This window comes from Klebsiella sp. V115_8 (assembly GCF_029967715.1).
GTDB lineage: Bacteria > Pseudomonadota > Gammaproteobacteria > Enterobacterales > Enterobacteriaceae > Klebsiella > Klebsiella quasipneumoniae.
This window is the reverse complement of the sequence record NZ_JASCAR010000026.1, coordinates 1-112,590: the sequence shown is the minus strand read 5'-3', so window position 1 is coordinate 112,590 and position 112,590 is coordinate 1. Positions and strand designations below refer to the sequence as shown.

105 protein-coding genes, 1 other RNA gene, 6 pseudogenes and 1 other annotated feature (1 of these 113 only partly in view) are annotated in these 112,590 nt (G+C 56.3%); of the genes and pseudogenes, 48 read left to right on the top strand and 64 right to left on the bottom strand.

The window, feature by feature from the left end; all coding sequences use genetic code 11:
- A protein-coding gene (locus tag QLG03_RS10900; protein ID WP_085551723.1) for a PLP-dependent aminotransferase family protein crosses the window boundary here: on the top strand, nt 1-128 show its final stretch. It extends 1,249 nt beyond the left edge of the window; only the last 128 of its 1,377 coding nucleotides appear in the window; its start codon lies beyond the left edge, outside the window; the stop codon is at nt 126-128.
- A 119-nt stretch (nt 129-247) separates the two neighbouring features.
- On the opposite strand, the gene QLG03_RS10895 is transcribed toward QLG03_RS10900, so the two are convergent.
- On the bottom strand, nt 248-595 hold the full coding sequence (locus QLG03_RS10895) for a DUF883 family protein (protein WP_032432206.1): 348 nt from the start codon (nt 593-595) through the stop codon (nt 248-250).
- 149 nt (nt 596-744) lie between these two features.
- On the opposite strand from QLG03_RS10895, the gene QLG03_RS10890 reads away from it, so the two are divergent.
- Nucleotides 745-1,107 (top strand): DUF2002 family protein, encoded by a 363-nt coding sequence (locus QLG03_RS10890; protein ID WP_134895588.1) that lies wholly within the window; start codon nt 745-747, stop codon nt 1,105-1,107.
- 78 nt (nt 1,108-1,185) lie between these two features.
- On the opposite strand, the gene alaE is transcribed toward QLG03_RS10890, so the two are convergent.
- The gene (alaE, locus tag QLG03_RS10885; RefSeq protein ID WP_004205719.1) at nt 1,186-1,635 is read right to left on the bottom strand and encodes an L-alanine exporter AlaE; all 450 of its coding nucleotides are present in this window, start codon (nt 1,633-1,635) and stop codon (nt 1,186-1,188) included.
- Nucleotides 1,636-2,363: 728 nt separating this feature from the next.
- On the opposite strand from alaE, the gene stpA reads away from it, so the two are divergent.
- Nucleotides 2,364-2,765, top strand: a complete 402-nt coding sequence (gene stpA / locus QLG03_RS10880; RefSeq protein WP_023290746.1) for a DNA-binding protein StpA — start codon at nt 2,364-2,366, stop codon at nt 2,763-2,765.
- Between the two features lie 75 nt (nt 2,766-2,840).
- Here the strand turns inward: stpA and QLG03_RS10875 are convergent, their stop codons facing one another.
- Complete coding sequence (locus tag QLG03_RS10875; protein WP_023290745.1) at nt 2,841-3,020, bottom strand: hypothetical protein; 180 nt, start codon at nt 3,018-3,020, stop codon at nt 2,841-2,843.
- 204 nt (nt 3,021-3,224) lie between these two features.
- Between QLG03_RS10875 and lpxO the strand changes: the two genes are divergently transcribed.
- Nucleotides 3,225-4,127 (top strand): lipid A hydroxylase LpxO, encoded by a 903-nt coding sequence (gene lpxO / locus QLG03_RS10870; RefSeq protein ID WP_065812313.1) that lies wholly within the window; start codon nt 3,225-3,227, stop codon nt 4,125-4,127.
- Here lpxO and QLG03_RS10865 read toward each other — a convergent pair.
- From QLG03_RS10865 to QLG03_RS10855, 3 genes and pseudogenes are all read right to left on the bottom strand, one after another.
- A pseudogene (locus QLG03_RS10865) lies at nt 4,108-4,654 on the bottom strand (rhodanese family protein). The gene lpxO and the pseudogene QLG03_RS10865 overlap by 20 nt on opposite strands.
- A 7-nt stretch (nt 4,655-4,661) precedes the next feature.
- Nucleotides 4,662-4,961: a metalloregulator ArsR/SmtB family transcription factor gene (locus QLG03_RS10860; protein ID WP_002914277.1), complete on the bottom strand. Its 300-nt coding sequence runs from the start codon at nt 4,959-4,961 to the stop codon at nt 4,662-4,664.
- Between the two features lie 76 nt (nt 4,962-5,037).
- On the bottom strand, nt 5,038-5,643 hold the full coding sequence (locus QLG03_RS10855; RefSeq protein ID WP_048298082.1) for an NAD(P)H-dependent oxidoreductase: 606 nt from the start codon (nt 5,641-5,643) through the stop codon (nt 5,038-5,040).
- A gap of 103 nt (nt 5,644-5,746) precedes the next feature.
- On the opposite strand from QLG03_RS10855, the gene QLG03_RS10850 reads away from it, so the two are divergent.
- The gene (locus tag QLG03_RS10850) at nt 5,747-6,643 is read left to right on the top strand and encodes a LysR family transcriptional regulator (protein WP_255988611.1); all 897 of its coding nucleotides are present in this window, start codon (nt 5,747-5,749) and stop codon (nt 6,641-6,643) included.
- 32 nt (nt 6,644-6,675) lie between these two features.
- On the opposite strand, the gene QLG03_RS10845 is transcribed toward QLG03_RS10850, so the two are convergent.
- Nucleotides 6,676-8,463, bottom strand: a complete 1,788-nt coding sequence (locus tag QLG03_RS10845; protein ID WP_023290740.1) for a sigma-54-dependent Fis family transcriptional regulator — start codon at nt 8,461-8,463, stop codon at nt 6,676-6,678.
- Between the two features lie 263 nt (nt 8,464-8,726).
- Between QLG03_RS10845 and QLG03_RS10840 the strand changes: the two genes are divergently transcribed.
- The 5 genes from QLG03_RS10840 (at nt 8,727) to QLG03_RS10820 (ending at nt 16,084) form a co-directional block, all read left to right on the top strand.
- Entirely contained in the window at nt 8,727-10,247 is a 1,521-nt protein-coding gene (locus QLG03_RS10840) for an aldehyde dehydrogenase family protein (protein WP_032453792.1), read from the top strand.
- Nucleotides 10,248-10,945: 698 nt separating this feature from the next.
- Nucleotides 10,946-11,527 (top strand): fimbrial protein, encoded by a 582-nt coding sequence (locus tag QLG03_RS10835; RefSeq protein WP_023290738.1) that lies wholly within the window; start codon nt 10,946-10,948, stop codon nt 11,525-11,527.
- 194 nt (nt 11,528-11,721) lie between these two features.
- Entirely contained in the window at nt 11,722-12,384 is a 663-nt protein-coding gene (locus QLG03_RS10830; RefSeq protein ID WP_023290737.1) for a molecular chaperone, read from the top strand.
- A gap of 36 nt (nt 12,385-12,420) precedes the next feature.
- A complete protein-coding gene (locus tag QLG03_RS10825; RefSeq protein WP_282473637.1) occupies nt 12,421-14,982 on the top strand; it encodes a fimbria/pilus outer membrane usher protein in 2,562 nt (853 codons plus the stop codon).
- A 7-nt stretch (nt 14,983-14,989) separates the two neighbouring features.
- A complete protein-coding gene (locus QLG03_RS10820; RefSeq protein WP_048298080.1) occupies nt 14,990-16,084 on the top strand; it encodes a fimbrial protein in 1,095 nt (364 codons plus the stop codon).
- Here QLG03_RS10820 and QLG03_RS10815 read toward each other — a convergent pair.
- Both QLG03_RS10815 and QLG03_RS10810 read right to left on the bottom strand, forming a co-directional pair.
- Entirely contained in the window at nt 16,081-16,770 is a 690-nt protein-coding gene (locus QLG03_RS10815) for a molecular chaperone (RefSeq protein WP_023290734.1), read from the bottom strand. The two genes, QLG03_RS10820 and QLG03_RS10815, sit on opposite strands and share 4 nt — an antisense overlap.
- A gap of 36 nt (nt 16,771-16,806) precedes the next feature.
- The gene (locus QLG03_RS10810) at nt 16,807-17,358 is read right to left on the bottom strand and encodes a fimbrial protein (RefSeq protein WP_048298079.1); all 552 of its coding nucleotides are present in this window, start codon (nt 17,356-17,358) and stop codon (nt 16,807-16,809) included.
- Nucleotides 17,359-17,822: 464 nt separating this feature from the next.
- Between QLG03_RS10810 and QLG03_RS10805 the strand changes: the two are divergent.
- A pseudogene (locus tag QLG03_RS10805) lies at nt 17,823-18,675 on the top strand (transporter substrate-binding domain-containing protein).
- Nucleotides 18,676-18,730: 55 nt separating this feature from the next.
- Here QLG03_RS10805 and QLG03_RS10800 read toward each other — a convergent pair.
- From QLG03_RS10800 to speB, 9 genes are all read right to left on the bottom strand, one after another.
- A complete protein-coding gene (locus tag QLG03_RS10800; protein ID WP_023290731.1) occupies nt 18,731-19,351 on the bottom strand; it encodes a hypothetical protein in 621 nt (206 codons plus the stop codon).
- A 156-nt stretch (nt 19,352-19,507) separates the two neighbouring features.
- Entirely contained in the window at nt 19,508-20,302 is a 795-nt protein-coding gene (locus QLG03_RS10795; RefSeq protein WP_048335058.1) for an SDR family NAD(P)-dependent oxidoreductase, read from the bottom strand.
- A gap of 60 nt (nt 20,303-20,362) precedes the next feature.
- Nucleotides 20,363-21,295, bottom strand: coding sequence for a glyoxylate/hydroxypyruvate reductase A (locus QLG03_RS10790; RefSeq protein ID WP_255988607.1), 933 nt, complete (start codon nt 21,293-21,295; stop codon nt 20,363-20,365).
- A gap of 5 nt (nt 21,296-21,300) precedes the next feature.
- Entirely contained in the window at nt 21,301-22,029 is a 729-nt protein-coding gene (locus QLG03_RS10785; RefSeq protein ID WP_032453783.1) for a class II aldolase/adducin family protein, read from the bottom strand.
- Nucleotides 22,030-23,550 carry an amino acid ABC transporter permease/ATP-binding protein gene (locus QLG03_RS10780; protein WP_255988605.1) on the bottom strand — a complete coding sequence of 507 codons (1,521 nt, stop codon included), beginning with the start codon at nt 23,548-23,550 and terminating at the stop codon, nt 22,030-22,032.
- A 30-nt stretch (nt 23,551-23,580) separates the two neighbouring features.
- Complete coding sequence (locus QLG03_RS10775; protein WP_023290726.1) at nt 23,581-24,384, bottom strand: ABC transporter substrate-binding protein; 804 nt, start codon at nt 24,382-24,384, stop codon at nt 23,581-23,583.
- A gap of 19 nt (nt 24,385-24,403) precedes the next feature.
- Complete coding sequence (locus QLG03_RS10770; protein ID WP_023290725.1) at nt 24,404-25,471, bottom strand: 2-oxoglutarate and iron-dependent oxygenase domain-containing protein; 1,068 nt, start codon at nt 25,469-25,471, stop codon at nt 24,404-24,406.
- Nucleotides 25,468-26,331, bottom strand: coding sequence for a TIM barrel protein (locus QLG03_RS10765; RefSeq protein ID WP_255988603.1), 864 nt, complete (start codon nt 26,329-26,331; stop codon nt 25,468-25,470). Before QLG03_RS10765 ends, QLG03_RS10770 begins: the two co-directional genes overlap by 4 nt.
- A gap of 10 nt (nt 26,332-26,341) precedes the next feature.
- Complete coding sequence (speB, locus tag QLG03_RS10760; RefSeq protein WP_004145693.1) at nt 26,342-27,292, bottom strand: agmatinase; 951 nt, start codon at nt 27,290-27,292, stop codon at nt 26,342-26,344.
- A 115-nt stretch (nt 27,293-27,407) separates the two neighbouring features.
- Here speB and QLG03_RS10755 point away from each other — a divergent pair, with 115 nt between their 5' ends.
- A complete protein-coding gene (locus QLG03_RS10755) occupies nt 27,408-28,319 on the top strand; it encodes a LysR family transcriptional regulator (protein WP_002914199.1) in 912 nt (303 codons plus the stop codon).
- Nucleotides 28,320-28,513: 194 nt separating this feature from the next.
- Here the strand turns inward: QLG03_RS10755 and QLG03_RS10750 are convergent, their stop codons facing one another.
- Entirely contained in the window at nt 28,514-29,137 is a 624-nt protein-coding gene (locus QLG03_RS10750) for a hypothetical protein (RefSeq protein ID WP_032453780.1), read from the bottom strand.
- A gap of 204 nt (nt 29,138-29,341) precedes the next feature.
- A complete protein-coding gene (locus tag QLG03_RS10745; protein WP_023290721.1) occupies nt 29,342-30,463 on the bottom strand; it encodes an FAD-dependent oxidoreductase in 1,122 nt (373 codons plus the stop codon).
- 185 nt (nt 30,464-30,648) lie between these two features.
- On the opposite strand from QLG03_RS10745, the gene QLG03_RS10740 reads away from it, so the two are divergent.
- From QLG03_RS10740 to QLG03_RS10705, 8 genes are all read left to right on the top strand, one after another.
- Nucleotides 30,649-31,548, top strand: a complete 900-nt coding sequence (locus QLG03_RS10740) for a LysR family transcriptional regulator (protein ID WP_023290720.1) — start codon at nt 30,649-30,651, stop codon at nt 31,546-31,548.
- Between the two features lie 120 nt (nt 31,549-31,668).
- Nucleotides 31,669-32,826: a prolyl oligopeptidase family serine peptidase gene (locus QLG03_RS10735; RefSeq protein ID WP_023290719.1), complete on the top strand. Its 1,158-nt coding sequence runs from the start codon at nt 31,669-31,671 to the stop codon at nt 32,824-32,826.
- Between the two features lie 22 nt (nt 32,827-32,848).
- Nucleotides 32,849-33,769, top strand: a complete 921-nt coding sequence (locus tag QLG03_RS10730) for a VOC family protein (RefSeq protein WP_023290718.1) — start codon at nt 32,849-32,851, stop codon at nt 33,767-33,769.
- Nucleotides 33,769-34,128 carry a Rieske 2Fe-2S domain-containing protein gene (locus tag QLG03_RS10725; protein WP_049013840.1) on the top strand — a complete coding sequence of 120 codons (360 nt, stop codon included), beginning with the start codon at nt 33,769-33,771 and terminating at the stop codon, nt 34,126-34,128. The genes QLG03_RS10730 and QLG03_RS10725 overlap by 1 nt, the downstream gene beginning before the upstream one ends.
- Nucleotides 34,106-35,089 carry a fumarylacetoacetate hydrolase family protein gene (locus QLG03_RS10720; RefSeq protein ID WP_032454935.1) on the top strand — a complete coding sequence of 328 codons (984 nt, stop codon included), beginning with the start codon at nt 34,106-34,108 and terminating at the stop codon, nt 35,087-35,089. Before QLG03_RS10725 ends, QLG03_RS10720 begins: the two co-directional genes overlap by 23 nt.
- 3 nt (nt 35,090-35,092) lie before the next feature.
- Nucleotides 35,093-35,884: a cyclase family protein gene (locus QLG03_RS10715; protein ID WP_023290715.1), complete on the top strand. Its 792-nt coding sequence runs from the start codon at nt 35,093-35,095 to the stop codon at nt 35,882-35,884.
- 229 nt (nt 35,885-36,113) lie between these two features.
- The gene (locus QLG03_RS10710; RefSeq protein WP_255988599.1) at nt 36,114-37,316 is read left to right on the top strand and encodes an MFS transporter; all 1,203 of its coding nucleotides are present in this window, start codon (nt 36,114-36,116) and stop codon (nt 37,314-37,316) included.
- Between the two features lie 197 nt (nt 37,317-37,513).
- A complete protein-coding gene (locus QLG03_RS10705; protein WP_043521376.1) occupies nt 37,514-38,824 on the top strand; it encodes a carbohydrate porin in 1,311 nt (436 codons plus the stop codon).
- A gap of 137 nt (nt 38,825-38,961) precedes the next feature.
- Here QLG03_RS10705 and QLG03_RS10700 read toward each other — a convergent pair whose 3' ends face one another.
- Genes QLG03_RS10700 through QLG03_RS10690 form a run of 3 tightly spaced genes read right to left on the bottom strand, consistent with a single transcriptional unit; the run spans nt 38,962 to nt 43,119 of the window.
- Nucleotides 38,962-41,406 carry a glycoside hydrolase family 3 protein gene (locus tag QLG03_RS10700; protein ID WP_282473636.1) on the bottom strand — a complete coding sequence of 815 codons (2,445 nt, stop codon included), beginning with the start codon at nt 41,404-41,406 and terminating at the stop codon, nt 38,962-38,964.
- Entirely contained in the window at nt 41,381-42,004 is a 624-nt protein-coding gene (locus tag QLG03_RS10695) for an NADPH-dependent FMN reductase (protein WP_102004645.1), read from the bottom strand. Before QLG03_RS10695 ends, QLG03_RS10700 begins: the two co-directional genes overlap by 26 nt.
- Nucleotides 42,005-42,024: 20 nt before the next feature.
- A complete protein-coding gene (locus QLG03_RS10690) occupies nt 42,025-43,119 on the bottom strand; it encodes an LLM class flavin-dependent oxidoreductase (protein WP_014907086.1) in 1,095 nt (364 codons plus the stop codon).
- A gap of 202 nt (nt 43,120-43,321) precedes the next feature.
- Between QLG03_RS10690 and QLG03_RS10685 the strand changes: the two genes are divergently transcribed.
- On the top strand, nt 43,322-43,966 hold the full coding sequence (locus QLG03_RS10685; RefSeq protein ID WP_012967405.1) for a TetR/AcrR family transcriptional regulator: 645 nt from the start codon (nt 43,322-43,324) through the stop codon (nt 43,964-43,966).
- An 11-nt stretch (nt 43,967-43,977) separates the two neighbouring features.
- Here the strand turns inward: QLG03_RS10685 and QLG03_RS10680 are convergent, their stop codons facing one another.
- From QLG03_RS10680 to QLG03_RS10670, 3 genes are all read right to left on the bottom strand, one after another.
- The gene (locus QLG03_RS10680; protein WP_032455008.1) at nt 43,978-45,225 is read right to left on the bottom strand and encodes an MFS transporter; all 1,248 of its coding nucleotides are present in this window, start codon (nt 45,223-45,225) and stop codon (nt 43,978-43,980) included.
- Between the two features lie 268 nt (nt 45,226-45,493).
- The gene (locus QLG03_RS10675; protein ID WP_048298062.1) at nt 45,494-46,993 is read right to left on the bottom strand and encodes a GMC oxidoreductase; all 1,500 of its coding nucleotides are present in this window, start codon (nt 46,991-46,993) and stop codon (nt 45,494-45,496) included.
- A 127-nt stretch (nt 46,994-47,120) separates the two neighbouring features.
- Nucleotides 47,121-48,578 (bottom strand): MFS transporter, encoded by a 1,458-nt coding sequence (locus QLG03_RS10670; RefSeq protein ID WP_255988591.1) that lies wholly within the window; start codon nt 48,576-48,578, stop codon nt 47,121-47,123.
- A gap of 220 nt (nt 48,579-48,798) precedes the next feature.
- Between QLG03_RS10670 and QLG03_RS10665 the strand changes: the two genes are divergently transcribed.
- The 4 genes from QLG03_RS10665 to QLG03_RS10650 all read left to right on the top strand — a co-directional run bounded on the left by QLG03_RS10665 (nt 48,799) and on the right by QLG03_RS10650 (nt 51,762).
- On the top strand, nt 48,799-49,572 hold the full coding sequence (locus tag QLG03_RS10665; protein ID WP_048298058.1) for a TIM barrel protein: 774 nt from the start codon (nt 48,799-48,801) through the stop codon (nt 49,570-49,572).
- A 20-nt stretch (nt 49,573-49,592) separates the two neighbouring features.
- Nucleotides 49,593-50,606 carry a TIM barrel protein gene (locus QLG03_RS10660; RefSeq protein ID WP_049013851.1) on the top strand — a complete coding sequence of 338 codons (1,014 nt, stop codon included), beginning with the start codon at nt 49,593-49,595 and terminating at the stop codon, nt 50,604-50,606.
- An 11-nt stretch (nt 50,607-50,617) separates the two neighbouring features.
- Complete coding sequence (locus QLG03_RS10655) at nt 50,618-51,010, top strand: DUF6379 domain-containing protein (protein WP_050533619.1); 393 nt, start codon at nt 50,618-50,620, stop codon at nt 51,008-51,010.
- 272 nt (nt 51,011-51,282) lie between these two features.
- On the top strand, nt 51,283-51,762 hold the full coding sequence (locus tag QLG03_RS10650) for an Rrf2 family transcriptional regulator (RefSeq protein ID WP_023290703.1): 480 nt from the start codon (nt 51,283-51,285) through the stop codon (nt 51,760-51,762).
- A 63-nt stretch (nt 51,763-51,825) separates the two neighbouring features.
- Here the strand turns inward: QLG03_RS10650 and oqxB are convergent, their stop codons facing one another.
- Together oqxB and oqxA are read right to left on the bottom strand one after the other, a co-directional pair.
- Complete coding sequence (oqxB, locus tag QLG03_RS10645; RefSeq protein ID WP_044524417.1) at nt 51,826-54,978, bottom strand: multidrug efflux RND transporter permease subunit OqxB; 3,153 nt, start codon at nt 54,976-54,978, stop codon at nt 51,826-51,828.
- Between the two features lie 23 nt (nt 54,979-55,001).
- Entirely contained in the window at nt 55,002-56,177 is a 1,176-nt protein-coding gene (oqxA, locus tag QLG03_RS10640) for a multidrug efflux RND transporter periplasmic adaptor subunit OqxA (protein WP_044524416.1), read from the bottom strand.
- Nucleotides 56,178-56,510: 333 nt separating this feature from the next.
- Between oqxA and QLG03_RS10635 the strand changes: the two genes are divergently transcribed.
- Nucleotides 56,511-56,864, top strand: coding sequence for a helix-turn-helix domain-containing protein (locus QLG03_RS10635; RefSeq protein ID WP_032429203.1), 354 nt, complete (start codon nt 56,511-56,513; stop codon nt 56,862-56,864).
- 19 nt (nt 56,865-56,883) lie between these two features.
- Here the strand turns inward: QLG03_RS10635 and QLG03_RS10630 are convergent, their stop codons facing one another.
- A complete protein-coding gene (locus QLG03_RS10630; RefSeq protein WP_048335044.1) occupies nt 56,884-57,456 on the bottom strand; it encodes a flavin reductase family protein in 573 nt (190 codons plus the stop codon).
- A 211-nt stretch (nt 57,457-57,667) separates the two neighbouring features.
- Between QLG03_RS10630 and QLG03_RS10625 the strand changes: the two genes are divergently transcribed.
- Together QLG03_RS10625 and QLG03_RS10620 are read left to right on the top strand one after the other, a co-directional pair.
- Complete coding sequence (locus QLG03_RS10625; RefSeq protein ID WP_023290699.1) at nt 57,668-58,552, top strand: LysR family transcriptional regulator; 885 nt, start codon at nt 57,668-57,670, stop codon at nt 58,550-58,552.
- A gap of 120 nt (nt 58,553-58,672) precedes the next feature.
- Nucleotides 58,673-59,473: a hypothetical protein gene (locus QLG03_RS10620; RefSeq protein ID WP_102004649.1), complete on the top strand. Its 801-nt coding sequence runs from the start codon at nt 58,673-58,675 to the stop codon at nt 59,471-59,473.
- A 143-nt stretch (nt 59,474-59,616) separates the two neighbouring features.
- Here QLG03_RS10620 and QLG03_RS10615 read toward each other — a convergent pair whose 3' ends face one another.
- The 20 genes and pseudogenes from QLG03_RS10615 to QLG03_RS10520 form a co-directional block, all read right to left on the bottom strand.
- Complete coding sequence (locus tag QLG03_RS10615; protein ID WP_023290697.1) at nt 59,617-59,979, bottom strand: cupin domain-containing protein; 363 nt, start codon at nt 59,977-59,979, stop codon at nt 59,617-59,619.
- 449 nt (nt 59,980-60,428) lie between these two features.
- A complete protein-coding gene (locus tag QLG03_RS10610) occupies nt 60,429-60,995 on the bottom strand; it encodes an XRE family transcriptional regulator (protein ID WP_048298702.1) in 567 nt (188 codons plus the stop codon).
- Between the two features lie 401 nt (nt 60,996-61,396).
- Nucleotides 61,397-62,137, bottom strand: coding sequence for an SDR family oxidoreductase (locus QLG03_RS10605; RefSeq protein WP_117129183.1), 741 nt, complete (start codon nt 62,135-62,137; stop codon nt 61,397-61,399).
- A 120-nt stretch (nt 62,138-62,257) separates the two neighbouring features.
- A pseudogene (locus QLG03_RS10600) lies at nt 62,258-62,419 on the bottom strand (integrase arm-type DNA-binding domain-containing protein); the annotation flags it as partial.
- Between the two features lie 657 nt (nt 62,420-63,076).
- A complete protein-coding gene (locus QLG03_RS10595) occupies nt 63,077-65,980 on the bottom strand; it encodes an AAA family ATPase (RefSeq protein ID WP_255988584.1) in 2,904 nt (967 codons plus the stop codon).
- Nucleotides 65,981-66,211: 231 nt separating this feature from the next.
- A pseudogene (locus QLG03_RS10590) lies at nt 66,212-67,293 on the bottom strand (IS3 family transposase).
- The gene (locus QLG03_RS10585; protein ID WP_255988582.1) at nt 67,278-67,574 is read right to left on the bottom strand and encodes an AlpA family transcriptional regulator; all 297 of its coding nucleotides are present in this window, start codon (nt 67,572-67,574) and stop codon (nt 67,278-67,280) included. The pseudogene QLG03_RS10590 and the gene QLG03_RS10585 overlap by 16 nt, the downstream one beginning before the upstream one ends.
- 362 nt (nt 67,575-67,936) lie before the next feature.
- Complete coding sequence (locus QLG03_RS10580) at nt 67,937-68,566, bottom strand: retron system putative HNH endonuclease (protein WP_023301568.1); 630 nt, start codon at nt 68,564-68,566, stop codon at nt 67,937-67,939.
- On the bottom strand, nt 68,563-70,155 hold the full coding sequence (locus QLG03_RS10575) for an AAA family ATPase (protein ID WP_023301569.1): 1,593 nt from the start codon (nt 70,153-70,155) through the stop codon (nt 68,563-68,565). The genes QLG03_RS10580 and QLG03_RS10575 overlap by 4 nt, the downstream gene beginning before the upstream one ends.
- A complete protein-coding gene (locus tag QLG03_RS10570) occupies nt 70,133-71,098 on the bottom strand; it encodes a retron St85 family RNA-directed DNA polymerase (RefSeq protein ID WP_023301570.1) in 966 nt (321 codons plus the stop codon). Before QLG03_RS10570 ends, QLG03_RS10575 begins: the two co-directional genes overlap by 23 nt.
- A 425-nt stretch (nt 71,099-71,523) precedes the next feature.
- Nucleotides 71,524-72,165 (bottom strand): hypothetical protein, encoded by a 642-nt coding sequence (locus tag QLG03_RS10565; protein WP_255988579.1) that lies wholly within the window; start codon nt 72,163-72,165, stop codon nt 71,524-71,526.
- A 1-nt stretch (nt 72,166) separates the two neighbouring features.
- Nucleotides 72,167-73,414 (bottom strand): annotated as a pseudogene (locus tag QLG03_RS10560) (integrase domain-containing protein).
- Nucleotides 73,415-74,679: 1,265 nt separating this feature from the next.
- Nucleotides 74,680-75,516 (bottom strand): hypothetical protein, encoded by an 837-nt coding sequence (locus QLG03_RS10555; protein WP_282473635.1) that lies wholly within the window; start codon nt 75,514-75,516, stop codon nt 74,680-74,682.
- Nucleotides 75,517-75,522: 6 nt separating this feature from the next.
- The gene (locus QLG03_RS10550; RefSeq protein ID WP_282473634.1) at nt 75,523-75,948 is read right to left on the bottom strand and encodes a hypothetical protein; all 426 of its coding nucleotides are present in this window, start codon (nt 75,946-75,948) and stop codon (nt 75,523-75,525) included.
- A gap of 499 nt (nt 75,949-76,447) precedes the next feature.
- Complete coding sequence (locus QLG03_RS10545; protein WP_282473633.1) at nt 76,448-78,784, bottom strand: primase-helicase zinc-binding domain-containing protein; 2,337 nt, start codon at nt 78,782-78,784, stop codon at nt 76,448-76,450.
- A gap of 10 nt (nt 78,785-78,794) precedes the next feature.
- Entirely contained in the window at nt 78,795-79,115 is a 321-nt protein-coding gene (locus QLG03_RS10540; RefSeq protein WP_282473632.1) for a DUF5375 domain-containing protein, read from the bottom strand.
- Nucleotides 79,112-79,339 (bottom strand): hypothetical protein, encoded by a 228-nt coding sequence (locus tag QLG03_RS10535; protein WP_282473631.1) that lies wholly within the window; start codon nt 79,337-79,339, stop codon nt 79,112-79,114. Before QLG03_RS10535 ends, QLG03_RS10540 begins: the two co-directional genes overlap by 4 nt.
- Nucleotides 79,336-79,527, bottom strand: a complete 192-nt coding sequence (locus QLG03_RS10530) for a host cell division inhibitor Icd-like protein (protein WP_282473638.1) — start codon at nt 79,525-79,527, stop codon at nt 79,336-79,338. The genes QLG03_RS10535 and QLG03_RS10530 overlap by 4 nt, the downstream gene beginning before the upstream one ends.
- A 24-nt stretch (nt 79,528-79,551) precedes the next feature.
- Nucleotides 79,552-79,875 (bottom strand): annotated as a pseudogene (locus tag QLG03_RS10525) (ash family protein); the annotation flags it as partial.
- A 2-nt stretch (nt 79,876-79,877) separates the two neighbouring features.
- On the bottom strand, nt 79,878-80,144 hold the full coding sequence (locus tag QLG03_RS10520; RefSeq protein WP_282473630.1) for an AlpA family transcriptional regulator: 267 nt from the start codon (nt 80,142-80,144) through the stop codon (nt 79,878-79,880).
- Between the two features lie 551 nt (nt 80,145-80,695).
- On the opposite strand from QLG03_RS10520, the gene QLG03_RS10515 reads away from it, so the two are divergent.
- The 4 genes from QLG03_RS10515 to QLG03_RS10500 all read left to right on the top strand — a co-directional run bounded on the left by QLG03_RS10515 (nt 80,696) and on the right by QLG03_RS10500 (nt 84,077).
- Nucleotides 80,696-81,433 (top strand): glycoprotein 3, encoded by a 738-nt coding sequence (locus tag QLG03_RS10515; protein ID WP_282473629.1) that lies wholly within the window; start codon nt 80,696-80,698, stop codon nt 81,431-81,433.
- Entirely contained in the window at nt 81,430-81,660 is a 231-nt protein-coding gene (locus QLG03_RS10510; RefSeq protein WP_282473628.1) for an ogr/Delta-like zinc finger family protein, read from the top strand. The genes QLG03_RS10515 and QLG03_RS10510 overlap by 4 nt, the downstream gene beginning before the upstream one ends.
- A gap of 14 nt (nt 81,661-81,674) precedes the next feature.
- Nucleotides 81,675-82,241 carry a phage polarity suppression protein gene (locus QLG03_RS10505; protein WP_282473627.1) on the top strand — a complete coding sequence of 189 codons (567 nt, stop codon included), beginning with the start codon at nt 81,675-81,677 and terminating at the stop codon, nt 82,239-82,241.
- Between the two features lie 264 nt (nt 82,242-82,505).
- Nucleotides 82,506-84,077: an LA2681 family HEPN domain-containing protein gene (locus tag QLG03_RS10500; protein ID WP_282473626.1), complete on the top strand. Its 1,572-nt coding sequence runs from the start codon at nt 82,506-82,508 to the stop codon at nt 84,075-84,077.
- 39 nt (nt 84,078-84,116) lie between these two features.
- On the opposite strand, the gene QLG03_RS10495 is transcribed toward QLG03_RS10500, so the two are convergent.
- From QLG03_RS10495 to smpB, 3 genes are all read right to left on the bottom strand, one after another.
- Nucleotides 84,117-85,304, bottom strand: coding sequence for an integrase domain-containing protein (locus QLG03_RS10495; protein WP_282473625.1), 1,188 nt, complete (start codon nt 85,302-85,304; stop codon nt 84,117-84,119).
- 184 nt (nt 85,305-85,488) lie between these two features.
- Nucleotides 85,489-85,851: a transfer-messenger RNA gene (gene ssrA, locus QLG03_RS10490) on the bottom strand.
- 144 nt (nt 85,852-85,995) lie between these two features.
- A complete protein-coding gene (gene smpB, locus QLG03_RS10485; RefSeq protein ID WP_002914164.1) occupies nt 85,996-86,478 on the bottom strand; it encodes an SsrA-binding protein SmpB in 483 nt (160 codons plus the stop codon).
- A 149-nt stretch (nt 86,479-86,627) separates the two neighbouring features.
- On the opposite strand from smpB, the gene QLG03_RS10480 reads away from it, so the two are divergent.
- Nucleotides 86,628-87,065 carry a type II toxin-antitoxin system RatA family toxin gene (locus tag QLG03_RS10480; RefSeq protein ID WP_008806099.1) on the top strand — a complete coding sequence of 146 codons (438 nt, stop codon included), beginning with the start codon at nt 86,628-86,630 and terminating at the stop codon, nt 87,063-87,065.
- The gene (locus tag QLG03_RS10475; protein WP_072413471.1) at nt 87,055-87,345 is read left to right on the top strand and encodes an RnfH family protein; all 291 of its coding nucleotides are present in this window, start codon (nt 87,055-87,057) and stop codon (nt 87,343-87,345) included. Before QLG03_RS10480 ends, QLG03_RS10475 begins: the two co-directional genes overlap by 11 nt.
- A gap of 70 nt (nt 87,346-87,415) precedes the next feature.
- Here the strand turns inward: QLG03_RS10475 and bamE are convergent, their stop codons facing one another.
- From bamE to nadK, 3 genes are all read right to left on the bottom strand, one after another.
- Nucleotides 87,416-87,757 (bottom strand): outer membrane protein assembly factor BamE, encoded by a 342-nt coding sequence (gene bamE / locus QLG03_RS10470; protein ID WP_004206850.1) that lies wholly within the window; start codon nt 87,755-87,757, stop codon nt 87,416-87,418.
- A 146-nt stretch (nt 87,758-87,903) separates the two neighbouring features.
- Complete coding sequence (recN, locus tag QLG03_RS10465; protein ID WP_255988558.1) at nt 87,904-89,565, bottom strand: DNA repair protein RecN; 1,662 nt, start codon at nt 89,563-89,565, stop codon at nt 87,904-87,906.
- Nucleotides 89,566-89,651: 86 nt separating this feature from the next.
- Nucleotides 89,652-90,530 (bottom strand): NAD(+) kinase, encoded by an 879-nt coding sequence (nadK, locus tag QLG03_RS10460; RefSeq protein ID WP_002914158.1) that lies wholly within the window; start codon nt 90,528-90,530, stop codon nt 89,652-89,654.
- 124 nt (nt 90,531-90,654) lie between these two features.
- Here nadK and grpE point away from each other — a divergent pair, with 124 nt between their 5' ends.
- Entirely contained in the window at nt 90,655-91,245 is a 591-nt protein-coding gene (gene grpE / locus QLG03_RS10455) for a nucleotide exchange factor GrpE (RefSeq protein ID WP_004174800.1), read from the top strand.
- Nucleotides 91,246-91,363: 118 nt separating this feature from the next.
- On the opposite strand, the gene QLG03_RS10450 is transcribed toward grpE, so the two are convergent.
- Nucleotides 91,364-92,650 (bottom strand): HlyC/CorC family transporter, encoded by a 1,287-nt coding sequence (locus QLG03_RS10450; protein WP_023290690.1) that lies wholly within the window; start codon nt 92,648-92,650, stop codon nt 91,364-91,366.
- 19 nt (nt 92,651-92,669) lie between these two features.
- On the bottom strand, nt 92,670-93,461 hold the full coding sequence (locus QLG03_RS10445) for an inner membrane protein YpjD (protein ID WP_002914153.1): 792 nt from the start codon (nt 93,459-93,461) through the stop codon (nt 92,670-92,672).
- A 163-nt stretch (nt 93,462-93,624) separates the two neighbouring features.
- On the opposite strand from QLG03_RS10445, the gene ffh reads away from it, so the two are divergent.
- The 7 genes from ffh to QLG03_RS10410 all read left to right on the top strand — a co-directional run bounded on the left by ffh (nt 93,625) and on the right by QLG03_RS10410 (nt 99,233).
- Nucleotides 93,625-94,989, top strand: a complete 1,365-nt coding sequence (ffh, locus tag QLG03_RS10440) for a signal recognition particle protein (RefSeq protein ID WP_002914152.1) — start codon at nt 93,625-93,627, stop codon at nt 94,987-94,989.
- A 248-nt stretch (nt 94,990-95,237) separates the two neighbouring features.
- Nucleotides 95,238-95,486, top strand: a complete 249-nt coding sequence (gene rpsP / locus QLG03_RS10435) for a 30S ribosomal protein S16 (protein ID WP_002914149.1) — start codon at nt 95,238-95,240, stop codon at nt 95,484-95,486.
- An 18-nt stretch (nt 95,487-95,504) separates the two neighbouring features.
- Complete coding sequence (rimM, locus tag QLG03_RS10430; protein ID WP_004150977.1) at nt 95,505-96,053, top strand: ribosome maturation factor RimM; 549 nt, start codon at nt 95,505-95,507, stop codon at nt 96,051-96,053.
- Nucleotides 96,054-96,084: 31 nt separating this feature from the next.
- Nucleotides 96,085-96,852, top strand: a complete 768-nt coding sequence (gene trmD, locus QLG03_RS10425; RefSeq protein ID WP_002914147.1) for a tRNA (guanosine(37)-N1)-methyltransferase TrmD — start codon at nt 96,085-96,087, stop codon at nt 96,850-96,852.
- Nucleotides 96,853-96,891: 39 nt separating this feature from the next.
- Nucleotides 96,892-97,239, top strand: coding sequence for a 50S ribosomal protein L19 (rplS, locus tag QLG03_RS10420; protein WP_002914145.1), 348 nt, complete (start codon nt 96,892-96,894; stop codon nt 97,237-97,239).
- 119 nt (nt 97,240-97,358) lie between these two features.
- On the top strand, nt 97,359-97,817 hold the full coding sequence (locus QLG03_RS10415; RefSeq protein ID WP_032453748.1) for a DUF2946 domain-containing protein: 459 nt from the start codon (nt 97,359-97,361) through the stop codon (nt 97,815-97,817).
- Nucleotides 97,818-97,874: 57 nt separating this feature from the next.
- Complete coding sequence (locus QLG03_RS10410; RefSeq protein ID WP_255988555.1) at nt 97,875-99,233, top strand: PepSY-associated TM helix domain-containing protein; 1,359 nt, start codon at nt 97,875-97,877, stop codon at nt 99,231-99,233.
- Between the two features lie 8 nt (nt 99,234-99,241).
- Here the strand turns inward: QLG03_RS10410 and QLG03_RS10405 are convergent, their stop codons facing one another.
- Genes QLG03_RS10405 through QLG03_RS10395 form a run of 3 tightly spaced genes read right to left on the bottom strand, consistent with a single transcriptional unit; the run spans nt 99,242 to nt 101,463 of the window.
- The gene (locus QLG03_RS10405) at nt 99,242-99,724 is read right to left on the bottom strand and encodes an OmpA family protein (RefSeq protein ID WP_023290687.1); all 483 of its coding nucleotides are present in this window, start codon (nt 99,722-99,724) and stop codon (nt 99,242-99,244) included.
- 13 nt (nt 99,725-99,737) lie between these two features.
- Nucleotides 99,738-100,961, bottom strand: coding sequence for a diguanylate cyclase DgcN (gene dgcN / locus QLG03_RS10400; protein WP_023290686.1), 1,224 nt, complete (start codon nt 100,959-100,961; stop codon nt 99,738-99,740).
- Nucleotides 100,954-101,463: a YfiR family protein gene (locus QLG03_RS10395; RefSeq protein ID WP_023290685.1), complete on the bottom strand. Its 510-nt coding sequence runs from the start codon at nt 101,461-101,463 to the stop codon at nt 100,954-100,956. The genes dgcN and QLG03_RS10395 overlap by 8 nt, the downstream gene beginning before the upstream one ends.
- 342 nt (nt 101,464-101,805) lie before the next feature.
- On the opposite strand from QLG03_RS10395, the gene aroF reads away from it, so the two are divergent.
- The 3 genes from aroF to QLG03_RS10380 all read left to right on the top strand — a co-directional run bounded on the left by aroF (nt 101,806) and on the right by QLG03_RS10380 (nt 104,942).
- Nucleotides 101,806-102,876: a 3-deoxy-7-phosphoheptulonate synthase AroF gene (gene aroF / locus QLG03_RS10390; protein ID WP_023290684.1), complete on the top strand. Its 1,071-nt coding sequence runs from the start codon at nt 101,806-101,808 to the stop codon at nt 102,874-102,876.
- A 9-nt stretch (nt 102,877-102,885) separates the two neighbouring features.
- A complete protein-coding gene (gene tyrA, locus QLG03_RS10385) occupies nt 102,886-104,007 on the top strand; it encodes a bifunctional chorismate mutase/prephenate dehydrogenase (RefSeq protein WP_004206843.1) in 1,122 nt (373 codons plus the stop codon).
- Between the two features lie 62 nt (nt 104,008-104,069).
- The gene (locus tag QLG03_RS10380; RefSeq protein WP_101976862.1) at nt 104,070-104,942 is read left to right on the top strand and encodes an SMP-30/gluconolactonase/LRE family protein; all 873 of its coding nucleotides are present in this window, start codon (nt 104,070-104,072) and stop codon (nt 104,940-104,942) included.
- Here the strand turns inward: QLG03_RS10380 and pheA are convergent.
- The 4 genes from pheA to bamD all read right to left on the bottom strand — a co-directional run bounded on the left by pheA (nt 104,939) and on the right by bamD (nt 107,698).
- Nucleotides 104,939-106,099, bottom strand: a complete 1,161-nt coding sequence (gene pheA, locus QLG03_RS10375) for a bifunctional chorismate mutase/prephenate dehydratase (RefSeq protein WP_049013860.1) — start codon at nt 106,097-106,099, stop codon at nt 104,939-104,941. The genes QLG03_RS10380 and pheA overlap by 4 nt on opposite strands.
- 24 nt (nt 106,100-106,123) lie before the next feature.
- Nucleotides 106,124-106,248: a sequence feature (Phe leader region), on the bottom strand.
- Entirely contained in the window at nt 106,200-106,247 is a 48-nt protein-coding gene (gene pheL, locus QLG03_RS10370; RefSeq protein WP_100250063.1) for a pheA operon leader peptide PheL, read from the bottom strand. (Overlaps the previous feature by 48 nt.)
- Before the next feature lie 105 nt (nt 106,249-106,353).
- Nucleotides 106,354-106,689, bottom strand: coding sequence for a ribosome-associated translation inhibitor RaiA (gene raiA / locus QLG03_RS10365; protein WP_002914111.1), 336 nt, complete (start codon nt 106,687-106,689; stop codon nt 106,354-106,356).
- A 271-nt stretch (nt 106,690-106,960) separates the two neighbouring features.
- The gene (gene bamD, locus QLG03_RS10360) at nt 106,961-107,698 is read right to left on the bottom strand and encodes an outer membrane protein assembly factor BamD (RefSeq protein ID WP_004145664.1); all 738 of its coding nucleotides are present in this window, start codon (nt 107,696-107,698) and stop codon (nt 106,961-106,963) included.
- 131 nt (nt 107,699-107,829) lie between these two features.
- On the opposite strand from bamD, the gene rluD reads away from it, so the two are divergent.
- The 3 genes from rluD (at nt 107,830) to clpB (ending at nt 112,240) form a co-directional block, all read left to right on the top strand.
- Nucleotides 107,830-108,810 carry a 23S rRNA pseudouridine(1911/1915/1917) synthase RluD gene (rluD, locus tag QLG03_RS10355; protein WP_023290681.1) on the top strand — a complete coding sequence of 327 codons (981 nt, stop codon included), beginning with the start codon at nt 107,830-107,832 and terminating at the stop codon, nt 108,808-108,810.
- The gene (yfiH, locus tag QLG03_RS10350) at nt 108,807-109,538 is read left to right on the top strand and encodes a purine nucleoside phosphorylase YfiH (protein WP_023290680.1); all 732 of its coding nucleotides are present in this window, start codon (nt 108,807-108,809) and stop codon (nt 109,536-109,538) included. Before rluD ends, yfiH begins: the two co-directional genes overlap by 4 nt.
- Before the next feature lie 128 nt (nt 109,539-109,666).
- Nucleotides 109,667-112,240: an ATP-dependent chaperone ClpB gene (gene clpB, locus QLG03_RS10345; RefSeq protein ID WP_004206837.1), complete on the top strand. Its 2,574-nt coding sequence runs from the start codon at nt 109,667-109,669 to the stop codon at nt 112,238-112,240.
- Nucleotides 112,241-112,590: the final 350 nt, after the last annotated feature.

Below are 112,590 nucleotides of genomic sequence, written 5' to 3'. Positions count from 1 at the left end.
GCCATACCGGCGAGGGGGGATTACTGATGAGTTTTACCAATATTCGCTCGCCGGCAATGGCTGGCGCGCTGGCCCGGCGGCTGAGGGAGGCGATCGGCGTCGGCGGCGTCACGCCCGCTGGCGTATAAAAAACCCCTGCGGCCAGAGGCGCGCAGGGGCTGACGCGTATTTGTTATCTTCATTGCTTTCCGTGAAGCAGGCGGGCTTCCGCGCGCTTATCGCGCGGCGGCAGCAAACGCTATAGCTATTATCGACGTAAATTGAGCAATACGCCAATAAATACCCCGACGGCGGCGGCGGCGCCCACGCTGTGCCACGGTTTATTGCGCACGTAGGTGTCGGCGCAGCCCAGCGCATCGCACGCTGCCTGGCGCGCATCCAGCGCCGCCTGCTGCACCCGGTTGTGGCCATTAAGGCGGGCGCGGGTCTCTTTTAACAGCGACTGCGCTTTGGCACGCGCCGCTTCCGCTTCCTCTTTCGCGTCACTGCCCCAAGATTTCAGCACCTCTTCCAGCGTGTCCGCTAATTGGCTGACATCGTTATGAATATCTTCGGCGTTCTCGTCAAAATTGTTGCGGTTCACATGGTTAGCCATCGTTATCTCCCTTAATTCCATCGAGTGAGTAAGTGTAGGACAAGATTTTGAATTATGCTTACTGCTGTGGTTTCTGGAATATTCCGAAAGCACTGCCCTTAATGAATAAGGTAAGGTCAATGTGCGGTAAAAGATAACGAGGAATCAGTATGTATTTAAGACCCGATGAGGTGGCGCGTGTTCTTGAAAAAGCCGGCTTCACCATGGATGTTGTGACGCAAAAAGCGTACGGCTATCGCCGCGGCGATAATTATGTTTATGTGAACCGCGAAGCGCGCATGGGGCGAACAGCGTTAGTTATTCATCCAGCGTTAAAAGAGCGCAGCAATATGCTGGCTGAACCGGCTTCAGATATCAAAACCTGCGACCATTATGAACAGTTTCCGCTGTATTTAGCCGGGGATGCGCAGCAGCATTATGGTATTCCGCACGGCTTTAGCTCACGCATGGCGCTTGAGCGTTTTCTTGATGGACTGTTTGGCGAAGCCCAGCCGGCCATGTCGACGAATTAATTCGCTGGATAAAGACCCGGGCGAAGCTGGCTGGAGGGAGGAAGCGACTGGCAGAGCCAGTCGCTGTTAACGTGTCGGTCAGGCTTTCGCCTGCTGGTAGGGCGCCACGCGGAACAGGCGGCGGCAATAGTCGAGGAAGTAGCCGTAAGCGGCGCCCATCATCATTGAAACCGCCAGGTTCGAGCTCACCGCAGCGACAATCTGGTGCCAGTCCGCACCCACGCTCCACAGAATGGCGACATAAACCGGCGACTGAAAGGTCACGTAGGCCAGCACGTCGGCCATATTTTTCATCCAGCCGGCCGGAGTGATGCGCCGGGCCTGACGCATCGCGAAGTCGCGATAAATCCCGTAAGGGACAGCAATAATAATGTTGACCGGGATCGCCACCAGGCGCGACGATAACGACTGCTCAAACGTCATACCAGAGAGAAAAATTTCGATCATCATGTTGACGACGGTGCAGTAAACCACCATCGCAAAGGTGTCTGCAACCGCATGCCGCAAGCGGGAGTGCGCAGAGAACATCGGAGTGCTCCTCGAAAATGAAGTCAATAACGCCGAAAAATGCGCGTTGGTATAGCGTTTTTGGGCTGCCTGTTTTGATGTGCGTAGAGTATATCTCTGCATTAAAAGTGGCAACTAGCTATAAATTTTTATTTATTGCCTTTTTGTCGATAAAATACTCTGCGAAGGTCGGTTTTTTGCCCGTTACGCTACTTTTATTGCTGGTTTTATTAAATTCTTTTAATTTCAAATGGTTGTGTTGTTTTGCGCCATGATATCTGACCAGGGGGTCGGCATCCGACCGCCCGCTGTGGCGCAAAATCGCGTTAGCCTGTAATGAGGGTCATGTTTAGATGTTTTTATGTCATTATGCCGGTTTTTGTGGTGAAAAATTCTAAAGCGATATGTGGTGTTTTATTCCGAATGACTGAGTAACTATTCATTTGGCCGCGCGGCGAGGACCTGCGCATTCACCGACGATAAGAGGATAACCCGCTGACCATAAAGGTAATATCGCCTTCTTGATATATTTTCCTATCTCACCATCCGCCGCTTTTATTTATTCAGGGTCTTATTGGCCTGCGCTGGCGAAAAAGAAGCGAGGATTTCCCGATATAAAGTAGGTGGAAAAGGTTTACTCTCTGCATAATATATTTATCTGGATAACCGAAGGCTGGAAATAAATAAACGTTTCTATTACACTTGCCGCGTTGTGTCTTTTAATTTGCTATTTGGAATTTTTTAATTTTATGTCTTCAATGTTACACAAACTGAATAATATCCGTTCACTGCGCGCGCTGTCCCGTGAATTCTCCATTGACGTGCTTGAAGAGATGCTGGAAAAGCTCAGGATCGTCACTGAAGAAATACGTACGCAACAGCAGCTGGCGGCGCAGCAGCAGGCGGAATATCAGGAAAAAGTGAATACCTGGCTTGAGCTGATGCGCGCCGACGGTATTTCTCCTGACGAGCTGGTGGCCGATATTCAGCCGCCGATGGCGGGTGGTAAAAAGCGGAAACCGCGCCCGGCGAAATATCGTTATACCGATCATACCGGCGCCGAGAAAACCTGGACCGGCCAGGGAAGAATGCCGAAGCCGATTGCCCAGGCGGTCGCCGAGGGGAAATCGCTGGACAGCTTTTTAATTTAAAACCGATGCGGCCAGCGCCGCGACGGCGGAAAGACCCACCGCCCGGCCTGGCCTTATGATCTGCAGCGAGGGGCTTCAGCAGACGCCGAAGTCCCCCTCTTCCTGATAGGACGTCACCTCGTCTGACTTCAGCGTATAGCGTTCTCCCTGCTCCTGCGCGGCCTGAACCACCACCAGATCCTCGCCCTGCACTTCGACCACTTTCAGTTTTGGCCCGCCCGCACGCGGTTGTACCAGATCGCCGACAGAAAACATCATTCACTCCTCACTGTTAATACCACGGATGAACCTAAACCATAGCTCAACGCCCGCGCACTGAACACCGGGTGTGCTCTTTTTTGTTAAAACAATTTGGAGGTATATGTATTAATGTTGTTAATGTTTTGCTGGCGCCATACCGCTGCTGACAAGGGGGACGGCGAGGGTAGGGTTACCATCAATCAGGTCAGGAAAGACACCATGAAGTATATCATTCTGTTGATCATTGTTATTGCTGTGCTGTATGTCCATTACCGCGGACGGGTGCGCTATCGTTTCTGGCGACAGCTCTCCGACCATTCCACATTTACCGCGCCGTTGAATGGATTTATGTATTTATTTTCCCGCGTGCCGAATACGCCTTATCTGCGCCCGGAGATGTTTCCCGAGCTGGCGATATTGCAACAAAACTGGCTGGTTATTCGCGAGGAAGGCATCCGCCTCCAGCAGCTGGAGCAGATTAAAGCGGCCGATAAATATAACGATGCCGGATTTAACTCATTTTTTAAAACCGGCTGGAAACGCTTTTATCTGAAATGGTATGAGGATGCCCATCCCTCCGCCAGCCAGCTTTGCCCACAAACTACCGCGCTGCTGCGGGATATTCCGTCGGTGAAAGCGGCCATGTTCGCCACCCTGCCGGACGGCAGCCGTCTGCCGCGCCATCGCGACCCCTACGCCGGTTCCCTGCGCTTTCATCTTGGCCTGGCGACGCCGAACGATGACCGCTGCTTTATCGAGGTGGATGGTCAGCGCTACAGCTGGCGCGACGGGGAAGGTGTGCTGTTTGACGAGACCTATATCCACTATGCGGAAAATACCAGCGGTGAGAATCGGCTGATTCTGTTCTGTGATATTGAACGGCCGATGCGCTACCGCTGGGCGCAGAAGGTCAACCACTGGCTGGGGCGCTATCTGATGAGCGCCGCCTCGGCGCCCAACGACGCCAGCGATCGCACTGGCGGAATTAACCGGGCGTTTCGCTATATCTACCAGATCCGCATTGTCGGCAAGCGGCTGAAAAAATGGAATAAGACGGTCTATTACGTCGTCAAATGGCTGCTTTTCGGCGGCATTGCCTGGCTTATCTGGAGTGCGTTTTAACTCCCCTGGCGCCGGTTCCACGGCATGATCGCCAGCAGGCGCGCCATGCCGCAAAAGCCGGTTATCCCGGCGAAAGTGAGCCCGGCGCCGACCGCGCCGCTGAGCAGGAAAAAGCCGCCGTTCACGGTATAGCCCAGCAGCACCCCCAGTAAGATCAGAGCGCCAGCGGCGATTTGCACCTGGCGCATCAGCGGCAGCGGTTGCGATTTATCTTCCTCAACCGGGAGCCCCGCGGCTTTCCATGCCTGAATCCCGCCCGCCAGCAGGCTGACCTGCGCCGGCGCGGCGGCGGCGGCCAGACGAATAGCGTTGTTCTGCGTCCGGGAGCCGGCCTGGCAGTGGAAGATCACGCGCTCGCCGGCCCGGGCGTTTAGGGTCGCGCCGCCGTTCAGGGTGGCGAGCGGCACCAGCTCGGCATCGGGAATATGTTCGCGCGCGTATTCATCCGCATCGCGGATATCTATCAGTCTGGCGCCCTGGGCAATCTGCACCCGGGCTTCGGCAGGGGTTAAGGTGGCGATGGTCATAGGATCCTCACGGGCAATAGAGCGTTTTCAGCGTGTTGATCACCTGCTGTACCGCAGGATGGGTGATGAAATAGTGGATGCGCTGAGCGTCGCGTTCGCTGTCGATCAGCCCCTCGTCACGCATCCGCGCGAGGTGCTGCGAGGTGGCGGAAGGGCTCAGGCCGGTAGCGCGGGCCAGTTCACCGGCGCTGGCCCGCGGCGCGTCGCATAGCATGCACAGGATCAGCAAGCGGTGAGGATTACTCATCGCTTTCATCAGCGCGGCGGCTTCGCCGGCGCGGGCCTGCAGGTCTTCGGGTGTGGTCATGTATTTTAGCTTTTTCTAAATTTAGATAACTCTAAAATAAAAAAGCCGCCAGCGCCAGCCCCTTTTTCCCCGCGACTCAGGCCGGAACGGCGAGATCGGCTATCTGCGCCCGGGCGCTGGCGATCCCGGCGTCGCGACCGTGCGGGCGGTTATCCAGCCCTTCGGCATAGATAAATTCCACCTCATGGATCCCCATCAGCCCCAGCACCGCGCGCAGATAGGGGGTGACGGCGTCGGTGGTTTCTCCCTGGTGAACACCGCCGCGGCTGCTGACGACCACCGCCCGGACGCCCTCGACCAGCCCCTGCGGCCAGCTGTCGGTGTAGCGAAAGGTTTCCCGCGCCCGCGCCACGAGGTCGAACCATTTCTTCAGATCGGTCGGGACGTTGAGGTTATACATCGGGGCGCCGATCACCAGCAGGTCGCTGGCTTTTAACTCGGCGATAAACTGGTCGGAGAGCGCTACCGCCGCGCGAATGGCCGGCCGCGGATCCGCCGCCCCGCGCAGGGCGGCAAACAGCGCGCCATCCAGCGTCGGCAGCGCCATAGCGCTGAGATCGTGTTCGCGGATCCGATCGTGGCGGCCCGCCGCCTGGCGCGCCGCGAGAAATTCGTTAATCAGCTGATTGGTCAGGGAAGTTTCGCCATTAATACTGGACTTTAATACCAGAACGTTAGCCATGATGAGTGCCTCAAGTGAAGGATAGAAGCAGAGACTAACACTGTCTTTTTTCTCTCTGGAGTGACATTATTTTCCTCTATTGTATCCCGTAAGGAACCAATCTGTGCGCGACGATCTGAACGCGATCCCAGTGTTTGTCACTGTGGTCGAGAGCGGTAACTTTGCCAGCGCGGCGACGATCCTCCACGTGACGCGATCGGCGGTGGGAAAAACCATTGCCCGGCTGGAAGCGCGTCTCGGCGTGGCGTTATTCCAGCGCACCACCCGCAGGCAACTGCTGACGGAAGAGGGAGAGCAATTTTATCACCAGTGTCGGGAGGCGCTGGGACGCATTCGCGAGGCCGAAGAAGCGCTGCAGCGCGGCAAAGGCGAGGTGCAGGGACGGCTGCGGATTTCGCTGCCGGTGCTGTTTGGCCAGCGCTGCGTGGCGCCGCTGCTGTTCCGCCTGAGCCAGCGCTATCCATTGCTGAAGCTCGAGCTCCACTACAGCGACCGGCAGGTCAATCTGCTGGAAGAGGGGTTTGATCTCGCGGTGCGTATCGGGAGCCTGGCCGACACCGGGTCGCTACGGGCGCGGGCGCTGGGGGAGCATGGCATGGTGCTGTGCGCGGCGGCGGAGTACCTGCGTCGCCAGCCGACGCCGGGGACCATCGCCGGGCTGAGCGAGCACCGCACCCTCGGCTATCTGCATAACGGTCAGCTGCAAAAATGGCAACTTTACGACCCGCAGCAGGGCGAAGTGCGCTTCACCCCGGAGGCGTGGCTGGCGCAGGATGACTTTGCCGCCATCGCCGCGGCGGCGCAGCAGGGAATGGGCATCGCCTGGCTGCCGGACTGGCTGGTGGCGCAGGCGCTCGCCGAAGGGACGATGCAGCAGGTTCTGGCGTCCAGCGACCGTGTGCGTTTCGCCATCCACGCGGTGTGGCCGGAAGGGCCGTGGCTGCCGCAAAAAACGCGGGTGACGATCGATGCCCTGCGGGCGGGGCTGGGTCTGGCGTAGCGTCCGCGGCCGGCGCGCTTTAGGCCATCGCCTCAGCGGCGTGGCCGTCCGGCACGGGCGGCGCGGCGGTATAGCGTGCTGCGGGCGATGCCCAGCATCTGCGCCGCCCGGCTGACGTTGCCGTTGACCCTGGCGAGGGTATCGACAATCAACTGCTCGTCATGGGCCTGCAATCCCCCGCGCGGCAGCGGCGCAGGCGCAGCGCGGTATGCGTCCGGCAGCGCATCGGGCGTCAGCGTGTCGCCCTCATCGGCCAGAGCCAGCATCACCTTCAGGACGCTCTGCAGCTGGCGCACGTTTCCTGGCCACGGCAGCTGGCTGAGGTGGGTCAGCAGCGCGGTGGACAGCGTCACCCGGCGCGAAGCGCCGCCCAGGTCGCGCCACAGGGTGGCGATAAAGGTTTCCAGCGCCGGCCACTCGCGTAGCGGAGGCAGCGCCAGGGCGTACTCCCGCAGGCGCCACAGCAGATCTTCGCGGAATTCGCCGGCGCTGACCCGCTGGGTCAGGTTGCGGTGCGTGGCGCAGATCAGGGCGAAGTTCACCGGCACGCTGCGGCTGGCGCCGAGCGGGGCGACCTCTTTCTCCTGCAGTACTCGCAGAAGGCGGGTCTGCAGCGCCAGCGGCATATCGCCGATCTCATCAAGAAACAGCACCCCGCCCTCGGCCTCGCGGATTTTGCCGATATAGCCGTTTTTGCTGGCGCCGGTAAACGCCCCTGGCTGGTAGCCGAAAAGTTCGGACTCGATCAGCGATTCCGGGATGGCGGCGCAGTTAATGGCGACGAATTTACCGCTGCGCCAGCGGCTGTGCTGGTGCAGTGTGCGGCTGACATACTCTTTGCCGCTGCCGGTTTCCCCCTCAATACAGAGCGCGATGCCGGCGTTAAGCAGCCGGAGCAGCTTTTCGCCTTCCCGCGGGCTGGTGAAGGGGAGCTGCATGGCCGGCGGGGCGCTCACCGCCACCCGGCGGCGGGTGGGCTCGCGCAGGCGATAGTGATAGCGGCCCTGCGGGGTGGTCAGGGGCAGGGGAACGCTGACCGCCGTTTGCGTCAGCGTCGGAAAAAGCGACGCAAAGGTGAGCTGGCCAAACTGCGCCGCGCTCAGGCCGAACTCGCGCATCGCCAGCCGGTTGCCGGCGGTAAGGACGTTGTCGGAAAAGACCAACAGCAGTTCCTCCACGCTGTCGAGTTTGTCCACCTGCCGGTGGAGGCTCATCAGCCACTGCTCAGGATGCAGGCTCTGCTTCACCCACAGATACTCAATCTGCTTTGCCGCCGCTTTCACCCAGCCAAAGGTGTGCTGGTGGGGAAAATCCGCCGGGCCGGAGATATCCAGCACGCCGGCGATGCTTCCGTCCGGCCGCTGGAGCGGCATCGCCGCGCAGTACAAATTCTGGTTGCGGGTGAGAAAGTGCTGACGCCCATCGATTTCGCAGCCGTCGTCAATCGCCAGCGCGGTGCCGATGGCGTTGGTCCCGCGTCCGCTTTCGCTCCACAGATTGCCCGGCGCCAGCGCGACGCGCTGAGCCTTCTGCATCGCCTGGGTATCGCCGACGGTATGGAGCACCAGACCGCCGGGGTCGGAGAGGATCACCACCGACTGCAGGTCCGCCACCTGGCGCGACAGGGCTTCCACCACCGGCTGCGCCAGCTGCTGCAGGCTGCGGTGGCTGGCGAGCCGGTCCGCCAGCTCGCCGGCGTCGAGGCGGGGAAAATCCTCGGTGGCGGGATCCAGGCCGTAGCGCTGGCAGCGAGACCATGAATCGCTCAGCAGGGGATTGGCGTTAACCTCTGGGGCGAGAAGAAAGGGATTGCCTGGCACAGGGCACCTCTGGGTCGATGTTGCTGTGTTGCAATATTGTAGCTATTTGGTTTATTTGGTGTTGCGATTTGCAACACATAAGTGGAAACCCGTGCGACAGTGGCTGACCATCTGCCCAGTTAGTAAATGCAACCTGTTAATAAATAAACCTATTTAGAGAAAATGAAAAACTGGCATAACCCCTGCAAAGTGAGAAGCGTTCGGCGGCAAGTTTAAAAAATCAATATGCCGCTGCGTCTCAACCCTACAGAAGGAGATTTGCGATGCGTTATGCACACCCTGGCCAGCCCGGCGCCCTGGTTTCATTGAAATCCGCTTACGGCAACTTTATTGACGGTAAATTTGTCGAGCCGCTGAGCGGTGAATTCTTTATGAATACCTCCCCGGTAGACGGCAGCAACATTGCGCAGTTTCCCCGGTCGGACGCCAGAGACATTGACTTCGCCCTCGACGCCGCCCACCGTGCGGCGCCGGCGTGGGGCAAAACCTCAGTGCAACAGCGCTCCAGGCTGCTGCTGCAGGTCGCCGACCGTATTGAACAGCATCTGGAATATCTGGCGGTGGCGGAGAGCTGGGACAACGGCAAACCGATCCGCGAAACGCTGAATGCCGACCTGCCGCTGGCGGTGGATCACTTTCGCTACTTCGCCGGCTGCCTGCGCGCCCAGGAGGGAAGCACTGCCGAAATTGACGAAACCACGGTGGCCTACCATTTCCATGAACCGCTGGGGGTGGTCGGTCAGATTATCCCATGGAACTTCCCGCTGCTGATGGCCGCGTGGAAGCTGGCCCCGGCCCTGGCGGCGGGGAACTGCGTGGTGCTCAAGCCGGCGGAACAGACGCCGCTGAGTATTACCCTGCTGCTGGAGCTGATCGGCGATCTGTTCCCGGCGGGGGTGCTGAACGTGGTGCAGGGCTTCGGCAAAGAGGCGGGCGAGGCGCTGGCCACCAGCAAGCGTATCGCCAAGCTGGCGTTTACCGGCTCCACGCCGGTCGGGCGACATATTCTCGCCTGCGCGGCGGAGAATATTATCCCCTGCACCGTCGAGCTGGGGGGCAAATCGCCCAATATTTACTTCGCCGACGTGATGGAGGGTGAAGAGGAGTTTATTGAGAAGGCGGTGGAGGGGCTGGTGCTCGGTTTCTTCAACCAGGGTGAGGTCTGTACTTGCCCGTCGCGGGCGCTGATCCATGAATCCATCTATGAGCCCTTTATGGCGCGGGTCATGGAGAAGGTGGCGCAGATCCGTCGCGGCGATCCGTTAGATACCGACACCATGATCGGCGCCCAGGCTTCCCGCCAGCAGTTCGACAAGATCCTCTCCTATATTCAGATTGCCCGGGAAGAGGGCGGACAAATCCTCACCGGCGGCGAGCGGGCGGCGATCGCGCCGGCGCTGGATAATGGTTTTTATATTCAGCCCACGCTGATTAAAGGTCGCAACGATATGCGCTCCTTCCAGGAGGAGATCTTTGGGCCGGTGATCGGGGTGACCACCTTTAAGGACGAAGCGGAAGCGCTGGCTATCGCCAATGAGACCCAGTTTGGCCTCGGCGCTGGGGTGTGGACGCGCGATACCAATCTCGCCTATCGCATGGGGCGCGGTATTCAGGCCGGTCGCGTATGGACCAACTGTTATCATGTCTACCCGGCACATGCGGCGTTCGGCGGCTATAAACAGTCCGGCGTCGGGCGGGAAACGCATAAGATGGCGCTGGATGCCTATCAGCAAACCAAAAACCTGCTGGTGAGCTACGGCACCGCGCCGCTGGGCCTGTTCTAAAGCCCATCTCATTACTGATTGATCCTCAGTCCGCAATCCGTTCGGGTTGCGGATTTTTTTTGCGTCAAAATAACCCTGTGAAAGGGAGTGGTTACGGTGGCGGATAACGGCAATACATTTGGGTTAATGAAGTAATGGCTTTCATTTGAAAATAAAAATTCTTCCAGAACAAGAAATTACAGCGCAGCTCAGGAGCGCTTTGCCTTAATTTGTGTAGAAATGATGAAGATTAATACCAGGAAAATTCCTAATTTTTTAGTGGCACCGGGTTTGAGCACAATAAAACAAGACGTTTTTTTGAGCAATTACCTTTAAATTTGTTAATAAAATGGACGTATTGTTGTTGAGAGGTATTTAATTTTCTTTTGTATAGATATGTAAATTAACATTGAAATGCCATTTCAAAAAATAACTTTATGCCGATTATAGTCATTAACCTGTATGTAACATTTCATTAGGTTGCCTTTTTTTACATCGGGTAATATATTTATTTCGCACATCAAAATAACTCTTTTCTTCTGCTTGTTATTCATGGCCACCTTTCGGCGAAATAAAGCGGAGTTAAAGGACGTGTGCCGATTATCCTGCGGAAGGAACGCAATGAACATTTACAGGGAGGAACGGACGAGCCGTTTCGCGATAGCCATGGGGCTATTGTCGATGACGGGAAAATATATTCGTTAACGATGAGATAAATAATGAAAACGCAACTTCGTATTATGGCAATTCTCATGGGAGCGCTGGTTTCTGGCGCTGCAATTTCTGTTACTACGCCAACCATTAACGTTAACCCAGGCTCCAACGCGGGTACCCAGGGTACCGGCGGACAGGTTATCTTCAATGGATCAATCACCGACAGCTCCTGCAATATCGACAGCGCATCCACCAGCCAGACGGTGGATCTGGGCAAATGGGCCAGCACCTATTTTACCAGCACAGGTTTTGAAACCACCAAAACTCCTTTCCATATCAAAGTAAAAGATTGCCCTGCCAGCGTGACAAATGTCGCGGTGCTGTTTGACGGCGCGCGCGATCAGTCCGATAACACGCTGTTGGCGACCACCGGCGGCGCCGCTGGCGTGGCGATCAAGCTGTATGAAGATGACAAGTCTACGGCGGTCAGCCTCGGCAAAGTGTCTAAAGCCAAAAATGTCGTTGCGGGCGCGACTGCCGGCACCGGCACTGCCGACCTCGAGTTTTTCGCCGACTATATCTCCACCGGTGCGGTGACGGCAGGCGATGCCAACGGTACGGCTAATTTCAATATGATTTATAACTAATCATATTGCGCGCTATTCAGAGTCAGTCCACTGCGTCCTGATTAATTGCAGATAGCTAAAGTGATAATTGTCATAAAGTCACGAAATATATTCGTGACGGTATAGTTGTTTTTGCTAATTATCCCGACGGGTACTGGCTCTGATATTCCCTGCTTTATTTTACTGTTTGTTCAACCTTTACCTGATGGTAAGTCATGATGAAGAAAATAATTGCCGTTGCGGCCTTTCTGCTGTGCTCCACGGCAGCGCAGGCCGGTATTGTCATGGGTGGAACCCGTGTGATTTATCAGGAAGGGAAGCGTGAAGCCGCTATTTCAGTCACTAATGCCGATACCCATACGCCCTATCTGGTGCAGTCGTGGGTGGAAAATTACGCGGAAAACGATAAGGCCAAGGTGCCCTTTATTGTTACGCCGCCCTTATTCCGTCTCGATCCGGAGCAAAATAACGTCCTGCGCATTAACTTTATTGGCGCCTCGCTGCCCAGCGACCGTGAATCGGTCTACTGGCTGAACGTCAAAAGTATCGCCCCGACGCCCAAGGGCGAGGTGAACAAGCTGCAGGTCAATATTAAGTCGAAATTCAAAATCTTTTATCGCCCCAACGGCCTGGCGGGCGACCCGGCTAAAGCCTGGCAGCAGCTGAAGTTTAGCCAGTCCGGCGGTCATCTGACGGTGGCAAACCCCACTCCCTATTTTGTCTCTTTTTACGCCGTCGAGGTGGGCGGGCAGGCAATCGACGAGCCTGGCATGGTGGCCCCCTTTGGCGAGAAAACGTGGCCGGTGAGCGGGCACGGCACCGTCAAATGGCGGGCGATTAACGACTACGGCGGCGTCAGCGATTACGCCCAGCAGTAATTCCCCTTTGTGATGAGCTTACCGGACGGCGCCAGCATGAAAAGAATAACAACAGCCAGGGTGCGGGAGTATGCCGCGTTGCCCGTCACCGCCGGACGGGCGCTGGCGCTGGCGCTGGCGACGCTGCCGACGATGATGTGCTGTCTCAGCCCGCTGAGCCGGGCGCTGGCCGACGACTATTTTGATCCGGCGGCGCTGGAGTTTGCCGACCCGCAGCAGCAAACCTCCGATCTGCACTACTTCGCCAAACCCGGCGGGCAGCAGCCGGGGACTTACCCTGTCACCGTGGTGGTTAACGACCAGGAGCTGGGCCAGGCCAATATCACCTTTATTGACGATGGCGGGCAGCTGCAGCCGGTGCTGACGCCCGGGCAGCTGGCGGATTATGGGGTCAACGTCAGCGCGTTTCCGGCTTTTCAAACGCTGCACGAAGGTGAGACCTTCACCCGGATCGAGAAGTTTATTCCCGACGCCAGCAGCCGCTTCACCTTCGCTAACCAGCGCCTGACGCTGAGCATTCCCCAGGCGGCGATGAACGTGCAAAGCCGCGGCTATGTCGATCCCTCGCGCTGGGACGATGGCGTGCCGGCCGCGTTTGTCGATTACTATTTTTCCGGCGCGCAGATAAAGAATGCCGATGAAGGGGAGAGCAGCCGCTCAAACTATCTCAATTTACGCAGCGGCGTGAACCTGGGCGCCTGGCGGCTGCGCAATATCTCCTCAATGCAGTACGACCAGCAGCGCCGGCACTGGGATTCACAGAGCACCTGGCTGCAGCGCGACGTCCGCTCGCTGAAGAGTCTGCTGCGGATCGGCGATACTTACACCACCGGCGATGTGTTTGACAGCATCCCGTTTCGCGGCGTCCAGCTGATGTCTGACGATGAGATGCTCCCGGACAGCCAGCGCGGCTTTGCCCCTACCATCCGCGGCGTGGCGCACAGCAATGCCAAAGTGACCGTCTCCCAGCACGGGTATGTGATCTACGAAACCTTCGTGTCGCCGGGGGCGTTCGCCATCAGCGATCTTTATCCCACCTCGCAGAGCGGCGATCTGGAGGTGAAGGTGACCGAGAGCAATGGTTCGGTGCGCACCTTTACCCAGCCCTATTCCGCCGTGCCGTATATGCTGCGCGAAGGGCGCGGCAAATTCAGCCTCAGCGCTGGTCGCTACCACTCCGGGGCGGATTCGGTGCGCTCGCCGGAATTCCTGCAGGGCACCCTGTTCTATGGTCTGTCGGCGGGATTTACCCTCTACGGCGGCACGCAGCTGGCCCAGGACTATCAGTCGTGGGCGCTGGGCCTGGGCCGCGGCTTTGGCGAGTTCGGTTCGCTGGGAGGCGACGTCACCCAGGCCGTCACCCGTACGCCGTCGGGCAAGCGCTATGCGGGCCATTCGCTGCGCGCTCAGTATCAGAAAGATTTCGTCAGCTCGGGCACCACGTTCAGCCTCGCCAGCTATCGCTACTCCTCCAGCGGCTATTACGATTTTGCCGAAGCCAGCGCCCTCGAAAGCGCGCAGGGGCAGGTGGATAACCGGCGCCGCCGGGAGGAAGTGTCGGTGTCACAAAGCCTCGGCGGTCTGGGCAGTCTGGCGGTTTCCGCCTGGTCGCAGGAATACTGGCACCGGCAGAGTCGGGATGAGACGGTGCATCTTGGATTCTACAGCGCCTGGAAAGGGATCTCCTGGGGCGTGGGCTATTACTACACCCGCGCCAGCGGCCAGCAAAAAAATGACCGCTCCTGGTCTTTCAATATCAATATTCCGCTGGGCGGTCCGCTGTCCGACAGCGCGGTGAGCTACAACACCACCTCGGACAGCAATGGCTATACCTCGCAGCAGGTGTCGCTGTATGGCGCGGTGCCGACGCGGCCGAATCTGTTCTACTCGGTTCAGCAGGGCTACGGCAACCAGGGGCGGGGCACCAACAGCAGCGTCGCCCTGGACTACCACGGCGGCTTCGGCAACGCGCAGCTCGGCTATCGCCATGACGCCGCCAGTAATCAGCTGACCTGGGGAGGCGCCGGCTCGGTGGTCGCGCATCCGCACGGCGTGACCTTCGGTCAGACGGTGGGCGAGAGCTTCGCCATCGTCCGCGCGCCGGGGGCTGCCGGCGTGGCGGTGCAAAACGGCAACAATGTGCACACCGACTGGCGCGGTTATGCCGTGGTGCCGTCTCTGACCACCTACCGGAAAAATGTCATTACCCTCGACACGGAGTCGATGGCGGATGATACCGACGTCGACCAGCAGGGTCAGACGGTGATCCCCGGCGGCGGCGCGGTGGTGATGGCCAACTACCGGACCCGCATAGGCAACCGGGTGCTATTTACCCTGCGCAACGCGCAGGGGCCGTTACCCTTTGGCGCCAGCGCACGGTTGGTCGGGACGGAGGAGAGCGGCAATGCGCCGGGCGGCATGGTAGCCGACGGCGGTCAGGTGTACCTCAGCGGCGTGCCGCAGGAGGGAACCCTGGCGGTGAGCTGGGTCGTCAATAACCAGTCGCAGAGTTGCACGATGCATTTTCATCTTGCGGATAACCCACAGCAGAGTCTGAATACGGTGAAAACCGTCTCCGGGCTGTGCCAGTCACGCTGAGGCGGCTATGAAATCTGTTTTTCGTCTACTTCCTTTTCTCTTTTTGCTGGCGCTGAGCGGCTATCTTCCCGGCGCGCGGGCTGAAAACTGCCGCGCGAATATCGGCCAGACCACCGTCAATATTCCCAATATCAAGTATTTGCCCACGCTGCCGGTCAATACTCAGATGACCAGCGCGATGGCGGATAACGGCAGCGGGATCCCCTTTTCCTGCGACCTGCAGCTGCCGACGGCGAGCGCCAAACGCATTGTCTACAAACAGCTGAAAACCGGCGGCTCGCCGGTGGTGATTAACGGACAGCACGTCTACCCCAGCGCCATCGACGGCATCGGCTACTCGCTTAGCTTCCAGTGCGCCGGCGGCCCGATGCGCGCTATCGACGGCAGCCACTCCGCTGGCGGCGAGTCGGTGGTGGTCTGCGACAGCACGATGCTCCCGGCGCTCATGACGCAGCAGCAGACGACGGTCAGGATCGCGGTAACCTTCTATAAGACCGGTACGGTACAGCTGGCGGACGGGACGCATACCAACTCGTCGCCGCTGCCGCAGGTAGGAGAGGTGACCATTGAACAGCAGGCCAACGGAAACGCCGGCTTTGTCGCCAGCGCGCCGGTCAGCATTGATATCGCCGCCCTGAACGTGGACATTGGCAGCAGCGGCAGCTGCCAGGTGGCGACCTCAACGATCCAGGTCAGTCTGGGCACGGTAAACCGGGCGGAGTTTCACGGTAAAGGGAGCACCGGCGGCCAGGCGAAGCGCTTTTCGATCCCGGTGTTCTGTCCGTCGCCGACCGATGTGCGCATCGGCTTTTTCGGCGTCAGCGTGGAGAGTGATACCCTGGCGCTTAGCAAGGCCAGCAACAGCGCCAGCGGCGTCGGCGTGAAGCTGACCTACGGCAATAACCCCGGCGCGGCAGTGTCCGATGGCGCCAGCGTTAAAATCAATGAGGCCAGCAACTTGCCGATCCTGAAAAGGGTAACCGGCAGTAACGCCGGCACGGCTGAGGCCATCAATTTTAACGCCCAGTATGTGCAAACTGACGCCACGGTGACGGCGGGCACAGCCGACAGCATGGTGACCTTCGCCCTCGAGTATAACTAGCGTGGGGCCGGAGCATAGGCCGCCTGAAGGGGGATCGCCACCACCGCGCCGTCATCGTCGATATAGTTCAGCTTGTACAGGCGAGCGCTGTCGGTCGTTGACACGGTATAGCTGCTGTACGGCCGGAGCATCACGTTTCTCATCGGCGAAATGTGGCCTTTATTATCGATCAGCGCCCCGTTGACCAGGGTGATATGCAGTGGGCCTGAGTTAGTTAAGCGCAGGTTATTGCCGCTCTGCTGCCACTGCAGCTTTCGCACCTCTCTGGCGAGGGTGGTGGCGATGGCGGGAGGACGATAAAAGAGCTTCAGGCGGGTGCGGACGATAAACTGCAGCGTATGGTTACCGTCTGACGGCGGCGGATTCTCCTGAATATTGACCCAGTACAGGCTTTCCCGATCGGCGGGGAGCCCGCCGCCGAGATAGATAAAGCGCAGCTGGGCGGTTTGCTGGGGGGATAAATAGACCAGCGGCGGGGTCGCCACCATCGGCAGGCCGACGCGCGATCTGTTGAGCCCGGCGTCCAGCCAGATCTGCACTTTATAGGGTGTGCGGCTGCGGTTATGAATGTTCAGGGTGGCGGCTTTGTCTTTTCCTGAGTAGACCACCCGCGTGGCATCGATGGTGATCCCGGCGCAGGCCTGAAAGGTCATGGCGCTCAACAGCACAGCCAGCTGTATTTTCATCTTCGCTCCCTTTACGTCTCATCCCTGACCGGGAAGCTATTCCTGCATAATGGTAAACCGGGCCGTTGCGTTGCCGTCGCCGGGGAGTACGTGGGCTTTATCCCAGGTGTAATAGAAGGCTTTCAGACTGAAGGTGCCGGAGCCGCCGTCCACCGGGATCTCGATGCGGGGATCGTGCTGCGGATCGAGGTGTGCATCGAGGCCGAGCGGCGTCCCCGTACGGTCGGTGAGCAGAATACCCACGCTGCCGGCCGGCTTACCGCTATCGTTGAGGGCCAACACATGATTTTCAGGCATGGCGGTGGGAGAGGGGCCATCCACCACAATGTAGTAGGTGCCTTTCTCGCAATCTTTGACGCGAATATCGACGCCGACCGCTGGCCCGGTACCCGACTGGCTGTTTTTCAGTCTCGACAGCGGAATATCGCCCATGCTGATGTCGATGACCCCGTTATTGCCCGCCCCTTCGAGTTTGCAGGCGCCGTTCACGACCCTGCCGATGAAATTTAGCGTGCCGTCTGCCGCGTAAACCGGGCCGGCGGCCAGTCCGACGAAGAGCATCGCCAGACCCAGGGTGGTTATTTTCATGTTCATTCCTCCTGTCGTGCCGGTAAACCTGGCGCCAGGGTCATTATTTTGCGGGTCAGATACGGCACAAAATGACTTTAATCGAGCATGTTTTTTATTAATTCATTTATTTGGCAAATATATTGTCGCCTGGAATTAATATATGCTTGTTATTTATTACCTGCGTTTTCCGGGATAGTACTGTGGAGGAATGCTGGAGTAAATAAGACGGTAGTTATCGGTGTCTGAACGCGAAATATCGTGCATTTAAATAAATTATTAATTTATTCAATTGGTTGCTTCTCTCTTGCTGCTGTTTTTTGTGCTTAATTCGGCACGGTTTCAGTCTGGAAAATACGATCGCTGGCGTAAAGCTACGCCCGGCGGATGAGAAATCATTCACCGGGCGATAGCCCTGTTTCGTTTTCAGATTTGCGATCGGCAACCCGATCGTCGGGTTGTATGTCCCGATGTTTAAAAATAGGATGAATTCCCTGTTACGCGCTGCGGATGGTGTTGACTGAGAAGCGGCCGGCCACCCCGGCGCGAAAACCCGATAACAAAAAGGATGGCGAGATGAAACTGACGGTGGGGCTGGCGCTGACGCTGGCGATAATGACCTGCGGCGCCCAGGCGCGCGATATGCAAACCATCGAGCGCAGCGGTGAACTGAAGGTCGGCGTGCCGGGCGACTACGCCCCGCTGGCGTTTCGCAATGCCGCCGGCGAGCTGCAGGGCTATGACGTGGACATGGCCCGCGATCTCGGGCGCACGCTGGGGCTGAAGGTGAGCTTCGTCTACACCAGCTGGCCGGCGCTCGCCGCCGATCTGCAGGCGGACAAGTTTGATATTGCGATGGGCGGCGTGACGCAGACCCCGGCGCGGGCGAAGGAGTTCGCCCTCAGCCACCCGGTGGTGGCGAACGGTAAAATCGCCTTAGCCAACTGTCAGGCCGCCCCCCGACTTGGATCGCTGGCGAAGATAGACCGTCCGGAGGTGAAGGTGGTCGTCAACCCTGGCGGCACCAACCAGAGCTTTGTCGATGAGCATATTAAGCAGGCGCAGATCATTCGCGTGAAGAACAACGTCGATAACCTGGAGGCGCTGCGGCAGAAAACGGCCGATATGATGGTGACCGATCTGATCGAAGGCGACTATTACCAGAGCAAAGAGCCCGGCGTGTTCTGCGTCGCCAACGAGACGCCGTTCGCCGGCACCGCCAGCGACAAGGTGTATATGATGAGTAAAGATAATCCGGAGCTGCTGGAGAAAGTGAACCAGTGGCTGGATAGCCAGGATAAAGAGGTTCTCAAACGGAAGTGGAAAATTCGCGGTTAAGCGCTGAGGCGCCCCACCGCCGACGGGCGCGTCCGGCGGTGGTTGTCGGCCGCGGTCAGCGCTGCGGCGACAGCGTCTGTCGCGCCAGGTCGCGGAAGTAGCAGGCGTAGCCGAGGGTGGCGGTCAGGCACAGCATATAGCCAAACGACTCGCTGCCTTCCTCCACCGTATTTTTCACCACCCGAGCGTAGTTCTCATCCAGCACGGCGTACCACAGGCCGTGCATACCGAACAGCCGCGAGAAGACCAGAATCGCCAGCAGGCCGCTGATCATCATCCCGTAATACGGGGTGCGGGTATAATCCGCCAGCTGCGACAGGGTCTGGCGCAAATGGCGCAGCGGCATCAGCAGGGACCCTGCGGTAGCCAGCAGGGCAAACCACACCCAGCTGCCATGGGAGAGTAAATCAAACAGGCCATCCAGTTCGCGGATCAGCATGGCGAGGAAGAAGCCGCCGATGAGGATATTGCTATAGCGCAGGTGGGCATATTTGCGCGCCAGCAGAAGATGAACCAGCACGATGACGGCCAGCACGCTCTCCTGAACCACTTCGGTGAGCGACACCTCCGGGATATCGTTGCCAAATACCCGAATATCCACCCACAGGCAGAGTACCGCGATGGCGGCCGCGACCGCCGCGCCGAGAAAGAAAAGCAAGCTTCGTAACAGAGACATTAACACCACAACTTATATTTAAAACAAATATCATAAGTTTTGGGAATACATGTTCCTGTTCACTTTGTGCGACTTTGCGGCGGTTTTTTAACGTTTTGCGCTTTTTAGCGCCGGGAAAGACGACAGGGGAGGGGGACTCCCCTGAATGAGAGGACGTCAGAGAATATCATCCACCACGCCGCCGTCAACGCGCAGCGCGGCGCCGGAGGTGGCCGACGCCTGCGGCGAGCAGACGTAAACCACCATATTGGCGACCTCTTCCACCGAGGCCGCCCGCTGGATCACCGAACTCGGACGATGGGTCATGACAAACGCTTTCGCCAGTTCCTCCAGCGACTGGCCGGTTTTCGCCACTTCGTCTTTCAGCATTTCGGCAAAGCCGTCGGAAATCGTCGGCCCCGGCAGAACGCTGTTAACGGTCACTCCGCTGCCGGCGACATATTTCGCCAGGCCGCGGGCCAGCGACAGCTGGGCGGTCTTGGTGACGCCATAGTGGATCATGTCCGCCGGGATATTGCGCGCCGATTCCGAGGAGATAAACACCACCCGCCCCCAGCCTTTACTGACCATCGCCGGCAGCAGCCCCCGCGACAGGCGCACGCCGGACATGACGTTGGTCTGCCAGTAGTTTTCCCAGGTCGCGTCATCGGTGGCGTAAAAATCCTGCGGGCCGTAGATCCCGGCGTTATTGACCAGAATATCGACGCCGGTCACGGCCTGCAGCAGCTGTGCCGCGCCGTCGGCGCCGCTGAGGTCGGCGACGGCGGGGCGCGCTTTCGCCCCCGGCACCTCATTTTGCAAGCGGGCGATCGCGGCGTTCACACTCTGCTCGCTGCGCCCGTTAAGGATGATCTCTGCGCCGCTCTCCGCCAGGCCTTTGGCGATAGCAAAGCCAATACCCGCCGTGGAGGCGGTGACCAGCGCGACTTTCCCCGATAAATCAATCTTCATGTTCCTGCCTTCTGGTTGTGGATCTCCCATTAAGCGTAGCAGCGGCGGTATCGGTGGGGATCAGTAACCGGCGTGCTTATTGACCAGGTTTTTGAGCGGCAGCCCGCGACGCTGGCGCTGAATGTTCTCCAGCAGCTGGCGGGCGATCACCTCGGCGGGGGCCGCAGAGGCCATATGCGGGGTGATCACCACCTGCGGATGGCGCCATAGCGGATCGTCCGCCGGCAATGGCTCCTGCGGGAAGACGTCGAGCACCGCTCCGGCGAGCTGGCCGCTCTCCAGCGCCGCCAGCACATCCTCATTGACCATATGCTCTCCACGCCCGCAGTTGATTAACACCGCCCCGGCGGGAAGCTGGCTGAAGAGCGGCGCGGCGAGAATACCCCGGGTCTGCGCGGTGAGCGGCAGGAGGTTAATCAGCCCGTCAAGCGACCCGAGGAAGCTGTCGAGCGCCTCCTCGCCGCGGTAGCAGGTGACGCCAGCCAGCTGCTTCTCACTGCGCGACCAGCCGGAGACCCGATAGCCAAGGCGGGCCAGCTGGTCGGCGATATAGCCGCCAATTTCGCCGAGTCCCATAATGCCGATATGGAAGTCGGCGGCGGCGCGCTGGGGATAGAGCTTCCAGGTTTGGGTCCGCTGGTGGGCCAGCGCCCGGTCAAAATAACGCTGGAACCACAGCACGCCCCACAGGGCATATTCGAACATGCCGTGACGAAAGTCCTCATCGATCACCCGGCACAGCGGGATATCGCTGGCGAACAGCGCGGGCGGCAGATGATCGACCCCGGCGGACGCGGCCTGGATCAGCTTCAGCCCTGGCGAGCGGGTCAACAGCTGCGGGCTAGGGAACCAGCAGCTGGCGTACTGCGCGTCGCGCGCCGCCTGGTGATGGGGCAGGAGCGCGGTGACGTCGGGAAACTGCTGCAGGGCGGCGCAGATATCGCGGGCGAAATCCGCGTCGTTACAATCCACCACGATAGTGATATCGGACATAGGCGTTAGTCTTTGTAAGAAGTATCGAGACGGTCAAGACGGCGCAACCACGCCTGCCAGACCTGTTGACGTTCATGCTCCACGCCCATCAGCTGCTCGCAGGCGTGCTGGCTGAGGTGCGGGGCGATGGTGTGGATCGGGCTGAGGGCCGCCAGCTGGGCGGCGGCCATCTGGATCTCGCAGGCACGATTGAGGTAGAACATGATGTAAAAGGCGTCAGCCACGGTACGGCCCACCGACAGCAGGCCGTGGCTCTGCAGGATCATGGCGATATTATTCCCCAGCGAGCGCTGAATGCGCGCCCGTTCGTCGAGGTCAAAGGCCACCCCTTCATAGGGGTGGTAGCCGACGCGCTGGTAAAACTCGGTGCTGATTTGGTTGAGCTGCAGCAGGCCGTCCTCGCAGGCGGCCACCGCCATCCCCGGCAGGGTGTGAGTGTGGATCACGCAGTGGGCGTCTTCCCGGGCCATATGCACCGCGCTATGGATGGTGAAGCCCGCCGAGTTAGCCGGCGCCTCGCCCTCTACGACCTTGCCCTGCATATCCACCACGATCAGATTGCTGGCGGTGACCTCATCAAACATCATGCCGAAGGGATTAATTAAAAAGCGCGGCTCGCCGTCGCCGGGCAGGCGCACGGAGAAGTGGGTGTAGAGGGTATCCTCCCAGCCGAACAGCGCCGCCAGACGGTAGGCGGCGGCCAGCTGCTGGCGCAGGTGTTGCTCAGTTGCCATTTAGTGCACTCCCATAAATTCACGGATTCGTTGCAGAGAAGGGGCCTCCAGCGGGCTGCGGATCACCTGCGGGGCGATGTCGGCCTGCACCACGCCGTTCTCCATCAGCACCACGCGGTCGGAAATCGACAGGGCGAAGTCCATCTCGTGGGTGACAATCAGCATGGTCATACCTTCGCGGGCCAGCGACTGAATAACCTTCAGCACCTCGCCCACCAGCTCGGGATCCAGCGCCGAGGTCGGTTCGTCAAACAGCATGATGTCCGGCTTCAGCGCCAGCGCCCGGGCGATCGCCACGCGCTGCTGCTGGCCGCCGGAGAGCTGTCCGGGGTACTTGTGGGCATGGGCCAGCAGTCCGACGCGGTCGAGCAGCGCCAGGGCCTGCTCGCGGGCGACCGGCTGATCCAGCAGCTGGTGGTAGCGCGGGGCCAGCATCACGTTGTCGAGCACCGTGCGGTGGGGGAACAGGTTGAAGCTCTGGAAGACCATGCCGATGCGCCGCACCCCGGCGCGCATCTTGCGCTTATCGACGATGGCTCCGCCTTTCAGATAGTCCTCGCCGTAGAGAATGATCTCCCCGCCATCAATGCTTTCGAGGGCGTTGATGGTGCGGATCAGGGTTGTTTTGCCGGAGCCGGACGGGCCGATGATGCTGATCACCTCCCCGTTATCTACCTGCAGGTCGATGCCTTTCAGCACCTCATGCTGGCCCCAGGATTTGCGGATGCCCCGCAGATCCAGCGCCGGCGGCGCGCCGTTGACGGCCGGGGTGTTGATCGCTTCCGTCATCGCCGGCAGGCTCTGGCGCAGCGCCTGGCATTCCGCCTCGCTGAGCGTTTGCGGACGCTTGCGCTGAATATCGAGGCTATTCTCCAGCGCCCGGAACAGCCAGGTGAAGACGGTAACCACCATGACGTAGTACACCGCCACCGCCAGCAGCGTCTCCATCACGAGGAAATTTTGCGCATACAAGCGCTGGCCGGTGAGCAGCAGCTCGGGTAAGGAGACCACCGATAAAATCGAGCTCAGCTTAATGATGGTGATGTATTCATTGATCAGCGTCGGCAACGAGATGCGAAACGCCTGAGGAATTACAATCAGCCGCTGGATGCCGATAAAGCTGAAGCTCAGCGCATGGCCCGCCTCGCTTTGCCCTTTGGCCACCGACAACAGCCCGCCGCGGTGGATCTCCGCCATATAGGCCGCTTCGGTGACGGTCATCGACACCAGCCCGGCGATAAAGGGCACCCCGAGCAGCGGCTGGGTCAGCGGAAACAGCTGCGGCAGGTTGTAGACAAACACCAGCAGCACCATCAGCGGCACGCTGCGGAAAAACCAGATATAGAGTTCGACGGGGATCTTGATCCAGCGCGGCGCCGAGAGCTTCGCGCAGGCTAGCAGAAAACCTACCACCAGGCCGATCCCCCAGGACAAGGTGCTGATTACGATAACCGTCACGCACGCCTGCCAGAATGCCCCAATGCTAAATAATGAAAAAAAGTATCCCCAATCGAACGCCATACTGACTCCTGTTGCGCAGTGCTTATTGTCTTAATCGATGCTTTCTAAGTTGTATTTTTTGATCAGCGCGGCATATTTGCCGTTGGCTTTGAGCGTGGCGAGGGTGGCCTTGATCGCCTCCGCCAGCTCGGTGTTGCCTTTGGCGACATAGATCCCCAACGGCAGCGGGTAGACGAGGCGCGTTGAGCTTATCCCCAGGCGACCGCGGCTCTTATCGACGATAATCTGCGCCGCCGGGGCTATCTCAAGCTGGGCGTCGATGTTCTTCGACAGCAGCGCCTGGGAGGCTTCCGGCGCCGTCGGGAACTCCTGAATAGTGATGGCCGGTTTGCCGTTTTTCAGGCACCACTCATCGGAGTGTTTTTTCAGGCTGGTCACCCAGGTGGTGCCTGCCTGCAGGCCGACCTTCACGCCGCACAGCTCATCTTCGGTTTTCGGCTGCGCCGCGCCGCCCTTGAGGGCGATGATCGACGCGCCGGAAAGGGCGTAAGGGATGGCGTCGGCCTGCTTCTGGCGCTCCGGCGTCACGTACATCCCGGAGATCACCGCATCATATTTCTTGCCGATGCCGAGGATCAGGCTGGTGAACTTGGTGTCGATCAGCTGCGGTTTGGCCTGCAGATGCTCGGCAATCAGCGTCGCGAACTCCGGGTCGAGACCGACGATATTGTTATTGCTGTCATAGGACTCAAACGGCGGGTAGGTGACCTCCATCCCCACCTTAAAGACGCCCTCGGTCAGCAGTTCCGCCGCCTGGGTGACAGAGGAGAAACAGGCGCTGACGGCGAGGGTAAGCGCGACGCGGCGCGAGATTTTTTTCAGGGTGCTAGTCATCATGGATCCTCACGGGTGGTTAGGGTTTTTTTTGCTGTGCCTGTTTTTTCAGATGGCCAAAGGTATGGGTGCCGCGCGCGCGCGCCGGCAGCTGGAGCTCGCCGCGATTGACCTTCTCGCGCAGATAGCGATAGGTTTGCAGCGCCTGGCTCCACATATGCTCGCCGATGCTCAGCTCCTGATATTCGCTGGCTTCGCCGGCGGCGAGAAAGGTCGGCAGCGGGCGGATCAGCGTGTGGTAATCGCAGGCGAAAAACAGCGGGAAGGAGTACCGCTCCTGCGGCACTTTGCGCACCCGGTGGGCTGTAGCAACAAATGTGCCAGCGCTGAGCACTTCCAGCATGTCGCCGATATTGATCACGAACGCCTCTTCTCCGGCGGCGTTCGTGACGGGAGGCGCGTCGATCCACACGCTTTCTTCATTGAGGACTTCAAGCCCGGGCTGGTCGGCGAGCAGCAGGGTGAAGCACTCATAGTCGGTGTGTGCACCAATTCCGGGAACATCTTCGACGCTGGCGTCGAACGGGTAATGGATGAGCCGCAGCTTGGCCGGCGGGCAGGTCACCATCGGTTTGAAATACCCTTCCGGCAGACCGAGCGCGAGGGCGAAAGCGTCGAACAGGCGGTGGCCGAGGGCGAAGACCGCGTCGTAGTAGGCCAGCACCCGCGCGCGGAAATCCGGCAGGTCGGGCCACTCGTTGGCGCCGATCAGCGGCGTACCGGCGAGCACCAGCGGATGGTCGTCCGCCGCCTGGAAGCCAATATCGAAGGCCTCTTTATGGTCCGGCTTGCCGGCGCCGTAGATCTCTTCTCCTTCCGGGACGTAGCCCTTATGGCTTTTGGAGCGGCCGATGTAATAGTTCATCTTCTCCGCCATCGGCAGGGCGAAGATCTGCTTCGCCGCCTCGCGGACGCCGGCGATCAGCGCCGGGTCGATGCCGTGGCCGGTGATGTAGAAAAAGCCCACCTCGCGCGCCGCGCGGCCGATGGCGTCGGCCACCGCCTGGCGCCTGGCGAGATCGTCGCCGGCCAGATCGCGGATATCGATGGTCGGGAGTTCAGTAAAAGCGTGCTTCACGGCGGTCATGGCTGCGGTTCCTGTTCAGTGAGCGTTAAAAACTGCTGAAAGTGGGCCTGCTGGCGCGCGGCCATCCAGGCGTTGAGCGACCAGAGGTCGGCCACCGGAACGTTGGTGAACGGCAGATGGTGCAGATAGCCGTCGGCGCCAAACTCCGGCGTCAGGGTGGTCTGCGGGTAGCCGTGCCGGCGCTGCGAATGCCAGATTTGCTCCCAGAAGCGCTCGGCAAAGGCCAGCGCCGGCTGATACTCCGGCGCCGCCGGGTGCGGCACCTGCGGCCCCTGGTCGTAGCCCACCCGGGCCTGCACGTGATGCACGCGGTCGATAAAGGCGCTGAAGTCATCGCAGGGGTCATCCAGCAGGCGCTCGCTGACCACCACCCAGTGGCTGATGTCGGCGGTAAAGCGCAGCTGGGGGAGCTGCTGAATGATCTCCAGGGTGAGCCACGGGCTGTACAGCGAGGTGGCGCGATGGGTTTCAAAGCTGCAGGTCAACCCAAACCCGGCGGCCAGCTCGTGCGCCTTGCCGAGAAAATCGACCTGCTGCGCCAGCGGCCAGCGATCATTGCCCGCCAGCAGATTGACAAAGCGCGGGTTAAGGCCGCTAGCCTCGGCGAAGCGGATCCGCAGGCGCGCCAGATGCTGCTCCGGCGTTTCATGCTGAGCGGGGAGCACCCCGCCGCCGCTGAAGAGAATGGCGATATACTCCAGCCCCGACGCCTGCAGGCGGTCGGCGAGCTGCCGCCGCTCCTCCGCCGTTAACGGGACGCGGGCTTCGATACCGCAGCAGCCGACGCGCTGCAGTTCATCCAGCGTTTGCGGCCAGGCGGTCGTCACTCCCCAGAGGGTGCGAAAGCATTTCAGCTCCATGGCGGCTTCCTCAGGCGTACTTCACGCCGGGCAGGACGCAGAGCATCTCGTACAGCAGGTTGGCCGCCAGCTGGGAGGTATTACCGCTCACGTCATAGGGGGGCGAGACTTCAACCAGATCGGCGCCAATCAGGTTCAGGCCGCGGCAGCCGCGGACGATCTCCAGCGCCTGAATGGAGGTCAGGCCGCCGACTTCCGGCGTCCCGGTTCCCGGGGCCCAGATAGGATCGAGGCTGTCGATATCAAAGCTGAGATACACCGGCCCGTCGCCCATCTGCTGGCGGACTTCGGCCATCAGCGGCGCCAGCGAGGTATGCCAGCACTGCTCCGCCTGCACCAGGCGAAAGCCCTGGTCGACGCCCCACTGGAAGTCCCCGGCGGCATAGCCCTGGGCGCGCTGGCCAATCTGCACCACCCGCTTGAGGTCGAGTAGTCCCTCCTCAACGGCGCGGCGGAAGGTGGTGCCGTGGGCGATTTTCTCACCGAACATCTCATCATTGGTGTCGGTATGGGCGTCGACGTGGATGAGCCCCACCGGCCCATGTTTTTTGGTCAGCGCCCGCAGGATGGGCAGGGTAATGGTGTGGTCCCCGCCGAGGGTGAGGGGGATCAGCGGATAACTATTCAAACCGGTGTAGTAATCTTCAATAATTTGCACCGATTTGAGCAAACTGTAGGTATTGATCGGCACATCGCCGATGTCGGCTACCGACAGCGAGTCGAACGGCGCGGCGCCGGTCGCCATATTGTACGGACGGATCATCACCGATTCGGCGCGAATATAGCGCGGTCCGTAGCGCGTGCCTGAGCGCTGCGAGGTGCCGATATCCAGCGGAATGCCGACAAATGCCGCATCAAGTCCCTGTAAATCTTCGATAAACGGCAGGCGCATCATCGTGGCGCGGCCGGCGAAGCGTGGCATCTCATTGCCACCCTGCGGTTGGTGAAAGAGGTTATCCATGTCTGCTCCTGAATCTGACGGATGAAACGTAACAGGAGAGATAGTGCGCAACCCGCGCTGGACTTTACATCGTCTGGCGTAAATACTCAGTTCATTTATTGGTGAACTAAATACGATGCATCACGACGCCAGCCTCAATATTCGTCAGCTGCAGGTTTTCGAGGCGGTGGCCCGCCTGGAGAGCTACAGCCGGGCCCAGCAGGAGCTGGGCATTTCGGTCTCCGCCATCAGCAATGCGATGTCGCAACTGGAGGGGCAGCTCGGCTTCACCCTCTGTCAGCGCGGGCGCGGCGGCTTTTCCTTAACGGAAAAAGGACAGCAGTTTTTACAGCAGGCGATCCGCGTGCTGAGCGAACTCAATGAGCTGGAGCGGCAGTCGGCCCTGCTCAAAGGGGAGCACAGCGGCACCCTGTGCATTTCGACGCTCGACTCCATCGAGACCGAAACGGCACTCTCGCTGCCGGTGGTCTTGCGCAGCTTCAGCGACAAATTTCCCCATGTGCATATCAAACTGATTATTCGCACCCCGGCGGAGCAACTGAACGGGGTGCTGAACAACCATATCGACCTGGCCATCGGCAGCTACAACTCGCAGGTGCATAACATCATCAGCGAGCCGCTGTACCGCGAGCAGCACTGGCTCTATTGCAGCGATCTGCACCCGATGTTCTTCAGCCGCCAGCTCGATAAAGAGCAGATCAGCCAGTGTCCGCTGGTGACCCGCAGCTACTGGAACACCAGCGATCTCCGCCGCCGGGGCTTCAGCAAAGGCAGCGCCACCGTTGAGACCGTCGACGCCCAGCTGCTGCTGATCCTCTCGGGGAAATATATTGGCTATCTGCCGGAGCATTACGCCTGGCCGTGGATCAAAGAGAACCGCCTGCGGGTGCTGTTGCCCAACGAGTTTGGCTTTCAGTCGCCGTTCTCGGCCATCTGTAAGCGCGGGCGCAGTAATGAACCCTATCTGAAAGCGTTCCGCGATCTGCTGAAGAAAAACACGGTGGCGCGGCCGAAGTGGAATTATTAAGCGGGGCGGACGCTTCCCTCCGCCGTGGTGGCGGGGTTCGCGCTCAGCGCGCGGTCCGGCGGGGGTGTTTTCCTGTTCAAAAAACGAACGGCGGCCGGTAGCCCGCTTGTGCTGGGGCTGCCGGGCAACTGCCTCCAGGTTATCCACAGGGTTAGGGGCCGCTGATGTGGACAGGTCGCCGGGCGGTGGGCGGGTTAGCGATTCGCTTTGATGGTTTTTTCCGCGATCGAGAGGGTGGAGAGTTTATGCAGGCAGATCAGCGCCAGACAAACCCCGCAGGCGAACAGATAACTTGCCATACAGAATTTTTGCAGACGGGATAAATGATTAATCCGCTCAATCACCGCCGGGCTGGCGAGGCCTTCATACAGGAAAGGCAAAGCCGTTAAGAAGCCGCCAATAAAATAGAGCGCCAGACTGATGACTTCGACGCATTTGCGATAGAGCCAGAAGCGATAGCCCGGCTTTTTCCATTTGAATATCCGCTTTTCATTATTGACGGAAATTAAATGCTGGCATTTGCTGTAATTATCAATATCGCTGACCGGATTTTTGCATTTCAACAGTATTTTTCTTTGCTCCATGGTCAGGTTTTTATCTTTGGTCAGCGCGGCGATACCATATTCGTACGCGATCCGTTGCAGATCGGGATCGTCGCTGTTTTTATGCAGCGCAGCGGCGAACTCACTGATGTTTTTGCGCGAGGTGAATATTTTATCTTTAGGGAATACCCAGCCAGAACGCACGGCAAAAATTTGAATAATCAGCGGGATAATAGCGATAGCATATTTTAAGATCTCAGTCGGAATAATATTCATCTCCGTATTTTCCTTTCCATGATAACGGGGCGGGCTGAAATATACCTTAGCCATCATGATGGAGGGGTGTCAAATATCACGAGGCACGCCGGTATATTTTCCATGGCGAAAGGTGAGCGTCTGGTGAAAGAGGGGAGAGGGCGGTCGTGTCGACTAATGAACAAGAGAATACTCCGCCGGCCTGGCCGGCGGAGGGGGCGGCGTTTATATCGGTCTCGCCGTCAGGGTCATCATATCGCCGATCGCCCGCTGGCGGTCAAAATGGCGATCGCGGTGGATCTCGCTCTCGCCCACCTGCAGCGAGGCGGCCCAGATCTGCTGACAGCGCGGCCGGCGGCGGGCGTCAAAATGCGCCAGCGCGGCTGCGACGCTGTCGGTCTGCTGCAGCGCTTCGCGCAGCACGATGGCATCCTCAATCGCCATGCCCGCCCCCTGACCGAGGTGCGGGGTGGTAGCGTGAACCGCGTCGCCCACCAGAACGACTCGTCCCTGATACCAGGGATCGTCGACGAACAGCTCCTCCAGCGGCTTATAGACGACCTCGTCGTTGTTAACGATATGCTCCCGCAGGCTCCCCGGTAACCCCGCGCCGGGCGGCAGACGGCGGCGCATCTCTGCCGCCAGCTGGTCGCGGGCGTAGCGGGGGTTATCCGCTTCGTGGGAGGTGATAAACAGATACATCAGATCTTCCCCCAGCGGCACCAGCCCGCAGTTGCAGCTCTCGCCCATAAAGCACATCAGATGGTCCACCTCCGGCGGACGCGGAAAGTTGTAGCGCCAAACGCCCTGACCGGTAAAGCGGGGACGATAGCGCTCGCCATACAGCATGCCGCGCACCCGGGAGTAGATCCCGTCGGCGCCTACCAGCAGATCGTAGCGCCCCTGGCCGCCGCGGCTGAAGCTCACCTCCACGGCATCGTCAACCTGACGAAAGGCGTCAATACTCTCGCCAGTGGTCAGTCGGACCCCCAGCTCCCGGGCGGTGGAACAGAGGACGTTGTGCAGGGCCAGGCGGGAGATGCCGACGTTAGCCGGGAACTGTTCACCCGCCAGCCGCTGGCCGGGAAAGCTGGCCAGCTGGTGGCCGCTCAGGGTGTGCACTGAGACGCTGTCAAACGGCCAGGCGGCGTCCAGATAGCGTTCCAGCACCCCAAGCCGCTGCATTTCCCGCACGACATTGTTCTGCTGAATGATACCGACGCCGTAGACCCGCCACTGCGGCTGGATCTCCACCACGTCGACGGCGACGCCGGCCTGGCGGAGGGCGATGGCGGTGCACAGACCGCCGATGCCGCCGCCAACGATTAATACGTTATTGATGTTCATCGTAGCTGTTTTCTCCAGGGTACAGAGTAGAGGACGTTAACCAGGCCAGCGGCGCGCTGACTAATCGCGATAAAGAATGATCGCTATCGCAAAAAACGATATCGCCGTGGAAATTGAAAACAAAAAGTTGCAGAAAAGTTAAATTAAGCCACAGGATAAGCACGCCATTTCTCGCCGGGGGACCCATGCGTTACCAACATCTTGATCTGAACTTACTGGTGGCACTGGATGTGTTACTCGATGAACAGAACATCACCCGCGCCGCGGGCCGGTTGCATATGACCCAGTCTGCCACCAGCGGGGTGCTCAACCGGCTACGCACCTACTTTGAGGACGATCTGCTCACCCAGGTGGGCAGAAAGATGCGGCCCACGCCGCTGGCGGAAGAGCTGCGGGAGCCGGTCCGCGACGTGCTGATGAAAATTCAGACCTCCATTGCCCGCCGGCCGGTGGATGAGCCGGCAACCAGTAAGCGCCATTTCCGCATTATGGCCTCGGATTACGTTATCAACGTGATGCTGAAGGATGCGCTGCAGGCGGTACACCTGCAGGCGCCGAATATGACCTTTGAGTTTTTCTCGCCGGACGCCCAGTCCACCGGCATGCTCAACCGCGGCGAGCTGGATATCATCGTGGCGCCGGAGCGTTTTATGGCCGCCGACCATCCCGCCGAAGCGCTGTTTGACGAAGAGTTTGTCTGCCTGGCCTGGGCGGACAATCCCCACACCGGCGAGGCGCTGACCCTTGAAGCCTGGCAACAGCTGGGGCACGTGTCGGTGGTCTTTGGCCGCGAGCGGCAGCCGGGGCTGGAGGGCAATCTGTTTGCCGAGTCGGGGCTGAGCCGCCGTATCGAGGTGGTGACCCACAGCTACCACTGCGTTCCGCAGCTGCTGATCGGCACCTCGCGGATCGCCACGCTGCACCGGCGGCTGGCGGAGCAGTACGCGGCGATGCTGCCGCTGCGTCTTTTCCCGGTCCCGGTGACGCTGCCGGTCATGCGCGAATTTATTGGCTGGCACCGCTCGCTGGATAACGATCCTATCTTCGGCTGGCTGAAAGCGAAAATCGTCGCCAGCGCACGCTAACCCACTGGTATTGCTCCCGTCGATACCTGACATCCTGAGACATGATTGGTCGCCCGCAGGTGCTTTATGTGACAGTGCCTGCGCTACAGCGATTGCGACTGAATGTTGAAGGATGACCCTATGTTTCGCTATTTCCCTAAAAACTATGTCTGGAACCTGTCGGTGGATCTCTCCATCGAGATGGGCGCCCGCATCGGTGAGATCGAAGAGATGTGCGCGCCGCTATTGGCCGCGTCCGAGCATCCCGACGCCGAAGGCACCCGCGCGTTCCGGGAAACCTGGTCCCGCATGGCCGATAAATTATGCGCGCTGGCCGGCGAAGATGAGGCGCGGGGGCGGCGGCTGTCGGCAGGAGAGAAATATCTTCGGGCGGCCAACTATTACCTGACCTGCGAGCGCCTGCAGGCGCATGGCGCGCCGGACCGCGATGCGCTGTACCGCCGCTTTCTCGATGTCTTTGCCGCCGGGCTGCACCATACCCATGCCAACTGTCAGCGGGTGACTATTCCCTACGAGGGCAAAACCCTGTCGGCGCTTTACGTCCGCGCCGAAGGGGCGACCGGCCGCGCGCCGCTGCTGGTGCAGGTCAACGGTCTCGACTCCACCAAAGAGATGAAATATCTGGTGGGGCTGCCGCAGTGGCTGGCGCGGCGCGGGGTCTCCTCGCTGGTGGTCGACCAGCCGGGAACCGGCGAAGCGCTGCGTCTTCACGGCATGCAGGCCCGCTATGACAGCGAGCACTGGGCCAGCCGGATCGTTGACTGGCTGGAACAGCACCCGGAGGTGGATGCCGGGCGCATCGGCATGGAAGGGGTCTCGCTGGGCGGCTATTACTGCCCGCGGGCGGTGGCGTTTGAGCCGCGCTTCGCCTGCGGCGTGGTGTGGGGCGCCAATCACGACTGGCGGGAGGTACAGCAGCGCCGCCGCGAACGCGAAGGCGATTTTCCGGTACCGCACTACTGGCAGCATGTGCGCTGGGTGTGGGGGGGCGAGGATATCGACGCTTTTATGCGCATCGCGGAGAACGTCCATCTCGACGGCATTCTCGACCGCATACGGGTGCCTTTCCTCGTCACCCATGGTGAAAAGGACTCGCAGATCCCGGTTAAATGGGCGCAGCGCACCTACGACCAGTTGGTGAACAGTCCGCGCCGCGAGCTGAAAATTTTTACTGACCGCGAGGGCGGTGTGCAGCACTCCAGCTTCGACAACTCGATTAACGCCGGGCACTACATCGCTGACTGGGTGGCGGAAGCCCTCGGCGGCCGGGTGGCCTGAACACGCATAAGGAACAACCGCGATGAATATTCTTGGTCCGGATTATCTGGTATTTGGCGTCGATGACCTGACGGGCTGCCGACAGTTTCTTCTCGACTACGGTTTACGCGAGCAGGAGAACGGTTTCTTTAGCGCGCTGGATGGCACCGGGGTGCTGCTGCGGGAGCGTGACGATCCGTCGCTGCCCGCGGCGCTGCCCAGCGGCAGCCAGCTGCGGGAAACCGTCTATGGCGTGGCGGATAGCGCCACCCTTGAGGCAATCGCCGAGACGCTGCGCCGCGATCGCGAGGTGAAGCTCGGCGCCGACGGCGTGCTGCGCTGCGTCGATGATGCCGGCTTTGCCCTCGGGTTTCGCGTCAGCCAGCGTCAGCCGCTGCAGCGGGAAGGGGAGAAAATCAACGCCCCGGGGGATCGCGCCGGGCGGCCGGTCAACCAGACCGGGGCCAGCGCTGACATGGCGGCAGAGCCGCGCTCGCTCTCCCATGTGGTCTATTTTGTGCCGGACGCCGCGCGCGCGGAAGCCTTCTATCAACGGCTGGGCTTTGTCTGTACCGATCGCTTCACCCACGTCGGCCCCTTCCTGCGGCCCGCCGGCACCCAGGATCACCATACCCTGTTTCTGATCCAGGCCCCGCCGTTTATGACCGGTATTGAACACTTTACCTTTCATCTCGGCGGCCCCACCGAGCTGATGATGGCCGGCAGCCGCTTTCAGCAGAAGGGGTATCAGACCTTCTGGGGGCCGGGGCGCCATCAGCTGGGATCGAACTGGTTCTGGTACTTCAACAGCCCGCTCGGGTGTCACATCGAATACGACGCCGATATGGATCAGCACGATGACCACTGGCAGCCGCGCGAAGCGCTGCCGGGAGCCGATAACTCGCAATATTTCCTGCTGGGGTATCGCGAGAAGTGGGCCCCCGGTCCGGATAACGCCCGCTGATGGTTCGCCTGTGCCGTGCCGACAGCCTGGCCGAGGGCCAGGCGCGGGGATTTGACCCTACGGGCAGCGGGCAGGCGACGGTGATTGCCTGCCGCTATCAGGGAATGCTCTATCTGTGGCGTAACCGCTGTCCGCATCTGGATACCCCGATGAACTGGCGGCAGGACGCTTTTTTCAACGCCCGGGGCGACCGGCTGGTCTGCTTCGCCCACGGGGCGATTTTTATGCCGGACAGCGGCCTCTGCGTGCAGGGCGCCTGCGTAGGCCAACGTCTGAGTCCGCTGGCTGGCGAGGTGGACGCCGACGGCTGGCTCTGTCTGCTGGAGGAGGCAGGTTATGAAACTGGCAACACGAGATAACGGTGAACGCGACGGCTGCCTGGTGGTGGTCTCGGGCGATTTGACGCTGATGGCCGATGCGGCGGATATCGCACCGACGCTTCAGCAGGCGCTGGAGCAGGCCGCGCGGGTCTGGCCTGCGCTGCAGGCGCGCTATCAGGCGCTCAATGCGCGCCGCTACCCGGCGGCGCAGCCCTATGATCCCCGGCGCCTGCTGGCGCCGCTGCCCCGCGCCTGGCAGTGGCTGGACGGCTCGGCCTTCCTCAGCCATGGCGAGCGCATGCAGCGGGCCTTTCATCTGCCGCCGATTGCCGGCGCCGACCAGACGCCGCTGATGTATCAGGGCAGCGGGGACGACTTTCTTGCCCCCCACGCCGGGATAGTCTGCCGCCGGGTCGAGGACGGTCTCGACTTTGAGGGCGAGTTCGCGGTGGTGGTGGACGAGGTACCCCAGGGGTGCTCGCCGCAGCAGGCGCTGAGCTGTATCCGCCTGATCGTCTTGCTCAACGATATCAGTCTGCGGGCGCTGGCGCCGCGCGAGATGCAGACCGGGTTTGGTTTTATTCACGCCAAACCCGCCTCGGCCTTTGCGCCGGTGGCCCTTACCCCGGATGAACTGGGCGAGGCCTGGCAGCACGGGCGGGCGGCGCTGACGCTGCAGGTGACCCGCAATGGCGAGCCGTTTGGCTGCCAGTCGGGCAGCGAGATGCATTTCCATTTTGGCGAACTGATTGCCCATGCGGCGCAGACCCGCCGCCTGCGCGCCGGGACGGTGGTGGGTTCCGGCACGGTGTCCGGGCCGGACGCCAGCCGCGGCGCCAGCTGTATCGCCGAGGTGCGGGCCATAGAGATGCTGGCCTTCGGCGAGCCGCGCACGCCGTTTTTGTCCCCGGGGGAGCGGGTGACGATGGAAGCCCACGCCCCTGATGGCCGGCCGCTGTTTGGCGTGCTGGATCAACATGTTGTGATGTTAACGGAGTAAACCATGATCAATCTTTTACAGGGGCGTCGGCTGATCGACCTCTCCGTCACCCTGGATAACAATCCCTGGACCGACCCGCCGCCGCTGCTGCCGAACATTGAGTATCAGGATCATCAGCAGGGATGGCCGGAAATGGCGGCGATGTTTCCGGGACTGGAAAAAACGCAGATGCCGGGAGAGGAGGCCTGGGCCTCGGAGCGTCTGACCGTGACGCCGCACAATGGCACCCATATGGATGCTCCCTGGCACTACAGCTCAACCACCAACGGCGGCGAACCGGCGTTTGGCATCGATGAGCTGCCGCTGGAGTGGTGCCTGCGCCCCGGCGTCCGGCTGGATTTTCGCCATGTCGCCGACGGGGCGATCCTCCAGCCGGAGGATCTGCAGCGCGAGCTGGCGCGGATCGATTATCGCCTGTCGCCGCTGGATATCGTGTTAATCAATACCGCCGCCGGCGCCCGCTACGGCCAGCCGGATTATCTGCAGCGCGGCTGCGGCATTGGCCGGGCGGCAACGCTGTGGCTGCTGGAGCAGGGGGTACGGGTGGTCGGCACCGACGCCTGGAGCTGGGATGCGCCCTTCCACTTTACCCGCGAACGCTTTCAGGCCAGCGGCGACGCCGGGCTGATCTGGGAAGGACATAAAGCCGGCAGGGAGATCGCCTATGGGCAAATGGAGAAGTTGAGCAACCTGGAGCAGCTTCCCGACCACGGCTTCTGGGTGAGCTGTTTTCCCTACAAGATCCGCCGCGGCTCGGCCGGTTTTATCCGCGCGGTGGCGATTGTCGACGCCTGAAGGAGTCGATGGTTATGTTAATTTAATGTGAATGCATTGTGTTAATTGTGATAGCAATCGCAGTCCATGCCACCTGCATCCGGTAGGGTAGAACGGTATGTGTGCTGAGTTCGCTGCGGCGTGTTCAGCCAGGATACCGGGGCGACAGAGCGCCTTTCTTTATCGATAAAAAATAGAACTGTAATTCATATTCTAAATAAAGAGCAGTGACGGAGAGCGGAAGATGGTGATGCACAAGGTTTCAGCAACCCCGCGCGAGGCGGGGGCCGTACAGGCGATTTTACTGATGTTGGCGGCCCTGTTGCCGATCATGGGGACCTTGACCATGCTGCCGGTGATGCCGCTCCTGTTCGGCCATTTTGCCGCGCAGCCGCACGCCCAGCTGCTGGTGCCGATGATCATCACCATTCCGGCGGTGAGCATGGCGCTGCTGGCTCCGCTGGCGGGGAGGGTGGGCGATCGCCTGAGCCGTCGTCGCCTGCTGATTGCCGCCACCGCTCTGTACGCGGGGTTTGGCCTGCTGCCGGTGATGCTCGACGATCTGTATGCCATTCTGCTGGCGCGACTGGTGATGGGCATCGCCGACGCCTTTATTCTTACCACCGCCAATGCGCTGATTGGCGACTACTTTGCCGGCGAGGCGCGCAGCAAATGGCTGGCGGTGCAGAGCGGCATCGGTTCGATACTGTCGACGCTGATCGTGCTGGGCGCTGGCCTGCTGGGCACCCTGGGCTGGTATGGCCCGATCTACCTGTATGCGCTGGCGATCCCGGTCTTTATCGGCCTGTGTCTGTTCACCGCTGAGCCGGCGACTCGCCGTCGCGCGGACAGCGTCGCTGACGAGGAGCCTGTCGCTTTTCCACGGCGCAAAATGGCGACGATCGGCCTGATTACCCTCGCCAGCGCGATCCTCTACTTTCTCGAGCCGCTGCAGATAAGCCAGGTGTTCAGTCAGCTCGGGCTGACCTCCAGCAGCCAGATCGGCATCGCCACCGCCGTTGCGGGCATTGGCGTGCCGCTGGGCGCCTGGCTGTATGGCCGCAGCGGCAGGCAGCGTGTCGACAGGCAGTTTTTCCTTTTTTACGCCATTTTTGGCCTCGGTCTGCTGTTTATCGCCGTGGCCCACAATCCGCTGGCCGGCGTGGCGGCAGCGTTCGTCGCGCAGGTTGGTAACGGAATGCTGATCCCTCTGATGCTGGCCTGGATGTTGGAAGCCCTGCCGGCGCCGCACCGGGCGACGGGGATCGGCATCTGGCACACCTTCTTTTTCCTCGGCATGTTCATCAGCCCGGTTCTGATGACCTTGCTGAACGGCATGACCGGCAGTATGCAGGACAGCCTGCTGCTGTTTGCGCTGCTGACGCTGGCTATCGCCGGCGCGACGGGTATCGCCAGCGCCCGGATGGGGGGCCGCCGCGCGCTGGCTCGTTAATTTCACCTGACGACATAATTACCACACGCCCGCCGGTCTTCCGGCGGGAAGGGGAGGCCATTATTTAGAAAAAGCGTACACCTTATTTAGCGTTAACTTTCAGCCTAATTAATCCCTGTAAATAAACGTATTGTGACTAATTTATTTTTCACGATATGGCGCATCTTACCTGCAAAAAATAAAAATGAGGGTTTATTATGAGTCTCTGCTGTACCGACGTAAGTAAGAAAATAGTGTTTCCACTTTCGGCGCTGACGCTGGCGATATTCTCCAGCACCGCGCTGGCCGATACCTGGACCTGTGAGCAACTGGATAAACTGAATACCCGCTCCGCGCAGGTCGTCAGCCCTCCGTCGACCTGCGAATCGCTCATCGGCGATATTGGCGGCTTTCGCAGCGCGCTGGCCGACCGCGGGTGGGGCGTCCAGTTAAGCTGGAACCCGATGGTGATGTACGATCTGAAAGGCCAGTCCGCCGACCCGCAACAATATGCCGGGCAGAATTTTACCTGGTCGCAAAATATGTCGCTGAACGTCACCTACGATTTAAGCCGAATTGGTTTTAGCAAAGACGCGCAATTTACTTTTTCTCCCCAGTGGGCGACCTCGAATTATCATGATAGCTATCCGGAACTGCATAATATTGCGGTGCTGGCGGTGAACCAGCCCTTATTAAACGGCCAGCTGGAACTGCAGTATGGTTTTTATCCGTTAATTCGTCAGTTTTACGGCATGGTGCTGGGGGGGAACTCCTCGTCAGCCGCGCTGGGGCCGACCAGCGTGATCCCGGTGCAGGTGGGGATCAGCCTCAACGCGCCGACGCCGACCTTCACCGCCATCGTCCGCGACAGCGATAAGAAGTTCTATAACAACTTTGCCGTCAGCCGCAGTATGTCGCCTGCCGGACATCTCGACGACGTGGAGCAGAACCCCTCGGGGCTGAAATGGCACGTCGATGGCGCCAACCCGATCCTGGTGAATGAGTTTGGCTTTAAGCAGGCGGCGGGCGAGTCGCAGCGATCGCTGTGGTTCCGCGCCGGGGCTATCTATAACACCTCGCACTACCAGTATTTTGACCAGCCCGGCGACAGCAGTAGTAACTATGCGTTCTACGTCGCCAACACCATGCAGCTGACCCAGCCGAAAAAAGGGCTTCCGCTGGGGCTGTATCTCGATGTGAAAGCGGACTACGCGCCGGACGATCGCAATGCTTACACCAGCGACTTCCAGGTGACCTTCTTTGACATCGGCCTGTTTCCTGGCCGCGAGCAGGATATGACCTCGCTGGGCTACACCCGCTCCTTTATCAGTAAGAAGTTCCGCGATTATGTCGGCGAGGCGGGGATGGAAGCGCCGCAGAGCATCAACGCCATCTCCCTGTCGCACGCCCTGCGCGTGACGAAAGGTATTTACTGGATCAACGGTATCACCTGGCAGGATAACCCGACGCTGGTGCCGAAGCATGAGTCGGCGGTCCTCTGGCAGTCCTCGATGTACTGGAACTTCTGACACCGATCGTCTCAGGCTTTTAACCCCGCCCGCTGGTACGCTGCCGCCGGGCGGTTTTTTTTTACGCGAATCGGCTGGCGCAGGAATAAAAAAAGAGGGCCGGCACGTTGCCGACCCTCTTTGACATCGATCCGGGCTTAGCCCCGGTGGCTGATTTTCCCGTCGGGAGTCAGCACGAAATCGAAGGTTGCCCGGATATCGTCGCTGGCGAAACCCACCGCCAGCTGCCAGGGGCCGCTGGCCAGGCGCCATTCCTGGGCTGGCACCTGCCAGCGCTGCAGCGCGTGACGCGGCAGGGCAAGGGTCAGGGAGGCTTCCTCGTGCGCCGGGACGCTGACCGCCGCAAACTCCGCCAGCGCCGACCAGGCCGTCTCCGGCCCCCGCAGGTAGAGCTGGACCACTGCTTTTCCGGCGCGGGCGGCGCGGTTTTCCAGCCGGCAGCGCAGCTGCATAGCATCCACCTCGTCGCCTGTCAGCGCGGCGGCGCTCAGGGTGATATCGGCATACCCCAGACCGTGACCAAAGGACCAGGCGGCGGGGCGTTCGCGGGCGTTAAACCAGCGATAGCCCACCTGCTGGCGCTCGTGGTACCAGAGGTCCCCTGCGGCGTCCGGCGTCAGGCTGCGCACCGGATAGTCGTCCAGACGCTGGGCGAAGGTCACCGGCAGGCGACCGCCAGGCTCACGATCCCCGGCCAGCACCGAGGCCAGCGCCGGGCCAAACTCCTGGCCCGGATACCAGACGACCATGACCGCCGCCGCGTCGGCGAGACACCCGGTATCCACCGGATGGGCGACGTTGAGCACCACCACCGTCCGCGGATTCGCCGCGCAGACGGCGCGGATCAGGGCGACCTGATCCGCCGGCAGCGCGGTAGCGTCCCGGTCGATGCTCTCCAGACCGGCATCGGCCGTTTCGCCGATCACCAGCACCACGCTGTCGGCCGCCCGGGCATGGTCGACCGCCTGCTGCAGCAGGTCGATGGTTTGCGGGGGCTGGCAGCCGAACCAGATGCCGTGGCCGATACTGCTGCCCAGCGCCATCTCGGCCCGGAAGGTCAGGGTTTCCCCCGCCTGCAGCGGGAAGTCGAGACGGGTATGCGGGGCTTGCATCAGCTTGCCCATGATATCCCCCTCCAGCGCCTCGCCGTTAAAGGTCGCCATACGCTCGCCGTTCAGCTGCAGGGCGATCTCCCCGGTGCCGCCGATCCAGAAGCCGTAGCGGCCGCTCACCGGCGCGGTGAACTGGCAGCTTACCGTCACGGTGGCGCGTTCGGTCAGGCGCAGCATGTCGCCGACGCCCGGCATATCGCGGAACCAGATCAGCGAGGAGGCGTCGCGTACCTCCTGATGAACCACGCCCCCGTCGGCGGTGGCGTAGGCAACGTCCAGGCCGCGCTCGCCGGCGGCGGTGCGCAGCGGCAGATGATGCAGAGGCGGGATGCGGTAATCGCTCTCCACCCCCTGGGCATAGCTTATTTCGACCCCTGCGGCGGAAAAGCGCTGGTGAATGGCCTCCAGAGGAGAGATCAGCCCCGGCATCAGCGCCACTCTGGCAAAGGTCCCGCCCTGGAAGCAGGGCGTCGTGGCGTTGGGGCCAATCACCGCCAGCCGCTGTCCCGCCTGCGCGGCGAGGGGCAGCAGCCGCTGGCGATTGTGCAGCAGGACAAACCCCGCCGCCGCCGCCTCTTCGAGGGTGTGACGCCGCTGCGCCTCGGCGGCGGCAGAGCCATCCCAGGGCAGGGGATGGCTGACCCGTTCGGCCAGCCGCGCCAGCCGGACGGCGGCATCGTCCAGCCGCCGGGCGTCGCTGTCGGTGTCCATCAGCGCGGGCAGCAGGCGCTCGCCCATATGGCGGGCCGGGCCCGGCATCTCCAGATCCAGCCCGGCGCGGAAGCTGGCCGGGCCGTTCTGGGTGCCGAACCAGTCGGACATCACCAGCCCGTCCCAGCCGAGATCGCGCTTCAGCCACTGGCTGATGGCCTGATGCTGCTCGGCGCAATAGATCCCGTTCACTCGGTTATAGGCGGTCAGCATGCCCCAGACGCCGCGGCTGGCCGCCACTTCGAACGGCCAGAAATAGACTTCGCGCAGGGTGGCTTCATCGACAACCACGTTCATGGTCCGCCGATCGGTTTCCGAATCGTTGCAGACCATATGCTTGACGATGCAGCCTACCCCCTGGCGCTGGACGCCGTCGATCCACGCCGCGCCGAGCTCGGCGATATGCCGCGGGTCTTCGCCGAAAAGCTCAAACGCGCGGCCGGCAAGGGGGCTGCGCAACAGGTTCAGGTTAGGCGCCAGCAGCGCCTGCGTTCCGGTGCGCAGCGCCTCCTCGCCGATGACGCCGCCAACCCGGCTGACCAGCAGGCGGTCCCAGCTGGCGCCAAGCGCCAGCCCGCAGGGGCTGAGCAGGGCAATATCCCGCTCGTCAACCCGGCCGCCGGTGATCCCCATCGGGCCGTCGGACAGGGTGACTGAACCCAGCGTGGAGTGGGGGATAGGGTGGGTGGACCACATCCCCATCCCGGCGGTGAGCCGCGCTTTTTCGGCAACGCTAAGCGACAGACTGAGCGCAGGCATGGGCATGTCTCCGTAAGGGGGCGGCGGGGGCGAAGGCCAGCGCTTGTTCGGCTACGGTGGCCAGCGCGCGCTGGACCGCGTCGTCGGTGCAGCGGCCCTCGCTGTCGAACAGCGACACGCCGGCGGTGTTGAGGGTCACCCCCAGCGGAGTCGGCCAGCCGCGCAGGGCGTGAACGATCCCGCGCATGGCGCCGAGGGTAGTGTTGCAACCCTGCCAGCCGGCGGCGGTGACGATGCAGCCCACCGCCCGGCCATCAAGATAGACCCGGCTGTCGCCGCGCAAATCTTCCAGCAGGTCGATGGCGTTCTTCACCAGGCCAGACACCCCGCCGTGGTAGCCCGGCGAGGCCAGCAGAATGCCGTCGGCCTGGCGCACGGCGTCGACAAACGCCGTTTCCTGCGGCGTGCGGGTGGTGACTTCCGGGTTAAACGGCGGCAGGGCCGCCAGTTCAGCGCCGCCGAACAGTTGGGTCTGCGCGCCGAGCGTGCGGGCGTGGGCCAGCGCGGCGGCGAGGGCGCGCTCGGTGCTGGAGCCCGGGCGGGTGGTGCCGCCGATGCCGATCAGCAGCGGCGGGCGTGAGAAAGCAGGTTTATTCATAGCAGGATCTCCCGGTCGGATTAGCGAAAGCGCGGCAGGATCTGGTCCGCAAACAACGAGATCGACTGCTGGCTCAGGCGCAGGCGCTCCTCGGTCAGCGGGCCGTTGGTGAAGCCGAGCAGCACGTTGCCGATGCCCAGCTGCTGATGGCGTTCCAGCTCCTCGGCGACGGTCTCCGGGCTGCCGTACAGGCACCAGGTTTTGATCCACTCTTCGCTGAAACAGTCCGGATGGCGGTGCAGCGTAACGCCGCTGAACTCTTCCGCCCGCTTGTTGTACTCATATTCCCGGTCGATGGCCTGCTGGTACCAGCCCATGATCTGCAGCATCTCTTCGCGGGCCTGCTCGTCGGTGGGGGCAATATGGACGCACTGCCAGGTGTGGGTGGTCCACGAGAGGCAGTGGTTCACCACCTCGTCGCTATGGCCGGCGTTAAGCAGGGCATCGCGGTAGCGGGTGAAATAGTGGGTCAGCTGGCCAAACGGATCGTTGCTGGCCGGGATCGGCGGAGTAAACGCGGGAATAAAGGCCGGCCAGCCGTTATCGGCGGCGCGCTGCATGCTGGTTTCACGCAGCGCCACCGGCATAATGCGGTTGAACGGTTTTTGCCAGGGGGCAGGAACGATGCGCTGGACTACCGCGCCCTTATAGTGGCCGGTTTCGAAAATGATCGGATCGTCTTCAATATTTTTCTCCCACAGCCGCTGGACCAGATCGAGGTTCTCCTGCAGCAGGCTGGAGGCGTCCTTGTAGTTCACGCCAAAGCCGATCATCTCTTCCGGCGTGGTGCCGCTGCCGATGCCCACCAGCAGGCGGCCTTCGGTGAGTTGATCCAGCAGGTTAACGCGCTCGGCGAAGCGCACCGGGTGGTGCAGCGGGACGGTGGTCACCGACATGCCGAAGTGGATCTTTTTCAGCTGGCCGGCCAGGTAAGCGGCGAAGACAAACGGATCGCTGGACATCGGCGCATAGCCGGTGAAGTGATGGTCTGGCATAAAGACCGCATCGAAGCCGCGATCTTCGGCCTGGCGCGCATGATCGATCAGCGACTGCATGACAAAACGATCCTGCTCGGGGGCGGTGGAACGGCCGACGAGGAAAACAGAGAAACGCATAGCAACTCCTGGGTTGTGTGGTGGTTGTTATTATTAAATAGAACTAGAATTATGATTCTAGTTGTTTATCAAAGAATGAAAATGACCGCCATCACACTTTTGCCACATCGCCGACGGGGGAGTCGGGTGGGCAATTTGCAGCGTGGTCGCTAACTGCAATACACTGCGGGGGTTTTCTATGGATAAAGAGGTGAGAACTGCGATGACCGATCTTCCCGCGATGCGCCAGCCGAAACAGGACCGGAGCCGGGTGGCGCTGGAGCGGCTGATGGCCGCCAGCCGTGAAATCCTGCATGAAGGCACCTTTGAGCTGCTGACCATTGCTGAAATCAGTAAACGCTCGGGCGTTTCTGTCGGCTCGATCTATGCCCGCTTCGGCGGCAAAGAAGATCTGTTTATCGCCGTCATGATGGAGGTGATGCAGGAGCTGGACGCCGAATGGCAGCAGCTGATCCAGCAGCTGCACGCGCGCAATCTGCCGCTGCGCCAGCGGCTTCCGGCGCTGATGGATGTCCAGGCGGAGTATCTGCGTCGCCATGCCGGGATCCTGCGGCCGTTTATGGCGCGGGCGGATGATGAGCGCGTGGCGGGGATTGGTAAAGCCGCTTACCAGAAAAATGAGCAGACCTTTATCGACCAGCTGCTCGACGCCGCGGCGGAGATCCGCCACCCGGAGCCAGAGCAGGCCGCCCGCTTCTGCTTTACGGTTTCGTATGCCGCGCTGGCGCGCTTCCTCGGCCTGGGGTCGGCGGCAGAAGCCGCCGGCGAGGGCGACTGGGAACAGCTCAAACGCCATCTGGGCATGATGTGTCTGAGCTATCTGGTTACCCCCGTCGAGGCCGGCTAAGCCGCGGGATTTTACTTCGCTAACTGCCAGGCGCTGGCCTGCTTGTGCTGACGCAGGCGCTGGCTATGGCGGGAGAAGGTATAAAGAAATATCGCGGCGGCCAGCACCAGCGCCGCGATGCCGAGCGTCAGGAAGGCGCTCAGCACATCGTTCCCGGCCCGCAGGCGGATCGCGCCGACGATAATCGGGCTGACGAACATGCCCGCGAAGAAGGCCCCGGACCAGGCGCCCATCGCCCGGCCGCAGTAGGCGGGCGGAATCAACGATCCTACCCAGTAAATCATCGCATTAATCGCCATGCCGGCACCCAGCTGCTGGATGGCGGAGCCGATCCCCATGGCGATCAGCGTTCGCGATTCGCCCACCACCAGCATTCCGATCCCCATCAGGCAGAGCATGATGGCGAGCACGCGCTCCGGCGTATAGCGGCGGGAGACCAGACCGAACAGCAGCGAACCGACCGGCACGGCGAGGCTGACCAGCGACATAATCAGGCCGATACGCTGCGGGCTGGCGTTTTGCAGGGTATGAAAGGCGTTGGCGCCGTTGATGGTGTACACGTAATAAATGATGGCGCAGACAAAGGTGAGCACGCTGAGGGCGATCACTCGCGGCCACGGAAACGGATTATGCTGCGCCGCCTGGGCGGCGTACTGCGGACGGGCCGCCTGAGCGGGTTCGAACATCCAGAAGTACATTGCCAGAAACAGCAGGATGGCGACAAAGTAGATCATAAAGGCGCCGTTCCAGCGCAGGGCGGTCAGATAGCCGGAGCTGGCCAGCACCAGCACCGCCAGCGCCGGGCCAATCACCCCCTGCACCGTCAGCCAGAAGCGGCGCTGTTTGTCGTCAAAGTAATCGATCAGCATGGTGTTGGCGATGGTCAATACCACCGCCTCCGCCAGCCCGACGCCGAGGCGGCTGCAAAAGATGCCGGTCAGGGAGGTGATGTACAGCGGCATTGTGCCGCAGATGCCATACAGCAGCGTGGCGCTGAGCAGCAGTTTGCGGCGGCCAAATTTATCCGCCAGCCAGCCGGTGCAGGGCCCGGCGATGGCGATCACCAGACCGGGCGCGGTGAGCATCAGCGGCACCAGGGTTTCGACATAAGGCACGCCGGCGAAGTGCTGGATCAGCGTCGGGACCGCCGGCGCCAGGGAAACGATCGCCAGGATGGGCAGAAAGGCGGTCAGGGCGATGATGATGCCCTGGATCGCGCCGGCTTGCGGCGCGTGGGGCGGATTCAGACTATGGCTCACGACGTTCTCCTTTTATCGCGCGGGTCGCCTGTCGTTGGCGGCGGCGCGGTTTTTTAGTATGCAGGTCAGGGATACAGGTGGCGGCGGGAATAGCCGCGGATTTAAGAGTAGGAGCAGGAACGGCGCGGGGAAAAATTGTGATTACGTATGTGATCCATCACAAACAAAAATACCATTGGTTTTGTATGGTTATTGCGGCAATAAAAAGGCGACCGGTGTCGCCTTTCGCGGGGAGCGGGGCCGCTTGTGCCCCGGTGAGCCAGAGGCGCTACAGCAGCCGCGCCACGATATCGTCAGCGGCGAGGATCGCCAGCGCGACGCTGGTCAGCGTCGGGTTGCAGGCGGTTGAGGTGGGGATCGCCCCGTTGCCGCCGACGTACAGATTGTGAAAACCCCAGACCCGCGAGCGGCGGTCGGCCACGCTGTTGCCGTCGTTCGCTTCTCCCAGGCGACAGGTTCCCTGGTAATGCAGCGAGGTGCCCGCCGGCAGGATCATGGCCTCCCCGCCGGGCGCCACGCGGCCCAGCGCGGCGCCGACGCGTTCAGTCACTGCCACCGCCTGCTGTAAACGGCGGCGATCGCCGTCGGTTAACTGATAGTTCAGCTGCATTTTCGGCAGCCCTACGGCGTCGGTTTCATCACTGAAGACGATCCTATCCTCCTCGCGCAGCTCCTTGGCGAGGAACAGCCCCAGGCCCACCACCGGCTTCGCCGGGGTACCCGACGGCTGGGCAAAGGCGATCGGCGAAGTATCCATCTGCATCAGTTGACCGTGGAACGGAAAATCGGGCTCATGGAACGGCAGCCAGGTGACGCCGGAGACATTGTCCCTTCCGTCGCGCACCGGGGAGGTCGGCGCGACGGCGGCCGGCGGGGCGTCCACTTCAATCAGGGCGATCACCTGCGGCTGATCGTTGAGCCAGCGCCCCAGCGCCCGCGGACGGATGCCCGAGGCGTACAGCAGCTGCGGCGTACGCAGCGCATCGGCGGCGACCACTACCGCTTTGGCCGTCACCACATACTGTTCGCCGGTACGCAGATCGCGCAGCTCCGCCCCGCGGGCGACGCCGTCCTCGCTGAGGATCCGCGTGCACAGGGTGGCGGTGCGGATCTCCACCCCGCGCTGGCGGCGGGTCTCTTCCTCCGCCAGCTCGCCGAGCACCGCGTCGACGCCGGACCAGCGCGGCTTGCCCTCCGGCGTCGCGGCGCAGGCCAGCGGCATAGGCTGCGCCAGCCGCGCCGGCGGACGGTCGCTGGCGAAGTGCTGATTAAGGGCATCGACGATTTGCCGGCCGATGGCGGTGGCCGGAAATCCTTCGCGGGTCACCTGCAGATAATGCTCTGCCGACTCCCAGGCGTCGGCCATCTCCCGGGGATCGAGAAAGGGAATGACTTCGCTGCCGCCCGGGCGCGGACAGGCGCAGGTCCAGTGGACGCCCATGCCGCCGAGGTTAGTGGAGAGCGCGGCGGCCGGCATGCCGCTGTGGGGCGCCGCCGGGTCGAGAAGGTGGGTGCCGGGCCGCGCCTGCAGGGCGTCTGCCGGCAGATTTTCCGGCAGGGCGGCCAGCGGAAACGCCCGGGCGCGGTCGTAGGCCGTTTCCCGCTGCGCTGGCGCCAGGTTGCGGATATTAACCCCGGTGGCGGGCGTCAGCGCTTCGCCGGCTTCCACCACCAGGATCCGCGCGGCGCGGCGGTCGGCAATCCGCCGCGCGAAAGCGGCGCCTACCGGGCCGCTGCCAATAATCAGTACATCGATGTTCTCATCCATATCAGTCCTTGCCTTTGTTGTTCTCCGGGCGCATGCCCGTTGCAGGTGTACAGAAAATAGGTACTACAGCTTTGTGCGTCCTGATAAATGGTTCCTCATGATAGCAGCCATTGCCGGACGCGATAGGTCATGGCTTCCCTGGCGGGGGAAGCACCGAGACGGGCAGCAGGCGGCTGAGGGCGGCAATCGCCAGCAGGATCAGGGCGCCGAGGGTCAGCAGGGTGATAAATGCCCCGCGCCAGGCGTCCGGTGCGGAGGCGCTTTGCGCCAGATAGAAACCGCCAAGGGTCGCCATGCCGAGGGCGGCGCCGAACTGCTGGCCGGTGCGAAATAATCCCGACGCCGCGCCGGCGTGGGCCACCGGGATCGCCGCCATGGCAAAGGCCGGCAGCGGGGCGGAGATAAGCCCCATCCCACAGCCGCACAGGCCGAACCCGAGACCCAGCGCGGTCAGCGGCAGCGTCCCCGGCGCCGCGGCGATCCCGTAGCCCATCAGCAGCAGGCCGCTCATCTGCACGGCCACCCCGACCAGCGTCACGTTACGCCCAAGACGAGGCGATAGCCGGCGGCCGGCGACGGCGATGGAAAACATCGCCCCGAGGGCGAAGGGGATGTGCAGCAGGGCGGTATGGAACGGGCTGAAGCCCAGCCCGCTCTGCAGCACCAGCGCGGTGGCCAGCAGCAGCGAGGCGGTGGTCAGCTGATAGAGCAGGGTGATGACGATCCCGGCGCGAAAGAAGCGGTCGCGCAGCACCGCGGGGGGTAACAACAGCGTGCCGCCCCGGCGTTCACGGCCCAGCAGATGACGCCAGAGGAGGGCCACCGTGATGAGCGACAGCAGCGGCGGCAGCGCCATCCATAGCGGCCAGCGCAGGGCGGGGCCTTCGATCAGGGTGAGCAGCAGCGCGCCGCCGCCCACCACCGCCAGCAGGGTACCCAGCGGATCGATACCTTTGGCCGCTGGGCTGCGCACCGCCGGCAGCGCCCGCCAGGCCAGTATCACGGCGACGACGATCACCGGCACGTTGATCAAAAAGATCGGCCGCCAGCTGAGGCCGAACAGATTGCTTTCGATGATGATCCCGCCGAGCACCGGGCCGAGGATCCCGGCGGCGCCGCCGAGCAGGCCGAAAATACTCATCACCCGGAAACGTTCGTGCGGGCGATACAGAACCTGCATCAGGGAGAGGATTTGCGGGCCCATCATCGCCCCGCAGGCCCCCTGCGCAATACGCATCGCCACCAGCATCTCCGGGCTGGCGGCCAGCCCGCAGCCGGCCGACGCAGCGCCAAACGCCAGCAGGCCGCTGATAAACAGCCGCCGGTAGCCATACAGATCGCCGAGCCGACCGCCGGTGAGCAGCAGAATGGAGAAAAAGAACAGGTAGCCGGTGACCACCCATTCAATTTGCCGCGGGCTGGCGAGCAGATCCCGCTGTACCACCGGGATGGCGACATTAATGATCGAGACGTCGATGATCTCCAGTACCAGCGCTATCGAAACCACCAGCGTGGCCAGCGTGCGCTGCCGCTCGCTGGTATAGGGAGGCGCCTGAACCGCGGCCGCCGAAGCGTTATTGAGCATGATATACCTTCAGATTTGGTTAAAAACTTGTTAAATAATGTTGACAATTTATAGCAATCAGAGATTAGAATTAGAGCACTCATTCTGGTTATGCCGCGTCAGATCCTGCTGTTGATCGCGAAGCCAGAAGGGAAGGCGTCACACTGCCGCTCCGAAACAGAATAAGAATTCTTATTCTAATTTTGTTTGTTTTGATCTGGCAAGTAGAGAAGGGGGTCGGATGTATTTGTCCGCATGTATTGAATGGCTGTTTCGTGAAGAGTATCCCGATTTCAGCGATCGGGTCCGGGCGGCGAAAGCGCAGGGATTCAGCCACGTTGAGTTTCATCTCTGGCGTGATAAACCGCTGGCGGCGCTGGCGCAGGCGCTGGAGGAGACCGGCGTGAGGCTGTCGAGCTTCGTGGTGGAGCCCCGGCGCAGCCTGGTGGATCCGGCGGAGCATGAGCAGTTTCTGGCGGCAGTGAGCGACAGCCTGGCGGCCTCGCGCCAGCTGGGGTCGCCGCCGCTGGTGGTGGCCTCCGGCTTCAGCCGCGAAGGGGTGGCGATCGCCGAACAGCAGGCGCAGGCGATCCACATCCTGCGCCAGGCGGCGACGCTGGCGGAAGCCGCCGGGGTCACTCTGCTGCTGGAGCCGCTCAACACCCGCATCGATCATCCGGGGATGTTCTTAAACGACACCCGGCTGGCGCTGGACATTATCGAGGCGGTCAACAGCCCGCGGCTGCAGCTGCTGTTTGACGTCTATCACTCGCTGGTGATGGAAGAGGAGATGGAGGAGGTGCTCGGCGGCAGAATGCACCGGGTGGGACACGTGCAGATAGCGCAGGCGCCGGAACGTAACGAACCGGATCCGCGCAGCGGCGAGTGGCCAGAAGTGATCGCCCGGCTGCAACGCCTGGGCTACAACGGGGCCATTGGCCTGGAGTATAAACCGTCGCTGCCCGCAGCGGCCTCGGTGGCCCGCGCCCGCGAAGCGACCGGCTTATCCTGTTAACCAACTTACCTGGTACTTTTATGACTCAGAAAATAAAACGCGGCGTCAGTCTGTACAGCTTTCAGAATGAGACCTATCTCGGCAAGATGTCCCTCGATCAGGCGATCGGTCACTGCGCGGCGTTCGGCGCCCGCGGCATTGAAGTCGTCGGCGAACAGACCTTCGCCGGCTGGCCGGAGTGCGGCATGCCGGAGGCGGCGATCGCCGACTGGCGCCGTCTGATGCAGCGCCATGACACGGTGCCGGTGTGCCATGACTTTATGCTCGACTATAAACGTTATAAAGACCGGCCGATGCCGTTTGACGAGCAGGTGCGCAGCGTGCAAAACGACATCGATTTTGCCGCCCGGCTGGGCATGCGCTTTATCCGCTCTCTGGTTTCCGTGGCGCCGGAGGTGCTGGTGGCGGCGGCGCCTTATGCGGAAGACAAAGGGATCACCATTCTGCTGGAGGTGCACGCCCCGCTGCATTTCGACCATCCGTGGATTATTCGCCATGCCGAAGCCTATGAAAAAGCCAACACCCGGGCGCTGGGCTTCCTGCCGGATATGGGGATGTTTTTAGCCCGCTTCCCGCGGGTGTGGAAAGAGCGCTTTATTCGTAACGGTTGCCCGCAGGCGGCGGCGGATTTTATCGAGAAAGCCTATGAGGAGCGGACGCTCAGCGAATACGTGATCCTGGATGTGATGCAAAAATGGGGGCCGGGCCCGCAGCTGGCGATGGCGGAAACGCTGCGCCACAACGCGGCGTTCGAGCCGAAGCGGATGCTCGATTTTATGCCGCGGATCCACAACATTCATGCCAAATTCTACGAAATGACCGACGAGATAAGCGAATGGTCAATTCCCTACGATGAGATCTTCCGCGTGCTGCAGAAGGGCGGCTATGAGGGGTATGTGTGCTCCGAGTATGAAGGCAACCGCTGGGTGGAAGATGCGCAGGAGGTGGACAGCCTGGAGCAGGTCCGCCGCCAGCAGCTGATGTTCTGTCGCCTGTTAGATGAAACCCCACCCCCGGCGCTGCTGGGTCAGTAAGGAGCATTATCATGTTTGATCAGCATATTATCTGCCGCGAAGGTTTCGGCAACGTCACCCGCGACGGGGAAATTATCGGCGTGCGCTTTTTGGCCCGTCTGCCTTACTACCGCGGTCTGGGTTTGTCGATGGTGGAAGATATCGCCGTGACCCTCAACGGCGAAGCCATCCCGCGGCAGGCGATCCGCCTGGCGCTGCGCGGCCGGGAGTGGACGCTCGACGAGCTGGAGAGCGTTTACGACGACCGGTGGAACTTCGGTGAAAAGGCGACCATCACGGTGCTCAAACCCGGCGGCCTGCCGGCCGGCTGGCATCGCCTGAAGGTGGCCGAGAGGCTGCGGATCTCCTATCTGCCGTTTGTGCCGGTGACCACCTTTGAAACCGAGCTGGAGTTAACGGCGTAACCTCCCGCAGGATCCGCTGCCGTTATGGCAGCGGATTTCTATACCACGGGGCAGCCACCGGGGAGCGCTGAGGAGATTGCCGTCCAGTCAAACCGCTTCGGAAGAGCGCGGTTTCTCAGCCTGCCTGTGCAGACGAAATAGGAAAATTTACTTCGCAGGCTAACCGCAGATTGCTTCAAAAAAATTCCCGTATTTGTTATATTGTTGTTCATTGATTACTCACCTCTGCGGTGCCAAAAAGAACAAGATTCACCGCAACCCAGGACAATACCATGTTAGATTACCGCTTCCCGACAGCTTTGCAGATGGTTCTCAGCGTAGCAATGGCGGAGCAGATGGGTGAACGTTCGACGAGTGCGATTCTGGCCTACGGCCTGGAAGCCAACCCGAGCTTTATCCGCAAATTAATGGTTCCGCTCACCCGTGACGGCATCATTGTCTCCACGCTTGGCCGCAACGGCTCTATTCATCTTGGCCGCCCGGCGGACAAAATCACTCTGCGTGATATCTATCTTTCCGTTATCGAAGATAAAAAACTGTGGGCGTCGCGCCCTGACGTCCCGGCCCGCTGCGTGGTCAGCGCCAACGCCTGCTGGTACTTCAAATCGGTCGCTGACGAAGCGGAGCAGGCTTCGCTAAACGTCCTCGCTCGCCATACCGTGGCCAGCGCGCTGGAGGCGCTTAAAAACGCCGATACCAGCGGCTGCGACCCGGTACCGGAAATGATCGCCCGCTTTAAAAAAGCGCATTAATCCTGGTCCTGACGAAAAAAAACCGCCTTCAGCTGAAGGCGGTTTTTTGTTATTTGCCGCAGGCTAGGCGGGCAGATCCTCCTCGACCGGCTTACTGCGGGTCACCAGTTTCCGTAGCGTCACGTAAAACACCGGCGTCAGGAACAGACCGAACAGCGTCACCCCCAGCATCCCGGAGAACACCGTGATCCCGGTGACGCCGCGGACTTCCGCCCCTGCGCCGTGGCCGAGGATCAGCGGAATGGTCCCGGCGATAAAGGCGATGGAGGTCATGACAATCGGGCGCAGTCGCAGGCGGCACGCCTCCAGCGCGGCTTCCATGATGCCTTTGCCCTGAATCTCCAGCTCGCGGGCAAACTCGACGATCAGAATGGCGTTTTTACAGGCCAGGCCCATCAGGACCACCAGCCCCACCTGCACGAAGACGTTGTTATCGCCCCCGGTCAGCCAGACGCCAAACAGCGCGGAGAGCATCGTCATCGGCACGATAAGGATCACCGCCAGCGGCAGGGTCCAGCTTTCATACAGCGCCGCCAGCACGAGGAACGCCAGCAGCACCGCCACCGGGAAGACGATCAGCGCCGTATTGCCCTGGGTGGCCTGCTGGAAGCTGAGGTCCGTCCATTCAATATTCATTCCATTCGGCAGCACCTGTTTAGACATGGCATCCAGCAGCGTCATCGCCTGCGAGGAGGAGAGGACGCGCGGATCGGCATCGCCAATCAGGTCCGCCGCCGGATAACCGTTGTAGCGGATCACTGGATCCGGCCCGTAGGTGGTACTGATATTCACCATACTGCCGATCGGCACCATTTCGCCCTGATTATTGCGGGTGCGCAGATTGGCGATATCTTCCACGCTCTCGCGGTACGGCCCGTCAGCCTGGGCCATCACGCGCCAGGTACGCCCGAACTGGTTAAAGTCATTGACATAAGACGAGCCGAGATAGGTCTGCAGCGTGCCGAACAGATCGGTCAGCGATACCCCCTGCGCTTTCGCCTTATCGCGATCGACCTGGACATCCAGCTGCGGCACGTTAGCCTGGTAGGTCGAGATCGGGAAGTGCATCCCCGGCGTCTGCATAATCGTCCCGGACATGGCATTCACCGCGCTTTGCAGCGCGCCATAGCCCAGCCCACCGCGATCCTGGATGTAAAGGGAGTAGCCGGAGCCCTGACCCAATCCTAAAATCGGCGGCGGCAGGATGGAGAAGCCAAATCCCTGCTGGATTTGCGCGATTTTGGCGTTAATCTCCGCGTTAATTTCCGCCGCCGAGTGTTTGCGCTGGTCGAACGGCTTCAGGCCAAAAAAGACCGTCCCGGTATTCGGCGTGTTGGTGAACTGCAGCGCGTTAAGACCGGGGAAGGCGACCGCATAATCGACCCCTTCGGTATTCATCCCGATCTCGCTCATTTTGCGGATCACCGCATCGGTGCGCGCCAGCGACGAACCTTCCGGCATCTTCACGCCGCCAATCAGGTACAGTTTGTCCTGGGTGGGAATAAACCCGCCGGGGACGACTTTAAACATCACCCCTGCGGCGCAGAGCAGCAGCAGGTACACCACAAACACCGCGCCACGGCGGCCGAGGGTTTTACTCACCAGCCCCTGATAGCCGTTCGAACTGCGCAGGAAAAAGCGGTTAAACGGACGGAAAATCCAGCCGAACAGACGATCGATCAGCCGGGTAGGGAGGTCTTTTTTCGCGCCGTGCGGCTTTAACAGCAGGGCCGCCAGCGCCGGGGAGAGCGTCAGAGAGTTGATGGCCGAGATCACCGTGGAGATGGCGATGGTCACCGCAAACTGCTTGTAGAACTGACCGGTCACGCCCGAGAGAAACGCCATCGGCACGAACACCGCGCACAGCACCAGCGCAATAGCGATAATCGGCCCGGAGACCTCTCGCATCGCCTGATGTGCCGCGGCAAGCGGCGCAAGCCCCTCTTCGATATTGCGCTCGACGTTTTCCACCACCACGATGGCGTCATCCACCACGATACCAATCGCCAGTACCAGCCCGAACAGGCTCAGGGTATTCAGCGAGAAGCCCAGCAGATAGAGTATGCTGAAGGTACCGACCACCGATACCGGCACCGCGATCAGCGGGATAATCGACGCGCGCCAGGTCTGCAGGAACAGGATCACCACCAGCACCACCAGCACCACCGCCTCCAGCAGTGTCTGCACCACCGCGCGGATGGAGTCGCGCACGAACACCGTTGGGTCGTACGGCGCCGCCCACTTCATATCTTCCGGGAAGCGGGTGGCCAGCTCGGCCATTTTGGCGCGCACGGCGTTCGACAAATCGATGGCGTTAGCCCCCGGGGACTGGAAGATACCGATCCCGACCGCGTCCTTGTTGTTGAGCTGGGAGCGCAGCGCATAGCTACCGGAACCCATCTCGATGCGCGCCACGTCGCGCAGGCGGACCAGCGAGCCGTCCTGCGCTGTTTTCAGAATGATATTGCCAAACTCTTCTTCGGTATGCAGACGGCCCTGGGCGTTAATCGAGATCAGGAAGTCGCTCTCCTGCGGCAGCGGCTCGGCGCCAAGCTGCCCGGCAGAGACCTGGACGTTTTGCTCCTGCATCGCCGTGACCACGTCCGAGGCGGTCAGCCCGCGCGCCGCCACCTTATTGGGATCCAACCAGACGCGCATCGCATATTCGCCGGAACCAAATATCTGGATTTGGCCGACGCCGGGCAGACGCGCCAGCTCATCCTTCACCTTCAGCGTGGCGTAGTTGCGCATATACAGCGAGTCGTACTTACCGTTTGGCGAAAACAGATGCACCACCAGGGTCAGCGTCGGGGACTGTTTCTGGGTGGTGATCCCCAGACGGCGCACATCCTCCGGCAGACGCGCCTCCGCCTGCGCGACCCGGTTCTGCACCTGAACCTGCGCCTGATCCGGGTCGGTACCCGGGCGGAAGGTCACGGTGGTCACCAGCACGCCGTCGGAGCCGGCGACCGATTTCATGTACATCATGTTTTCAACGCCGTTGATCGCTTCCTCCAGCGGCGTCGCCACGGTCTCGGCAATCACTTTCGGGTTGGCGCCGGGATACTCCGCGCGCACCTGCACGCTGGGGGGCACGACGTCAGGATATTCGCTCACCGGCAGCAGCGGGATGGCGATTAACCCGGTGATAAATATTAAAATCGACAGCACCGCGGCGAAAATTGGCCTGTCGATAAAAAAGCGGGAAAAGTCCATGTCTTGGATTCTCTGATTAGGGATCAGTTGAGGGCGGCGCTGGGGGTCATGGCAACGGTTTTGGCGTTAACCGGCATACCCGGCATAAACACTTTTTGTAAGCCGTCGACGATGACGCTATCCCCAGGCTTCAGACCCTGCTTCACGACGCGTAAACCGTCGGCCAGCCGCCCCGGCGTGATATCACGTCGCTGCGCTTTGCCATCTTTATCAACGATATAGACATATTTACGATCCTGATCGGTGAGCACCGCTTTGTCGTCGATAAGCGTAGCCTGGAACGCCGCGCTGCCCGGCAGACGCACGCGGGCAAACAGACCCGGCGTGAACAGCCGCTGCGAGTTATCCAGCAGGGCGCGCATGCGGATGGTGCCGGTGCTCGGCGTTAACTGATTATCGAGAAAATCCACTTTGCCCTGATGGGGGTAGCCCTCCTCGCCAACCAGGCCAATCTCCACCGGGAGCGCCTGATTATCGCTGGACGCGCCTTGCCCGCGGCGGGCGAGATTTTGGTAGTGAAGGTAGGTTGACTCGTCGACGTCAAAGTAGACGTACACCGTCTTCTGCGAGACCAGGGTGGTGAGCACGCTGGCGGTGTCGCCCGCCGTGACCAGGTTGCCGCTGGTGATCAGCGCGCGGCTGGCGCGGCCGTCGATAGGGGCGGTCACTTTGGTGAAGTCGAGGTTAAGCTGCGCGGCATCCACCGCCGCCTGCGCGGCGCGAATATCGGCCTGCGCCTGTACCGCGGCTGACCGGCGCTGCTCCCACTCTTCACGGGAGACGAGGTTGGTATGGACTAATTTATCGGTGCGGTTCGCCTCGCTTTGCGCCAGGCTGGCCTGCGTTTTGGCTCTCGCCAGCGTCGCCTGCGCCTGCTCCAGCGCGGCGCGATAGGTTCTGTCGTCTATCGTGAACAGCACCTGGCCCTTTTTCACCTCCTGGCCGTCGGTGTAATTCACTTTATCAATATATCCCGAGACGCGGGGGCGGAGCTGAACGCTCTCCACCGCTTCAATGCGACCGTTGAAACTATCCCACTGACTGATCGACTTCACCAACACCTTAGCGGCGCTGACGGCAGGCGCGGGCGGCGCGGCGTTTTGCGCGACGCTGTCGTCGCAGCCGACGAGCAGGAAGGAGAGCATCATCGCGCCGAGCGCGGTCAGGTGAATGTTTCCCCAGGTTTTTTGCAGGCTCATTATTTTTATTCCAGTCATTGTAGCCGCCGGGCAAGACGCAGCCTGAGAGGCTGCGCCACTTCCTTTGTCCGGGCTGGCTTAAGGCCATTTGTGTCGATCATCGCCACAAAATTGTAACAATTTCGAATACACTATCGCGGCGATTGTAGGAAGGCGCTTAACTAAGTGCAAGAATAATTGTTGCACTTTATGTGCGATCCTCACCGGAGAAAAAAGGCGCGATCCTGGCAGGGTTTTAAATGCAACAATAAAACTTGCATTTTGTGTAAAACCAGGCCACCTTTTAATGCAACTGCTAAAGATGCTTTTAACCGGCCGCGAGGGGGAAATATGATGAACACTGGCGCCATCATTCAGGATCTGATCGACTGGATCGACAACCATCTTGATAGCCGTCTGGATATTGATACCGTTGCCCGGCGAGCCGGCTATTCGAAGTGGCACCTGCAGCGGATCTTCAAAGAACATACCGGGCACCCCCTCGGGGAGTATATCCGGGCGCAAAAGCTGCAAAAATCGGTCGAACGCTTAGCCCACAGCAACGAGCCGATCCTCAACGTGGCGATCGCCCTCGGCTTTGACTCCCAGCAGTCCTTCAACCGCAGCTTCAAGCGCCAGTTTGGCCAGGCGCCCGGCGTCTGGCGCCGGAGTATCAGCCGCTCTGCCGCGCAGACATCTCGTCAGTGATGCTCATGACCGGGGAGGGTCAGTCCTTACCCGGTCCATGATCGAATTTGCTGCCTTTGCCGATGGCATAGAACTGCCCGCCTGCGACATAGTGAACGGTCCGCAGCTCGTCCGGCGCATCATCAAAGATCCAGTGTCCGTTGCGGAATACCCGGTCATCGCTCCAGGCGGCGACGATGTCGCCCATAAACAGATTGTGCTGTTGCTGGATGTCCGGGTAAGGCATCACTTTGCACACCAGCCAGCCCGCGCAGCCGGCGACAAGGGGGAGATCGAACCCCGGCTGATAAAAGAAGGGGATGGTGTCGTTTTTATCCGGCGCGTCGGCATAGCTGCGCCCGCCAGCGTAGAGGACGGTTGCCATCTGGCTGACTACGGGGATCTGCACGACGAAATAGCCGCTCTTTTCCACCAGCTGACGAGTGAAGGCCTGGGGGCCGATATAGGCCACCACTTTTCGCTCGCCTGCCAGCCCAACCCAGGCGGCTGACATGACATTTTCGACGCCATCATATTTTGCGGAAATCATGGTGGTGGACCCGACCTGCAATAAACGATACGCCTTACTTAATTCGACAGGCTGAACGGACATTATTTTTCCTTTATGCGTGTTATTTAATATGTTGATTCTCTGGATATTTATTGAGGGCATGGTCATTTTTGGCCCCTCACGCGATATCCACAGCGCAACGATACGCCAGGCGATTAAGCGCAAAAAGATGCGTAAATTGTTTTCATTATTCATAATCAACGAATAATCATGCCGCCTGTCGGTAGGCTGCTCGCTACAGGGGAGAAAGAAGGTGGATCGTATCCAGGCTATGCAGATGTTTATGCGCGTCGCGGAGGCAGGAAGCTTCGTGCGTGCCGCGGAAACCCTTTCCCTGCCGGCCTCCACTGTCACCAGTACCATTAAAAACCTTGAGAAATACCTGAAGGTGCGGCTGCTGAACCGGACCACAAGGCGGGTGAGCCTGACTCCGGAAGGGATGCAGTATCTGGCGCAGTGCCGGGAAATTCTCGCCCTCATCGAACATAGCGAATCCAGCCTGAGCGAGTCTGTCGCGCGGCCTCAGGGGCGCCTGCGGGTTGATATGCCCGCGGGCATCGCGCATTTCATCGTCATGCCCCATCTGCAAGACTTTTACCGACGCTACCCTGATATCTACCTGATGATTGGGGTCAGCGATCGGCAGGTCGATCTCATTCAGGAAGGCGTCGACTGCGTGATACGCACGGGAGAGCTGAACAACTCCAGCCTGGTGGCCCGGCCTCTGGGCCGCTTTCGCTGGGTCACCTGCGGGTCACCGGACTATCTCAGGGAATATGGCGTGCCGCCATCACCGGAGGCGCTCTCTCAGCACCGGGCCGTGCATTATTTCTCCGGCCAGGCGAGGCGGGCCGATGAGTTCCGCTTCCTTCGCCACGGCGAGACTTTTTCTGTACCCGTCAGCGGCACCGCCGCGGTGAATGAAACGGGGCTTTATATAAAAATGTGCCTGGCAGGATTTGGGCTGGCGCAGCTGGCGGAGAATATCGTGGCTGACCACCTGCGGGAGGGGAGGCTGGTGGAAGTGCTGGCGGACTGGCAGCCGCCCCCGGTACCCGTCACGTTGCTCTATCCGCACCAGCGCTTTCTCTCTCCCGCCGTGCGGGCGTTTGCTGAGTGGATGAGCGAGGTGGTTTGAGGGAAGTATCGTTTCGGGAGCCCCTCATGGGAGCGCAGGGCTCCTGCAGAAATATCTGGTCTGCCGATCAATCACTCGATATTCTGTAATGCTTTGTCTTTTTTGTGAACAGGAAAAAGTATGTTTAATACGCTCCCCGATTTACACAGAAGTTTTGCAGAGCAACTGAAGCTTAAATTACAGTCTGACCCGCGGATCCTCGCCCTTCTCGCCGGCGGCTCGTTTATCCATGGCGGGTTTGATCAATACTCCGATCTCGATTTCGTGGTGGTGGTCGACCCTCTCTATTATGACGAAATCATGGCTCAGCGTATGGCGTTCGCCGGAACCCTCGGCCATCTGCTACATGCTTTCACCGGGGAACACGTCGGCGAGCCTCGCCTGCTGATCTGTCTGTTTGGCCCGCAACTTCTGCATGTCGATCTCAAATTTATCACCCTGGACATGCTCACTCAGCGCGTTGAGGAGCCTGCCGTGCTATTTACCCGTGATAGCGATGCTCTCAAGCGCCAGCTGGCAAAATTTAGCGCTTACTGGCCGAACATGACGCCGGAGTGGTTTGAGTCCCGAGCCTGGATCTGGCTGCATTATGCCGGGGTTAAACTGGGCCGGGGCGAACTCTTCGAAGCGCTGGGGATGCTGTCCTTCTTCCGCGAACAAGTGCTGGGACCGATGCTGTTCCGTCGCGCCAATCTACCGCAACGCGGGGTTCGCCGAATAGAAGCCCTCGGCATTGATCCCGATGGCCTGCTGACTTCCACTCTGGCAACGCACGATCGTCACTCTGTCGGGATTGCCATCCGAAGGGCTGCCGACGCTTATGTCAATCTGCGGGCTGATGCGCTGCCTGACAATATTGCAGACGATGCGGCGCGGTGGGCGGTCTTTGCCATGCTGGACGCCTATTCTGACAAGGAGTAAATCTATCCCTCCGGCCGCTGACGCGGCCGGAGTATGAAAGGGTTGCGCGAGATGTCGTGGGGGGGCTTATCCTTATAGGGGGGCCGGGTAACCGGTAACGCTAAAACTTCCCCTGGCCCGGTTTATTCCGCACCGCCAGACGATTAGAGTTTATCCAGTTCACGCACCGTACGTTCATTGACGATATTACCCGTATTCAGGGTCGATTTTGGCTCCAGTAAAACGACGCAGCACTCTTCGGTTAACGCTTCAGGACAATGCTCAGTTCCTTTCGGCACAATAATAAACTCTCCGGCATCAAGAATGATATCGCCTGTTCTTAAGCCCATTCGCAAGCGGCCGCTGACCACAAGAAAAAGCTCGTCCTCCTGTTCATGATGATGCCAGTCAAATTTTCCGGATAATTTAGCCAGTTTGACATATTCGTTATTCATTTCGCCGACAATTTTCGGGCTCCAGTAATCGCTGAACAGAGCAAAACTGTCTTTTAAATTAACTTTACGCATTCATCTTCTCCGTCACACATATTTAATGCGGGTGGGTTGATTTCGTCATAAAAAAAGAGCAGGCATTGGGCCGCACGGCGCACAGCCGGGTTAGGCGATATTGATCGCTAATAAAAAGACGCCAGGATCATCAGGAAAGTGACCGTATTATGGCCAGCTTTCCGGCTATTACGCCTGCTTTGCTTTGTGGGAAAATACAGCGCAAGCAGGCCGGTTCTGCTGTTCGAAATAACAATACAGTTAACCCGCAAACTGAACAACGGGTTTCCCGATGACGGGGGAAGATATTTATCAGTTCGCAATCAATCGACTGAATTTAATTAATTTTATTTTTAAAATAATTTTCCCTCAGGCATTCAGCGGACCGTTTTTGTTTCTTTAAGTGAACAGATGCCCGAAACTCTGGCGCCATATCTCAGGTCTCCAGGTTCGATAATGGCGCGGCGGAGTTAACCGGGCTCGAGGTGAGTCATCACCACCGTCGCGCTAACCGCCGTTTCCGTTGCGCTGTACGTGTGCGCAATCTCTGCAGAGAAGGCATAAAAATCCCCGGGCTCCAGGGTGATGACTTCATACTGGCTCAAGCGCAGGCGCAGAGTTCCGCTGTGTACCAGAATATGTTCATGCGCCCCCTCTGAATGTCCGGGGCTGTGGATGGTGACCCGCGGTTCCATTTGCAGCAACCATATCTCGGAGGTATTGCCGGGGCCGATGCGGAATTTCATCATTTGCGAATAATCGCCCGGCACAGGGCGATATTTTTCAAAGCGGGGATACATCCTGCTGCCGCTTAGCAAATCGCCGACCGGTAAACGTAACGCGGTGGCGATAGCGTCCAGCGTATCAACTCGGGGACTGGAAGATCCTGATTCCAGTTTGGATAACGCTCCCTTTGAAACCCCTGACAATTTAGACAGATCGTTTAACGAAATCCCCCGGGACTGCCGTAGTCGTCTTATTTTACTGCCGATATTTAATGACAACGCAGCTGGTTTATCGCGTTCAGAATCTGCCATTATTGCCTCCCTCCCCGAGTGAGTCCTTCTCATCCGAATAAACGCCCCGCCCAGTTGAGATTGCGGTAGGGACATAACACTGCTGTCGCTGGCCTGATATGTCATCGCTGCATCAACAGTCAGTGATTCTTCACGCGCCCGCCATGCCTGAATACCACGTTTATCCTTTCAAATGAACCATTTTGGTGTTCACCGGTTTGATGGGCAGTCTGGGTAACGGGAGATATTGCACATTGAATCTGTTCGTTGCGTTCGGATGTTGCCGGGCTGTTTTAAGCGAAAAATGGATGATTCTGGAGTAACGGATTGTTTATTGATGTAAGCAGGGGCCGTTATTTTCCCCACTTCTACAGTGGGGGTTTGAGGATCTGTATCAGGAAATGATGCCGGTGTTGCCATATCTAGTAATGCACCAGCCCGCCATCTACCGCGTACTGACTGCCGGTGACATAGGATGCATCATCAGAAAGCAGGAAAAGTGCGACAGCAGATGCTTCTTCCGCGGTTCCTGCCCGGCCGAGGGGGACCTGGCTGACAACAAAATCCTCAAACTGCTGACGCGACTCTTCCGGCATGAAATGTCTAAAGTTCGTTTCGATCGGACCCGGTACCAGCGTATTGGCGCGAATCCCCCGCACAGCCAGCGCAGAGGCCCAGCTTTTAACCATTGCGACAACTGCGCCTTTCGTTGCTGCATAGAGGCTGGTCATTGCCGCACCTTCATATACAGATGAAGATGAGGTGACAAGAACAGATGCGCCTGAATTGAGGGATCCAGAAAGAGCGGCAAGCTGCAGCATCGGGCCGCGGACGTTAGCATTCATCATGCGGTTAAAAGCATCCGCTGTCACCGATTCCGGAGCACCTACTTCTGCGAAGCCAGCATTAAGCCATAGTCCGTCGAGTGAACCCCAGCCGCTTATCGCTGCCTGAAGAACGCTTATATCTGCTTCGCTGGCTGCATCGTTCTTCAGAATGAGAGATGATTCAGGCAGTAGACTACGGGCGCGCTTCAGCCTTTCATTATTGAGGCCCGTAATGGCAACATTGCCGCCCTCACTAACAATGCGCAGTGCGCCTGCAAACCCCATACCGCTGGTACCGCCAGTGATAAGGATGCGTTTACCTTGAAATCTGCCCATGATTCGCCTTTCTTTGTCTTTAGAAACATCACGTACCTGACGAAGATAACCATCAGTCGTCATCTGTTACATCACGCCATGGTGAGATTATGGCTGCAGCATTGGCATTTGGCACCAAGCGGGGTGGGGTCCAATGCTGATGGTGGCCCTTTTTTTCAGCGCCGGGGGAGTGTATTTGAAGAACCAGATCTTTCTGCCGAATGGCTTAATCAACAACGCCAGCCCGTCGCCATCGCGTAGTTGCTACTCGGTATTAGTTTGGTATTTCAATTGATTAGGTATCTTTTTGCACCATGGTTTTTTACGATATGGCATCGTGGTGCAAAACAAGCATAGATGATGCTCGAGATTTATACAGAGAATATGACCGCACAGGTAACAAAAAAACCCGCAGGGCTTGCGCCGTGCGGGCTCTTAGGACTTCATCGGATGACTCTGGTAATCACCGATGGAGAATTTTGGGCTGGCGTCCTTGTAATTGGTGGGGGAGGTGGTTGAGTTTGTTGGTGATTTTGATTTTTTGCGGGGAAGGGAAGGCGCAAAAAGAGTGGCGATAATGTTGATATGGAAGGGGTTTTTGTAACTTTATGATTTTTATAATGATTAATGGAAAAAGAAATATGACGTTTTGAGTTCTGTTTTCAACGGAGCAAAATGAATAATCGCGATGTGCATTGTCGGATACTGTGAACAAATTCCCCGAAAAGAAAATCTGTCACATCCCTTCTCATTCAGAATTGATAGGATCTGTTGTTAACTCAACGGCTATTGAAATTGGAAAAAACATGAAAAAGTGGCTGTCATGCTTGAGAAAGGCTGAGTTAAGCTCTCTAACTTAGAACTGTCAGATTGAAAGAGTGTTTGTTCTGAAATATTTTTAGCCCATAGCTACCTACGTATGGGCCGTGACTTCAAAATATCCAAAAGAAAAAGTGAATATTATAGTTGGATCTCAGGTGGTGATTCATTAAAAATCTCCTCCCACTGAGATTGCCAGTCATTGCTTAAGGAAAACTTTCTGAACTTATGGTGTAAATCTGTCCTTATTAATAACCACTTCTGTTTAGTTAATGCACTAGAGCGTAATGCTCGAGAAACATTATTTGTAAATTTTTTGTTATCTTCACTTACAAGGTGATCATTTATTGCCTCAGTAATTTCAGTTCCAATACTTGCCTCATGGCCTAAGTAAGCTCTAATTACCAATGCCACGAAAATAAGTGGAACATATTCACTGCCACGAGACATAGCTTCATTTAAGCTTAATGGTTTTATCGTAGAAGGGACCTCCTTATCTCCATATGTAATATCTGTGTTTATTGGTTCATTTATATCATCAAAGTTAAAAGATAAATTAATCTGGTTTGTTTTTTCTTTATTACAGCTATTGTCTTCATTTATTTCGTTTGTATAATTAAAGGAAGCTATTAGTTTGCTTATTCTCTTTTCAGTTAAAAATACATCAGTCTGTGTTTTTAATATTGATAATGATAATTTCTCCTTCTCATATTCAGAAGATAAATAACTGGATATTAAACTTGGCATTTTGCTATGTTCAACCAGATCTATAATTTCATGGTTGTTATTTATTGTTCTATCATTATATATAGAGTTAACTAACTTATTAAGTTCATCTTTCGCTTCATTATATGGTTTTTTCTCATGAAAAGGCAGATGGATTGAGGACAAAGAAAGATATATAGGAGTGTGGCATATATCAAGTATCAGACAGGTTCCAAGAGGAGATATCCGAAACGTATGTGATGGTTGAACATTATATTCTATATTGAGATCACTATCTGAAGGTAACTCAATACATTCTATAATTCTTTCTTTAACAGAACCTTCAATTGCTTTAACAATCCATTGTTTTTTATAACCATATAAAGATGCAAACTTCATTACTCTATCTAAAGATATTCCTCTTGAGGTTTCTCCAGGTGAAACTGCATCATTTAGAAAAGATAATATCCGTAATTTTAGATAATAGCATTGGTTAATGTTTTGATATGGCAAATATACATTTGGAATGTAAGCTTTTTCAGTATGGTCTGGATGATAGGTCAAAGTAGATATAATGTCTTGCTTGCGCCACGTTATTTTATTCCCTAGTTGATAGTGTACATGCTTTATCAACTGATAAAAAGTTCTAATATTATGCCATGCTACAGATGATAATATCTCAAGGATAGGTATGGATTCATTTGATAGCTGAAGATTTTTGCGTAGAACATCTGCGTAAAAGTTCATCCTTTCGAGGAATTTATCTAATTGATATTTTTTCCTCCAATCTTTAATCCTGTAATCCTCACCCAAATGTTCTTTAATGTATTTTATACGGGTTGATATTAGTTTATTAAAATCTGGAGATTTAAGGTGTATTATCTTATCCTCAGGACGAACATCAAGGAAACCTTTATCTTTGTTTTTGAAAAAAGTAAACTCCCTAAGAGTGATAATTACAGTGGCACCTGATTCCTGCGTGATTAAATGTGATAACGCATAAATTTCTTCCTGGAAACTTTCTGCTGCTCGATCTACATTATCAATAATAATAATTACAGATTTGTTTTCTCTAGCTCTTTTTTTAAATATGCGTAATGCCATATTTTTCTTGTTAGAGCTTTCTTTTTCTAGAAGTTCAGCTTCTTTAAGTATAAAAGACTCAGGGTTTTTATTGAAAATTTCTTTATAAGCACCATTTTTTAATACTTTTAATTCATGTGCAAATGTTACTCTTAGTTCATCTAAAGTAAACTCTGTTTCGTAGTCATTCTTTATTTTTTCATATAGGTAATCAAAAACTATATTTTTCACATCAATACTGTGTTTAGACACATCATTTATCAAATCAATTATAATTGGCGTGGCATAAATATTTTTTGACTGTCTGGCTTCTACTAGACATTTTGTGACCAATGTTGTTTTTCCACAACCAACAGCGCCAGTTATGATGATAACTTTTCCAGTATTGTGCTCAAGAATAAAATCTTTCCCTTCAGATGGAGACAAATCTAGCGCATCATTTGGTAGAAAACTAGGTTTGGAATCCTTTAATGCTCTTTTAATCTCACCTTTAAATTGGTCAAGTTTTGAGTCGCTTACAAAGCAATGCTCAAGCATCTTACGCTGATTTTTTTCAGTTATTTGAGAGAAGAAATTTTGATAAAAATCGTCAATCCATTCATTATCTTTGTTGCTGTCCCACGTAAAATTATTAAAATGATCTTTTAAGATATAACATACTTCTGATGGTGAATAATTGAGTTCTGAAAGATAATTGTCAAGATTGTTATTATGTATGCTATCCTTCGACATTAGGTCATACATAAGATCAAAAGAAAACTCCCCGTTAAATAAATTACCAAAATAAATCCCTTTCATTGAATCAATAGTTTTACCAGGTTTTGGTAACATAGGGCAAACTAACCATTCAGCGCCATTTGTTATAACTGCATATTGCACTGCTTTTTCGACGCAATATCTTTGTGCTTGATCTATAACATCAGTAAGCTTTTTCTTGAATGCTTTTTTAAAATATGAGACTGTATATTCATTAGAAGTTAATGAACTCGTCGGTAAACCAAAGGTAACACCTATCTTTTTTGCTTCGACGACAAGTCGTGGATTCCTCTCTATACTCAGTATATAGTCGGCATATCCTGAGGTTCCACAAAAGGCTTCTGGTGTAAATTCTTCTTTTTTCCAGCCAAGAATCTGTAAAATTTCATCGATCATTAGGAGTCTGATCTCAGCTTCATTAGCTTCAAAAAGAGTTTCCTTGTGAGTGATGTAGTTTTCCTGAAGTGTCTTAAATTTTTCGAATGCTTTTTCTCTGCTCATAGCTAGCCTTGATAACTAGGTTTAAGGAATTATTTTATCTCTGGCTTTCAAAGCGTCAACTTGTACTTAAGTAAAATGTGCTTTGTTAATGAATGAAAAATAAGAGATTATTTCATTTCTTTATGTGATGAGATTCACAAAAATATTGTGGTGCTAAATTTTAATAGTACCTTATAGAGGATGTATTTACGAATCGTAGGTGTGGAAATAATTAGTGTAAGCGCACCCGTTTTAGTTCCACGCACTTTTTGAGATTTCCGCGGTTTCAGCCATCAGCCCGTATTCTTCCGGCGTCAGGTTATTCAGGGATTCGTGGGGGCGCTCGCCGTTATATTCAGCCAGCCAGCGCTCTGTAATTTCCCGTGCTTCATTCAGTGTTCTGAACAGTTAAAAATCCAGTATTTCTGTTCTGTATGTCCGGTTGAACCGTTCGATAAAGGCATTCTGCGTTGGCTTGCCGGGCCTGATAAACTCCAGCATCACACCATGCTCTTCTGCCCATTGTGCCAGCGTCAGCGAGACCAGTTCCGGACCGTTATCCATCCGCATCTTTAGCGGATATCCGCGGTTTGCCACGATCCTGTCCAGCACTCTCACGACTCGCTGCGCCGGGATATTCAGGTCAATTTCGATCGCCAGTGCTTCGCGGTTAAAATCATCCACCACGTTGAAGGTCCGGAAGCGTCTGCCGCACACCAGCGCATCGTGCATAAAATCGATGGACCAGCTCTGGTTCATCGCCTCTGGCGTCACCAGCGGAACCGGATTGCGCACTGGCAGGCGCTGTTTTCCCTTACGGCGAAAATTCAGTTTCAGCAGGCAGTAAATCCGGTGAACGCGCTTATGGTTCCAGCTTTTGCCCTGCCTGCGCAGCACCTGAAAAAGCTTTTTAAATCCGTATCGCGGATAGCGTTCAGCCGCCACGGTCAGCGCCATAATGACTGGCTCATCACGTTGCGTATCCGGCTGATAACGAAATACCGTCCTGCTCAGCGACAATATCCTGCATGCCTGACGTAAGCTCATGGCAAACTGCGCGGTCAGATAGCTGACCAGCTCACGCTTTATCGCTGGTTTTAAAGCTTTTTTTCAATAACGTCTTTCAATGCGCGGCACTCGAGGCTCAGGTCCGCAAACATCTGTTTCAACCGGCGGTTTTCATCTTCGAGGTCCTTCATCTTTTTGATATCAGAGGCTTCCATACCGCCGAACTTCGCTTTCCAGTTGTAGTACGAGGCCTCAGAAATCCCGGCTTCGCGGCACACATCTTTGACGGTGCGTCCGGCTTCGACGGACTTCAGAACGGCAATGATCTGGTGTTCGGTGAATCGGGTCCAGGAACATAATCAGTATGCAGGAAGATCTCTAAATGTGAATGGTCCGCTTTACCGGGATACTTACACTGCCACTGGCGGATTTCAGCAGCATCGAAGACCACCAGTCGGGAAGAGAGGTGGACGGGGCGGGGAAAGTCGGTGTCTTTAATCAGGCGATGAACTGACGATTCATTCATCGCCAGAAACTGGACCACCTGCCGCATACGCACATTACCGCTTTCGGGAAAAGCATCGTTACTGTCAGCACGGGTTTTCATGATTGCACCTCACGGGAACAGAGTATCGGAGCGGTTATAGCGCGGAACGGGAAGGGGAGGTATAGGTCCGGGTGAAAAAATTAAGTCCGGATAGAAAGTAATGAGTCCGAAGAGACCTAAACCCTAATGGATATGAATGAATTAATTGAAAAAAGAGAAGTTAACAAGCTGTAATTCTAACGGGACTACATATAATGGATGGCAACGTACGACAGTGAACTCTTCATAATAGCAGACCTTATCTTAAGGTCTGCAAAAAATAAGATGGAGGTTTGGAAGGAAGAATAAGCACCAAAATATTTCATACAGATATTAAATTTTGATTACCTTGTTAAATGACTGCTTAACTCCTGATTGAGTAATCATATTTTTGATAAGAGGTAGTATTCAACAAGCCCGCAATATTCTCTCAATTGCCCATCTTGATTGAGAGTCAGGTAATCATCTAAAAAACGCCTGATTTCTGTTCTGCTGCGCTTACCCGTTTTACTGGAAAGTTTTTGGCGTACAGATGTAAGTATATATGATCTGTTTTGTACTAGCCTGACCTTGTTAAGGTTGAGTACAGTATTAATTTGTGCCGAGAACTCTCTATCTGTTGAAAATATCTTTCCTTGCCCATCATATTTTATGATGTTATTAATTTGATCTTGTTGTTTGCTGGGGTTATATTTTAATGGTTTATCACCTTTTTTTGTATCACAAGTTTGACTAGTGAACTTTTCTCCTTCAGATCCCATGCAGCAACCTAACAGATTTGAATAATCAAGCTGGAGTCGCGGGTTGTTTGATTGGCATGCCCAATGTTCCACTTTCATTGTTTCGGCCGTTATGCGAGTCATACAATAGGCGCAGAGATATCCCTGCTCTGTCAACAAAGATGATCTGATGGCATTTTTTACAGGTGTAAAATTAGGTCCATCATATTCTCCCCCTCTGGAACGATATTCTGTGAGTAAGCGCGGCTCAGATCCTTTTCGTATCTCTCTCATTCTTTGTCCCATCCCTGAAGTTCGATGTCAAATTTAGCACTAACTAATTCAGGTATTTCTCCATTGAGGTCTAATTCTATTTTATTAATTTTATTTTTCGCTTCTTCTATTTTACCTTCCTCTATAAGCATGAATACATCATCAATTTCTTTCTGTACTTCAGGTGAACGATCTAGTTTTTGAAAGCCAGTGTTCATTATTTCATTAAGAACTTCATTTGATGTCAGTCCATATGATTGTTCAGGTTTGGATGCATTAAAGTTTCCATTGCTATCTTTACCCAGTATACAAATTTGATGATGTTTTACTTCGCTTATCACTTGAGGTGAATGAGTCGAAACAATGAATTGACAATTTGGGAAAACTCTACTGAAGTTTTTCAAGATATTACGTTGCCATTCCGGGTGTAGATGCAAATCCACCTCATCAATAAGAATAATACCTGCAGTGAGTAGCGGGTTTTCTGATAATGGGTTGAGTACCATCATTCTTCTACATATATCAAGGACTAAGGCCAAAAGTGATTTTTCACCTTGAGATAGTTGAAGAACATTTATTTTTTTATTATTTTTTTCAATTGAAAGATGTAGTGTTGGTTTCAACTCTACATTTAGGTTACTAAAATCCTCCATAAATAACGAAACAGCATTATTTATGATTGTTTGTTTTCTTTTAGCGCTACTGCTTCCTTCGTACTCTTGGCGTTCCTTAAGACTAAGGATAAGATCATCTAGTAGTTTACGAGACTTTGAATCCGTTAATGCTAATGTTTCCAGTGATGCGAGTATTTTGGGATCAGTTTGAAATGCTGAAGTTGCTTCGTGTTTAACTACGTCATCAAGACGTTTATACCAACGAAAGAAAGCTTTAAAGTCTGCTTTCCCAGTAAGAGCATTATTATATCCGTCAAAACGATTGCTAATTTCTATGGCTGATGTTTCATCAAAGTCAGATACATCTTTTGAATTGATATCTGTAGAGCGCATCACTCCATAGTACGCTAGAAGTGGCAGTTCAAAACGTTCATCTTTATCGCAAGCTAGTTTATACAAATTACCTAACCTAGTGAAAGATGAATAATAACTCTTTTTGTTTACAATACTTCCTTCTTCAACTTCACATAACTCAAGTGTTGAGTTATAATTATGTTTGAGACCAATCTTGGCTATAATAGAACTATAACCATCATTATTACCTATACTGATATCCGATTTCTCTATGTCTCTGGCTCTTCCACCTTTGTGTACAATGCGTTGTATAAGCCAACTCAGACTATAAGAAATTGCATCCAGTACAGTTGTTTTTCCCGCACCATTGTTTCCAACAAGTACTTGAATTTGACTTTTTGTCATATCTAGATTAAGGCGATCTATAATCCTAAAATTCAGAAGAGACAGTTGTGTGAATCTTATTTTTTGTTGGCTAAATTGTTTAAGTGCCAAATCAAGATATTCCTGTGCTTTATGAATATCTTGCTCTAAAAATTTTCCGGTCTGATAAAGTGTATATAACTCGTAGGAGGAGTCAATATCCCCTTTTCTTGATTTAGAGGCAAGTTTAATGAATTTATTGTTTTCTATAGGCTTCATCTTCTTTCCTCAGTTTTATTATTTCTGTAACGGTATTGGTTGAGTATTTTTTAGACATTCTGACTCTGAAATCAGGTTCGATATAAATTGCAAATGATAGTAGTCCTTGTAGATAATAAGAGGTGTCAGGATCAAGTAAGCCAAGTTTATATTTATGAATTAAGGAGGAAATGAATCTTTTACGTTCTCGCCCTATTGAAAGCGACCCTTGTGTTGTCAGCGTTACGCCAGTTATATGCCGATTATGAGCTCGCGAAGTAAAAACCGTTTTTCGTTCATTTAATGTTATTCTGTTCTGATACTCTTTATTGAGAAAATGTCTGACTTCATTAGGTAAATCAAATAAAGCATTTTTATGATGGGTCGAAAATGTAAGGTCATCAGCATAACGTGAATAGGTGATCTCTCGCTGTTGACAAAAGTTGGTGAATGAATCATCAAAGAGATACATAATTACATTTGAAATAAGCGGAGAACTGGGCGCTCCGACGCTTAATGAAAGCCTACCAGACTGATTTTTAGCTTTATTCCAGAATAAACCTTTTGTAAGAACTCTCTTCTCTGCAGAAGATAACTCATAATCATTCCATTCACATGCCATGAAGAGTAAATCAGGAGTAATGCTATTGAAAAAATCAGAAAAATCCATCTTTAGAATATAAGGATTATTAGAGTGTAGAGTTGCGTTTTGTTTAATACCCAAGCCTTTTTTATAAGCAACTGCACTTTCATGGATACGGAAATGAGTTTCCAAAATAGTTATAAGACCATATTGGAAAGTCTTAAGTTCACGCGAGGGATGCGCGATAATCCTCTCTCCACCATTTCGTTTAGGTATGGTGTAAACCTTATATCGATTAGGTGCATTAAAAAGGAAGCTGTCAATTTGCCGACGGTTTCTCGGCTGAATTTTGACCAGTTTTGCATAGAGGTTAAGGCGCATCCTTAGTCCTTAGGGAATCATAAACATAGACAAAGAAAATGTGGCAAACCGAGTATCGGTTTGCCACTGTCCTTTACTAAAGGATGCGGTAGTCGTTCTCCGCAGCCGCGATGGGTTCAAGCGGCTGCGGAGAACGACTACCGCAACCACGAAACCCCACAATAAGTTAGAGTCTGGCTAATCACCCGACTAGACGTAATCGTCTAAACGCTAAAGGACCCTCTCAGTCTACTGTATCGAATACTGCACATCAATGCCTCACGAAACACAACGATTAGGTGAAGATGCAGTAGGGAAATTGAACTGCTTTCTATAAAGTCATACCCGAAGTGTTTGCTATATATAAATCAAGTAGATGCTAAGACTTAAATGTTCAGAAACTATAATCTAGTTGTATTCCATAACCTGTAATAAATAGCTCTCACTTACTCTTCCTCACGCCCCATCTTCAACACCTCATAAAACGTCCCTCGTCCAAGCCCATCAAACGACAATCCCCGCTCCTGAGCCAGCGTCTTCAGCTTACTAAGTATCCGATCCGAAGCCGGTTTATCAGACGTCCCATACCGCCCATCAGTCTCCTCAACGAGAAGCTGAACCAGTAGCCAGCAGAGTCGGGCAGTATTCTCCCGCGCTTTGTCACGCTTATGCATTCCACGCAGGGAAGGTTGTGCTGAAGCAGTGAGATCCGGCAGCGCGTCGTCACCGAGCGTCTTTAACCACTTGCGGCCACGGCTATTACGCGACAGTTTCATCACTGCCTTCAGGCTGCGGGTCTTAATTTCTGGCGGCGTAAGTTCGTCATCAATAAGCCGCCAGGCCAGGGCAAACATCTCATCGGCATAGAACATGCGTTTATTCGCCGGGGCGCTGACCATGCCTGTGGCTTTTATGGTGCGGCTGATGGCGTCGTGCAGGATACGGTAATTTTCCTGATGTTCTTCCGGCAGGGCGTTTGCAGGTTGGGAAGCATCGAGGCCGAGAAGCAGAAGGGCGAGATGCCGCGCTTCCAGCAGCGGCATATCGCATTCCCGTTCAAACAGATTCTGACGAATGGGACTGGTCACATTATTCTCCTTCCACGATCCGCAGCGGTTCTTCTTCACCGAGCAATGCCTGCCGTCTGGCGGCATCAACGTAGTTTCCCCACCACTGCATCAGCGGTCGCCTTTGTTCCAGATAGTCGCTGCGGTTGTAGGCCGCTTCGATCTCATCCTCTTTCTGGTGCGCCAGCGCAGACTCCAGGACTTCACGGGGAAAATGACCTGCGCCCGCCGTTCTGGCGATGCTGCGCATGCCGTGGGCGACCAGCTCGCCGCCAAACCCCATCCGAATAAGCGCGGCGTTCGCGGTTTGCTGGTGCATGTGCTCCAGTGGTTTACGGATGCTGGGGAAGACCCACGGGCGATGGCGACTAACGGGCTCCATAACCTGAAGAACGCGCAGCGCCTGTTTGCTGAGCGGCACCGTGTGCGAACGGTTCATCTTCATAAAGGTGTCGGGGATGCGCCATTCCGCTTTTTTCATATCGATGTCGCACCAGCGGGCGCTGACGGCTTCGCCGGGGCGAACCCAGGTCAGTAGCTCCCATTCGATAAGGCAGCGGGTTTCCTTGCGGATAGAGGCGTTCTGTAGCGCCAGCATCAGCCTGCCCAGCTCGCTGGGGTGGAGGGCGGGCATGTTCTGCTATTTCGGTTTTTTGAAGCGGGCGACCAGGTTGTCAGCCGGATTGAACTCGATGAGCTCTTCGGAGATGGCGAAGCGGAAGATTTCATTAAGCCGTGAAATGACTCGTCGCAGTGTTTCGAGGATGCCTTGTTCTTCCAGAGGTGTGAGGTGCTCCTTGAGCATCTTAGGGCGGAGCTCGGTGACGGGCGTGTTACCCAGAGAAGGGAAGACGTGCATCTCCAACGAGCGCCAGATATCTTTGGCGTGATCTTCGCTAAGATCGCTGGTCCGTTTCTTCTCTTTGAGCCACTGTTCCGCAACTTTTTCCAGCGTGCATTCATTCTGGATGCGTTTTTCTTCAGCTATTCCTGCTAAGTGTTGACGGGGATCGATGCCCTGATAGAGCAGTCGTCTGTATTTCGTGCGAGTTTCGCGAGCCATGGCCAGTGTAACGACCGGGTAAGGGCCAAGGCTGGTTTTGGTGCGCTTTTTGGTGACGGGATGATAATACTCGAAATGCCAGGCCTTCCTCCCTGAAGTCTTAACCAGCAAGTACAGGCCTTCACCGCCCCGTAGCTCATAGTCCGTGCTACGGGGCTTCGCGCCAGCGATCTCCACATTTGTTAAGGGTTTCAGTTGCTTAGGCATGTTTTAGCACCACGCTTTTTTAGCCCCACGATACCGTGGGGCTAAACATGGTGCCAAAAGGTTAAGATTCATACAGAGATCATGACCACACATGCAACAAAAAAGCCTGCAACTCGTTGAAGTTACAGGCTTTTTTAAGGTTCATGATGCATCATGAATGAATGTTTGGTGGGCTGGCGGAGTCTGACTTAATTGCTCAATGCTTTGTTTTTATTGTAATTTTATTGATTCAACTTTTATTGATATACCTAAGCGTATACCAATAAAAGTTATTTGAGCATTTTATGAAGTTAAGTAGATCTATTTTTGCATGGCTCACATCAAGAAAAATCTTTTTACAGAAAACTGTTCACACTGTTCACTATGTGAATTTATGTATCTATTTCAGCAAGATAGGGGGTGAATAGTCAGTGAACAGTGAACACTTTACTGTTCACCTTCACCGGCTATAGCTACAAGCTTTATAGTCTGATATGAGCGAGGAGCGGACGAACTATGAGTTGAACGTCCGCTTTGAGCGAGGAACGGAAGTTCACAAGACGTCATTACATAATGTTTATTGATCAATAGAAGTTGTTTGTGTATTCAGTCAGCAGACAGCTTGAGAAGCTGAAATTTTTTACGTGAAGTGCGTTTTTGATGAAAAATACTTGGTAACTCTTTGAATATAAACAAATAAATATCTTTTTTAAGTGACTGCGCTTTCTGTATCTATCCTCAGTAAAGGAAAAGGTTCTGATGTCTTAAAAAATATGCTATCTTTACACGCAGTATCCATTAAAACCCATTAACGAGTTGAAAAGCACCGATAAGCTAAAGATAGCTAGGTTAAAGCTCTTAATGATGCCGGATGAAAACGAGGGAATTGCCAGCATAATCAGTAGGTTAAATGCATTTTTCGACAGATGATCTCATGGGGAGCGCCTACTTAGCGTGGTTTTTCGTGAAGATCGCGACTGAAATAGTGTGGAACCTCTTGGCTAGCGCTCTTTTTTGAAATTACTACAGGATCGAACGATGGGCACATGGGGATCGCCAATGATTGCGCGAGTTTTCATATGTACCGCACCAGATGTCTGTTGGTTTTTCAGGGGATAGCCAGCAAAAATTCTAATGCTGCGTAAATTTTTTTGTTCTTTGCCGATGTTAGATGGCTACGTTGGGGATCGCCAGCTATGGTGCTGTGTTGGTTTTCGAGTATGCTGCTAAGGTAAAAATTTAATGGATAAACAACATGGGAGCTAAATTTAGCTCCCATATCATTTTTAAGAGATAAAATCATTAGAAAACATATTTACATGGCTTCTATCCCTTATAATAATAGTTTCATCACCGTGGCAATGATGAAACTCAGTGGACAACTTACTATTGTCGTTATCTCCAGCTGAAACATTAAAGTGCTTTCTTGAATCAATTTTACATCCAAATCTATATTTGGCTAAAATATCACAAAGATAGTCATGTCCTTTAGTGTCGTACGACGAATGAATCTCATCGCCCAATGAGAAATGACGGCCTTTATCATCTATATAGTACTTATTTCTATACTCACTTCTTTTTTTCGGCTTTCGCATCATTTTCAAATCAGAAGCCATCTTCTGGAAATCATTATCAGAAACTGTTGAGTTATATCTTATAGCAGCTTCTCTTATGAAATCCTTTAATTTATCCGACGAAAAGTTTTTTATTGGTAATCTGGCCATTTCACCAAGACCACCGTCATTAACTATAGATTTCATCAGATTAAGTTTTTTTACTGCTTTATTTGCTGTGCTGGAAATATAGTTATGAAACTGTTTTTCTTTGATTGAATAAATACCATCGAGCTGGCAAAGAAGAAACGCATTTTTTATACAAGATAGATTGGGAAAAGCAAATTCATCAGACAATATGGCAACATTATCATCATATTCATATTTGATTTTGCTATATATAAACTCAATTAGTGAAGCTGTGTTAGAGTTAGCGTCGGTGACATGGTAAGTAAGAAAATCGCCACCACCTAACTTATCTAGGGAATCCATCAACTTTAAACTATCAACTCTTGATGAAATGAAATCACAGAACTCTCGTCTGCCTGACATTATAATGAACTTAACCATATTAAATCACCTCATCAACTTCGCGATGATTCTTACTGGTATTTGAATTTCATCCAAGTCATGCTGAGGTAGAGAACCTATCGCCTCCAGGAATAGAATTGTGATTTCCCTGTTGGTTAATTCTTCTTTTTCATTGGTTGATGGTTTTTTTGCTGCTGATTCAAATGAAAAATTGCTATCTTTAGGGACCACAACAATTCTTGCTTTCGCTACAGGATGCGTCATTAATTTTACGTTTAATGAATCTTGTTTATTTGACAGCCATGCCTTTAGTGATTTGTTACCTATAGCCGACTTCATATCTCCATATTCTCTAAAATCAGTTACTGCATTACTTAAAAGATATGGAGAGCCGTTTCCTTCCCAAGCTTGAAGAGCCTTATCCTGAATGAAACGACAAACACCATTTTCATCATTTGTATAACTACTCATATAAACCCCATTTAGACAATGAATATTATATCGGTTGCTACCAATCTGAGAAGTACTAATGGTAGCCCTCTCTAATACTACATAAATCTACTATTGTATGCACCACTAATAGCGCTCAGGACGTTTTGAGTACTATGACGATGAAAACCAGCGTGCTCAGCGAAGGGGCATATCAGTAATCGCGCAGAAGTAGAGCACGGTATAGAAAGATTATCTCTCCAGTAATGAGCTCTAGGGTTACTGCAGGAACTGTTAAATTTCTATTGTCCATGAGCATGGTAACAATGTCTTTTAGCCTGTTACTTGTTTCATATGCTGAATAGATCTTGAGGGTAAAAAAGTTTTTTCTAGAAAAACTGTTCACACTGTTCAATCGTGCTTTTTATTCATTAAAAACAGTGTGTTAAGTTGTGAATACCCGGTGAACAGTGAACAGTACACTGTTCACATGGCGGGGGCGGAAGATAAAAAAAGACCGGCGGCTGCCGGTCTGAGTGGATTATGTTGCGGCGGGGTTGTCGCATTTCGGTAGCCAGTCGCCGTTGCTTTCCTCCCTGAGTGCGAGGTTGGTCTGCATGCCCTGATTCGTCCGGCGCTTGTCATAATGCATGCCGTACTCTTTCAGCATGGCTGACAGCCCCTTCCCGAACATCGTCAGGCTGAGGGTGTTTTTATACCCGTGAGCCTCCATATACACCAGATAGGCGTGATACAGATAGAGTCGCGGCTGACGCGGGACAATGTTGGCATTCCCCATATACATCCCGTCAGCGTCAGGCAGCGCCTCCAGATAGCCACAGAAATCAAAGGCCGGGTCAGCGTCACGTTTGATGCTGAGTGCCTCGTCGGAGTTCTGCTGCGACTGGAGCAGCGTGCGGGCGCTCATCGGGTTGCTGAACTGCTGCATAAGCTGGCGCACAATCACGGCCAGCTCGCGGGCTATTTTGTCCTTAAGCTGCGGGTCGCGCTCGGCCGGGGCTATCTGCTCCGGGAAGTGAATAATCACCCGGCGACGGGACACGCCGCCGCTGCGGTCGGTGAAGCGCATCGGGTTATTGTTCACAGCCAGAATCACCGCCGGGATATGCGCCGAGTAGGCGTCGCGGTATTTCGGGTCAACCGAGACGGCATCGCCGCCGGTGATGGCTTTTAATCCGGCCCCGTCACCGCTCCATTTCTCCTGGTCAGGCAGACGTATCAGCGAGAAGCCGATAAGGGCCGCCCGCTCGCGGGGCGACTCCAGCGTCTCGATACTCGCGGAAGTAGCGTTATCTTCTCCGGCGAGCATGGTCGCAATTTCGGCCAGAATACTTTTCCCGCTGCCGCCGGGGCCGGTGACTTCGAGAAAGAGCTGCCAGTCGTAGCGGTTTGCCAGCACCATAAAAAGCGCGGCGAGTATCACATCACGTTTGTCCTGACGGCCACCGGCGGCACGGTCAAGCCAGCGCCAGAAATACGGGGCGTGGGTTTCCAGCGTCTCCCCCTCCACCGGCGGGGTAAAATCGACATCACAGAGCGTGCGCAGCCAGTGCGATTTACAGTGCGGGGCGAATATACCGCTTTGGGTATCGAGCACGCCGTTGCGAAAGCCAATCAGCCGCCGCGCCGGGGCGGCCTGCTGCGGAATTATCAGTTTCAGGGTGTCGACCAGTGAGGCAATTTTCCCGGACGAGAACGGGGCGCGCAGGCGCTGGAACAGTCCGGCCACGTCGCGGGCAAAGTCCGACGGCGGAATGATTTTCCAGATACCGTGTTCGTACCGGGAGAGAAGCTGGCCGTTTGCATCCACGGCCAGCGCTTCGCCGTAATGCTCATGTACCCGCATGGCCTTTTCACTGGTGCTCATGGCGGTAAATTCTGCCTCGCTCATGGTCGTGAAAGGGCTGTCAGCCGGGGGCCGGATGGCGTCATAAATCGCCCGGCGCGTGGCGTCCTCGCCCTGCTGCATAAACGCATCATTCCAGTCGCCGAATACCGGCGGCAGGGCCACAGTCCCTTCGCAGGCTTCTGCGGCCGACACAGCTTTAGTCTGCCCGTCGCCGCTGAGGTCGCGGTCGGCGGCGAGGATAATCTGACAGGCCGGATGCTTTTGCCGGACAAGGCTCGCCAGAGAAAGAAGGTTTACGGACGAGAGTGCCACCATCACGGTTTCCCCGGTCAGGTGATGCACGGTAAGTGCGGTCGCATACCCCTCCGCTATCCACAGGCGTTTTCCGGCCTGTTTCTTCCCTTCAATGACGTGGCAGGCTTCCTTCACCTGTCCGCCTTTCAGGGTGCGTTTCAGGCCGTCTGTGTTGATAAGCTGGAGGTTCACCAGCGTCCCGGCGGCATCATGCAGCGGCACCACCATATCGCCGGGCCGGTACGCAACGCCCCCGGTTTTGTGCGGGGCGGTCAGCATCAGGCACTCACGGGCGGGAAAGCCCTTGCGGGTGAGGTAGTCGTTGCCGGTGCCGGTGCGGGCTTTTTCCATGAGCGAGGCGGCAAGCGTTGCAGCGGCTTTCCGGCTGGCCGCCGTTTCAGCCTGTTCCGCTTCGCTCAGGGTTTGCGCTGCCACCGGCGGCAGGCTGCCGGTCAGGGCGCTGACTTTTCCGGCCGCCTCTGAGGCTGAGACGCCGAAGACTTTTTCGACCAGTTTCAGGCCGTCACCCGCGCCGCACTGGTTACAGAACCATGTCCCGCGCCCCTCCCTGTCGTCAAAGCGAAAGCGGTCTGAGCCCCCGCACACCGGGCAGGGCTGATGGCGGTTTTTCACCACCTTCACCCCCAGCGCCGGGAGAATGCGCGGCCAGTGGCCGCACGCCTGTTTCACGGTTTCCGTTACGTTCATTTTCATGGTGTTTCCCTCAGTGCAGGACAGGCGATGTGATGTGGCGGGTGCAGAGTTCATCCATCACGGCGAGGCCGAGAAAGGTCAGCGCCGGGGCGGTCTTAAGCGGCCCGGCCTGCATTAAATCTTCCAGCAGCGCGCAGGCAATCAGGCGGCCTTTCTCCTCCCCGTGCCGGCGCAGGTAGAAGCCCTCAAGCTGTGCGGCGATGGCATTCTCCACCGTCTCAAGGGTCAGGTGCGGATAGCGGTGCTGGCGCTCGCACGCATTCAGCCAGGCGCAGGCCACGGCACGGCGGTAAAGGGCGATGCGCAGGACGGGGGTAAGCGTCCGGTTCATGCGTCATCCTCCCCGTTAAGCCACTGGTGACTGCACCGGCCGACCACGCCGTCGAGCTGGGCGGTCATGAGGTAAATCACGGAGGTGAGCTGTAAATGCTGCGCCGGGCTGCGGCGCAGGCTTGTGCAGTCCTGCACCTGCGCCATGTCGGTCACGAGCTGGCCGAGGTTGCGCAGGTGCTCAAGGCATTCGAGGTCTTTCAGGGTGATGGCGGGCTGTTTCATGCGCGCACCTCCATCGGCAGGCGGGCCGCAAGGGACAATACATAGTCACGGACAAGGGTGCGGCGCGCGGCGCGCTCGTCACCGGCAACGGTGCGGAGCATGCAGATACGGGGCTGACGGTCTGCGCGGCGGACGGCGGCAAACACAAAGACAAACTGCGGATGAGACAGGGTGAGGGTCGAAGCCATAGTGGCAACCTCCATTGAGTAGCGGTTATCGCTACCACCGGAGTTCTCACACTCTGGTGGCAGCCCAGACGGGGGTGAGAAACCGGCCTCAATGGATACCGGCCAGCCCGAAGGCTGCCCCGCCTGAGCCACCATTACGCGGATACAGCAACGGCTTAAGAACCGCTGCGTAAACAACAGGTGCACATAGGCATAGACACAAAAAAAGACGCATGGCGCGTCTGGTGTCGCCACTGAGTAACTCGGGTTCTCACGCCCGGCTGCCGATTTTGCGGCAGCGGGAAAACTATACCTGGAAACGGGCGGAAGAAGCAAGCCAGAAAAAGGGGCTTTTTGCTGAGCGGCCATCATCATGCGTCACAGCCCCGGTTGCGGGCGGCGATGCGGCCACTCATCCACGCGGTGATTTCAGAGTGCAGCCACGCCACGTTTTTCCCGCCGAGGGAAACCTGCTGCGGAAAGGCGCTGCGGCTGATGAGGTCGTACACCGTGGAGCGTGACAGGCCGCAGAGGTGCATCACCTCGGGCAGGCGCAGAAAGCGCTCCTGAGCGGCGTCAGATACCGGCATCAGCGGGGCGGCAGGGGCGGAAGACGGGGAAGAAAAAGCGGTGTGCATCGGGCTACCTCATAAAGTCCATACAGTGCCGGTCGTGTCCGTCCGGCCTCGGGTAGCTCTCTATTTTGTGAATATTTTCTCTCAGGGCAACAAGTCTTTTTGTAGCGGCCCACCACACAACAGAGTGAATTTTAGACAGTGGCAAACGCTGGCAATGTTCTGGTATATCGTGACCTTTTTCTGGCACATTCTGGCCCATTCCTATATATCGAAAAACTTATTTTTGTTCGTTTATATATAAATAAAGAGTCTAAATCGTAAAGGTGTCCGGCAAACGAAGGATGAACACTTGTGAACAGTCGGTGAACACTCTTTTCCCAACTGTTCACTGCTTAACTTACTGTATTAGCTATCTTTTTATTTTAAGTGAACAGTAGTGAACAGTTATAAGTAAAAAAACAAACGGTGAAGGGGTATTTGCCTGCACCCTCTCTCTGGCAAGCCGGTTTTTAGGGTCTGTTTGTGTGGGATGTGCCACAACTGCAATGAATCGCCCTGTTGTGCCCGGCACGGCAGAATTGTCTCCACAGAACAGACTGAGGAGAACCACCATGACCGCCAACACTATCCCTGACTACCTGAAACCGGCCTTTGCGCAGCTTGATACCGCCCGCGCCGCCCACCTTGATGAAGCCCGCAGAATGGACGACACCGTCGCGGCCATTGCCCGCACCGCTGAACAGAAAGCCGGGCTGGAGCTGGAGAGCGAAAGTGACACCGCCGCATGGCGCACCGCCTTTCGTGCCGCCGGGGCTGTCCTTTCCGACGAGCTGAAAAACCGCCACCTGATGCGCGTTGCCTCCCGTGAGCTGGCGCAGGAGTGTGACGCCATGACCGAAGTCCTGAATTTTGAGCGGGACAAACTTAAGGCGTCCTGTAACGGCACGGCCAATAAATACCGCCAGGCGCACCGCCACACCCTGACCCTGTATGCCGGGCATGAATTCGATGCAGCACTACGGGATTCGTGCGGGGCGCTGGTCCGGGCGATGAAGCTGAAAATTCTGGCGCGCGGCGGCGTGCTCGAAAGACAGAATGAGATTGCCACAGGCTATGTGGAGCCGGATGAGGAGGTGATGCAGGAGGTGACGGCATGGCTTAAGGAGGCAGTTAAAAACTGTCATGTCCGCCTGAACGACGAGCCGGTCCTTTTCCGGGCAGGGCTGTCGGCTGAAACCCTGCCGCACATGAACCACCACACAGGCTCGACATCCGGCAGCCGTCAGAATTTCTTCAGGGAGATGCGCGAGCGTGAGGCTGACCTGAAAGCGCGGGGGCTGATGTCATGATGCACTGCCCCTTCTGCAAAAGTGCAGCCCACACCCGCACCAGTCGCTATCTGTCGGAAACGGTGAAGCAGATTTACTACCAGTGCACGAGCGTTGTCTGCTCGGCCTCGTTCCGGGCGATGGAATCCGTGGACAAAATTATCCAGTCCCCGGCGGAAACCGACCTCGCGGAAGATACGTTTATTGTGACCGAGTCTGACAAAACCCGAAAACAGCGTTTTTACTAATCCCGGAGTGCACCATGACCACCCTGACCCTGAAACAGGCGTATGACGCCTGTGAAACGAACAAATCCGCCTGGCTGGAACATAAAGCAGCGCTGGCCGCCGCTGTACAGGAATACCGCGAACAGACTGCGGCAGGCACTGACCACCCCGACGGGCGTTTGCAGGCGCTGCGTGAGATTATTGACATCAAAAAATGGGAAATTAATGGGGCCGCCGGGCGCTATATCCGCTCGCACGAGGCGGTGCAGCATATCAGTATCCGCGACCGGCTGGATGAATTCATGCAGCAGCACGGCGACACGCTGGCGTCCATTTTCGCCCCCGAACTGATGGCCGTGGCGGGACAGACCGGCACCGTAAAGGACCGTGCCGTCGACCGGTCAGTGATTTATCTGCGTGAGGCACTTTCTCTCTGGCTTGCGGGCGGAAAAAAACCGGCTTACTGCGAACAGGATGCAGCAATTTTAATGGCCATCGGACTGAGGCCCGACGCGGCCTCGCGAACTGACAGTCAGGAACGATACACCCCGGCGCAGCACATGATTTATGCCCGCCGCCGGGCTGAATTAACTGCACAGTAGCCCGTCAGAAAATACCTGAAAATCCCGCCATTTTTGCCGAAAAAAGTCATGCATTCACAGGGTGCATGATTTTGCATGCAAATACCCGTATTTTTCATCTTCCGCCACGCCAGCCCCGGCGCGGCCTGCGCCGTTTCATGCACCTGCATTTAAAACGCCCCCTCAGGCGGGCAGGCGTGGCGGGGAGAGCATTGCGCGCCAAGCGAGATATAATTAATAAAGAAGGATAGAATTAACCATATAGCCAAAAAAAGGATACGTGTGATGAAGGCGAGTGATATGCAGCATTTATGTAATATAGCCAGAGAACTTGTTTCTGATGGTAATTTTGAAAAGGCGTATGAATTCACGTTGCAGATTTATAAATCCCTTGACGAAAATACCTTTGGGAATAATTATTATATACTTCTTTATAATATGGCCGCGAATTTTGTTGATATAGGAGGGATGCAACCGAATAGAGAGGCTTCTCTGCTAGGTTATAACTTAATGAATGAGCATTTTGGCTCTTTTTCTAAAATCATGGATGAATCTACGCTCTATTATAACCTTGCAAATGCAAAGTCAAACTTGGTTGATAAGGGTGGTGTTTTTGAACAAACGTTCACAACAATTGAGGATATGGTGGACGTAAAAAATTTATACTGGAAGGCATTTAAATTACTTGGTGATGATAATACTATATATAGCAAAGAGTTGAAGGTTAATTTAGCAAACTCACTCAAGCGACAGTTTAGAGTTGTAGAGTCTATTTCATATTATGATGCTGTTATTTCTTCTGGGGAAGATATACCGCAAGCATGGATTAATAGGTCTGAAGCCTTAATGCAACTGCTGCAACTCTCTGGTTCTCATACTATAAAGCATATAAGAGAGATTAGACTTGGATATATGAAGGCAATTGAATCAACAGAGGTGCCTCCACCATGGAAACCATTCTATCAATCACGTGCTGAAAAACTCACGAAAGATATAATTGAGATGTCGGAAAAGCCATTTTCTGAAAAGGAAGATGAGCTTGATGAAAAACAGACGCTAGAAGAATACAGCAAACTTAATAATTATCAAAAGTTCGTTTTAGATAACCACTTTGTTCTTTCTGAGCATGGAGTTTATTGTCCTTGCGTAGTTGGAGCTAAAGATAACCTAACAATATTACCAACGCATAATGGCGTTTCTGGTGATTTTATTATTCCCATGGAAATGGTTTTGAATAGGCTAAAGTCTGAGTATGCATTGGCAAGACGTTCGTTATTCGAGTATGAGTGTATGGCGGAGGTGGATGATGTGGCCTGTTACTCAGAACTGCATAACGACGAAGTTTTAAATGCTGGTATCGAGAAGATCAGAAATGCATTTCGTATATGCTTTGGTGTATTAGATAAAATAGCCATTGCAATATGTGAACTGTACGATGTTTATCCAGCCAATAAAATAGTGTACTTTGAAAATTTTTGGCAATTAAACCAAAATGGGCGAAGGGATAAGTTTGAAGAAATAAAAAATCCAGCATTATTGGCTTTATATAGCCTTGCTACTGACCTAAATGATAGAAAGAGTGGTGAGTTATCCTTTTATAAAGATTGGAGAAATGATTTAGAACATAATATAGTAATTGTTCATAAAAGTACAAAGCCATTAGATCTGTATAATTCTTATGATTACATATCTAATATTAGACTGATATCTGAAGCCGATTTCGCTCGTCATTTTAAGGTTTTATTACAAATAGTACGATCTGCAATTTTTCTTTTTACTTTTATGGTGCGAATTGAAGGGAGGAAAAAAAGTGCGGATTCATTATTGATATCAAATAAACTAGATTGGAAAATATGATTTCATTGCGCTGTGGGAATAAATACAGCGCAAATCTTTTTAATTATTTACTTTGCCTCCCCACCAATCCATAAGCTCAACTCTTTGAACTAAGTAAGTTGAACGGTTATAAGCTTTTCGTACTTCATTTTTGTCTGAATGTGCTAAAGCCGCCTCTATAACATCAGGATTAAATCCGGATTCATTGAGTGCAGTACTTGCGATAGATCGTAATCCGTGAGCAACTAATTTCCCGCCATAACCAATGCGTTTAAGCGCGGCGTTAGCAGTCTGGCTATTCATTGGTTGTTTAGGGTCATTTCTGCTCGGAAAAACATGTTCACGATGAGCACTGATTGGTTTCATCACTTCCAGAATCTCTAATGCTTGTGGAGATAGAGGCACTATATGCTCACGTTTCGCCTTCATTCGCTCTGCTGGAATTGTCCAGAGCTTCGCATTGAGATCGATCTCTGCCCACCGAGCACCTGAGGCCTCAGACGGGCGCACAAGGGTCAGGAGTTGCCATTCAATGAGACAGCGAGTCGGAACAGACAGATTTGACATAACTAAAGAACGCATCAGCTTCGGTAATTCTTCTGGCCGCAGCGTCGGCATGTTTTGTTTTTTGGGCTTCTCAAAGGCCATCCCAATACCCGATGCTGGATTAGCATCAATCAGGCCAGTGTTTACGGCATAAATCATTATCTCGTTAATGCGCTGCACCAATCGACGTACAGTCTCAAGTGCTCCACGAGCTTTGATTGGCTCAAGAGCTTCAACCAGTGTCCGGGCTTTGATTTGCTGAACAGGGATCTCACCTATAGCAGGGAATACATCTTTCTCCAGTGAGCGCCAAATGTCTTTTGCGTAATCAGGAGTAACGCTTTTGCTTTTGAGCTGGAACCAGTTAGCGGCGACCGTTGAAAAAATACTGTCCAGCGCGATTTGCTGCTGTTCCTCAGCAACTTCGGCCTGAATTTGTGGATCGATTCCGTTGGCTAATAAGGCAAGGTAATCCGCTCTTAACCCTCGGGCATCAGCAAGCGAAAGAGCAGGGAAGGCACCGAGCCCCATCATTGTTCGTTGCTTTGTTGCCGGACGTTGATAACGAAAACGCCAGAGTTTTTTCCCGCTGGTTTTCACTATCAGGAAAAGCCCATCGCCATCATGCAGCGTTAGATCCTTCTCTAACGCTTTTGCGCGCAGAACTTCGGTGTTTGTCAGGGGGCGTGTTGTCCGTGCCACTGTGGCCGCTCCTTCATGAATTGGTATACGCTTTTAGGTATACATCCTACCGTATACCTAAGCGTATACCAATAATCACCGGATTTATCCGGATGTTCTCGGACAACGACAGACACAAAAAAGCCCGCAAGGCTTGTGCCATGCGGGCTTCCTGTACTTCACCGGACGTATCCGGATCATTATTTGGTGGAGCTGGCGGGAGTTGAACCCGCGTCCGAAATTCCTACATCCTCGGCACTACATGCTTAGTCAGTCTTTACATTCGCTTGCCAGCTGCGGACAGACACGCCACTAACAAACTAGCCTGATTAGATTTAACGCTTCAACCCCAGGCAGGGCATCCACGCGATCTCTTTTGGGTTTGACCTCTCTTTGATCCCCGTCTTAAGAGCGGAAGCTAGGGAGAGAGGGCTCAGAGCAGGTTATTAAGCTGCTAAAGCGTAGTTTTCGTCGTTTGCGACTATTTTTTGCGGCTTTTTACGAGGCCAACCGCCCCTCGGCATGCACCTTGGGTTTCGCAAATCCCGTCGAATCCAGAATCAGCCCCAATGTGTAGGTCAAGTATAACAGATTTGTGAATGTCGTTACCAGCCCCATAACGCAGGATTCTTTCAGCAGGGGTGGACGAAAAAGCAGCATCAACAAGGATATAGCGTAAGGGCCAGCGAGAGCTGGCCCTCAGGGGAGGGGGTTAGCGTCCGGCGTGCTTCATAATACGCGCCTTATCCAGCGCCCATTCACGATCTTTCAGATCGGTACGCTTGTCATGCTGTTTCTTACCTTTGGCGACGCCGATTTTCACTTTGCACCAGGCATTCTTCCAGTACAGCGACAGGGCGACAACGGTGTAACCTTCGCGGTTAATGCGGCCGTACAGCGTATCGAGTTCGCGCTGGTTGAGCAGCAGCTTACGGGTGCGCGTCGGGTCGCAGACATAGTGGGTGGAAGCCACGGCCATGGGCGTAAAGTTGGCGCCGAACAGGAAGGCTTCGCCATCCTTCAGGATGACATAGCTATCGCCGATGTTGGCTTTGCCTGCACGCAGGGATTTGACTTCCCAACCCTGCAGGGCGAGACCAGCCTCGTATTCATCTTCGATAAAGTATTCGTGACGGGCGCGTTTATTCAGCGCAATGGTGGCTGATCCAGGTTTGTGGGCTTTTTTCTTAGTCATAATGTCCTGAAGTCATCGTCTTATACACAGTTACCTCGATCGCATCCTGCGAGGTGTACTGCGCATCTTAGCACGAGTTGCGGCACAGCGTTTTTTTTAGCAGCAGATAAATGATATTATTTGCACTGTGTTTAAATGTGGAACCTGCTATGCCTCAGATTAGCCGTACTGCGCTGGTGCCTTTCAGCGCGGAACAGATGTATCAACTGGTAAACGATGTGAAGTCCTATCCTGATTTTCTGCCAGGCTGCACCGGTAGCCGCGTGCTGGAATTCGGGCCGACGCAAATGACGGCGGCGGTTGATGTGTCCAAAGCCGGCATCAGTAAGACCTTCACGACCCGGAATACACTGACCAGCAACCAGAGCATTTTGATGAGCCTGGTGGATGGCCCGTTCAAGAAGCTGATTGGCGGCTGGAAGTTTATTCCGCTGAGCCCCGAGGCGTGCAAAATCGAGTTCCATCTCGATTTTGAGTTTACCAATAAGCTGATTGAGATGGCCTTTGGCCGGGTCTTTAAGGAACTGGCCGCCAACATGGTGCAGGCGTTCACCTCGCGCGCCAAAGAGGTCTACAGTGCCAGCTAATATTCGTGTTGAGGTCGCTTACGCGCTGCCTGAAAAGCAGTACCTGCAGCGGGTCACCCTGGACGAGGGGGCGACGGTCGAGCAGGCGATTGTCGCCAGCGGCCTGCTGGCGCTGCGTGATGACATCGATCTGGCGAAAAACAAGGTGGGTATTTACAGTCGTCCGGTTAAGCTGCACGACGAAGTCCATGACGGCGACCGGGTGGAAATCTATCGCCCGCTGATCGCAGATCCGAAAGAGCTGCGTCGCCAGCGGGCGGAGAAAAACGCCGCGAAGTAAACCGCAGCAGCAGACCCGCTATCGGCCATAAAAAAAGCGCTCATTGAGCGCTTTTTTGCTTTTCCGGGTCTTACTGACTGGTCAGCGCGGGCTTGTTATCAATGTTGGTTAACACGCCGCCATTGTTGAAGGTCAGGGTCAGGGTCTGCTGAGTCACTTTCTCGTGGCCCGGCTCCTGACGGAATACATAGAACCAGGTGTTGGTGCCGAACGGATCCGACATCATTGGCGTTCCGAGAGCATAAGCAACCTGCTGTTGCGTCATACCGACACGAATTTTTGCTACATCGTTAGGTGCCAGATAGTTACCCTGGTTGATGTCAGGACGGTAAACCACTCGTTCCAGAGTGGAACAGCCTGCGGTCAACATAAGAAGAACCGCTGCGGCAGCAGTCAGCGTTTTACAGCGCATAGTGATTTGATTCCTTTTTGGGCCCGAGCAGTACGTGGCTCATCTGTAATATGCCGATAATAATAGACCTTCGCGCCGATGGAAACCTCCGGCTGCGGTCAGCAGGCAATTTGCTGTTCACTATGACCCTGTGAAAATCAAAAAGTTTACGCCGCAAGCAACTCTTTCGCGTTCGCCAGGGTGTTGCGCGTGACCTCGCTGCCGCCCAGCAGGCGAGCCAGCTCCTGCAGACGAGCACGCTTATCCAGCGGCTGCATATGGGTTTCGGTCATCTCGCCATCGGTCTCTTTGCAGACAAAGAAATGATGGTGGCCGCAGCCTGCGACCTGCGGCAGGTGGGTAACGCACATCACCTGCGTGGACTCGCCCAGCTGGCGCAGCAGCTTGCCGACCACCGCCGCGGTCGGGCCGCTGATGCCGACGTCCACTTCGTCGAAGATCAGCGCCGGGGTTTCCATTTTACGCGCGGTGATCACCTGAATCGCCAGCGCAATACGCGACAATTCACCGCCAGAGGCCACTTTCGCGATCGGCTGCAGCGGCTGACCCGGGTTAGTGGTGACGCGGAACTCAATATGATCGGCGCCGTCGGCGGTGAGATGGCGTTCATCAAAAGCGACCTCAATCGCGAAGACCCCGTGCGGCATCGAAAGTGAGTGCATACTCTCGGTGATAAGCTGGGTTAGCTCGTCGGCGCTGGCCTGGCGCAGGGCGTGCAGTTGGCGCGCGGTCTTCAGCGCCAGCTGATGATGTTCGACCACCTGCTGGCTGAGGGATTCCAGCGAGCCGGCGCTGTCGTCCAGCAGGCGCTGCTCTTCGAGCATCGCCTGATAAACCGCCGGCAGCTCTTCCGGCATCACCTGGTGTTTACGCGCCAGCGCGATTTGCCGGGAAATCCGCTGCTCAAGTTCGAACAGACGATTAGGATCGAGGTCCAGACGGTCGTGATAGTGGCGCAGCTCATCGCTGGCCTCGCTGAGCTGAATGGCCGCCTCTTCCAGCATATCCAGCACGCCGGAAAGCTTGCTGTCCATACCCACCAGCTCGCTGACCAGCTGCTTCGCGGTATAAAGCTGGCTCTGCAGGTTGGCCTCTTCGCCGTCCGCCAGTACCGTCAGGGCGTGCTGACAGGTGCTGAGCAGCTGACCGCTGTTGGCCAGGCGTTTGTACTCTTCGTCAATCTGCTCAAACTCTCCCGCCAGCGGGTTAAATTCGTTCAGCTCTTTAAGCTGGTACTGCAGCAGATCGGCGCGGGCGGCGCGCTCCTGGCTCTGCTGCTGATGCTGGGCCAGCTCGCGGCAGCTCTGGTGCCACTGGCGATAGTGCTCTGCCATGCGCTGAGTGAGCGCATACTCACCGGTATAGCCGTCGAGCAGCGTTTTCTGGTGTTCGGGTTTGGTCAACAGCTGGTGCGCATGCTGGCCGTGGATCTGGATCAGCAGCTGGCCCAGCTCGCGCAGCTGCGAGAGCGGGACGGCGGTGCCGTTGATGAAGCCGCGCGAGCGGCCGTCGGCGCTGATCACCCGGCGAAGTAAACACTCACGCCCGCTCTCCAGCTGGTTCTCTTCCAGCCAGCGCTGGGCGGCCGGGGTATCTTTCAGCGCGAAGCGCGCGCACAGGTCGGCACGGGTGGCGCCGCGACGCACCATGTCGGCTTCCGCTCTGCCGCCGAGGCACAGCCCCAGCGCGTCGATGGCAATGGATTTCCCGGCGCCGGTTTCCCCGGTGATGGCGGTCATGCCGCTGTGGAAATCAATTTCCAGTTCACGAACGATAGCAAAATTACTGATGGTGAGTTGCGCCAACATAGCTGCCTTCCTGTATGAAAAACCAATACTGTGTTTTCGTACAGTATAGACTGGTTTTTTATCCAGTAAAGAGGCAGCGATGTAAATCAGAACAATTTTTTCGACCAGCCGAGCTTGGTGCTTAATGTATTGAAATAGCTGTAATCTTTAGGGTGAATCAGATTGAGGTGATAATCACAGCGGCGAATGAGAACGTCTTCGCCATCCTGGATCGGCAGGGCAATCTGGCTGTCGCAGCTGATCTCCAGATCGCTGCAGCGGTGAGAGAAGCGCAGGCGGATGGTGCTGTCGCCGTTGATCACCAGCGGTCGCGCCGAGAGGGTGTGCGGGAACATCGGCACCAGGGTGATGGCGTCCAGCGACGGGGTGAGGATCGGGCCGCCGGCCGACAGCGAATAGGCCGTGGAGCCGGTCGGAGTGGAGATAATCAGGCCGTCCGAGCGCTGGGAGAAGGCAAAGACTTCATCGATATAGACTTCGAACTCAATCATATGCGCCACTTTGCCGGGGTGCAGCACCACTTCGTTGATGGCGGTGCTGATGCGTTTCTGGCAATCCTGCTGGCACACCTGGGCCTCCAGCAGAAAGCGTTTTTCCGCGATGTAGTGGCCTTCCAGTACGTCGGCGAGCTGCTGCAGGGCGTTGTCCGGGTCAAGGTCGGTGAGAAAGCCGAGGTTGCCGCGGTTAATGCCGATGACGTTAATGTCGTAACGGGCCAGGGTCCGCGCCGCGCCGAGCATATTGCCGTCGCCGCCTACCACCACCGCGAGGTCGGCCTGTTGGCCAATCTCCGCCAGCGTGCCGGTTTTCACGTTGCTGAGCTGGAGTTCATGGGCGATCTGCTGTTCAACCAGCACTTCATACCCTTTGCTGCACAGCCAGCGCCAGAGCATTTCATGTGTGGTCAGGGCGGTGGGGTGACGAGGATGTCCCACAATGCCGATACACTTGAAATGGTTCTTCATGATCTGGATGTCCTTGCGTTAAATGAAATAGTGACAATCTGTCCGCTTCCCTTGAAACCCGGAAACTGATCCCCATAATAAGCGAAGTTAGCGAGATGAATGCGAAAAAAACGCGGAGAAATTCATGAGTAGTAAAGAACAGAAAACGCCTGAGGGGCAAGCCCCGGAAGAAATTATCACGGAGCAGCACGACGACGTTGAGGCGGTAGAGCCTGAAGTTTCGGCTGAGCAGGTGGATCCGCGCGATGAAAAAATTGCGAATCTGGAAGCCCAGCTGGCTGAAGCGCAGAAACGTGAACGTGAAGTGATGCTGCGTGCCAAAGCCGACGAAGATAACCTGCGTCGTCGTACCGAGCAGGATATCGAGAAAGCGCACAAATTCGCGCTGGAAAAATTCGTCAATGAACTGCTGCCGGTGATCGACAGCCTGGACCGCGCGCTGGAAGTGGCCGACAAGGCTAACCCGGAGCTGGCGCCGATGGTGGAAGGGATCGAACTGACCCTCAAATCTATGCTGGACGTAGTGCGTAAGTTTGGCGTGGAAGTGATCGCCGACACCAACGTTCCGCTGGATCCGAACGTCCACCAGGCCATTGCGATGGTCGAGTCTGAAGACGTGGCGGCGGGCAACGTGCTGGCCGTGATGCAGAAAGGTTACACCCTGAACGGCCGCACCATTCGCGCCGCGATGGTGACGGTAGCAAAAGCGAAATAACGTTTGCTGCCTTGCTCAACGGCTGCCCGCGGGCGGCCGTTTTTTATGCCATCGCTCCCGGCGCGAGAAAAAAAACGGCGGGCCGCAGCCCACCGTGATGTTAATTCCTTCGCTCGCGCTACTCCGCGACGCTCTCGCGTAATGATTTCACCGGCATCACTTTCACCTGTTTGATCATGTTGTCCTGCACGTCGAGGATATCAATATCATACTGCTCAATGCGCACGCGGGTGCCCGGGACCGGGATCTCTTCCAGCGCTTCAAGGATGATACCGTTGATGGTGCGCGCTTCATCTTCCGGCAGGTTCCAGTTGAACGCTTTGTTGATCTCGCGAACGTTGGCGCTGCCGTCGATTATCACCGTACCGTCGTTGAGCGGGGTCACTTCCTCCGCCAGGGTGGGTGACATGGAGGTGGTGAAGTCGCCGACAATCTCTTCAAGAATATCTTCTACGGTAACCAGCCCCTGAATATCGCCGTATTCATTAACCACCAGGCCGACTTTCTTTTTATTGCGCTGAAATTTCACCAGCTGGGTGCTGAGCGGCGTCCCTTCCGGAACAAAGTAGATCTCATCTGCCGCCCGCAGCATGATTTCTTTTGTGAACTCTTTCTTCTCCGTCATCAGGCGGTAGGCTTCGCGGACGCGCAGCATGCTGATGGCATCGTCCAGCGAATCGCGGTAGAGCACAATGCGGCCGTGTGGGGAGTGGGTCAGTTGGCGGACGATAGATTTCCAGTCGTCATTGATGTCGATGCCGACAATCTCATTGCGCGGCACCATGATGTCGTTAACGCTGACCTTCTCCAGGTCCAGCACCGACAGCAGCATATCCTGATTGCGTCGTGAGATTTGTGAACGGGATTCATTCACAATCGTGCGCAGTTCATCTTTACTCAGGGCGCTGCTGATGACGGTATCGGTGCGGATGCCCATCATGCGCATCAGCATGCGGGTGATGGTATTCAGCAGCCACACCAGGGGCATCATCAGCACCTGCAGGGGCGCCAACAGGAAGCTGCTGGGGTAGGCGACCTTTTCCGGATAGAGGGCGGCGATGGTTTTCGGCAGGACTTCGGCAAACACCAGCACCACAAAGGTGAGCACGCCGGTGGCGATCGCGACGCCGGCATCGCCGTAGAGGCGCATGCCGACGATGGTGCCCAGCGCCGAGGCGAGAATGTTGACGAGGTTATTGCCGATGAGCACAAGGCTAATCAGGCGGTCCGGCTTGCGCAGCAGCTTCTCCACGCGCTTGGCGGGGCGGTTGCCTTGTTTCGCCATATGACGCAGCCGGTAGCGGTTCAGCGTCATCATGCCGGTTTCGGAACCGGAGAAATAGGCAGAGATAATCACCATGACGATCAGCGTTATGATCAGCGTGGTGGTGGAGATATGTTCCACGTAGGATTCCTTAAAAGACTTAGCTCACGAACTGTTGCAGCACGCGGCTACCAAAATAGGCCAGCGTCAGCAGACCGGCGCCAGCGACGCTGAACCAGACCACACGACGTCCGCGCCACCCTTCATGATAGTGGCCCCACAGCAGGACGATATAGACGAACCACGCAATAATCGACAGCACCGCTTTATCAATGTTTTCGCTGCTGAACAGATTGTGCATATAGAACAGACCGCTACACAGCGTCAGGGTCAGCAGCACCACGCCGACCTGGGTGATGTGGAACATTTTGCGCTCAATGCTCATCAGCGGCGGCATTTCGCTACTGAAGGCCAGCTTTTTGTTCTTTAACTGGTAGTCGATCCACGCCAGCTGTAGCGCATACAGCGCGGCAATGATCAGCGTGGCGTAGGAGAAGAGCGACAGGCCGATATGCACCAGCATCCCCGGGGTGGTTTCCAGGTGGGTGATATATTCGTTAGGCACGAAGGTGGCGAAGGCCAGATTGATCAGCGCGAAGGCATAGACGATAGGCAGCAGCAGCCAGCCGCGATTGCGTGAGGCCACGATAGTCATGACCGTACAGATCATCAGGCTCACCAGCGACCCGACGTTCAGTAAGCTGAGGTTTTGCCCGCTCTCGCCGCCGGGAAATATCCGTGCTTCCAGCGCAAAAGCATGGCAGATCAACGCGATAGTCGCTGATAAAATCGCCATTCGCCGCCAGCTGCTGTTTTTTTGCAGCAAGCCGGGGATAATCAGCGCGAGGCTGACAGAGTAGGCGACAAGGGCGAGTAGAGCAAAAACAGGCATAGGTGTCGGCTGTTGGATAAATAAGAAAGAGAAGCAGTATAACGTCAGCAGGCCTCTGCTCCAACCGTTGCAGCACATTCAGATTGATGTCGTGTTATACTCCGCCACATTCGTTTTGTGTGTCGCTGCGGCGACCGACCGTTTCCACCTCAGGCGAGAGACAATGTTTGATAATTTAACCGATCGTTTGTCGCGTACGCTGCGCAACATTAGCGGCCGCGGACGCCTTACAGAAGACAATATTAAAGACACCCTGCGCGAAGTGCGCATGGCGCTGCTGGAAGCGGACGTTGCGCTTCCGGTGGTACGTGATTTCATCAGCCGCGTCAAAGAGAGCGCGGTCGGCCATGAAGTCAATAAAAGCCTAACCCCGGGTCAGGAGTTCGTCAAAATCGTCCGCAACGAACTGGTGGCGGCGATGGGCGAAGAGAACCAGACCCTCGACCTGGCGGCGCAGCCGCCGGCGGTGGTGCTGATGGCGGGCCTGCAGGGCGCCGGTAAAACCACCAGCGTCGGTAAGCTGGGGAAATTCCTGCGCGAGAAGCACAAGAAGAAAGTGCTGGTGGTTTCCGCGGACGTTTACCGCCCGGCGGCGATCAAACAGCTGGAGACCCTGGCCGAGCAGGTCGGCGTCGACTTCTTCCCGTCCGACGTCGGGCAGAAGCCGGTTGATATCGTCAACGCGGCGCTGAAAGAAGCGAAGCTCAAATTCTACGACGTGCTGCTGGTGGATACCGCCGGTCGTCTGCACGTTGACGAAGCGATGATGGACGAAATTAAGCACGTCCACGCCGCCATTAATCCGGTTGAAACCCTGTTCGTCGTCGATGCGATGACCGGCCAGGATGCGGCGAATACCGCCAAAGCCTTTAACGAAGCGCTGCCGCTGACCGGCGTGGTGCTGACCAAAGTGGACGGCGACGCCCGCGGCGGCGCGGCGCTGTCGATTCGCCATATTACCGGCAAGCCGATTAAATTCCTCGGCGTCGGCGAGAAAACCGAAGCGCTGGAGCCGTTCCATCCGGACCGCGTCGCCTCTCGCATCCTCGGCATGGGCGACGTGCTGTCGCTGATCGAAGATATCGAGAGCAAAGTCGACCGCGCGCAGGCCGAGAAGCTGGCCTCCAAGCTGAAGAAAGGCGACGGTTTCGATCTCACCGACTTCCTTGAGCAGCTGCGCCAGATGAAAAACATGGGCGGCATGGCCAGCCTGATGGGCAAGCTGCCGGGTATGGGCCAGATCCCGGACAACGTGAAAGCGCAAATGGATGACAAAGTGCTGGTGCGTATGGAAGCGATCATCAACTCGATGACCCTGAAAGAGCGCGCCAAGCCGGAAATCATCAAAGGTTCACGTAAGCGCCGTATCGCCGCCGGCTGCGGAATGCAGGTGCAGGATGTGAACCGTCTGCTCAAGCAGTTCGACGACATGCAGCGCATGATGAAGAAGATGAAGTCGAAAGGCGGCATGATGAAGATGATGCGCGGGATGAAAGGGATGATGCCTCCAGGCTTCCCGGGCCGCTAATCGGCCTGGCTTGTTTGCCATTTCGCCACCGGGGTGTGCTCGCCATCCTCACGTACTACGTGTACGTTCCGGTGGCTGCGCGCACGCCGGCAGCGAACTGACTGCACCGCCGACGGCCTTTTACAGCAGACTTATCAACTGCTGATTGCATTTTCCCCAGAAATCAGTAAAATTTTCGGGCTTTTAATATGACACCGGGCTCCGTTCCTCGATGGGGCCCGGTTGTTTTATTCACACAAGAGGATGTTATGGTAACTATTCGTTTAGCACGTCACGGCGCTAAAAAGCGTCCGTTCTACCAGGTTGTTGTCACCGACAGCCGTAATGCACGCAACGGTCGCTTCATCGAGCGCGTTGGTTTCTTCAACCCGATCGCTAACGGTGCGGAAGAAGAGACTCGCCTGGATCTGGATCGTATCGCTCACTGGGTTGGCCAGGGCGCTACTGTTTCCGATCGCGTTGCCGCGCTGATCAAAGCCGCTAACAAAGCAGCTTAATCTGTCACGGTGGTCATGATGAGCAAGCAACACACCGCACAAGCACCTGTTGATCCGATCGTATTGGGGAAAATGGGTTCTTCCTACGGTATCCGTGGTTGGCTCAGAGTGTTTTCCTCCACCGAAGACGCCGAAAGCATTTTTGACTATCAGCCCTGGTTAATCCAGAAGGCGGGTCAGTGGCAGGTCGTTGAGCTGGAAAGCTGGCGCCACCACAATCAGGACATCATCATCAAGCTGAAAGGCGTTGACGATCGTGATGCCGCGAATCTACTGACTAATTGCGAAATTATCGTGGATTCATCGCAGTTGCCGGAGCTGGAAGAGGGTGACTACTACTGGAAAGACCTGATGGGCTGCCAGGTAGTGACAACGGAAGGCTATAGCCTCGGTAAAGTCATCGATATGATGGAAACCGGGTCTAATGACGTGCTCGTCATCAAGGCAAACCTGAAAGATGCATTTGGTATCAAGGAGCGGTTGGTTCCGTTCCTCGATGGGCAGGTTATCAAGAAAGTCGATCTCACTACGCGTACTATCGAAGTAGATTGGGATCCTGGTTTTTAAATTCTCCGGATAAACGGTAAAAGACGGCGCTATGTGGATTGGCATAATTAGCCTGTTTCCTGAAATGTTCCGCGCAATTACCGATTACGGGGTAACTGGCCGGGCAGTAAAAAATGGCCTGCTGAGCATCGAAAGCTGGAGTCCTCGCGACTTCACGCATGACCGGCACCGTACCGTGGACGATCGTCCTTACGGCGGCGGACCGGGGATGCTAATGATGGTGCAACCCTTACGGGATGCCATTCATGCAGCAAAAGCCGCGGCAGGTGAAGGCGCGAAGGTGATTTATCTGTCACCTCAGGGACGCAAGCTTGATCAAGCGGGCGTCAGCGAACTGGCAACGAATCAGAAACTGATTCTGGTGTGCGGTCGCTACGAAGGGATAGACGAGCGCGTAATCCAAACCGAAATTGACGAAGAATGGTCAATCGGCGATTACGTCCTCAGCGGTGGTGAGTTACCGGCAATGACGCTGATTGACTCCGTTTCCCGGTTCATTCCGGGGGTACTGGGCCATGAAGCATCAGCAACGGAAGATTCCTTTGCTGATGGGTTGCTGGATTGTCCCCACTATACCCGTCCTGAAGTGTTAGAAGAGATGGAAGTACCGCCAGTATTGCTGTCGGGAAACCATGCTGAGATACGTCGCTGGCGTCTGAAGCAGTCGCTGGGCCGAACCTGGCTTAGAAGACCTGAACTTCTGGAAAACCTGGCTCTGACTGAAGAGCAAGCAAAGCTGCTGGCGGAGTTCAAAACTGAACACGCGCAACAGCAGCATAAACATGATGGGCAGGCGTGAGCCCCCAATATCAGTTTACCCAGGATAAGAGATTAAATTATGAGCAACATTATTAAGCAACTTGAACAAGAACAGATGAAGCAGGACGTACCTTCCTTCCGTCCGGGTGATACCGTGGAAGTGAAAGTATGGGTTGTTGAAGGTTCCAAAAAACGTCTGCAGGCATTCGAGGGCGTGGTTATCGCTATTCGTAACCGCGGTCTGCACTCTGCATTCACTGTTCGCAAAATTTCCAACGGCGAAGGCGTTGAGCGTGTCTTCCAGACTCACTCTCCGGTAGTTGACAGCATTGCTGTTAAACGTCGTGGTGCTGTACGTAAAGCTAAACTGTACTACCTGCGTGAGCGCACTGGTAAGTCTGCTCGTATCAAAGAGCGTCTTAACTAAGATTCGCTTTCGCGACATCCTGACAAAAAGGGCTGGCCTCAGGGCCGGCCCTTTTTTTATCTTTGTTGTAACCATCGTGATGTAAATCATTTACAATATGCCCTCTATTCGGAGGGGCGGTGGTCAGCAACAGTTTTCAGCAAACGACACCTAAACGGCGAGCCGCCTGGCTGGCGCTGTTGGCGATCCTGCTGATCGTCGTGGCTCCCCTGATCTCCGTCTCCCTGCAAAAAGACCCCATGAGCGCCATGCCCGGCATGCACCACGCCATGATGATGGACAGCTCGCCAGCGAGTATGGCGCAGATGCCTGGCCACGAGATGGCGATGACGCATAGCGCAGACGGCGCTACGCATACCGGACACGAACTGCCGCTGGATCATGCCGAAGCGTGTGGCTATTGCGTGCTGTTAGCCCACGTCCCGGGGCTGCTTTTCGCGCTGGCGCTGTTCGTCGCCATGCTCCTGCGGCGCATTCGCCTGCCGGCTTCTCGGCCGGTATTAAAACACTGGCGTTACTTTCCCTGGCTCTACCCCGAAACCCGCGCCCCGCCGCGGCTGTCTGCTTTTTCCCTTTAATAAAAATGAATCTGCGCACTGCGCAACGACCTCTTTTTGCTTTGAAAAAGGAAAAGTATGACAACCTGCACCTCGCGCGCGGCATGGCTGAACCTGCTGCGTCGCCTCCATTTCTATATCGGGCTGTTTATCGGACCGTTTATCTTTGTCGCTGCCCTGACCGGCACGCTGTACGTGGCGACGCCGCAGCTGGAAAACTGGCTCTATCACGATGCGCTGTATGGCCTTCCCGAAGGCACCCCGCAGCCGCTCAGCGCCCAGATTGCGGTGGCAGAAGAAGCGACCCAGGGTAATCTGCGGCTGCTGGCGGTACGTCTGGCCCCCGCGGTGGGCGAGACCACCCGCATTATGTTTGCCGATCCGAGTCTCGGGGAGTCGGAATCCCGGGCCATTTTTGTCGATCCGATCGCGCTGCGGGTGAAGGGCGATATGACGGTCTACGGCACCAGCGGCATCCTGCCGCTGCGGCAGTGGATTGACTATGCGCATCGTTCGCTGCTGCTGGGCGACAGCGGGCGGCTCTACAGCGAACTGGCTGCCTCATGGATGTGGGTGGCCGCCCTGGGGGGCATTGCCCTGTGGGCGATGACGCGTCCAAAACGGCGGCTCAATAACACCCTGCAGAATCATCGTCGGCTGCACGTGACGCTGGGCTGGTGCTTACTGCTGGGCATGCTGCTTTTCTCCGCCACCGGCCTGACCTGGTCGCAATGGGCCGGCGGCAACGTGGATAAAATGCGGGCGGCTTTCGGCTGGTGGACGCCACAGGTCAATACCCTGCTGCACGGTGAGGCGCCGATGGCGCACGATCCCCATGCCGGGCATCATAGGGAGGCGATGGCCATGACCCAGCATCAGCCAGCGCAGTTTGACCAGGCGCTGGCGGTGGCCCGTCAGGCGGGGCTGAACGCCAGCCGGCTGGAGATCCGTCCGCCGGTGTCAGACGAACGCGCCTGGACGGTGAATGAGATCGACCGCCGCTGGCCGACGCAGGTGGACGCGGTGGCGATCGATGGCGCCTCGATGCAGGTGGTGGATCGCACCCATTTTGCCGACTTTCCGCTGATGGCGAAGCTTACCCGCTGGGGCGTCGATTTCCATATGGGGATCCTCTTTGGTCTGGCGAATCAGCTGCTGCTGGTGGGGTTTGGCTGCGCACTGTGCGTAACCATCGGCGTGGGGTACCGGCTGTGGTGGATACGCCGTCCGCCACAGGCCGTCTGGGATCCGGCGCTTTCCCTGCTGCAGGCATGGCTGTCGCTCGCCTGGCCTGCCCGTGGGCTGGTGCTGGGGATAGCGTTAGCCCTGGGGCTGGCCATGCCGTTGATGGGGATCAGCCTGGTGCTGTTCATTGCCGTTGACTACCTGCGCTGGCGCGCGGCAACGGCAATGAGGATAGCGAAGTCTAGCGATTAAGCGGACGTCTAGGGCGTGCTGATGACCACCGTGACCCGGCGGTTTTCAGCGCGCCCGGCCGCGGTATCGTTGCTGGCGATCGGGTATTTTTTGCCAAGGCCGCGGGTGACTAAATTACTGCGCGGGATATGGGCGCCTTCCGCCCAGGCATCGGCTACGCTGTTGGCCCGCTTAAGCGACAGGGCTTCGTTATAACTATCCTCACCATAATTATCGGTGTGGCCTTCAAGGCGGCTATGTGTAATCCCGGTTGTCGCCAGCCGCGAGGCCATTTGGGTGATCTGCTGGCGGCTGTCGGGACGTAGTCGGTAGTCATTCTTGTCAAACAGGATGCTATCGGATAAGCCCAGGGACCAATCGCCATTGCTTTCAGTGAAGCCATAAGATTTCATCGCCGCCACCTGCTCAGGGGTAAATTTTCCCTGAGGAGCCTGGCAACCTGTCAAAAGCGCCGCCGCCATCAGGGCGGGGGCGAAATATTTCCTGATCATAATGCGTCCTTTATTATTTCAGCATCTGCTGGATACGTTGGTTTTTCATCCGATACATATTCTGATCGGCAAGTTCTTGCAGTGATTCCGCCGTGGCGTGTTCCCACGCCAGGGCATAACCGACGCTCAGCGAGAGCGTGGCGCTATGGCCATTGTGCAGGTTGAATGGCGGAAGAAATTGTTCTGACAGCGCCTGACACAGGGCCTGGACTTCTGCTTCCGAGCGCACCTCGCGCAGCAGAACGGCAAACTCATCGCCACCAAGACGCCACGCCAGATGGCGTTTACCGGCGAAAGTCATCAGGCGGCTGGCGACTTCCATCAGCACTTTATCGCCCGCCGCATGTCCCCAGTTGTCATTGATCAATTTGAAGTTATCGCCATCGAGAAACAGTAACGCTGAGGTCTGGTGATCCACTTCATTTTTCATCAGCTCGGCGAGCGCGTTGCGAAAGGCGGCGCGGTTAGCCAGACCGGTCAACGGATCGTGTAACGAGCTGCGCAACAGCTGAGCATTTTTGGCCTGCAACTGGCGCTGCCAGTCCTCCATCTCCCCCAGCAGACTGTTAAAGTCCTGGGCAAACAGATGGAACTCCTCGATACGCTCCTCCGGCACCCGCCGGGAGAAGTGGCGGTTTTCGCGAATATCATGCACGACCTCGGTGATGCTCTGCAGGGCGGCGACGATCCCCCGGTGCAGGGAGTGGGTCAGCAGCAGGCCGATGAACGAGGCGAGCAGAATGCTGCCGGTCAGTACCAGAATCGAGATGCCGAGAAAGTGGCTAATCAGTTCGTCAAGCGCGGTCAGTCGCAGCTCGCCGATTTGTTTCCCCTGGTGCCAGATGGGCTGCACCGTGGGCTCCGGAAACAGCCATTTACTGATAAGGCCGCTCACTTGTTCTTTGTTGGCCAGCGGTTCGTGGCGCCAGGCGGCGAAGTGCTGCTTCTGGCCGTTGAGCACGATCGCCTGGGAAATCTGCCCTTGCTTCCCCAGCGAAGCGAGGGTCTCCTCTGCTGCCGCGCTGTCGCCAAACACCAGGGCGGCTTCGAGGCTGCGGCCCATGGTCGCGGCAGTGAGCTCAAGATTTTTCTGCGCGTACTGCTTGAGCGTGAAAATAGAGGCCGTGCTCAGCAGCAGCCAGACCAGCGTCATGGAGATCACCACGCTTATCACGCTAATGCGACGCAGCGCGCGTTTGAACGTCGGGCGCGATGTCTGTGAAAAGTCCTTATTCATGTGGTTTCTTCCGGGCAAGCATCAGGACGTCCGGGTTAACCCGAACCCCGCTGTGCGTCAGAACGTCCAGATTAACGGAGAAGCGGACCCTGTCGTCGTTGATGATCAGGCAAAACGCGCTACCAATTGAGCAATCCGTATTTTGTTCTGCGATGAGTAACAGCGGCCTCGAGCCATAGCGGCGAGTTAATTCCGACTGTTGGGTCGGCGTTTCGCTGCCAAAATAAAAACCATCGCAGGTCGTTTTTAACGCTTCTTCACTATTACGTACTATCACCGGTTGATAAGGCAATGCATCCGGCGCTTCATGAGCCAGGCTATGGGTGAAGCGTGATGAGGCAAAAATGCATAGCTTCGGCGCCCCTGTTAATGACGGCCAACGGGTGTAGGTCACGATCCCGGAAACAATAGCGCGAACATGTTCTGAAGGTCCGGCAGCAAAAACAGGAGATACCGCGATGAGAAAAAATACAGTCAATAAAAGACGGTGTAATACTGTCATTAACGCTTCCGTCAAATTCGCCATAGCGCGGGAATAGCCGCTGCCGATGCCCGGCGAAGAATACCACTGATAGCAAAACCCGTCATTAGATGCGCCCTTTGCTTTGGGACAAATCTCACCAGGATTTTTCGTAATGCCGATGGCGCTGGCGAGCAATTTTGGCGCGATTTCATTATCTGTAAATATTATTGTACGGTTAATGCCGTGGTAAGGGCCAATTAATTTATCACTGTAAAGTAAAATTTACGGAATATGGATTGAATTCTTTACTTCGTATGGTATCGTTACGTCATGCCCGCTGAGGCAACCCTTATCGCAAACGAGCTACACAGGATCGCAATCATGCAAAAAGACGCGCTGAACAACGTACATATTACCGACGAACATGTATTAATGACCCCGGAGCAACTGAAGGCGGAATTCCCCCTGAGCGTTGAACAGGAAGCGCAGATCGCGCACGCCCGTGAAACCATCTCCAATATCATCGCCGGTCGCGATCCGCGCCTGCTGGTGGTCTGCGGTCCTTGCTCCATTCACGATCCGGAAGCGGCGATCGAATATGCTCGTCGGTTTAAAGCCCTTGCCGCAGAGGTCAGCGATAGCCTCTACCTGGTGATGCGCGTCTATTTTGAAAAACCCCGTACCACCGTCGGCTGGAAGGGGCTGATTAACGATCCGCATATGGATGGTTCGTTTGATGTTGAAGGCGGCCTGAAGATTGCGCGTCGTCTGCTGGTCGAGCTTGTGAATATGGGACTGCCGCTGGCGACGGAAGCGCTGGATCCCAACAGCCCGCAGTACCTTGGGGATCTGTTCAGCTGGTCCGCTATCGGCGCGCGAACCACGGAATCTCAGACGCACCGCGAAATGGCCTCTGGTCTTTCCATGCCGGTAGGCTTTAAAAATGGCACCGACGGTAGCCTGGCCACGGCTATCAACGCCATGCGCGCCGCGGCGATGCCGCACCGCTTCGTCGGTATCAACCAGGCCGGGCAGGTCTGCCTGCTGCAAACGCAGGGTAACCCGAACGGCCATGTGATCCTCCGCGGCGGTAAGGCGCCGAACTACGGTCCGGAAGATGTGGAGAAATGTGAAAAAGAGATGGCGCAGGCGGGACTGAAGCCGTCGCTGATGGTAGATTGCAGTCATGGGAACTCCAATAAAGATTTCCGCCGCCAGCCGGCCGTGGCTGAATCCGTTGTCGCGCAGATCAAAGATGGCAATCGCTCCATTATCGGCCTGATGATCGAGAGTAATATCCACGAGGGCAATCAGTCCTCTGAACAGCCGCGTGAGGCGATGAAATACGGCGTTTCGGTAACGGATGCCTGCATCAGCTGGGAAACCACCGATGCGCTGTTGCGTGAACTGGATAAGGATCTCCGCGGCCACCTGGCGGCCCGTTTGGTGTAAGAGGAAAGTATGGTTGCTGAACTGACCGCGTTACGCGATCAAATTGATGAAGTGGATAAAGCGTTGCTTAGCCTGCTGGCTAAGCGCCTGGAACTGGTGGCCGAAGTCGGCGAGGTGAAGAGCCAGTATGGCCTGCCGATTTACGTCCCGGAACGCGAGGCGGCGATGCTCGCCTCCCGGCGTGAAGAGGCGGCTGCGCTCGGCGTTCCGCCGGATCTGATCGAGGACGTTCTGCGTCGCGTGATGCGGGAATCCTATTCCAGCGAAAACGACAAAGGCTTCAAAACCCTTTACCCCAATCTGCGGCCGGTGGTGATCGTCGGCGGCGGCGGGCAGATGGGGCGTCTGTTTGAGAAGATGTTAACGCTGTCCGGCTACCAGGTGCGCATTCTGGAAAAAGAGGACTGGGCGCGGGCGACGGATATCGTCGCCGATGCCGGTATGGTCATTGTCAGCGTGCCGATTCACACCACCGTGGAGACGATCGCCAGGCTGCCGCCGCTGCCGGCGGATTGCATTCTGGTCGACCTTGCCTCGGTTAAAGCAGAGCCGCTGCAGGCGATGCTGGCGGCGCATCAGGGCCCGGTACTCGGCCTGCACCCGATGTTCGGTCCGGACAGCGGCAGCCTTGCCAAGCAGGTGGTGGTCTATTGCGATGGACGCCAGCCGGAGGCCTATCAGTGGTTCCTCGAGCAAATTCAGGTCTGGGGCGCGCGCCTGCATCGCATCAGCGCGGTGGAGCACGATCAGAACATGGCCTTTATTCAGGCGCTGCGCCACTTTGCCACCTTCGCCTATGGTCTGCATCTGGCGGAAGAGAATGTGCGCCTTGAGCAGTTGCTGGCGCTCTCGTCACCCATTTACCGGCTGGAGCTGGCGATGGTGGGCCGTCTGTTTGCCCAGGATCCGCAGCTCTACGCCGACATTATTATGTCCTCGGAAAACAACCTGGCGCTGATTAAGCGCTACTACCAGCGGTTTGGCGAGGCGATCGGTCTGCTGGAGCAGGGCGATAAGCAGGCGTTTATCGATAGCTTCCGTAAAGTCGAACACTGGTTTGGCGATTACGCCCAGCGTTTCCAGAGCGAGAGCCGCACGCTGCTGCGTCAGGCGAACGATAATCGGCAGTAAAGCGAAAAAGATGTATACAATAAAGCCAGCGACCGCTGGCTTTTTTTATAGGGATGACAACGATGGCTGAACCACAACCGCTGTTTGACTACACCGGATACCTGCCGGAATGCCCGACCTGGAGTGAGGCAGAGCAGGCCCTCTACTGGGCCGATATCATGGAATGTGAAATTCACCGCTACGATACCCGCAGCGGCGAACACCAGGTGCTGCAGTTTCCGGAGGAGGTCGGCTGTTTTTCCCTGCGCGAGAAGGGCGGTTTTATCGTTGCATTGCGCAGCGGTATCTGGCTGACCGACGCCCACGGTCTGCTGCGGCGGAAAGTCTGCGATAACCCGAGCAACCCGGAACTGGCGCGCTTTAACGACGGCGGGACCGATCGCGACGGGCGCTTTTATGCCGGCACCTTCTGGGGCCCGGGGGATTACAACGGCGCGCTGCTGATGCGGGTCGATAACGACCTGAAGCCGTCGGTGATCCAGTGCGACATCCATGGCGCCAACGGTCTGGCGTTTAGCGCCGACCGGCGCTGGATGTATACCTCCGATACGCCGAACGCCGTGATTTACCGTACGCCGCTGGATGAGCAGGGTGAGCCTGGCCAGCGCGAAGTCTTTCGCCGTTTTCTGCCGGGCGAAGGGATCCCGGACGGGGCGGCGATTGACGTGGAGGGATGTTACTGGAGCGCAATGTTTGACGGCTGGCGGATCGCTCGTTTCTCTCCGCAGGGTGAGGAGCTGGAGTCCTACCCGATGCCGGTACGTTGCCCGACGATGGTCTGCTTTGGCGGGGCGGATATGAAAACGCTCTACATCACCACCACCCGGGAAAACATGGCGGACGATGAGCTGGCGCAGTATCCGCTGTCCGGCGCTATCTTCACCCTGCCGGTGGCGGTGGCAGGGATGAAGAAATTGCCGTTCCGCGAACGCTAAACCGGATCCACCGGCACGACGTTTTCGCTGGGGTAGCAACCGAGAACCTTCATGGAGCGGGTGATCTCCGCCAGCTCCTTCAGCGCCTTGCGCATGGGCAGCGAGTCCAGGTTTGCCTGAATATCGAGATAAAACATCTCTTCCCATGGATTGCCATGGATTGGGCGAGACTCCAGTTTGGTCATGATCAGATTGTGATTGCGCAGCACCAGTAAGGCCTCCACCAGGGCGCCCGCCTGCTGACCGGTCGCCATTAACAGCGTGGTCTTCGCCGGAACCTGATCGGAGACGTTCACCGCTTTGCGCGCCAGAACGAGGAAGCGCGTAATATTCTGCGTCTGGTTGGCCTGGCAGTGCTCCAGCACCTGCAGACCGTACAGGGCGCCGCCCGCTTCGCTGCCCAGTGCCGCGACGGCCGGGGAGTTCGCCTGCGCGACTTTTTCCATCGCCGCTGAGGTGCTCTCGGTATATTCAATCTTCCAGTGCGGGTAGCGACTCAGATACTGGCTACACTGCTGGAACGGCTGCGGATGGCTGTAGACGGTCTGAATTTTATCGGCATTCGTCGAGGTGCTGACCAGTACGCAATGATCGATAGGGATCGTCAGCTCGCCAACGATCGACAGGCTGGTGTGCTGCAGCAGATCGTAGACGTCGTTGATCCCGCCGGAGCTGGTGTTTTCAATCGGCACTACGGCGTAATCGGCCTGACCGGTCTCCACCTGATTAAAAATATCGGCGAACTTCGCGCAGCCGCTTTCAATAAACTGCTCAAAGTGGCGAGCGGCGTACTGACGCGCCGCCAGATGCGAATAAGAGCCTTTGGGACCGAGGAACGCCACGCGAGCCGAATGCGGGTTAATTTTATTCAAGTGCTGCTGCAACAGGGTTTGCTGGGTCAGAACAGAGTCTTCGATAATCAGCTGGAACAGGCGGGTGATGTAGTGTGCATCCAGATTATGACGCTTGCCGAGGGTCATCAGACGCTCCAGCAGATCGCGTTCGCGGTCAATATCACGCACCGGACGATGGGAGGCCAGTTTGGCTTTACCAACCTCAATAGCCAGCCCGCGACGCTCCGCCAGCAGAGCAAGCAGTTTCTCATCCAGCGCGCTTATCTTGTCGCGCAGCGCCAGTAATGGGTTTTCCTCGGTCATAGATGTTGCCTTTGTTGTTATCAAATAAAAAAGGCCTCCCGGGTGGGAGGCCTTATTGTTCGTCTTCGCATTCTTTCTTATACGACGAATTGCCTCCCGGTCAGGGGAAGGTAAAAAAGAATGCGAAGAAGAACGGGACGAGTTTCATGATGAATTCCTTTAAGTAGTGGGGATTACAGTACCTGTACTGTTTTCACTCTGTCAATAAAAAACGCGCCCGAAGGCGCGTGGCATGACACAACTTAAGTTAAGGATTACTCTTCTTCTTCCACAAAGCCTGCCTCTTTCACCGACGTCGCGGCGCGGCGGGCTTCCCCTTTGTGTTGCACTTTATTGAGCTGCCGTTCCAGCTTGTTGATCAATTCGTTAATGGCGGCGTACATATCTTCATGACGCGCACTGGCAACCAGATGGCCGTTTGGCGTGTTAATGGTTGCGTCAGCGATAAAACCCTGCGGCTCCTTAGACAGAATGATGTGCGGGTTAATTAAATGAGTTTGCCACTTATCCAGTTTGGCGAGACGGTCTGCGACATGCTGGCGGATTGCCGGAGTAATTTCCATTTGTTTACTGGTAATGTTCATTGTCATAAATTTTACCTCTTGTCTTTCCCGTCTTGGTGAATCCAGCATACCTTTCCCAATGTCAAAATGTGTGATCTAAATCACATTTTATTGTCACTTTTTGTCAACGAATTCATTTTGTGAGACAGGGCAGGAAGAGATGAGATTTTACTTGTCGAACCCGACAAAGCAGGCCATATTTGATGAGTTAACCCGGCGCTAAACCGCTTCAGCTAGCCAGGATAATGGATAAAAAAACGGCAGCCAGGGGCTGCCGTTTGCGATCTATGAATCAGGCTCAGGTGTTCTTGCTGTTCGCGGCGATAATCTTCGCGACTTTGTCCGCCTGAGCGTTCATCTGCATTTGACGATAGGCGTTTTCCATCTTCGGCAGGGCATCGCGGGTGGCCTGGGTATCCGGATAGTTACGCATCATACCTTCCACGCGGTTAACGACGGCAACCCATGCGCCGCGGTCGGTGTAGTAATCCACCACCGACAGCTCATACTTCGCCAGGCGATCTTTCAGGAACACCATACGCTTATAGGCGTCAGTGGCATACTGGCTGTTCGGGTAGCCACGTACCAGTTTGGAGAAGTCATTGAAGGCATCGCGCGCGTGCTGCGGATCGCGGTCGGAACGATCGACGCCGAAGAAGCCCTGCAGGGCGCTGTCATCCAGAGCCATGTTGGTCAGGCCGCGCATATAGATGACGTAGTCGATGTTCGGATGGGTGGGGTTCAAGCGCATGAAGCGATCGATGGCGGCCTGAGCCAGCGGCAGATCGGCGTTTTTGTAATACGCATAAATCAGATCCAGCTGTACCTGTTGGGAATAAGGGCCGAATGGATAACGGTTATCCAACGCTTCCAGTTGCGTTATCGCCTGTTTCCAGTTACCGTCCTGCAGTTTTTGCTGGGCGGTCGCGTAGATTTCATTCGGCGGATTATCAGGCACCTCTTCCTTAGAGCCGGAGCAACCCACCAAAGCCAGGCTCAGTGTGGCGGCTGCCACCAGGTATTTCATGCGCGTCATGACGTTTTGACTTCCTCAAAATGTTTATGCGGGAGAATCTCTGTTCCTGCTCCCGATTAAGACCAGCTACAATAGCACACTATATTAAACGGCAAAGCCGTAAAACCCAACGTTAAACGAAGAAGCTGTATATGGCACAACGAGTACAACTCACCGCAACGGTGACCGAAAATCAACTCGGTCAACGCTTAGATCAGGCTTTGGCCGAATTGTTCCCTGATTATTCGCGATCGCGGATAAAAGAATGGATCCTCGACCAACGCGTATTAGTCAATGGCGCCATTGGCGATAAACCGAAAGAAAAAGTGCTGGGGGGAGAACGCATCGCTATCGATGTGGAAATCGAAGAAGAGGCGCGCTTCCAGCCGCAGGATATTCCGCTCAATATCGTTTACGAAGATGACGACATCCTCGTGATCAACAAACCGCGCGATCTGGTTGTACATCCTGGCGCGGGCAACCCCGACGGTACTGTGCTGAATGCGCTGCTGCACTACTATCCGCCTATTGCCGATGTGCCGCGTGCGGGTATCGTCCACCGTCTGGATAAAGACACCACCGGTCTGATGGTGGTGGCGAAAACCATTCCAGCGCAAACCCGGCTGGTGGAGTCGCTGCAGCTGCGCGAGATCACCCGTGAGTACGAAGCGGTGGCGATCGGTCATATGACCGCCGGCGGTACGGTGGAAGAGCCGATCAGCCGTCACCCGACCAAGCGTACCCATATGGCGGTGCACCCTATGGGCAAGCCGGCGGTGACCCACTACCGCATTATGGAACATTTCCGCATTCATACCCGTCTGCGCCTGCGTCTGGAAACCGGGCGTACGCATCAGATCCGCGTGCATATGTCGCATATTACCCATCCGCTGGTAGGCGACCAGGTGTATGGCGGCCGCCCGCGTCCGCCGAAGGGCGCGTCGGAGGAATTCATCACCGCGCTGCGTAAATTCGACCGCCAGGCGCTGCACGCCACCATGCTGCGTCTGTACCATCCGATTACCGGTATTGAAATGGAGTGGCATGCGCCCATCCCACAAGATATGGTCGAGCTCATCGAGGCGATGCGCGCCGATTTTGAAGCCCATAAGGACGATATTGACTGGTTATGACTAAACTGATTGTACCGCAGTGGCCAATGCCCGGCAGCGTGGCGGCCTGTAGTTCTACCCGCATCGGCGGCGTGAGTCTGCCGCCCTATGACTCGCTCAATCTGGGCGCCCATTGCGGCGACAATCTGCAGCATGTCGAAGAAAACCGGCGGCGGATGTTTGCCGCCGGCGGCTTGCCGTCTTACCCGGTTTGGCTGGAGCAGGTTCATGGTACCGATGTGCTCACGCTGGACGGCGGACCCTATCCGTCGAAACGCGCGGATGCCTCTTATAGCCGTACGCCAGGGACTGTCTGCGCGGTGATGACCGCTGACTGCCTGCCGGTCCTCTTCTGTAACCGCGCCGGTACCGAAGTCGCCGCGGCGCATGCGGGATGGCGCGGCTTATGCGAAGGGGTTCTGGAAGAGACGGTCGCCCGTTTCGCCGATAAAGCCGAAAACATTATGGCGTGGCTGGGGCCCGCCATCGGTCCGCAGGCGTTTGAGGTGGGGCCAGAAGTTCGCGACGCTTTTATGGCGAAGGATGAGAATGCGCACCGTGCTTTTCGTCCGGCAGGCGAAAAATATTTTGCTGATATCTACCAACTGGCTCGGCAGCGTCTGGCAAACGTCGGCGTTGAGCAGATTTTCGGCGGCGATCGCTGCACGCTAAGCGAAAAGGATGATTTTTTCTCTTACCGGCGCGACAAGACCACCGGTCGTATGGCAAGTTTCATTTGGCTGATATAACCTAGAGAATCAAGACGATCCAGAAGGCAAACTTATTTTTCGCATAGTTCAGGTCTTTAACCTTGAATAATTGAGGGATGACCTCATTTAATCTCCAGTAGCAAATTTGACCTGTTATGGGAGGAGTTATGCGTCTGGATCGTCTTACCAATAAATTCCAGCTTGCTCTTGCCGATGCCCAGTCGCTCGCACTCGGGCACGACAACCAATTCATCGAACCTCTTCATTTAATGAGCGCCTTGCTGAATCAGGAAGGGGGATCGGTACGTCCTTTATTAACCTCGGCGGGCGTGAATGCCGGGAAACTGCGCACTGACATCGAACAGGCTCTGAGCCGTTTACCGCAGGTGGAAGGCACCGGCGGCGATGTACAACCTTCTCAGGATTTAGTGCGGATCCTGAACCTTTGCGACAAGCTGGCGCAAAAGAAAAAGGACAATTTTATTTCGTCAGAACTGTTTGTTCTGGCGGCGCTTGAATCACGCGGTACGCTGACCGACCTTTTAAAATCCGCCGGAGCAACAACCGCCAACGTGACCCAGGCGATTGAACAAATGCGCGGAGGTGAAAGCGTGAACGATCAGGGTGCCGAAGACCAACGTCAGGCATTGAAGAAATTTACCGTCGATCTCACCGAGCGTGCCGAGCAGGGCAAGCTGGACCCGGTTATCGGCCGTGATGAAGAGATCCGCCGTACCATTCAGGTACTGCAGCGCCGTACCAAAAACAATCCGGTGCTGATTGGTGAACCCGGGGTGGGGAAAACCGCTATCGTCGAAGGCCTGGCGCAACGTATCGTCAACGGCGAAGTGCCGGAAGGGCTGAAAGGCCGCCGGGTGCTGGCGCTGGATATGGGCGCGCTGGTGGCCGGGGCGAAATACCGCGGTGAGTTTGAAGAGCGTCTGAAAGGCGTGCTGACCGACCTGTCGAAACAGGAAGGCAACGTCATTCTGTTTATCGATGAACTGCATACCATGGTTGGCGCCGGTAAAGCCGATGGCGCGATGGATGCAGGCAACATGCTCAAGCCGGCGCTGGCGCGTGGTGAACTGCACTGCGTCGGGGCGACGACGCTTGACGAATACCGTCAGTACATTGAAAAAGACGCTGCGCTGGAGCGCCGCTTCCAGAAAGTGTTCGTCGCCGAGCCATCGGTAGAAGATACCATCGCTATTCTGCGCGGCCTGAAAGAACGTTATGAACTGCACCACCACGTGCAGATCACTGACCCGGCAATCGTGGCGGCGGCGACCTTGTCGCATCGTTACATTGCCGACCGTCAGCTGCCGGATAAAGCCATCGACCTTATTGATGAGGCGGCGTCCAGCATCCGTATGCAGATCGACTCGAAGCCGGAAGAGCTGGACCGTCTCGATCGCCGTATCATCCAGTTGAAACTGGAGCAGCAGGCGCTGAAGAAAGAGTCTGATGAGGCGAGTCTGAAGCGCCTTGATATGCTCAACGAGGAGCTGGCGGATAAAGAACGGCAGTACTCGGTGCTGGAAGAAGAGTGGAAAGCGGAAAAAGCGTCCCTCTCGGGCACTCAGACCATCAAAGCCGAGCTGGAGCAGGCGAAAATCGCCATCGAACAGGCGCGTCGCGTCGGTGACCTGGCGCGGATGTCTGAGCTGCAGTACGGCAAAATTCCGGAACTGGAGAAACAGCTGGCGGCAGCCACTCAGTCCGAAGGGAAAACCATGCGTCTGCTGCGTAATAAAGTAACGGATGCTGAAATCGCCGAAGTGCTGGCCCGCTGGACCGGTATCCCTGTTTCCCGCATGATGGAAAGCGAGCGTGACAAACTGCTGCGTATGGAGCAGGAACTGCATCATCGGGTAATTGGCCAGGATGAGGCGGTTGAAGCGGTATCTAACGCGATTCGCCGCAGCCGTGCTGGGCTATCCGATCCGAACCGACCGATTGGTTCATTCCTGTTCCTTGGTCCGACCGGGGTCGGTAAAACCGAGCTGTGTAAAACGCTGGCTAACTTTATGTTCGACAGCGACGACGCGATGGTGCGTATCGATATGTCCGAGTTTATGGAGAAACACTCCGTCTCGCGTCTGGTCGGTGCGCCTCCGGGATACGTCGGTTATGAAGAGGGCGGGTACCTGACCGAGGCGGTGCGCCGTCGTCCTTATTCCGTCATCCTGCTGGATGAAGTGGAAAAAGCGCACCCGGATGTGTTCAACATTCTGCTGCAGGTACTCGACGACGGGCGCCTCACTGATGGGCAGGGGAGAACGGTCGACTTCCGTAATACGGTGGTCATCATGACCTCGAACCTCGGTTCCGATCTGATTCAGGAACGGTTCGGCGAGCTGGATTACGGACATATGAAAGACCTGGTGCTGGGAGTGGTCAGCCAGAACTTCCGTCCGGAGTTCATCAACCGTATCGATGAAGTGGTGGTCTTCCATCCGCTGGGTGAGAAACACATTGCTTCTATTGCCCAGATCCAGCTGCAGCGTCTGTATAAACGTCTGGAAGAGCGCGGATATGAAGTGCGGATGTCCGATGAGGCGCTGAAGCTGCTAAGCGCTAACGGGTACGATCCGGTATACGGCGCGCGGCCACTGAAACGCGCTATTCAGCAGCAGATTGAGAACCCGTTAGCCCAGCAGATCCTTTCTGGTGAGCTGATTCCGGGTAAAACCGTCGAGCTGGTAGTGAAAGACGACCGTATCGTGGCAGTGCAGTAAGTCACAAAACGACAAAAACGGGCCCAGCGGGCTCGTTTTTGTTTAAAAACCAGGCAAGAATTAAAGCTCAACACCTGATTTGGTTGAAAAGTGAGCGGTTGAATTCTTTTTTTGAATTTATCCTTGTCACTTCAGAATTACCCCCTATAATGCGCCTCCACTGACACGGAACAACGGCAAGCAAGCCGCCGGGACAGCAGGATTCAACAGCGAAAGCAACGTTGAAAACCGACAGAGAAAAGCAAAATAAGCGCTTGACTCTGAATGAGGAAGGCGTAATATACGCCACCTCGCGACAGAGCGCTAAAGCGCGTCGCAACTGCTCTTTAACAATTTATCAGACAATCTGT

Excerpts from the sequence above, each read along its gene's own strand:
- QLG03_RS10895 (WP_032432206.1), bottom strand. The coding sequence starts at position 595 with ATGGCTAACCATGTGAACCGCAACAATTTTGACGAGAACGCCGAAGAT.
- QLG03_RS10890 (WP_134895588.1), top strand. The coding sequence starts at position 745 with ATGTATTTAAGACCCGATGAGGTGGCGCGTGTTCTTGAAAAAGCCGGC.
- alaE (WP_004205719.1), bottom strand. The coding sequence starts at position 1,635 with ATGTTCTCTGCGCACTCCCGCTTGCGGCATGCGGTTGCAGACACCTTT.
- stpA (WP_023290746.1), top strand. The coding sequence starts at position 2,364 with ATGTCTTCAATGTTACACAAACTGAATAATATCCGTTCACTGCGCGCG.
- QLG03_RS10875 (WP_023290745.1), bottom strand. The coding sequence starts at position 3,020 with ATGTTTTCTGTCGGCGATCTGGTACAACCGCGTGCGGGCGGGCCAAAA.
- lpxO (WP_065812313.1), top strand. The coding sequence starts at position 3,225 with ATGAAGTATATCATTCTGTTGATCATTGTTATTGCTGTGCTGTATGTC.
- QLG03_RS10860 (WP_002914277.1), bottom strand. The coding sequence starts at position 4,961 with ATGACCACACCCGAAGACCTGCAGGCCCGCGCCGGCGAAGCCGCCGCG.
- QLG03_RS10855 (WP_048298082.1), bottom strand. The coding sequence starts at position 5,643 with ATGGCTAACGTTCTGGTATTAAAGTCCAGTATTAATGGCGAAACTTCC.
- QLG03_RS10840 (WP_032453792.1), top strand. The coding sequence starts at position 8,727 with ATGCGTTATGCACACCCTGGCCAGCCCGGCGCCCTGGTTTCATTGAAA.
- QLG03_RS10835 (WP_023290738.1), top strand. The coding sequence starts at position 10,946 with ATGAAAACGCAACTTCGTATTATGGCAATTCTCATGGGAGCGCTGGTT.
- QLG03_RS10830 (WP_023290737.1), top strand. The coding sequence starts at position 11,722 with ATGATGAAGAAAATAATTGCCGTTGCGGCCTTTCTGCTGTGCTCCACG.
- QLG03_RS10825 (WP_282473637.1), top strand. The coding sequence starts at position 12,421 with ATGAAAAGAATAACAACAGCCAGGGTGCGGGAGTATGCCGCGTTGCCC.
- QLG03_RS10820 (WP_048298080.1), top strand. The coding sequence starts at position 14,990 with ATGAAATCTGTTTTTCGTCTACTTCCTTTTCTCTTTTTGCTGGCGCTG.
- QLG03_RS10815 (WP_023290734.1), bottom strand. The coding sequence starts at position 16,770 with ATGAAAATACAGCTGGCTGTGCTGTTGAGCGCCATGACCTTTCAGGCC.
- QLG03_RS10810 (WP_048298079.1), bottom strand. The coding sequence starts at position 17,358 with ATGAAAATAACCACCCTGGGTCTGGCGATGCTCTTCGTCGGACTGGCC.
- QLG03_RS10800 (WP_023290731.1), bottom strand. The coding sequence starts at position 19,351 with ATGTCTCTGTTACGAAGCTTGCTTTTCTTTCTCGGCGCGGCGGTCGCG.
- QLG03_RS10795 (WP_048335058.1), bottom strand. The coding sequence starts at position 20,302 with ATGAAGATTGATTTATCGGGGAAAGTCGCGCTGGTCACCGCCTCCACG.
- QLG03_RS10790 (WP_255988607.1), bottom strand. The coding sequence starts at position 21,295 with ATGTCCGATATCACTATCGTGGTGGATTGTAACGACGCGGATTTCGCC.
- QLG03_RS10785 (WP_032453783.1), bottom strand. The coding sequence starts at position 22,029 with ATGGCAACTGAGCAACACCTGCGCCAGCAGCTGGCCGCCGCCTACCGT.
- QLG03_RS10780 (WP_255988605.1), bottom strand. The coding sequence starts at position 23,550 with ATGGCGTTCGATTGGGGATACTTTTTTTCATTATTTAGCATTGGGGCA.
- QLG03_RS10775 (WP_023290726.1), bottom strand. The coding sequence starts at position 24,384 with ATGACTAGCACCCTGAAAAAAATCTCGCGCCGCGTCGCGCTTACCCTC.
- QLG03_RS10770 (WP_023290725.1), bottom strand. The coding sequence starts at position 25,471 with ATGACCGCCGTGAAGCACGCTTTTACTGAACTCCCGACCATCGATATC.
- QLG03_RS10765 (WP_255988603.1), bottom strand. The coding sequence starts at position 26,331 with ATGGAGCTGAAATGCTTTCGCACCCTCTGGGGAGTGACGACCGCCTGG.
- speB (WP_004145693.1), bottom strand. The coding sequence starts at position 27,292 with ATGGATAACCTCTTTCACCAACCGCAGGGTGGCAATGAGATGCCACGC.
- QLG03_RS10755 (WP_002914199.1), top strand. The coding sequence starts at position 27,408 with ATGCATCACGACGCCAGCCTCAATATTCGTCAGCTGCAGGTTTTCGAG.
- QLG03_RS10750 (WP_032453780.1), bottom strand. The coding sequence starts at position 29,137 with ATGAATATTATTCCGACTGAGATCTTAAAATATGCTATCGCTATTATC.
- QLG03_RS10745 (WP_023290721.1), bottom strand. The coding sequence starts at position 30,463 with ATGAACATCAATAACGTATTAATCGTTGGCGGCGGCATCGGCGGTCTG.
- QLG03_RS10740 (WP_023290720.1), top strand. The coding sequence starts at position 30,649 with ATGCGTTACCAACATCTTGATCTGAACTTACTGGTGGCACTGGATGTG.
- QLG03_RS10735 (WP_023290719.1), top strand. The coding sequence starts at position 31,669 with ATGTTTCGCTATTTCCCTAAAAACTATGTCTGGAACCTGTCGGTGGAT.
- QLG03_RS10730 (WP_023290718.1), top strand. The coding sequence starts at position 32,849 with ATGAATATTCTTGGTCCGGATTATCTGGTATTTGGCGTCGATGACCTG.
- QLG03_RS10725 (WP_049013840.1), top strand. The coding sequence starts at position 33,769 with ATGGTTCGCCTGTGCCGTGCCGACAGCCTGGCCGAGGGCCAGGCGCGG.
- QLG03_RS10720 (WP_032454935.1), top strand. The coding sequence starts at position 34,106 with ATGAAACTGGCAACACGAGATAACGGTGAACGCGACGGCTGCCTGGTG.
- QLG03_RS10715 (WP_023290715.1), top strand. The coding sequence starts at position 35,093 with ATGATCAATCTTTTACAGGGGCGTCGGCTGATCGACCTCTCCGTCACC.
- QLG03_RS10710 (WP_255988599.1), top strand. The coding sequence starts at position 36,114 with ATGCACAAGGTTTCAGCAACCCCGCGCGAGGCGGGGGCCGTACAGGCG.
- QLG03_RS10705 (WP_043521376.1), top strand. The coding sequence starts at position 37,514 with ATGAGTCTCTGCTGTACCGACGTAAGTAAGAAAATAGTGTTTCCACTT.
- QLG03_RS10700 (WP_282473636.1), bottom strand. The coding sequence starts at position 41,406 with ATGCCTGCGCTCAGTCTGTCGCTTAGCGTTGCCGAAAAAGCGCGGCTC.
- QLG03_RS10695 (WP_102004645.1), bottom strand. The coding sequence starts at position 42,004 with ATGAATAAACCTGCTTTCTCACGCCCGCCGCTGCTGATCGGCATCGGC.
- QLG03_RS10690 (WP_014907086.1), bottom strand. The coding sequence starts at position 43,119 with ATGCGTTTCTCTGTTTTCCTCGTCGGCCGTTCCACCGCCCCCGAGCAG.
- QLG03_RS10685 (WP_012967405.1), top strand. The coding sequence starts at position 43,322 with ATGACCGATCTTCCCGCGATGCGCCAGCCGAAACAGGACCGGAGCCGG.
- QLG03_RS10675 (WP_048298062.1), bottom strand. The coding sequence starts at position 46,993 with ATGGATGAGAACATCGATGTACTGATTATTGGCAGCGGCCCGGTAGGC.
- QLG03_RS10670 (WP_255988591.1), bottom strand. The coding sequence starts at position 48,578 with ATGCTCAATAACGCTTCGGCGGCCGCGGTTCAGGCGCCTCCCTATACC.
- QLG03_RS10665 (WP_048298058.1), top strand. The coding sequence starts at position 48,799 with ATGTATTTGTCCGCATGTATTGAATGGCTGTTTCGTGAAGAGTATCCC.
- QLG03_RS10660 (WP_049013851.1), top strand. The coding sequence starts at position 49,593 with ATGACTCAGAAAATAAAACGCGGCGTCAGTCTGTACAGCTTTCAGAAT.
- QLG03_RS10655 (WP_050533619.1), top strand. The coding sequence starts at position 50,618 with ATGTTTGATCAGCATATTATCTGCCGCGAAGGTTTCGGCAACGTCACC.
- QLG03_RS10650 (WP_023290703.1), top strand. The coding sequence starts at position 51,283 with ATGTTAGATTACCGCTTCCCGACAGCTTTGCAGATGGTTCTCAGCGTA.
- oqxB (WP_044524417.1), bottom strand. The coding sequence starts at position 54,978 with ATGGACTTTTCCCGCTTTTTTATCGACAGGCCAATTTTCGCCGCGGTG.
- oqxA (WP_044524416.1), bottom strand. The coding sequence starts at position 56,177 with ATGAGCCTGCAAAAAACCTGGGGAAACATTCACCTGACCGCGCTCGGC.
- QLG03_RS10635 (WP_032429203.1), top strand. The coding sequence starts at position 56,511 with ATGAACACTGGCGCCATCATTCAGGATCTGATCGACTGGATCGACAAC.
- QLG03_RS10630 (WP_048335044.1), bottom strand. The coding sequence starts at position 57,456 with ATGTCCGTTCAGCCTGTCGAATTAAGTAAGGCGTATCGTTTATTGCAG.
- QLG03_RS10620 (WP_102004649.1), top strand. The coding sequence starts at position 58,673 with ATGTTTAATACGCTCCCCGATTTACACAGAAGTTTTGCAGAGCAACTG.
- QLG03_RS10615 (WP_023290697.1), bottom strand. The coding sequence starts at position 59,979 with ATGCGTAAAGTTAATTTAAAAGACAGTTTTGCTCTGTTCAGCGATTAC.
- QLG03_RS10610 (WP_048298702.1), bottom strand. The coding sequence starts at position 60,995 with ATGGCAGATTCTGAACGCGATAAACCAGCTGCGTTGTCATTAAATATC.
- QLG03_RS10605 (WP_117129183.1), bottom strand. The coding sequence starts at position 62,137 with ATGGGCAGATTTCAAGGTAAACGCATCCTTATCACTGGCGGTACCAGC.
- QLG03_RS10595 (WP_255988584.1), bottom strand. The coding sequence starts at position 65,980 with ATGAGCAGAGAAAAAGCATTCGAAAAATTTAAGACACTTCAGGAAAAC.
- QLG03_RS10585 (WP_255988582.1), bottom strand. The coding sequence starts at position 67,574 with ATGAAAACCCGTGCTGACAGTAACGATGCTTTTCCCGAAAGCGGTAAT.
- QLG03_RS10580 (WP_023301568.1), bottom strand. The coding sequence starts at position 68,566 with ATGAGAGAGATACGAAAAGGATCTGAGCCGCGCTTACTCACAGAATAT.
- QLG03_RS10575 (WP_023301569.1), bottom strand. The coding sequence starts at position 70,155 with ATGAAGCCTATAGAAAACAATAAATTCATTAAACTTGCCTCTAAATCA.
- QLG03_RS10570 (WP_023301570.1), bottom strand. The coding sequence starts at position 71,098 with ATGCGCCTTAACCTCTATGCAAAACTGGTCAAAATTCAGCCGAGAAAC.
- QLG03_RS10555 (WP_282473635.1), bottom strand. The coding sequence starts at position 75,516 with ATGGTTAAGTTCATTATAATGTCAGGCAGACGAGAGTTCTGTGATTTC.
- QLG03_RS10550 (WP_282473634.1), bottom strand. The coding sequence starts at position 75,948 with ATGAGTAGTTATACAAATGATGAAAATGGTGTTTGTCGTTTCATTCAG.
- QLG03_RS10545 (WP_282473633.1), bottom strand. The coding sequence starts at position 78,784 with ATGAAAATGAACGTAACGGAAACCGTGAAACAGGCGTGCGGCCACTGG.
- QLG03_RS10540 (WP_282473632.1), bottom strand. The coding sequence starts at position 79,115 with ATGAACCGGACGCTTACCCCCGTCCTGCGCATCGCCCTTTACCGCCGT.
- QLG03_RS10535 (WP_282473631.1), bottom strand. The coding sequence starts at position 79,339 with ATGAAACAGCCCGCCATCACCCTGAAAGACCTCGAATGCCTTGAGCAC.
- QLG03_RS10530 (WP_282473638.1), bottom strand. The coding sequence starts at position 79,527 with ATGGCTTCGACCCTCACCCTGTCTCATCCGCAGTTTGTCTTTGTGTTT.
- QLG03_RS10520 (WP_282473630.1), bottom strand. The coding sequence starts at position 80,144 with ATGCACACCGCTTTTTCTTCCCCGTCTTCCGCCCCTGCCGCCCCGCTG.
- QLG03_RS10515 (WP_282473629.1), top strand. The coding sequence starts at position 80,696 with ATGACCGCCAACACTATCCCTGACTACCTGAAACCGGCCTTTGCGCAG.
- QLG03_RS10510 (WP_282473628.1), top strand. The coding sequence starts at position 81,430 with ATGATGCACTGCCCCTTCTGCAAAAGTGCAGCCCACACCCGCACCAGT.
- QLG03_RS10505 (WP_282473627.1), top strand. The coding sequence starts at position 81,675 with ATGACCACCCTGACCCTGAAACAGGCGTATGACGCCTGTGAAACGAAC.
- QLG03_RS10500 (WP_282473626.1), top strand. The coding sequence starts at position 82,506 with ATGAAGGCGAGTGATATGCAGCATTTATGTAATATAGCCAGAGAACTT.
- smpB (WP_002914164.1), bottom strand. The coding sequence starts at position 86,478 with ATGACTAAGAAAAAAGCCCACAAACCTGGATCAGCCACCATTGCGCTG.
- QLG03_RS10480 (WP_008806099.1), top strand. The coding sequence starts at position 86,628 with ATGCCTCAGATTAGCCGTACTGCGCTGGTGCCTTTCAGCGCGGAACAG.
- bamE (WP_004206850.1), bottom strand. The coding sequence starts at position 87,757 with ATGCGCTGTAAAACGCTGACTGCTGCCGCAGCGGTTCTTCTTATGTTG.
- recN (WP_255988558.1), bottom strand. The coding sequence starts at position 89,565 with ATGTTGGCGCAACTCACCATCAGTAATTTTGCTATCGTTCGTGAACTG.
- nadK (WP_002914158.1), bottom strand. The coding sequence starts at position 90,530 with ATGAAGAACCATTTCAAGTGTATCGGCATTGTGGGACATCCTCGTCAC.
- grpE (WP_004174800.1), top strand. The coding sequence starts at position 90,655 with ATGAGTAGTAAAGAACAGAAAACGCCTGAGGGGCAAGCCCCGGAAGAA.
- QLG03_RS10445 (WP_002914153.1), bottom strand. The coding sequence starts at position 93,461 with ATGCCTGTTTTTGCTCTACTCGCCCTTGTCGCCTACTCTGTCAGCCTC.
- ffh (WP_002914152.1), top strand. The coding sequence starts at position 93,625 with ATGTTTGATAATTTAACCGATCGTTTGTCGCGTACGCTGCGCAACATT.
- rpsP (WP_002914149.1), top strand. The coding sequence starts at position 95,238 with ATGGTAACTATTCGTTTAGCACGTCACGGCGCTAAAAAGCGTCCGTTC.
- rimM (WP_004150977.1), top strand. The coding sequence starts at position 95,505 with ATGAGCAAGCAACACACCGCACAAGCACCTGTTGATCCGATCGTATTG.
- trmD (WP_002914147.1), top strand. The coding sequence starts at position 96,085 with ATGTGGATTGGCATAATTAGCCTGTTTCCTGAAATGTTCCGCGCAATT.
- rplS (WP_002914145.1), top strand. The coding sequence starts at position 96,892 with ATGAGCAACATTATTAAGCAACTTGAACAAGAACAGATGAAGCAGGAC.
- QLG03_RS10410 (WP_255988555.1), top strand. The coding sequence starts at position 97,875 with ATGACAACCTGCACCTCGCGCGCGGCATGGCTGAACCTGCTGCGTCGC.
- QLG03_RS10405 (WP_023290687.1), bottom strand. The coding sequence starts at position 99,724 with ATGATCAGGAAATATTTCGCCCCCGCCCTGATGGCGGCGGCGCTTTTG.
- dgcN (WP_023290686.1), bottom strand. The coding sequence starts at position 100,961 with ATGAATAAGGACTTTTCACAGACATCGCGCCCGACGTTCAAACGCGCG.
- QLG03_RS10395 (WP_023290685.1), bottom strand. The coding sequence starts at position 101,463 with ATGACAGTATTACACCGTCTTTTATTGACTGTATTTTTTCTCATCGCG.
- aroF (WP_023290684.1), top strand. The coding sequence starts at position 101,806 with ATGCAAAAAGACGCGCTGAACAACGTACATATTACCGACGAACATGTA.
- tyrA (WP_004206843.1), top strand. The coding sequence starts at position 102,886 with ATGGTTGCTGAACTGACCGCGTTACGCGATCAAATTGATGAAGTGGAT.
- QLG03_RS10380 (WP_101976862.1), top strand. The coding sequence starts at position 104,070 with ATGGCTGAACCACAACCGCTGTTTGACTACACCGGATACCTGCCGGAA.
- pheA (WP_049013860.1), bottom strand. The coding sequence starts at position 106,099 with ATGACCGAGGAAAACCCATTACTGGCGCTGCGCGACAAGATAAGCGCG.
- raiA (WP_002914111.1), bottom strand. The coding sequence starts at position 106,689 with ATGACAATGAACATTACCAGTAAACAAATGGAAATTACTCCGGCAATC.
- bamD (WP_004145664.1), bottom strand. The coding sequence starts at position 107,698 with ATGACGCGCATGAAATACCTGGTGGCAGCCGCCACACTGAGCCTGGCT.
- rluD (WP_023290681.1), top strand. The coding sequence starts at position 107,830 with ATGGCACAACGAGTACAACTCACCGCAACGGTGACCGAAAATCAACTC.
- yfiH (WP_023290680.1), top strand. The coding sequence starts at position 108,807 with ATGACTAAACTGATTGTACCGCAGTGGCCAATGCCCGGCAGCGTGGCG.
- clpB (WP_004206837.1), top strand. The coding sequence starts at position 109,667 with ATGCGTCTGGATCGTCTTACCAATAAATTCCAGCTTGCTCTTGCCGAT.